At 64.5% G+C, this 97,079-nt stretch carries 66 protein-coding genes, 2 tRNA genes and 4 pseudogenes (1 of these 72 only partly in view); 24 read left to right on the top strand and 48 right to left on the bottom strand.

The genetic code is table 11. The annotated features are described in order from the left end of the window. The 9 genes and pseudogenes from ACPDIT_RS07510 to ACPDIT_RS07470 all read right to left on the bottom strand — a co-directional run. Positions 1 to 398, bottom strand: a 398-nt coding sequence (locus ACPDIT_RS07510; RefSeq protein ID WP_423442550.1) for a hypothetical protein, incomplete at its 3' end; no start/stop codon positions are given. Between the two features lie 198 nt (positions 399 to 596). Further along, positions 597 to 1,586 carry a hypothetical protein gene (locus ACPDIT_RS07505; RefSeq protein ID WP_423442549.1) on the bottom strand — a complete coding sequence of 330 codons (990 nt, stop codon included), beginning with the start codon at positions 1,584 to 1,586 and terminating at the stop codon, positions 597 to 599. A gap of 855 nt (positions 1,587 to 2,441) precedes the next feature. After that, the gene (locus tag ACPDIT_RS07500; RefSeq protein ID WP_423442548.1) at positions 2,442 to 2,921 is read right to left on the bottom strand and encodes a hypothetical protein; all 480 of its coding nucleotides are present in this window, start codon (positions 2,919 to 2,921) and stop codon (positions 2,442 to 2,444) included. Then, positions 2,912 to 4,030, bottom strand: coding sequence for an RHS repeat domain-containing protein (locus ACPDIT_RS07495; protein ID WP_423442547.1), 1,119 nt, complete (start codon positions 4,028 to 4,030; stop codon positions 2,912 to 2,914). Before ACPDIT_RS07495 ends, ACPDIT_RS07500 begins: the two co-directional genes overlap by 10 nt. 434 nt (positions 4,031 to 4,464) lie before the next feature. Then, positions 4,465 to 5,034 (bottom strand): annotated as a pseudogene (locus ACPDIT_RS07490) (IS701 family transposase); the annotation flags it as partial. 903 nt (positions 5,035 to 5,937) lie between these two features. Continuing rightward, a complete protein-coding gene (locus ACPDIT_RS07485) occupies positions 5,938 to 6,132 on the bottom strand; it encodes a hypothetical protein (RefSeq protein WP_423442546.1) in 195 nt (64 codons plus the stop codon). A gap of 226 nt (positions 6,133 to 6,358) precedes the next feature. Then, entirely contained in the window at positions 6,359 to 7,399 is a 1,041-nt protein-coding gene (locus tag ACPDIT_RS07480; RefSeq protein ID WP_423442545.1) for an RHS repeat-associated core domain-containing protein, read from the bottom strand. 202 nt (positions 7,400 to 7,601) lie between these two features. After that, positions 7,602 to 8,126 (bottom strand): hypothetical protein, encoded by a 525-nt coding sequence (locus ACPDIT_RS07475; protein ID WP_423442544.1) that lies wholly within the window; start codon positions 8,124 to 8,126, stop codon positions 7,602 to 7,604. 5 nt (positions 8,127 to 8,131) lie between these two features. Continuing rightward, on the bottom strand, positions 8,132 to 9,469 hold the full coding sequence (locus ACPDIT_RS07470) for an RHS repeat-associated core domain-containing protein (protein WP_423442543.1): 1,338 nt from the start codon (positions 9,467 to 9,469) through the stop codon (positions 8,132 to 8,134). Between the two features lie 616 nt (positions 9,470 to 10,085). On the opposite strand from ACPDIT_RS07470, the gene ACPDIT_RS07465 reads away from it, so the two are divergent. The 5 genes from ACPDIT_RS07465 (at position 10,086) to ACPDIT_RS07445 (ending at position 16,977) form a co-directional block, all read left to right on the top strand. Continuing rightward, entirely contained in the window at positions 10,086 to 10,499 is a 414-nt protein-coding gene (locus ACPDIT_RS07465; protein ID WP_423442542.1) for an Hsp20/alpha crystallin family protein, read from the top strand. Positions 10,500 to 10,534: 35 nt separating this feature from the next. After that, positions 10,535 to 12,949 carry an endopeptidase La gene (gene lon, locus ACPDIT_RS07460; protein WP_423442541.1) on the top strand — a complete coding sequence of 805 codons (2,415 nt, stop codon included), beginning with the start codon at positions 10,535 to 10,537 and terminating at the stop codon, positions 12,947 to 12,949. Continuing rightward, a complete protein-coding gene (locus tag ACPDIT_RS07455; protein WP_423442540.1) occupies positions 12,946 to 13,746 on the top strand; it encodes an outer membrane lipoprotein-sorting protein in 801 nt (266 codons plus the stop codon). The genes lon and ACPDIT_RS07455 overlap by 4 nt, the downstream gene beginning before the upstream one ends. 442 nt (positions 13,747 to 14,188) lie before the next feature. Then, on the top strand, positions 14,189 to 14,914 hold the full coding sequence (gene pyrH / locus ACPDIT_RS07450; protein WP_423442539.1) for a UMP kinase: 726 nt from the start codon (positions 14,189 to 14,191) through the stop codon (positions 14,912 to 14,914). A gap of 476 nt (positions 14,915 to 15,390) precedes the next feature. Then, complete coding sequence (locus tag ACPDIT_RS07445) at positions 15,391 to 16,977, top strand: UbiD family decarboxylase (RefSeq protein WP_423442538.1); 1,587 nt, start codon at positions 15,391 to 15,393, stop codon at positions 16,975 to 16,977. A gap of 369 nt (positions 16,978 to 17,346) precedes the next feature. Here ACPDIT_RS07445 and ACPDIT_RS07440 read toward each other — a convergent pair whose 3' ends face one another. The 6 genes from ACPDIT_RS07440 to ACPDIT_RS07415 all read right to left on the bottom strand — a co-directional run bounded on the left by ACPDIT_RS07440 (position 17,347) and on the right by ACPDIT_RS07415 (position 28,502). Beyond that, positions 17,347 to 18,846, bottom strand: a complete 1,500-nt coding sequence (locus ACPDIT_RS07440) for an acetylxylan esterase (protein ID WP_423442537.1) — start codon at positions 18,844 to 18,846, stop codon at positions 17,347 to 17,349. 1,702 nt (positions 18,847 to 20,548) lie between these two features. Beyond that, on the bottom strand, positions 20,549 to 24,097 hold the full coding sequence (locus ACPDIT_RS07435; RefSeq protein ID WP_423442536.1) for a PA14 domain-containing protein: 3,549 nt from the start codon (positions 24,095 to 24,097) through the stop codon (positions 20,549 to 20,551). Positions 24,098 to 24,517: 420 nt separating this feature from the next. Then, positions 24,518 to 25,255: a class I SAM-dependent methyltransferase gene (locus ACPDIT_RS07430; RefSeq protein WP_423442535.1), complete on the bottom strand. Its 738-nt coding sequence runs from the start codon at positions 25,253 to 25,255 to the stop codon at positions 24,518 to 24,520. Between the two features lie 194 nt (positions 25,256 to 25,449). Further along, on the bottom strand, positions 25,450 to 26,826 hold the full coding sequence (locus ACPDIT_RS07425) for a hypothetical protein (protein WP_423442534.1): 1,377 nt from the start codon (positions 26,824 to 26,826) through the stop codon (positions 25,450 to 25,452). A gap of 170 nt (positions 26,827 to 26,996) precedes the next feature. Then, a complete protein-coding gene (locus ACPDIT_RS07420; protein ID WP_423442533.1) occupies positions 26,997 to 27,734 on the bottom strand; it encodes a PepSY domain-containing protein in 738 nt (245 codons plus the stop codon). Positions 27,735 to 27,779: 45 nt separating this feature from the next. Next, positions 27,780 to 28,502, bottom strand: coding sequence for a DUF1559 domain-containing protein (locus tag ACPDIT_RS07415; protein WP_423442532.1), 723 nt, complete (start codon positions 28,500 to 28,502; stop codon positions 27,780 to 27,782). 1,551 nt (positions 28,503 to 30,053) lie between these two features. On the opposite strand from ACPDIT_RS07415, the gene ACPDIT_RS07410 reads away from it, so the two are divergent. The 4 genes from ACPDIT_RS07410 to ACPDIT_RS07395 are packed head-to-tail and all read left to right on the top strand — an operon-like array spanning position 30,054 to position 36,337. Continuing rightward, on the top strand, positions 30,054 to 31,295 hold the full coding sequence (locus tag ACPDIT_RS07410; protein ID WP_423442531.1) for a hypothetical protein: 1,242 nt from the start codon (positions 30,054 to 30,056) through the stop codon (positions 31,293 to 31,295). After that, positions 31,292 to 32,866 carry a DUF1553 domain-containing protein gene (locus tag ACPDIT_RS07405; RefSeq protein ID WP_423442530.1) on the top strand — a complete coding sequence of 525 codons (1,575 nt, stop codon included), beginning with the start codon at positions 31,292 to 31,294 and terminating at the stop codon, positions 32,864 to 32,866. The genes ACPDIT_RS07410 and ACPDIT_RS07405 overlap by 4 nt, the downstream gene beginning before the upstream one ends. Positions 32,867 to 32,885: 19 nt before the next feature. Beyond that, positions 32,886 to 34,265, top strand: a complete 1,380-nt coding sequence (locus ACPDIT_RS07400) for a DUF1501 domain-containing protein (RefSeq protein ID WP_423442529.1) — start codon at positions 32,886 to 32,888, stop codon at positions 34,263 to 34,265. An 8-nt stretch (positions 34,266 to 34,273) separates the two neighbouring features. Next, positions 34,274 to 36,337 (top strand): hypothetical protein, encoded by a 2,064-nt coding sequence (locus ACPDIT_RS07395; protein WP_423442528.1) that lies wholly within the window; start codon positions 34,274 to 34,276, stop codon positions 36,335 to 36,337. Positions 36,338 to 36,569: 232 nt separating this feature from the next. Here ACPDIT_RS07395 and ACPDIT_RS07390 read toward each other — a convergent pair whose 3' ends face one another. Next, positions 36,570 to 38,951 carry a hypothetical protein gene (locus ACPDIT_RS07390; RefSeq protein WP_423442527.1) on the bottom strand — a complete coding sequence of 794 codons (2,382 nt, stop codon included), beginning with the start codon at positions 38,949 to 38,951 and terminating at the stop codon, positions 36,570 to 36,572. A 1,038-nt stretch (positions 38,952 to 39,989) separates the two neighbouring features. On the opposite strand from ACPDIT_RS07390, the gene hisG reads away from it, so the two are divergent. The 4 genes from hisG to ACPDIT_RS07370 all read left to right on the top strand — a co-directional run bounded on the left by hisG (position 39,990) and on the right by ACPDIT_RS07370 (position 43,194). Next, positions 39,990 to 40,886, top strand: a complete 897-nt coding sequence (hisG, locus tag ACPDIT_RS07385) for an ATP phosphoribosyltransferase (RefSeq protein WP_423442526.1) — start codon at positions 39,990 to 39,992, stop codon at positions 40,884 to 40,886. Positions 40,887 to 40,900: 14 nt separating this feature from the next. After that, positions 40,901 to 41,002: an AURKAIP1/COX24 domain-containing protein gene (locus ACPDIT_RS07380; protein ID WP_423432110.1), complete on the top strand. Its 102-nt coding sequence runs from the start codon at positions 40,901 to 40,903 to the stop codon at positions 41,000 to 41,002. A 116-nt stretch (positions 41,003 to 41,118) separates the two neighbouring features. Next, on the top strand, positions 41,119 to 42,807 hold the full coding sequence (locus ACPDIT_RS07375; RefSeq protein WP_423442525.1) for a tetratricopeptide repeat protein: 1,689 nt from the start codon (positions 41,119 to 41,121) through the stop codon (positions 42,805 to 42,807). 3 nt (positions 42,808 to 42,810) lie between these two features. After that, entirely contained in the window at positions 42,811 to 43,194 is a 384-nt protein-coding gene (locus tag ACPDIT_RS07370; protein WP_423442524.1) for a DUF2203 domain-containing protein, read from the top strand. A gap of 620 nt (positions 43,195 to 43,814) precedes the next feature. Here the strand turns inward: ACPDIT_RS07370 and ACPDIT_RS07365 are convergent. Beyond that, complete coding sequence (locus ACPDIT_RS07365) at positions 43,815 to 47,876, bottom strand: autotransporter-associated beta strand repeat-containing protein (protein ID WP_423442523.1); 4,062 nt, start codon at positions 47,874 to 47,876, stop codon at positions 43,815 to 43,817. A 382-nt stretch (positions 47,877 to 48,258) separates the two neighbouring features. On the opposite strand from ACPDIT_RS07365, the gene ACPDIT_RS07360 reads away from it, so the two are divergent. The 8 genes from ACPDIT_RS07360 (at position 48,259) to ACPDIT_RS07325 (ending at position 57,641) form a co-directional block, all read left to right on the top strand. Beyond that, positions 48,259 to 48,822 (top strand): sigma-70 family RNA polymerase sigma factor, encoded by a 564-nt coding sequence (locus ACPDIT_RS07360; RefSeq protein ID WP_423442522.1) that lies wholly within the window; start codon positions 48,259 to 48,261, stop codon positions 48,820 to 48,822. Further along, entirely contained in the window at positions 48,815 to 50,491 is a 1,677-nt protein-coding gene (locus tag ACPDIT_RS07355; protein WP_423442521.1) for a LamG-like jellyroll fold domain-containing protein, read from the top strand. Before ACPDIT_RS07360 ends, ACPDIT_RS07355 begins: the two co-directional genes overlap by 8 nt. A gap of 529 nt (positions 50,492 to 51,020) precedes the next feature. Continuing rightward, a complete protein-coding gene (gene dnaK, locus ACPDIT_RS07350; RefSeq protein ID WP_423442520.1) occupies positions 51,021 to 52,961 on the top strand; it encodes a molecular chaperone DnaK in 1,941 nt (646 codons plus the stop codon). A gap of 150 nt (positions 52,962 to 53,111) precedes the next feature. Next, a complete protein-coding gene (locus tag ACPDIT_RS07345) occupies positions 53,112 to 53,405 on the top strand; it encodes a co-chaperone GroES (protein WP_165109198.1) in 294 nt (97 codons plus the stop codon). Between the two features lie 51 nt (positions 53,406 to 53,456). Then, on the top strand, positions 53,457 to 55,091 hold the full coding sequence (gene groL, locus ACPDIT_RS07340) for a chaperonin GroEL (protein ID WP_423442519.1): 1,635 nt from the start codon (positions 53,457 to 53,459) through the stop codon (positions 55,089 to 55,091). Positions 55,092 to 55,509: 418 nt separating this feature from the next. Beyond that, positions 55,510 to 56,481, top strand: coding sequence for a hypothetical protein (locus ACPDIT_RS07335; RefSeq protein ID WP_423442518.1), 972 nt, complete (start codon positions 55,510 to 55,512; stop codon positions 56,479 to 56,481). 6 nt (positions 56,482 to 56,487) lie between these two features. Next, positions 56,488 to 57,132 (top strand): RNA polymerase sigma factor, encoded by a 645-nt coding sequence (locus tag ACPDIT_RS07330; protein WP_423442517.1) that lies wholly within the window; start codon positions 56,488 to 56,490, stop codon positions 57,130 to 57,132. Beyond that, complete coding sequence (locus ACPDIT_RS07325; protein WP_423442516.1) at positions 57,129 to 57,641, top strand: hypothetical protein; 513 nt, start codon at positions 57,129 to 57,131, stop codon at positions 57,639 to 57,641. Before ACPDIT_RS07330 ends, ACPDIT_RS07325 begins: the two co-directional genes overlap by 4 nt. A 282-nt stretch (positions 57,642 to 57,923) precedes the next feature. Here the strand turns inward: ACPDIT_RS07325 and ACPDIT_RS07320 are convergent, their stop codons facing one another. From ACPDIT_RS07320 to ACPDIT_RS07285, 8 genes are all read right to left on the bottom strand, one after another. Continuing rightward, complete coding sequence (locus tag ACPDIT_RS07320; RefSeq protein ID WP_423442515.1) at positions 57,924 to 59,156, bottom strand: four-carbon acid sugar kinase family protein; 1,233 nt, start codon at positions 59,154 to 59,156, stop codon at positions 57,924 to 57,926. Next, on the bottom strand, positions 59,153 to 60,190 hold the full coding sequence (gene pdxA, locus ACPDIT_RS07315) for a 4-hydroxythreonine-4-phosphate dehydrogenase PdxA (RefSeq protein ID WP_423442514.1): 1,038 nt from the start codon (positions 60,188 to 60,190) through the stop codon (positions 59,153 to 59,155). The genes ACPDIT_RS07320 and pdxA overlap by 4 nt, the downstream gene beginning before the upstream one ends. Beyond that, positions 60,191 to 61,093 (bottom strand): dihydrodipicolinate synthase family protein, encoded by a 903-nt coding sequence (locus tag ACPDIT_RS07310; RefSeq protein ID WP_423442513.1) that lies wholly within the window; start codon positions 61,091 to 61,093, stop codon positions 60,191 to 60,193. 6 nt (positions 61,094 to 61,099) lie between these two features. Continuing rightward, positions 61,100 to 62,245 carry an iron-containing alcohol dehydrogenase family protein gene (locus ACPDIT_RS07305; protein WP_423442512.1) on the bottom strand — a complete coding sequence of 382 codons (1,146 nt, stop codon included), beginning with the start codon at positions 62,243 to 62,245 and terminating at the stop codon, positions 61,100 to 61,102. Then, complete coding sequence (locus ACPDIT_RS07300; protein ID WP_423442511.1) at positions 62,233 to 63,810, bottom strand: sodium:solute symporter; 1,578 nt, start codon at positions 63,808 to 63,810, stop codon at positions 62,233 to 62,235. Before ACPDIT_RS07300 ends, ACPDIT_RS07305 begins: the two co-directional genes overlap by 13 nt. Beyond that, the gene (locus ACPDIT_RS07295) at positions 63,807 to 65,627 is read right to left on the bottom strand and encodes an exo-alpha-sialidase (protein WP_423442510.1); all 1,821 of its coding nucleotides are present in this window, start codon (positions 65,625 to 65,627) and stop codon (positions 63,807 to 63,809) included. Before ACPDIT_RS07295 ends, ACPDIT_RS07300 begins: the two co-directional genes overlap by 4 nt. Before the next feature lie 382 nt (positions 65,628 to 66,009). Beyond that, complete coding sequence (locus tag ACPDIT_RS07290) at positions 66,010 to 66,276, bottom strand: hypothetical protein (RefSeq protein ID WP_423442509.1); 267 nt, start codon at positions 66,274 to 66,276, stop codon at positions 66,010 to 66,012. Positions 66,277 to 66,283: 7 nt separating this feature from the next. Continuing rightward, positions 66,284 to 68,398 (bottom strand): sodium:solute symporter family transporter, encoded by a 2,115-nt coding sequence (locus tag ACPDIT_RS07285; RefSeq protein WP_423442508.1) that lies wholly within the window; start codon positions 68,396 to 68,398, stop codon positions 66,284 to 66,286. A 1,346-nt stretch (positions 68,399 to 69,744) separates the two neighbouring features. Here ACPDIT_RS07285 and ACPDIT_RS07280 point away from each other — a divergent pair. Continuing rightward, a tRNA-Ser gene (locus ACPDIT_RS07280) sits at positions 69,745 to 69,835 on the top strand. A 51-nt stretch (positions 69,836 to 69,886) separates the two neighbouring features. Here ACPDIT_RS07280 and ACPDIT_RS07275 read toward each other — a convergent pair. The 16 genes and pseudogenes from ACPDIT_RS07275 to ACPDIT_RS07200 form a co-directional block, all read right to left on the bottom strand. Further along, a pseudogene (locus ACPDIT_RS07275) lies at positions 69,887 to 71,218 on the bottom strand (type I restriction enzyme endonuclease domain-containing protein); the annotation flags it as partial. Positions 71,219 to 71,386: 168 nt separating this feature from the next. After that, positions 71,387 to 71,836 carry a very short patch repair endonuclease gene (locus tag ACPDIT_RS07270; protein WP_423442507.1) on the bottom strand — a complete coding sequence of 150 codons (450 nt, stop codon included), beginning with the start codon at positions 71,834 to 71,836 and terminating at the stop codon, positions 71,387 to 71,389. Next, positions 71,770 to 72,669, bottom strand: a complete 900-nt coding sequence (locus ACPDIT_RS07265; RefSeq protein ID WP_423442580.1) for a DNA cytosine methyltransferase — start codon at positions 72,667 to 72,669, stop codon at positions 71,770 to 71,772. Before ACPDIT_RS07265 ends, ACPDIT_RS07270 begins: the two co-directional genes overlap by 67 nt. A gap of 283 nt (positions 72,670 to 72,952) precedes the next feature. After that, positions 72,953 to 74,341: a DNA/RNA helicase domain-containing protein gene (locus ACPDIT_RS07260; RefSeq protein WP_423442579.1), complete on the bottom strand. Its 1,389-nt coding sequence runs from the start codon at positions 74,339 to 74,341 to the stop codon at positions 72,953 to 72,955. Positions 74,342 to 74,800: 459 nt separating this feature from the next. After that, positions 74,801 to 76,420 carry a hypothetical protein gene (locus ACPDIT_RS07255; protein WP_423442506.1) on the bottom strand — a complete coding sequence of 540 codons (1,620 nt, stop codon included), beginning with the start codon at positions 76,418 to 76,420 and terminating at the stop codon, positions 74,801 to 74,803. A gap of 231 nt (positions 76,421 to 76,651) precedes the next feature. Then, positions 76,652 to 77,513, bottom strand: a pseudogene (locus ACPDIT_RS07250) (type I restriction endonuclease); the annotation flags it as partial. Then, positions 77,510 to 78,367 (bottom strand): GIY-YIG nuclease family protein, encoded by an 858-nt coding sequence (locus tag ACPDIT_RS07245; RefSeq protein WP_423442505.1) that lies wholly within the window; start codon positions 78,365 to 78,367, stop codon positions 77,510 to 77,512. The pseudogene ACPDIT_RS07250 and the gene ACPDIT_RS07245, both read right to left, overlap by 4 nt. Positions 78,368 to 79,062: 695 nt before the next feature. Beyond that, on the bottom strand, positions 79,063 to 79,959 hold the full coding sequence (locus ACPDIT_RS07240) for a DUF3800 domain-containing protein (protein WP_423442504.1): 897 nt from the start codon (positions 79,957 to 79,959) through the stop codon (positions 79,063 to 79,065). Then, positions 79,956 to 80,561, bottom strand: a complete 606-nt coding sequence (locus ACPDIT_RS07235) for a hypothetical protein (protein WP_423442503.1) — start codon at positions 80,559 to 80,561, stop codon at positions 79,956 to 79,958. The genes ACPDIT_RS07240 and ACPDIT_RS07235 overlap by 4 nt, the downstream gene beginning before the upstream one ends. After that, on the bottom strand, positions 80,516 to 81,253 hold the full coding sequence (locus ACPDIT_RS07230; RefSeq protein ID WP_423442502.1) for a restriction endonuclease subunit S: 738 nt from the start codon (positions 81,251 to 81,253) through the stop codon (positions 80,516 to 80,518). Before ACPDIT_RS07230 ends, ACPDIT_RS07235 begins: the two co-directional genes overlap by 46 nt. Before the next feature lie 32 nt (positions 81,254 to 81,285). After that, the gene (locus ACPDIT_RS07225; RefSeq protein ID WP_423442501.1) at positions 81,286 to 81,672 is read right to left on the bottom strand and encodes a DUF86 domain-containing protein; all 387 of its coding nucleotides are present in this window, start codon (positions 81,670 to 81,672) and stop codon (positions 81,286 to 81,288) included. Continuing rightward, a complete protein-coding gene (locus ACPDIT_RS07220) occupies positions 81,669 to 81,959 on the bottom strand; it encodes a nucleotidyltransferase family protein (RefSeq protein WP_423442500.1) in 291 nt (96 codons plus the stop codon). The genes ACPDIT_RS07225 and ACPDIT_RS07220 overlap by 4 nt, the downstream gene beginning before the upstream one ends. Then, positions 81,949 to 82,771, bottom strand: a pseudogene (locus ACPDIT_RS07215) (N-6 DNA methylase); the annotation flags it as partial. The gene ACPDIT_RS07220 and the pseudogene ACPDIT_RS07215, both read right to left, overlap by 11 nt. Positions 82,772 to 82,821: 50 nt before the next feature. Next, complete coding sequence (locus ACPDIT_RS07210; protein ID WP_423442499.1) at positions 82,822 to 83,604, bottom strand: class II glutamine amidotransferase; 783 nt, start codon at positions 83,602 to 83,604, stop codon at positions 82,822 to 82,824. Between the two features lie 17 nt (positions 83,605 to 83,621). Further along, complete coding sequence (locus ACPDIT_RS07205; RefSeq protein WP_423442578.1) at positions 83,622 to 83,783, bottom strand: type I restriction-modification system subunit M N-terminal domain-containing protein; 162 nt, start codon at positions 83,781 to 83,783, stop codon at positions 83,622 to 83,624. A 688-nt stretch (positions 83,784 to 84,471) separates the two neighbouring features. Beyond that, positions 84,472 to 84,559 (bottom strand) — tRNA-Tyr (locus tag ACPDIT_RS07200). A 75-nt stretch (positions 84,560 to 84,634) separates the two neighbouring features. On the opposite strand from ACPDIT_RS07200, the gene ffh reads away from it, so the two are divergent. Together ffh and recA are read left to right on the top strand one after the other, a co-directional pair. Continuing rightward, complete coding sequence (gene ffh, locus ACPDIT_RS07195; protein WP_423442498.1) at positions 84,635 to 85,978, top strand: signal recognition particle protein; 1,344 nt, start codon at positions 84,635 to 84,637, stop codon at positions 85,976 to 85,978. 154 nt (positions 85,979 to 86,132) lie between these two features. Then, positions 86,133 to 87,215 carry a recombinase RecA gene (gene recA, locus ACPDIT_RS07190; RefSeq protein WP_423442497.1) on the top strand — a complete coding sequence of 361 codons (1,083 nt, stop codon included), beginning with the start codon at positions 86,133 to 86,135 and terminating at the stop codon, positions 87,213 to 87,215. Between the two features lie 83 nt (positions 87,216 to 87,298). Here recA and ACPDIT_RS07185 read toward each other — a convergent pair whose 3' ends face one another. From ACPDIT_RS07185 to ACPDIT_RS07155, 7 genes are all read right to left on the bottom strand, one after another. Next, positions 87,299 to 89,431 carry a thioredoxin domain-containing protein gene (locus tag ACPDIT_RS07185; RefSeq protein WP_423442496.1) on the bottom strand — a complete coding sequence of 711 codons (2,133 nt, stop codon included), beginning with the start codon at positions 89,429 to 89,431 and terminating at the stop codon, positions 87,299 to 87,301. Positions 89,432 to 90,258: 827 nt separating this feature from the next. Further along, positions 90,259 to 92,775 (bottom strand): LamG-like jellyroll fold domain-containing protein, encoded by a 2,517-nt coding sequence (locus ACPDIT_RS07180; RefSeq protein WP_423442495.1) that lies wholly within the window; start codon positions 92,773 to 92,775, stop codon positions 90,259 to 90,261. A 339-nt stretch (positions 92,776 to 93,114) separates the two neighbouring features. Continuing rightward, a complete protein-coding gene (flgL, locus tag ACPDIT_RS07175) occupies positions 93,115 to 94,050 on the bottom strand; it encodes a flagellar hook-associated protein FlgL (RefSeq protein ID WP_423442494.1) in 936 nt (311 codons plus the stop codon). Between the two features lie 23 nt (positions 94,051 to 94,073). Further along, complete coding sequence (flgK, locus tag ACPDIT_RS07170; protein ID WP_423442493.1) at positions 94,074 to 95,504, bottom strand: flagellar hook-associated protein FlgK; 1,431 nt, start codon at positions 95,502 to 95,504, stop codon at positions 94,074 to 94,076. A 4-nt stretch (positions 95,505 to 95,508) separates the two neighbouring features. Then, positions 95,509 to 96,009 carry a flagellar protein FlgN gene (locus ACPDIT_RS07165; protein ID WP_423442492.1) on the bottom strand — a complete coding sequence of 167 codons (501 nt, stop codon included), beginning with the start codon at positions 96,007 to 96,009 and terminating at the stop codon, positions 95,509 to 95,511. After that, positions 96,006 to 96,458, bottom strand: a complete 453-nt coding sequence (locus ACPDIT_RS07160; RefSeq protein ID WP_423442491.1) for a rod-binding protein — start codon at positions 96,456 to 96,458, stop codon at positions 96,006 to 96,008. Before ACPDIT_RS07160 ends, ACPDIT_RS07165 begins: the two co-directional genes overlap by 4 nt. A gap of 3 nt (positions 96,459 to 96,461) precedes the next feature. Continuing rightward, positions 96,462 to 97,079: the 3' portion of a flagellar basal body P-ring protein FlgI gene (locus ACPDIT_RS07155; RefSeq protein WP_423442577.1), read on the bottom strand. It continues 447 nt past the right edge of the window; only the last 618 of its 1,065 coding nucleotides appear in the window; the start codon falls outside the window, past its right edge — the gene reads right to left on this strand; it ends in the stop codon at positions 96,462 to 96,464.

The raw sequence follows: 97,079 nt of genomic DNA, 5'->3' as shown, positions 1-97,079 counted from the left end.
GGATCGCTCACGAATTTCAGGTCCTCCGTCACCACCCAAACCCCGTTGCTCAGCACGTAGCTCGTCTGCCGGATGCGCCGGCCCAGCGCATCGTACGCCCAGTCCACCCGCCCCCAACCGGCCCGATCGCTGGCCCCGTAGCTCATCACCCGCACCGGCCGGTTCTCCGCGTCCCAACTGTACACCCACCGCCCGTCCCGTACAAGGTTGCCGTCCGCGTCGTAGATCAGGGTTTCGGGACTCTGCGCTACAAAGCCCCCCCGCACCTCCGACTGCACCCGGTCCGGATTGCCCCGCACCACCCCCAAGTTCGTCACCACCACCCACCCGCCGCCCATGCCCAGTTCCCTCCACCGCCACGCGGCCAGAATTTGCCATTCGTGCAGAACGCCACCCATGCACGCAAATCCGCCGATTCAACCGGCCGCTGTGCACGCAGAAATTCCCTTTCAGGCGTAGACAGCACTGGATTTTTTGGCCCACAGATCACGCAGAGCACGCAGAAAGGACTCATCGGGGTATGCATCGGAAGCCGCGAGGTCCTGAAATCCCCACAGAGAAAGCACCCTGCGGCCTCCGCCGCCACCCAGCCAGGCCTATAAAGGCGCACAGCACCACACCGATCCCGCACGGGCCCTCCCGTGGGGCGCATATGAGTTTTTTGCAGGGTGGAAGGCAGAGTGGGGGAAGAGCAATGACCACCGACGATTGCGCCAGAAGGTCTCCAGACAGAGCAGCGCTTCATCGCCCCGCGGACTCCAGAACTGGCCCGGGCGTTTGAAGCGGCATTGATCCTGGCCACAGGTCGCTTCCACCAGGTCGCTCCCGATGGGTTCGCCCGCCCGCCGGACCGCCCGATCATCCATCCGCCCCTGCTGTTCCCGGAAGTAGGCCACTTCCCTGGCCACCGCGGTCGCACGGGCGCCGCCGGGCAGGGCGGCCAGGGCTTCTTCCAGTTGTCGAATTACTTTCACGGAGGATTCGTGCTTGCGTTGTCGCACCAATGGCTGGAACCAGGCCGTCAGTTTCGCCTTGTCCTTGCCGACGAGCGCCCGGCCCACCGCCGCCAGATGCTGCACGGCATGGGAGAAGTCCAGCCGCTGGCGCGCCTGCGGCCAGCGGTCGTCGGACAGCCGCCACAGCCACACCGCCCCGTCCCCAAGGACCAGCGCCCCGGCCGCCTGGCCCAACCCGCGCCGCAGCGCTTGGGCACGTTGGCCCTGGCGCTTGGCTTCACGGTCGAGGGTGGCGCGCGGCAGGCAGAGGCCCGTCAAGTGCTCCAGCACGGCGCTGGCCTCCAGCCCGAGGGCGGTGTCGGCGGGGGTGCGCCCCTTCTTGCAGCGCTTGCAGTAGCCCCGGGTGCGCTGGACGGGGATGAACCCGAAGCGGCACTTGAAGGTGCGGGCGTGACCGGAGGACAGACGCCTGAGGGGCTGGCCGCACACCGGACAGGTCGGCGGGGTGGCGTCGGCATTGGTTTGCGTACCCCGTGCGACCGCCTGCCGGAGCAGTTCTCGGACGTCGTGGGCGGCCTGCACTTCCAGATGGCCCAGGTTTTGGTCGCTGGCTTGGACCAACTGTTGCATGGAACGCTCCAACGCGCACGCCGCCCGCGCGGCCAGCACCGCCAGCAGTTCGCATGGGACGGGAAGGGACGCCGAACTGGAAACAGACTCAAGGCAGTTTGTTTTCATGCCGCAAGCTTACACCACTCTGCAAGAAACTGAGATGCGCCCCCTCCCGTGGACAGCTTTGGCGCAGATAAGGCGGCAGGCCAGCTAAGGAGGCGGTCTGACGCCGCTTGAGCCGGCCCAGCTCAACCACTTCAACCAGCACAGCCACCGCGGCCAAGGTGCTGGTGCCGCTGCAGGGGCTGCAGTCCAATCGATGCCCACCGAGGAAGGCGGCTAGACCCAATGAGTCGGTACAGGCCCCTCCCAGGAGGACTACGTGTCATGTGCTAAGTTTCAGCCCCGGGTCTTTGGCCAACATTCGCGTGTAACCCTACCCTCAGGTGCCTCAGGCGCACTGACGCAAGACCAACCAACCGCGCCAATGGTCCGGTCACCGGATTAGAGAAAGCCGCGGAAAGCCCTCCTCGGGTAGACTGAGACGCCGGGGTGGCCACCGACCAGCTATCGCGGCCCCGCGCGCACTCAACCAGGGGAGCACTTTGCGCCAGAGGCGCATGATCTTCTCCGAATGCCCGACTTCGGCTGTCCGAGTCCGCGGCGAACTGCCATGATACCCCGCTCCAGAGACTCTGAACCCACAAGAGCGCGATCAACAGAGCGCACATAGCGCCCTCGTGCGGCAATTTGATCTCTTGAGCCGAGAGTCAAGAAGAACACCAATGAAACGCATCGTCTCGCAACGAACCCAATCACCGAAACATCCAACGCTCATTGAACGTCAAGCGGTAACGGACTCTGCCTATGTAATCACAGAGAAGCACGATAAACAATCCTTCCGTCCTTTATAACCATCAAGCCACTATCGACAACGATGCGGGTTTCACCGTCGCCTTCCTCCATGCGGCGCAATTCGTAATAGTACACTGTCCCCCCCTCCTTTTCCAATAGCTTTCTGATTGTTTCATATTCACTCGATACCAGTTGTTCAAGCGCTGCGAGCTTCTCCCTGACGCGCCGCAGGTATTCCTCGAGTTCCTCCGGCCGATCCTTTCGCCGCTCTACACCAGAAACAAGCGCCCGCATATATCCGAGCGCCCGGTGCTCATGAGTGCGTAATACATGCAGGGACGCCGGCTCCAACACCTCATAGTGCTTGGCCTCTTCAGGGTTCTTACGGCGAAACAATGCCGCCTCATCCCTCGGAGTGCGGCAACCGGCAGCAATGAAAGCCGCAAGGCAGATTCCAACAGTAGCGATTCGGACTCTGTTTATGTCATTCAGCCACATACTACACAGCAGATCATGTACTGTCTAGTACCACAACTCCCATTAATCCTCTCCTGATGCACAACATAACCTTTACCATTGATGATAACGCTCAGAAGGAGCTCGAACTCCCAATCGACCCTTCTGGACTTGTCATTACACGTGAATCTCCCGGCTCCAAGCTGCGCTACTATGCCATAATGCGATCCACCCATGCAGTCAATAAAACAACCAACAAATTTATACCAAAGGTCGCGGCCAATTCCCAAATCCCCAGTGAACACATCCTGGACGCCAGGGAGCCCACCCTTATCGAGACACTCGTCACCGAGTTTGCCGCAGTAGAACTGAGCGTGAATCCACTTGCCAATCTTTTCTACGCCATGCTTTGCTGCACACTCGGCTGCGCAATATGCGGCCCGCTTTAGGGGGTTAGGTAGCTTTGGGGGGCGTGGTTTCCTCGGCTTCTGGCCATCGCGACCTTCATAGTCCGCGAGGGAGTCTAGAGTAGCGTTATACGCATTGAGGCTTTCGTCGTTCTCCATCGGGTCACCGCTGAGCCAGCAGCCCGTACGTGCACTATACGCCCGATACTCAAAAAGTACCAGCCCCCTGGCCGGGTCGCTGCGTTTGCCACTGAAGCGGAAGGGGTTAGAAGCGCCGGCAAGACCGGTGGTGCGGAGGGGTTCGCCGAAGGGACCGTACTCGTAGCGGGCGGTCGCCGTGCCGGTGGAAGCAGAGACCAACTGCCAGACATTGCCGTTGCTGTCGTAGGTCACAAACTGCGTCCCCGAGGCCGGACCGCTCGCCATCCGCACCCAGAGCAGACCGCCCACGCCACCGGCACCGTCCAGCGTCTCGCTTAGGTCCAGGGCCCACACATAGCTGCGCACCACGGCATGGTTCGTGGCATTCAGTTCTGCAATGTGCCGGCCGAACCAGACCGGATCGCTCACAAATCTGAGATCCTCGGTCACCACCCAGACCCCGTTGCTCAGCACGTAGCTCGTCTGTCGGATGCGCCGGCCCAGCGCATCGTACGCCCAATCCACCCGACGCCAACCGGCCCGATCCGCCGCCCCGTAGTTCATCACGCGCACCAACCGGTTCTCCGCGTCCCAACTGTACACCCACCGCCCATCCCGTACAAGGTTCCCATCCCCGTCATACACCAGGGGCTCCGGACTCTGCGCCCCGAAGTCCGAGCGCACCTCCGACTGCACCTGGGTCCGGACTGCCCCGCACCACCCCCAGCCTTATCATCCCACCTCCACCCCGCCGGCGCAATACACCCTCCACCACCATGCGGCTTGAGTCTGCCATCCACGCACCAGAGCCGCTGCCCGCATTGAAGTCTCGTGACGCCACAGCCCACAGACCACCTCGAGATTCCGACGCTAGTCCACAGAGCATTCCTCTTAGCCCACAGATCACGCAGAATACACAGAAATGCCTAGATCTCCAACCGACGCAAAAGCCCGCAGGCCACTAACACTACTGGGTCATGAACGTCTCACCCCGCACAAAGGGCAGCACCGAAGCTGCCGGATCAGCCAGCCGACAGATCGATCGCGATCTCGGGCTGGGTCTGGAACTGCACCTCCCCGGGCACTCCGGCCTTCCGGCGCCGGGCGCGGTCCTCGGTCCACTCCTTGGGCAGATACAAACGCGAGGCCACCGGCAGGCTCGCCTCCCAGGTGGCCACCGACAGCGACACCGCCCCCTGGCAGTTGTCCTGTTTGCCCAACTGGGCGCAGGACTGCCGCGCCACCCCGACCGAATGCCGGCCCTTCTTCGGAATGCCGGTGTCGTCGACGATCCAGGCCACGATGGGTTGCTTGTGGCTCATGGCCGGCAACACCTACCGGGTGACGGCGTCCAGCAGGGCCTGGTCGCTCCAGGCCGCTTGGGCCACCCGATCGTGCAGGGACTGCCGGGTGGGCTGCACGCGGTCGGGATGGAGCCGGGCCGCCATGGGCTCGATCGACTGCCGCTGGCCGGGCAGCAGCAGGCCGCGGCAGTAGTCCTTCAGCGGCGCTTCCCGGTCCCGATGCCCCGCGGCCCTGGCCAAGCCCTCCCAATAGGCCGCGAAGCGCTTTTCCTGCGGGCTTGGACCCGGATGGGCGGTTCGCATGAAACCATTCTAGCACAATTTGTTGCGTTTGTGACCAAGGAGTACTAGTGGAAAGGACAGATACGAACGCATCATCGATGCTGCGCCGTCACCGTTCCCCAAGAGAACGCGCAGCCTCTGAGCTCCACTTCTTCGGTCGACAACAAGCCAGTCCCCGCGACTCAGGAAACCTGCTCTACGGGGAGACACGGCCGCCGCGCTTGCCCCTCGCCCATGGCTCGACATTTCCCCTCCGCTGACTGCCCTTTTCTTCTTCTTGCTGTTTACCTCTGCGGGCTGCTGCACGCCGCCCCTTTGCCTCCTTCGCGTGCTACCCAGGCTTTGCCAGCGCCGCAGGGCAGTAACCTCAAGCGCGGCGCCAACGCTCTGAATGATCGTCCACAGACATTTCTTGACCGCTATTACGGTGCTGGCCTGCAGAACCAACAGAAACACACCCTGGGCTTGCGGGGCTCGACGATCACCTGCAAGAGCAGTTCTCATGTGACGCTCAACTTCGCATACATCTTCCTCGACACACGGCTAGGCCATCCGTGCCTCACCGATAGATCCTGATCTCCCGGGTCCTGTCATTCACGACAACTAAATACTCCATATACACGGACCATGGCTGCCACCTGAAGAGTAACAGCCATTCGTCTGCACCGGCCGCTGTATTCGGCTCACTGGCAAACAGGACGAAAACACACTTCGCTCCCCGAAGTTGCGGCTGGCTGCTGTTTATATACTCGCATGCCATTCCCAGAACTTCCTCCGCTATCAGCCTCGGTGTCGCGTCTCTTGGGATAAGCACAATACAGTCTTTCTCAACTTCAACTGGGGGTCCTGCTTTCTGTCCTTCGGAAACACGACAGGCGCACAGCACTCCAGCGGCAGCAGTCAACACTAGTACTACGCCCCAGCTCATCGCTTCGACCGGTTCGATGGGTACAACGTGCAGTAATATTCGTACACCTGGATCATGTGCTCGGCCTTCTGGATCCGGCGTCTGATTTTCTGCGCGCAGTCCTCGTCCGTACCGCATTCCGGCAAGGCCGCCTCATAGCAGACCTTCGACACGGTGTGGGCCACAACTTCCTCTGCGCACAATTCACCCATGTACCTGTCTTTCACGCGAGTCACGCCACAATCACACTCGGGGCAGCGGCTCTTCGCCAAGTGTATGCGTTCGTGTTCCCAGATACACCGTCTTAAGATATCCTTCACCCGAGGATTTGGCTCCACATCTGCGGCCCATGTGCAAATGTGTTTAACCCCACCGCAACACACAATACCGCCGTCGGGCACGCGGCCATCCCGCAGTCGCCGGAATCTTTCACATACTTTAGTGCACCTTAGTAAGCAAGCGCCGCGGCACCAGCCCAAGCCTGTCAACTTCGTCAGCGGGAGCGTTGCTGGCGAACCCATAAGGATTCACGTCACCCCTTTCCTCGATCGGATCGCGGCTGATCCACCTCCCTCTGGTGGCCGAGTAAACGCGGTATTCGTAGAGCACCAGTCCCGTTGCGGTGTCTGTGCGTTTGGTGCTGAAGCGGAAGGGATTCGACACGGCGGCAGGGCCGGTGGTGCGGAGGAGTTCGCCGAACGGGCCGTATTCGTAGCGGGCAGTCTCGGTGCCGGTGGTAGCAGAAACCAACTGCCAGACGTTGCCGTTGCCATCGTAGGTCACAAAATGCGTCCCCACGCCCGGGCCGCTGGCGATTCGAACCCAGAGCAGGCCGCCGACTCCACCCGCGCCGTCCAGAGTCTCGCTCAGGTCCAGGCCCCAGACGTAGCTCCGGACGAGCGCGAGGTTCGTTGCGTTCAGCTCTGCAATGTGCCGGCCGAACCACGCCGGATCGCTCACGAATTTCAGGTCCTCCGTCACCACCCAAACCCCGTTGCTCAGCACGTGGCTCGTCTGTCGGATGCGTCGGCCCAGTGCATCGTACGCCCAGTCCACCCGACGCCAACCGGCCCGGTCTGTGGCCCCATAGCTCATCACTCGCACCAGTCGGTTCTCCGCGTCCCAACTGTACATCCACCGCCCGTCCCGAACAAGGTTGCCGTCCGCGTCATAGATCAGGGTTTCGGGAGTCTGTGCCACAAAGTCCGACCGCACCTCCGACTGCACCCGGTCCGGATTACCCCGCACCACCCCCAGGTTCGTCACCACCACCCACACCCCGCCGGTCCGATTTTTCACCTGCGCCTCCCCGTACCAGTACCTCCCCTGCTGCACCACCGGCGCCCATTCATTGGTGCCCCACCACAGCGTCACCGTCGCATTCGTCCCTGCCTCCCCCGACACCGCCACATACGGCGGCACCCACCGGCGTGGACCGGCTCGCAAAACCCACCATGCCTGCCAACCCCTTGAAACCACAGTGGCTGCCCCTGCACCAATTCTCTCCGCACGCTTCGGGGAGAAGCCCGCCGCTCCCGGCCATGCAGCAATTAGCCCCGCTTGCTCCTCCATTTTACTTCCGCTCTTGCCATCCACCACAGCGTTGCCGGTGGCCGACCTTTTCCCGCGCTGGTTAAGGCCAGCCACATTACTTACACCGCTTGTGCCCCACAGCCCCCGTTCAATCGTAGTCTCCGAACAAACTGTCCGGCTTCTCGATCTTCAATGACTCCAAGGCTCCAGCTTCCTCGAAGGCTTCAACCTTCGGGAGCTTCGTCCATCCCTTCCGAGTGACCTCTTCGCGATCGAATAGCAGTTTCGTGAACACTATCCGCGTGTCCAATTTCACCGGCGGAATTCTCGGATGAACGTTTGTTTCCAGAGGGATCAAGATGGACGTCACAACCCAATTGGGTTGTTCCCTCCGCGTGTACTGCCCCCGGTACAGGGGATGGCAAAACACAGCGACGCCCTGATTTGGCCAATAGAAAAAGGTGTTTACACCGTCCTCCTGCATTACAACCGAAGGGCTTCCAAGAACGTTCGTCCAGTTGGCCAACGTGGAGCCCAGCACACAATGCGTGGACCCCAAACGGTTTGTCAGCGCAGCTTCCAGCGCATTGAAACAGGAACCTTTGAAACAGGCAGAAATGCAGGCTCCAATGGTCGCAACGGCAGCAAATAACAAAGCAATCACTCGTTGCATGTGCCTCAATACTTCGGGTCCAGGCCCTTTGGCCGATACTTTGCACACCAGTCCTTGCAGGACTTGTCCTTGGGGCAATTCAAACCGTGTTGGTTGGCTTCCATGTCCGACATCGAATCCAGAAACTCTTTCAGGAGGTTGTCGCTTTTGTTTCGGCAGATGTCACAGAGTTCCCGAGCCAGCCCGATTATGGCAGCAGTCTGTTTCGCGCCCTTTTTGGCCGAGCAGCAGTGGGCCAGACAATGGAAGTACTTGTCGGCTCCGATGGTGTTCGCCTTCCTCATGTCGCGGTAGTTCTTGCAGAAACAGGCGGCTGCTTGGAGAGGATCGTACCAATCGTCTGGAGGACTCGGGGGCAAGGGTGGTGGTTGCGGCCATGCTTGAGGTGGCAAATACAGTCCGAACGGATCAAACGTAATCACTGGATTGTTGTGAACGCACGCATAGAGGTGGTTCTCCTCGTCGAGACCCACAACGGCACGAGTGCTGTTGATTAGCTCGGACCCACGTTCATTGATGGGGTCCATGCATGTCCAGCGGCCCATGCTGGGTGAGTAGACCCGATATTCGTATAAGACCAGCCCCGTGCCCGGATCCGTCCTTTTCGTGCTAAAGCGGAAAGGGTTGAGGGGAGCCGCGGGGCCGGTGGCGCGCAAGGGCTCGCCGAAGGGACCATATTCATAGCGCGCTGTCTCCGTGCCGGTGCCGGCGGAAACCAACTGCCATACGTTCCCGTTGCCGTCGTAGGAGACAAAATGCGCACCCGAGGCCGGACCACCGGCCAGCCGCACCCACAGCAATCCGCCCACGCCACCGGCACCGTCCAGCGTCTCGCTCAGGTCCAGGCCCCACACGTAGCTGCGCACCACGGCATGGTTCGTGGCATTCAGTTCTGCAATGTGCCGGCCGAACCACACCGGATCGCTCACGAATTTCAGGTCCTCCGTCACCACCCAAACCCCGTTGCTCAGCACGTAGCTCGTCTGCCGGATCCGCCGGCCCAGCGCATCGTACGCCCAGTCCACCCGACGCCAACTGGCCCGGTCTGTGGCCCCGTAGCTCATCACCCGCACCAACCGGTTCTCCGCGTCCCAACTGTACATCCACCGCCCGTCCCGCACAAGGTTGCCATCCCCGTCATAGATCAGGGTTTCGGGAGTCTGTGCCACAAAGTCCGACCGCACCTCCCACTGCACCCGGTCCGGATTACCCCGCACCACCCCCAGGTTCGTCACCACCACCCACACCCCGTCGGTCCGGCTGTTCACCACCGCCTCCCCGTACCAGTACCTCCCCTGCCGCACCACCGGCGCCCCCTCGCTCGTGGCCCGATTTCGCCACACCCGCTCCAATTGTCCGCGGCTTGTCCCGGAAAAATGACAGAATGCCGAGTCTTGGCCGGGCCCATGAACGAACGGCGCCCGTGCCCAAACCGACCCCCGAAGTCCCGGATGCAGTGTCCGGAAATGACACAACCCTCTGGCGCGAACCCGCTCGAGCAGCTCCACCCGGGGGCAGCGAGATCCGGGGGGTGAGATCCAAGGTTCAAAACCGGCGCACCATGCATCCGGCGCAGACGCGGTCCCGAACGCGTTTCGCGGAGCGCCCAAGAATCGTTGGGAATGAACTCAGGCTCGAAATTCTGGTTGGAGTTCTCGGTTGCGGGTTGGCAGGCAAGCGTTATGTTGGCATCGTGGACTGGCAGCAGGCAGCCTCACTTGGCATCGTGGCCGCCACCGCGGTTTGGATGGGTTGGCGCCTGTGGCGACGGCGTCGCGGGTCCGGGGCGCGGGCGATCGGCTGCGGTTGCCGTGGGGGTGCCTCCGCCGGCCGGGCGGGCACGATTCATTACCACGCCCGCAAAGGAGAGCGGCCCCGCGTAACCATCCGGTTTGGCTGACGTTTCCATTCGCAACACCTCAACGGCGCGCGACGGAAGACAAGGGAGACATGGGCAAAATGAGTTCATCCGTGCATTTACTGGGGCGATCCGCACTGACAAGCCGCGATCCGGCAGAACAAGCGCACTGGCAACCCAACACGGACCTGTACACCACCGAAGACGGGCTCGTCATCAAGGTTGAGCTGGCCGGGATGTCCAGCGAGAATTTGGAGATCACCGTGGAGGGCAACCGCCTTTGCATCCGCGGGCACCGGCCGGACAGCTGTCGGGCGGCCCGATGTAATTTTCTCATCATGGAGATCACGTATGGGCCGTTCGAGCGGGTGTTGGAGCTGCCGGAATGTTACGATCTGGATCGTGCCAAGGCGATTTACGTGAACGGGTTCCTGCGCATCGATGTACCGCTGGCCCGCCCGCCCGGCCCGGGCAAAAAACGCCTGAGGGTCGGCCCCCGGCCGTCTGCGGATTGAGCCGGCCCACCGCCGGAGCCTTCTGATCCCCACCGATGCCCCATTCGCCGGAATCGCCGGACACTGAATTCGTCAGCATCCTGGACGTTGCCAGCAGTACAGGAGCCCCTCCTCGCATTTCCTCCCGCGTTTTGCCGGAAACCCTGCCCATCCTGGGGCTGTCGGACATCGTGATTTTCCCCGGGATGGTCACCCCGCTGATGGTGGAGTCAGAGGCGAGCATTCGCCTTATTGATGACGTGGTGGCCGGAGACCGGTTGTTGGGCGTGGCCCTCCAGCGAAAGCCGGACGTGGAGAATCCGCGGCTGGAGGATCTTCATCCGGTGGGCTGCGCGGCGCGGCTGTTGAAAATGTTGAAGTTCCCGGACGGCACGGCCCGCGTGCTGGTCGAAGGCCTGTGGCGGATCGGTCTCCGGGAGGCCGTTCGCGAAAAGCCGTACCTCGTGGTGCGTTACGAGTTGCGCCGCGATCAAAAGGACGACTCGGTGGAAACCCTGGCGCGTTTCCGCAATGCCCAGGCGGAGTTCCAACACATCAGCGAGATGTCCCCGGCCCTGACGGAGCAGGTCAAGGCTCTGGCATTGAACACGGAGGATCCGGGGCATTTTACCGACCTAGTGGCGGCGCATTTGAACCTGGGGCTCGAGGAGCGGCAAAAGCTTCTCGAGGCCTCCTCGGTGCGTGAACGGCTGGACCTGCTGCTGCCGCTTCTGCACCGCGAACGGGAGGTCCTCTCTCTGAGTTCCAAGATTCAGGCCGAGGTCGCTTCCTCGATCTCCAAGTCCCAACGCGATTACTTCCTGCGGGAGCAGCTGCGGGTCATCCGACGCGAACTGGGCGAGGAGGAAGGAGGATCGCCCGACCTCCGCGCCCTGCGCGCCCGGCTGGACCAGGTCGCTCTGCCCGACGAGGCGCGACAGGTTGCCCAACAGGAGCTGACCCGACTGGAGCAAATGACGCCGGCGTCCCCCGAGTACGCCGTGGCGCGGAGTTACCTGGACTGGATCCTGGCGCTGCCCTGGCAACGCGTCACGGAAGACAATCTCGATCTGGATCGGGCCGCCCGGGTTCTGGACGAAGATCATTACGGGCTGGAGAAGGTGAAGGAACGGTTGCTCGAATTTATCGCCGTCATCCAGCGCCGCCGCGAATTAAAAGGGCCCATCCTGTGTCTGGTGGGGCCTCCCGGCACCGGGAAAACCTCCCTGGGCCAAAGTGTGGCGCGGGCCCTGGGCCGCAAGTTCGCGCGTCTCTCGCTGGGCGGCGTACGCGACGAGGCCGAGATCCGCGGTCATCGTCGCACCTACGTGGGTGCCCTGCCGGGCCGCATCCTCCAGGCCCTGCGCCGGGTGGAAAGCCGAAACCCCGTGATTGTCTTGGATGAGCTGGACAAACTGGGCACCGACGTGCGCGGCGATCCCGCTTCGGCCCTGCTGGAGGTATTGGACCCCGCGCAGAACCATGCCTTTGTGGATCACTATTTGGACCTGCCGTTCGACCTGTCGCGGGTGCTGTTTTTGACGACGGCAAACTGGCTGGAGCCCGTGCCACCCGCTCTGCGCGACCGACTCGAGGTCATCGAGTTGCCCAGCTACACCGAGTCCGAAAAGCTCCACATTGCGCGGCGTCATTTGTGGCCGCGCCAACTGCGCGAGCATGCCCTTCGCCCGCGCGAAGTCATTGTGCCCACGCCCACCCTGCGGCGTCTGATCCGTGAATACACTCGCGAAGCCGGTGTGCGCCAACTGGAGCGCGACCTGGCAGCCCTGGCCCGCAAGGCCACGCGGCGGCTGGGTCAGGGCCGCGCCGGCGCGGCCGGATCCCGGGTGCGAATCGAGCCGGACGATCTGCCGGCCTACCTCGGGGCACCCCGGTTCCCGGACGAACCGGCCGAAGGGATCCGGGACTGCGGCATTGCCCTGGCCCTGGCCTGGACCCCTTACGGAGGAGAGGTGTTGTTCATCGAGGCCACCCGCATGCCCGGGAAAGGGGAGCTGCTGCTGACCGGATCGCTGGGCGAGGTCATGAAGGAGAGCGTGCGGACCGCGCTGAGTTACTTGCGCAGTCAGGCCGAGCCGCTCGGCCTGGCCCCGGTGGCCCACGACCGGGAAGACCTTCACGTTCACGTGCCCGCAGGGGCCACCCCCAAGGACGGACCAAGTGCCGGATTGGCCGTGCTGGTTGCTCTCGCTTCGCTCTGGCAACAACGCCCCGTGCGATCCGACCTGGGGCTGACCGGAGAGATCACTTTGCGCGGACGAGTGCTGCGCGTCGGGGGTATCAAGGAAAAACTCCTGGCGGCCGTCCGACACGGATTGCGGCACGTCATCCTGCCCGAAGCCAACCGCAACGACTGGGACGAAATGCCTGCCGAGGTTCGGCGACAACTTCGAGCTCACTTTGTGCGACACGTCTCGGAGGTGCTCCCGCGAGTGTTTCGCAACCCATGAACCCGACAACACGCCGGTCCCGAGCCCTCCCCTGGCTGGCCGCAGCGGCCTTGATCCTCGGAACCCGCCCGGCCCCGGCCGGCCCCGATTCGTCCGCGGAGACCGCCGGTCGGGCCCTGGTCCAGCGCGTGTTGGCGATGGTGCCCACCGAAGCCCGAACCAACCAGGGCACGTTTGTGACGCGCCCGCCCCGGGGCGCCGGTCTCCCGATCGAATTGCCCGTGCTCATTGCGCTTTACCCCACTGCACAGGGATGGAGCTCCCTCTACGAAGCCGGTCCCTCCCGAGAGGGACGCCGGCTGCGTCTCTGGATCGAGCGTTTCCCCGACAGTCCTCCCCGATACTTTTTGGCCGAGGCCGGCCCGGGAGAATCCCTGCCGGCTGCCGGCCAAGCTGTTCCGGTCGAAGCCTTGATGGAACCATTTGCGGGCACGGACTTTTGGCTGGCAGACCTGGGCATGCATTTCTTGTACTGGCCGCAGCAGCGGCTGATCCGCTCCGAAATGCGCCGCGGCCAGTTTTGTGACGTCTTGGAAAGCGAGGACCCCACCGGGCCGGCCACGGGTTACCAGCGCGTCCGCGCCTGGTTCGATCGCGACACGGGCGGCCTGGTGTATGCAGAAGCTCAGGACCGCCAGGGGAGGGTGGTGAAGGAGTTCCTGCCCCGGGTATTTCGCAAGATCGAAGGACGCTGGGAGGTCATCGAGCTGGAGATGATTCACCGCCGAACCGGCTCGCGCACGCGGCTGATTCTGCAGCCGAGCGGCCAAGCTCCGGAGAAATCCACCTTTCCTTGACGGTCCAACGCCGGGCACGAGCGTTTTGGTCCCCCCGTGCCTGCTCCCGACCGGCACGCTGCCCATCACTGCGGTGGGGTCGGCCAGTGAAGAAGCTGCGGATCCATGGAGGCTCGAGACTCCCGCCGCGGGGCAAGACAAAACGAACGAGCGGAGTTCCCGTTCTCGTTGAGTGTCACAGGTTTCTCAGGTTGTGACACGGCAAGCGGCCGGGGGCGGCGTCGTTCGCAGCTGCTTCGCCGGCACAGAGATGCGCTGTTTTCCTGCACTGCCCCCTGGCCATCCTCGGCGCTTCCCAGCCCGGCCCACGCGAAAATGAGCCTCGCGAGGGCCCCGCGCCGCGCAGACCGTTCGGGGCTTCCGTTTGACGCACGACGGGGACCCTGCTAAAACGGCGGGCACCCATGGGGTTGGCTCGATGCAACCGGGGGCAGGCAAGCGCATGAAACGTCGCCAAAAACCACGCTATCGACGCATTCTGCTGAAGTTGAGTGGCGAGGCCCTGGGCGGGGCCGAGGGCCAGGGCATTGACCCGGCGGCGGTCCACGAAATGGCCGAACAGATCCGGGAAGTCCGGGACCTGGGCGTGCAGGTCGTGGTCGTATTGGGCGGCGGTAACATTTTTCGGGGCGTCGCCGGCAGCCAGAAGGGTATCGAACGGGCCACCGCCGATTACATGGGCATGTTGGCCACGGTCATCAATGCCCTGGCGTTGCAAGATGCCCTGGAGCAACTCGGCGTGCCCACCCGGGTGCAAAGCGCCATCACCATGCACCAGATCGCCGAGCCGTTTATTCGCCGCCGGGCGGTGCGGCACCTGGAGAAGGGGCGCGTGGTCATCTTCGGGGGCGGCACCGGCAATCCCTACTTTTCCACCGACACCGCCGCGGCCCTGCGCGCCAACGAAATCGGGGCCGAGGTGATCCTCAAGGCCACCAAGGTGGACGGCATCTACGATCGCGATCCCCTCGTGTATCCCGACGCCCGCCGGTTCGATCAGATCACCTACCTCGAGGCCCTGCAACGGCAGCTCAAGGTGATGGACTCGACCGCCTTCACCCTCTGCATGGACAACAAGATGCCGATCATCGTGTTCGACCTGTTCAAACCTCACAACCTCCGCAGGGTGGTGCTGGGAGAGAAGGTCGGCACGCTGGTCACGGCCTGAAAACAGGGGGCGCCGCCGGCGGAGTGCGTGCCGGCGACCGGGCTCGCGTCCGATTGCGCGGGGAATGCGCCGCTCGCGCCCCAGGGTGTCGCACCCGGGCATGAGACCGCCACCGGCCTTCGAGGCTCCGGCCCGGTGTAAAACGGCGATCCACCGCGAATCTTCAGGGATCCGCAAGGCCCTCGAACGGGTGGTCCGGTGGAAAACGGGAAGGGCGCCGCTCAACCTCGGGATCGTCTCCGCGTTCCTGCTGTGCGCTGCTCGACCGGGTCCCGCGACACCATGGAGGTGCTGCGGCAAAAGTTTTTGCAAACGAGGGAATCGGTGGCGCGATTCGACATTCAAACCCGGCGCCGACTCCCTGGGCCATCTCGGACCGAGCACAATAGCCGCAGGCGGGAAACCCGACGCAACCTTCGCACCCGACTCCGCCACGGGCGCTTGTGTGGTCGACCCTTGCCCCCTAGGTTGGCGCCATGGCGTATGATTCATTCCGAGAGTTTCTTGCCCGCCTGGAAGCCGAAGGAGAGTTGATTCGAATTCGCCAGCCGGTGGCGACGGAGCTGGAAATCACGGCGCTGGCCGATCGCCAAATGAAAGCCCCCGAAGGAGGCAGGGCGCTGCTCATCGAACAGCCCACCGTCCAAGGGCAGGTTTCTTCCTTTCCCGTGGCCATCAACACGCTGGGCTCATGGAAACGCATGGCCCTGGCCCTGGGCGCGGAAAGTGTGGACGCGGTGGCCGCCGAATTGGGTGCCCTTCTGAAGGCCAAGCCCCCCTTGTCCTTCCGCGAGGCGATTCGCCTGCTCGGGCAGGCGCTGGACCTGCGTCACGCCAAGCCCCGTCGAGTCAAAGACGGCCCCTGCCAGGAAGTGGTCCACAAGTTCGAACCGCCGCCGCCGCGAAGCGAACCCTGGCCCAAAGCCCCGGACATTCTTGCGGATCCCGAAGCAGCCCGAACCGCACCCGTCCCGACTTTGCTGGACCTGCCGATTCTCAAATGCTGGCCCTTGGACGCCGGCCGGTTCATCACGCTGCCCTGCGTGGTTACGCGGGATCCGGACACCGGGGAACGCAATGTCGGGATGTATCGCATGCAGGTTTACGACGACCGCACCACCGGCATGCACTGGCAGTTGCAAAAAGTCGCGGCCCGGCACGGACGGCGCTACTACGAACAGGGTCGGCGCATGCCCGTGGCGGTTTTTTTGGGCGGCGACCCGGTCTACACCTTCGCCGCCACTGCGCCCCTGCCGGACGGCCTGGACGAGTTCCTCCTGGCAGGGTATTTGCGCAAAAAATCGGTGGAACTGGTCCCGTGCCTAACCTGCGATCTCGAAGTGCCGGCCAACGCAGATCTGGTCCTGGAAGGCTACGTGGACCCACGGGAGCCGCTTCGCGAGGAGGGTCCATTTGGCGATCACACGGGATTCTACTCGCTGCCCGAGCCGTACCCCGTGTTTCACATTACCGCCATCACGCACCGCAAGGACGCTGTCTATCCCGCCACCATCGTGGGCATCCCGCCCATGGAGGACTTTTACATGGGCAGCGCCTCCGTGAAACTGTTCCTGCCCGTGCTCAAAATGAATTTCCCGGAGATCGTGGACATTGCCCTACCCGCCGAGGGCGTGTTCCACAACCTCGTGTTTGTCAGCATCAAAAAAACCTACCCGATGCAGGCGTACAAAATCATGCACGGGCTCTGGGGCATGGGCCAAATGATGTTCACCAAGTACATCGTGGTTGTGGACGACGACGTGAACGTACACGACACCCGGGAGGTGCTGTTCCGCCTCTGCGCCAATACCGACCCGCACCGGGATTGCATCTTTACCCGGGGCCCGGCCGATGTCCTCGATCACGCCACCAGCGAGCTGGGCATTGGCACCAAGCTGGGGATCGACGCCACCCGCAAACTGCCCGGGGAAGGGTTCAAGCGGCCCTGGCCGCCCCTGATCCGGATGGATGAATCGGTCCAACGCAAGATGGATGCGCTGCTCCGGGATCTCACCCGGTCCAACGCTTCCTCTTCGGCCCAGGGGCGATCCGTCGATGAATGATGACACGCGGCGGGCTCGGAAGGCTGCAGCGCTCCGAGTACTGCCCGAGGCATTGCCGACTGGAACACGGATGCACCCGCCGGACCGCCGACCGACAAGTCGACGAACATCCGACGTGCAGGCGGGCCTGCCGGAACATCTGCGGCGCGCCCCTGCACCGGGCCGCCCCGCCGCACGTCCAGCCCGTGGATGACCCGCGGGCCCGGACCTGTGTCCGTAGCTGTCTTCAGGATCGCCCTCGGCCGCCTGATTCTGCCGTCCGCAGTTCGGACAGCCGCAGTGGCCCGGGGGCACCACGTTGGCATCGCGGCGCGCGCCTAGCCGGCACGGAGCACGATGGGGAACGCCATCCCGAAAGGAAAGACGGGATCACCGAACCGCAGGTCCGCCCCGTTGGGAAAGCCATCGATTGGCCCAGGCGATGAAGTGCTTCATGTTCGAGCGGGTTTCATGCCCGCCATCGTGTTGGCGCCAGGCCAGGTGCCCGTCCAGCAAACCGTGATTCACCGGTGGCATTTGCGCGGTGCGGTAGTCGTCGGTGACACCCAGGTCCGGGACCCCCAAAAGCCGAAACACCGGGCCGGCCGCCACCGCGGCCATGAAACTGCCCTGCTGATCCAGCCACAAGGCGTCGCCTTTTTCCGGAATGCCGTAACTGAGAAACACCAGACGCGGGGCACACAGCGCAATGAGTTGATGGGCATCCACGGGCAGATCCCCTGCGTTGCGGAATCCGAAGTCCGCCTCGGCTGCCGCGTACTTCAAAAAGTTGCCCGCGAACCAGTGATACTCCGCCGACGAGGCAAGGTTTTCGATGGTTTCCCCGAAATTGCGCCGCAGCAGCTTGGCGCCCCCGGCCCCGGAAGAACCGATCAGTCCCATGGCAAACCGCGGCTCGAACGCCAGCGCCACCAGCGCGGCCTTGCCGTAGCGCGAGACCCCTTCGATGCCCACCTTGCGCCAGTCCACGGTCGGATCCGTCTCCAGGTAGTCCAGCGCCCGAGCGGCGCCCCAGGCCCATGCGCGCAAGGCCCCCCAGTCGTCCGGTTTGCGCGGGCGACCGCGATTGACCAAACCGATGATGCCACGGGTCAAGCCTGCGCCGTGATCAGGTTGAATGCTGGTGGGATTGAGAACCGCGTAGCCCCACCCGGCGGCAATCAATTGTTCAGTGGAGGGCGGATCCGTGGCCCGGGGCCCGGCGGGCGCGAGCCGGCTGGAGGCTGGCCCAGTTTCCTCGGGTCGCCGTGGAAACCCGTCCCATCCGAACGCCCCGAACATGATGAGTACGGGAACAGGCTCGGCGGCGTGCAGCGGCGTCACCACGGTGAGCTGGATATTGACTTCGATGTCGGGACAGGCGCTGTTGTCCACGGTCCCCACCAGCCGCCGGGCCAGCACCGGAACGTTCCCCACGAGGCGATCCGTGGCCTGGGTGGTGATCTGCCACCGAACCGGAGGCACATCCTTCGGCACCCGACCGTAAATTTCGCGCTCGAATGCCTCGACGATTTCCGGTCGGCGCAGTTGCCACCACATTTCGGCCGAGGTCACCCTGCGCCCGTCGTTCAACCGCAGGGGATCAGGGAGCTCCGGGAACGGATTGGCCCTGGCGGGATCGTAGTTGGCGGAGTTGGGCAGGCCGACACGGGCACTCGGTCCGGGACGCAACCGTCGGATTCCGAGCTGCTCCAGCATGTGCCTGTGATCCTGCTCGGTGGTCCAAGTTGTGGGCGCAGGACCGGCAGTCGGGGCTTCCGGGCCCGCGGAGGTTGCTGCGCCGAGGCTCCAATCCACGCCACAAACCCATGTCACGACGATTCCCAGAGCAATCCCGCCGGACCCGCAGACGCGCACTGGCAAAGGCATGGGTGCATTCTGGTCGCAACCGGAAAGAAGCGAAAGTCCCGAGCTTGGCATGTCGCAGGCTGCCGGGGCTCGACCCACCGCGCGCAGCGAGGGGCCAACCTCAGACCCCACTTACGCGGAGCTGAAGAGACTCGGCGGCTGAGGCTTTGCCGACACAATCTCCTGTCGCTCACTTCGCGGAGCATGAGGCACAGTTCTCGCTTCGCAAGTCCCGTCCTTGCACCCGTTGAGGGGTGCCTGGGCCGGAACCCGAGGACAATAGAACGGCCTCGACCGCGGCTCTTGGTAAAGCCCGTCAGGCCAACCTGGGTTCCTGACATGGATTCCCCGTCCGTCAGGGATCTCACCCGCCGGAGGCACTGGTCCGGACGTGATCGGGGGCACAGGGTTGGCCACACACCAGCTTCAGACGCGGCTCGTGGAGGAGTTGTCAAGCCTGGCAGGAGGGGCTCTCGGAGGCCACGGATCCCCGAGTGGACCGTCCGCTCGTTCGGTTCGACCCGCTTTTCACACCACCGACGGAGACCAGCCTGCGGAGGTCGCGAACAGGACGCCTCGGAGACAAAACGATCCAACCACGAGAAGAGGGTCGTGCCACCCATATGGCAGGGGTGGCAAAACCGGGCCTTCAGAGGCAAACGGCCCGGCGCACGCGGAAAACGACGGATCCCTCTGAGGAGGTTGCATCCGTCCGGCCGGACTTTTGCCCCGTAGTCGCCTTTTTCTCCTCCATGATCCGCGGGCTGTCCGGCGCGGCTTGCTCGCGCTGGTGGAATGCGGTCTTCGGACGCGCCGTCCCCACCACGTATCCCCCTTTGCCGTCCCCTGAATCGCCCCGACCCTTTTCCGACATCGCAGCCCCTTTCGGCTCGCAGTCGGCAAGAAAGGAGGTTGTCCATCTTGTGATCCGAAACCACCCGAAGCGTCCCGCAGGCTGTAAGGCCGGGTTCTGCCCGCGCGCTTGCGCGGAGCGCCCGGGGCTTCGGACATGAGGAACCGGGACCTTCGAGCTCTGCAGAGAAAAAGAGTGGTTCTGGCACCCGCTGAACCCCTACCGGCCGCTACCCTCGAGCGCCGGGCCCCATGCAACCCCATGCACCATCGCCGCAGCTGAACCCCTCTCTCAAACCCCGCAGATGGCTGCCGGCGATCTTCCCGGACACTCGCAACTCCCCAGCGGCGGCACCCTTGCACTCGGATGCCAGAACCACGTTGCGCCAGCAGTTTGCGACGGCTTGCTCGAGACTGCTTCGCGGTGATTGGCCATCTTGCAACATTTTTTGCCGGTGTACACGGAGGCCTGGTTCCGGGCCGGCCCGGTCCCATCCCTGCGAGGGCCTTGATCCATCACCGCTGCACGGCACGGAAATCCCGCATGTAGCCTTCCCTGGAGATGGCAAAACTTGACTCGCTCGAGTCGACCAGCCGCGCCTCCGACGTATTTGCCGCAAACAGGACCCGACCCCTTCGAGCCCCCCGAACCGTGCCACTGCGCAGCGCGACCAGAGATTTCAGAGCGTGCTTGCAAAACGCGACATCGAATGCGGCTCACGCACCGGAGGCTGGAGAAATCCCCGCCACTGCCTCATTCGGCGGTCAGCAATGCCCGCGGAAAACGACCGGGGCCGGGTCCGCTTCTCGCCGACCCGACCCCGCGTAACCTGTTACCGGCTGGCTTGGGAGACCGGCTTACCCGCCGCGCCTACCGCACCACCCGGAAGTACTTGTTCGTGTCCGTGATCGGAATCACCGCCGGATTGGCCGTCGTTTCCGTCGTCCAAACCGCTTCCGGCCCGAGCACCCGACTGCTCTCCAGCCGCCCACCGGCCGGACTCCACGAGATCACCACGTTGTTGCCCTGCCGCCCCACCGTCAGCACCGGCGGCTCCACCGGCGCAGGCTCGGCCATGTACCCGATCACATTCCCGGTCAGGCGCGGCGCATCCCCATCCAGCGGATCATTCTCATTCATCAGCTTGAAGGTGACGGCCAGGTTGTCCCCACCGCCGCCTTCTCGCTGGATCGCCTCGATGTAATAACGCCGACCGGCTTCCAAGCGGATGCCTTGGGCATACGGATAATTGGCCCCACCGTCCGGCGTGAACTGGTCCGAACGACGCTGAGTGGCATTATCGCCAGACACCCACATTCGAGCGTCGTTCCAACTGGGCTGATGCGCTACCCACACCTTGGCCGCCGGCTGATCGCTGTTGGTGCTGATGAACAGCCGGCTCTCGTCATCCGAACTGATGAAGAACACATAGTCGCCGGTCTGCGGCGGGATGAAGAACCCGCTCACCCGACGCGTGTAGTTGTCGGCCATGTTGGTGGGCGACTCGAAGATCGTCCAGTTCGTGATCACCGGCGCCAAGCCCACGTTGCCGTAGAGCACCGCGTCAAACCCGGCACCCGGGAAGTGCTCCACCTTCAGTTGGCCCGGCACGAAGACGGTGTCGGTCAACACCGACACCGCGGCCACCTGGCTGGTCACCGATCCGTACTGCGACAGCGTCACCACGCAGTCGAACGTCGCCCCGTTGTCGTTGGTCGAGGTGACGAAGGAGTACACGGTGCTGGTGGCGTTGGCGATCGGCTGGCCGTTGCGCCGCCACTGATAGGTGGGCGGATAAATCGCATCCGTGGCCACGCCGATGGTGAACACCGCCGGATGCCAAGCGCGCACCGTGGTGTTCTGCGGCTGCTGCGTGATGCTCAGCGAGGTGGGCGCCGGCAGTTTCAGCCCGATCACGTTGCCCCGCAGATTCGACGGGGTCCCATCCGTAGGCGCCGGCTCGCCGTACAGCGTGTAGTACACTGCTACGTTGTCGCCGCCCGTGCCCTCATGCTGCACGACTTCCAAGTAGTATCGCTGCCCCGCGGTCAGCGGGATGCCGCCCTGGCCGGGCATGCTCCCATCCGGTGCCACGAACGTGTCGGAGTTGCGTTGCGAGACATTGTTGCCGGATTGCCAGGCACGCGTGCCGTTCCACGAAGGCTGCTGCGCAATCAGCCGCTTGTTGGCCTCGTTCTCATCCGTGCTGAGGAACAAGTCGCTGTCGTCGTCGGAGGACAGGTAGAACACATACCGACCGGTCGTCGGCGGCACGAACCACGTGCTCAAGCGCTGCACGTAGTTGTCGCCCAGCGAGTCCAGGTCGATCGTGGTCAGGAAATCCCGCAGGTCGGGCGGCCCGGCCTGGTTGTTCTCCACCATCACGCGCGTCACGCTGCTGTTGCCGGGCCCCCACATCTCGCGCCGAACAATCCCCGGGATGAAGACCGACTGCTGCACCGTCAAGGTGGCCTCGTCACTGGTGACGGTCAATCCCGTGCCGGGGATGCTGACCACGCAACGATACCGAGCGCCGTTGTCGGCCATGGAGGCCACGAGGTTGAGCGTCGGACCTGTACGGCCGGGCAGGTCCACTCCGTTGCGCTGCCACTGGTACGCGGGCGTGAGCTCCGCATCGGTCGAGACCTCCACGCTGAACGTCACATCCAGGCCCTCCCACTGCGTCACCGACTGCGGCTGCCGCGTGATCGTCAGCGTCCTCGGCGTCCACGTCAGCATCCGAATGACGCCGTTCGTCAGGTTCGAAGGTTCGCCGTCCACCGGGTCACTCGAACCTTTGAGGATGAAGTAAACGCCCAGATTGTCTCCGCCACCGCCTTCCCGATGAACGGCTTCGATCCAGTACTTCTGCCCGGCCACCAACGGGATGCCCGCGTTGTACGGCTGGTTCATGCCGCCGTCAGGACTCCACATATCGGAGCGCTTCTGCGACCAGGCGATGGCACTGCCACCACCCCCGTGGGTGATCCAGTTGTTCCGGCCCGACCAACCTTCCTGCTGGGCGATCAGGCGTTTGCTGGCCGGGCTGGCGTTGGTGCCCAGATACAGGTCGGCATCATCGTCCGCAGCGATGAAAAACACATAGTTCCCCGTGACCGGCGGCACGAACAGTCCACTGATCCGGCTGGCGTAGTTGTCGGCAAAGTTCTGGGGACCGTCGAACGCAGTCAGAGCGCGGATCTGTGCCGGCCGGCCGTGGTTGCCGGAGCGCAAATCAGTGAGGGTGCGACCCGGATAGTACTCCCATTTGAGGTAGCCGGTGCTCTCCGAGCCGGTGACCACGGTGACGGTGCCAGTGGCGCTCAGCAACGCTGTCTCACCGACAGCGGCACGGCAGTAGATGCGCAGGCCGCTCTGGACGACACTCGGAATGAACGAATACTGGCTGCCCGTCGCGTTGGTGACCGGCTGGTCGTTGATGTACCACTGATAATTGCCGGGACCCAGGAGTGCATTGGCCAGGGTCCGGTTGGTCACTACAAAACTGAAGGTCAGCAGACTGCCCTCACTGCCGGTGACATCGCCCACCGTGCTGCTCACCACCGCCAGATCCGGTGGGGGCGGAGGTGCCTTGGCCGCCATGTAGCTGACGGCGTTCAGGAACAACTGGGGGCCGATGCCGATCAGATCGTACATGCCGGCGATCTCGGAAGACTGGCCGGCCGCCTCCCGGCTGCCGGTGAGGAACACCATGCGCGGTCCTCCCAGCGTGGCATTCCCCGCTCCGGCCATCACCGCTCCCTTGTCCCACTCCCCGATGATCATGCCATTATACGCCGGGTCGCCTTCGCTCCCGACCACGGCCAGGACCCGACCCCCACCGGCCACGGGATCGGTGTTGACCGAGATGCCGCGCTGCACCACCCCGTTCCACTCCATGATCGTGGCATACGGCTGCACCGTCACGTTGTTCGCATCCAGTTGAATGCCCGAGAAGATGGGATGGGACGGATCGTTGACCCGCAGGCGCAGGTCATAAGTGGCCGTGTCGGGAATGGTGGTGCCGGTGGTGAAGCCGAGGCGGTTGTTCCGCAACACGTAGCCGCCCAGGATCATAACGGGCGCACGCAGTCCGTGCCATGCGGCATTCTCTGTCGCCGTCTCAAAGAACCCGCTGTTCACAGACCGACTGATGATCACCAGATCGTACTGGTTCAGGAAGCCCACCGTTTCCGGCGTGGCGTTGTCGAACACCACGACCCGGGTCACGGTGTGTCCGTTGGCACGCAGGAGCTGCGTGTAAGGTGCATCGGGCGCGTTCGTAAAGCCCAGGCCGGACGCACCGCTCGACGGAGAGTTATCGGCTGGATGGAAGCTGACCCACGCGATGTTCGCCGCCCACAGGGTGGTTCCGATTCCCAGGGTCGCACACAGAACCAAGTTGCGGAGGATTCTCATGGCTGGGGTCCTTCTGGCGTTCCTGCCGCCTGCACAGAATCGACAGGCAGAGCAGATGGGTTGTCGGGTTTGATGGTTCAGAGACTCCCGCGGGACTCCGACCGCACCGCCGCCGGCGAGGGAGTACACCCGCGGCGTAATGATGCCTCACACGAACTCGGGTCTGGATCCCGGCGTGGAGCATACCGCCGCCTTGTCTAACACGCCAGAAAGGGGTGTCAAGGAAAACTCGGAGCCGGATGGACGCGCATGCCCGCTGAATCCGCGCGAGGTCCGGCATCCGTCTTCCCCGGGAGGCGCCGCGGTCCTCCGGCAGATCGGGCAAATGGACCCGCTCCAGGTTGAGCCGGAACCTCTTGCGGGCCCGAAGCACACGCCCGAAAGGTCCCACAGGTCCCCTCGGGGCGCACGCCAGTTCTTCTACTTCCAGGCGTGCACCACGATGCGGTCCGTGCGGGCCAGGGGAAAGAATGCAAAACCGCGTCTCCAACGCAGCCAGGCCGCCCGCGCCCATCGCCACCACCAGGGCCGCACGCCCGAGACGATCTCGACGCGTCGGAAGCCCACCGTTTGGCACATGGCCACCACGGCCGGCGGATTCGGCCCGCACCAGTTGGTCGGGTCCCGGCCCATTTCGTCGCCGGGATAAAACGCGATGGCCGGTCGCCGGTAGTGGAGCAGATCCACCATGGTTTCGAGGATCATCAACTCACGGGTAACGCTGGCCACACGCTCCAGGGCCAAGAGCGGATGCTTCATGTGATACAGCACGCCCAGAAACAGCACGATGTCGAACATCCCCACCGTTTCCGGAGACAATTCGAGCACGTCGATGATCTTGTCTTCGACCCTGCTGCCGAGCACCTGGCGGGCGAGGTCGAAACCGCGTTTGCTCCCCCATTCATGGGACCCGTTCCAGCAATAGGAATCCGTGGCCAACACGCGGGCGGCACCTCGTCGCTCGGCTTCGAAAGAGAAAAAGCCGTCCCAGGCGCCCACATCCAGCACGGTCTTGCCCGCCAGGGAGGCCGGCAATTTCAAGCGCGCCAGCTTACGGGGACTGTTGTCCTGGCCGGGGGTCACAATGCCATGGCCGAGGTCGATGGTGTGATGCCAGCGCAGTTCGGCCACGCGCGCCCGCAGTTCGTCGGGACTCATCGAGTCGGGATGGTAGGCGCAGCCCTGGTTGGGTCAAGGGCGGCCCGCGCTGCCGAGCCCGGAGAGCGCGGGTTCCGCGGCCTTTCTGCGGGCAGGCCGCGCCAGGCATTCTTGCAGCGGACCCGTATCCGCCCGGGGCAGATCTCGTGAACGCCGCATCCAGGCCGCGCGCCGCGGCAGGCGAGCGGCCCCGCTCAAGGCCCGCGGTAGCGCAGGCGGAAGTATCGGGCCGCCTCGCTCATCGGGAAAAGGACCCGGCCGGACTCCGGCTCCGTGACGTTCACGGGGCTCCAGGGACCGTCCGGATCCGGGGCGCTCTCGAGGATCCATGGTTGTTGCACGGACCAGCGCAGCTCCAGCAGTTGGGCCGAACGTTGCCAGATCAACGAAACCGGCAGGACGTCACCCGGAACGGACAACGCATGGGCGGCGATCCCCCCAAACCAGTTCGCTCCGCCCAGTTCGGTGGTGAGATACAGGCGACCTTCCCACGGCGTCAGCGCCTCCGCCCTGGCCCCGCTGTCGGCGTCCAGGGAGGCCACGATTTCCACCGTACCATTCCGGATCCGCCCCAGGGTACCCCCGCCGGCCGAGCCGCCCTCGGCGCAGACAAAGTAAAGCGCGTCGCCCACGACGACGAGATCCCTGGGCTTTGCGCCCGTGCCGGGGCCGTCGCAAACAAGGATCAACCGCGCCTCTCCGCTGTTCGGGTCGAACCACCCAACGCCGCCGTAACCCTTGCCGTTGTTGAGCCCCGGGTCGCCCCCTTCTTCCGCCGCGTAATAGAGCCTGCCTTGAAACGGCACCAGTGCACGGATCTTGGCCCCATGCACTGCCGCGACCAGGGCCAGTTGGCGAACCACGGTGCCAGCATCGAGGTCCACGGTGCCCACCGCGCCCGCCCCCTTGCCAGAGACCTGGGTCAGATCGCCGCCTTCGCGCGCAGCGTACCACACCTGCCCCTGCCAGACGACCGGCGGTGTTTCGAATTTCACGCCCGTGTTCACATCGAAGCTGGCCGCCACGGTCAGGGTGCCGTTCGTTTCGAATCGCACCAGGGCGCCCAAGCCTGCGGTCCCGCCCCTGTCCGTGAAAAAGTACCAACCCCGATCGTCGAGGCGCACGGGAGCCGTCTTGGGCTTGAGGTCCTGGGGAAACTCCGTCAGCACGGTCAGGGAGTTGGCGGCGGGATTATAACTTCCCAAAAAGCCCACGTTGGCCGCCCCTCCCTTCTCACACACAAACCAGAGCGCATCGCCCACGCGCATCAAACCGCCTTTCACTTTGGTCTCCCGGGAGAACTCATACAATGCGCTCCAAGTGCCGTGGGCGGGATCGAACCGGCCAATGTAACCGTAGTTGGCGGCCCCTCCTTTGTCAGCGACGGCATAAAGAGCACCATCCAGCGGCGTCATTCGCCCCTTGATCTTGGTCTCTTCTGTGAAACTCACCAGGAGCGAGATTTGCGCGGTCGATGTGATGACCCCGGCGGATAGAAGACCCGCGGCAAGCAGCGACTTCACCCGGGGACCGGACACAAGCGACGTAACTATGGCGATGGCTGACTTCATGCTCTTTCTGTTTTGACGGTTGGTTTGTTTCTCGAGGCTGTAACGGGTGCAAGGAAACCGGGTTCCGTGGGCCGGCAAACCAAAGGTTCGCCTGCGCGTCCGGCATCCAGACTCACCCCTCCTGCGCCTGCTCCCCGAGAACGGAACGTTGAAAGGAAGCGAATCGCTCTTCAGGGCACCTGGGCGGGCACCTTGACCTCGGTTTCCTTGGCTCGATGGGATGTTCGGTGCAGCTGGGCGTCCCTTCTCGCCCGCGCGTGGCCCCGACGGATGAGCAGGGGCTTGCACCACACATACAAGCCGGAGATGGTGAGGAACAACAGACCGCCCCCGGCCAGCGTCATGATGGCCTTGCCCCAGGCACCCGCGATTTTGCCCGTGTGCAGGTCCAGCAGGATTTTTCCCCAGTCCACGGAGCGGGCCCGCTGCCCGGTGGCATCGGGGGGCCCGAGTCGTTCATACCGGCCGCGCACCATCGCTTCCCCCGTTGAGGCGTCCACGATCAACTCTTCACCGCCGGGACGCTTCAGTTTCCAGACCCAACGGCCGTGCTCCATGCGCAGTTCCATGCGCTCCAATGGAACCCGGCCCCACATCTCCTGCGCCCTCTCGAGCACAACCTCGGGGAGAGTCGGCAGGTCGCTCCACCGGGTAGCGGTCGTCAGTACGAAAGAGGAATCGTTGCCATCCCGAGGTGGTTGGACCGCTATCGCCGGGGTGTCGGTTGCCGCCTCTTTGTCCTTGCGGGGCGCCAATCCCAACGCGTTCAGCACCGGCTCCTTGTAGTTGAGAATCATGCCGGTGATGCTGAACACGAGGAGGAAAAGGGCCGCGGCCACGCCGCCCCAGCGATGCCACTGACGCATGCGGATCAGTCCCGCGTGTTTGGGTTGTGGAAGGGAGCTCATATACAGCTTCCGAAAGCGAAGGGACACCAGCGCGCCGGGGAAACCCTAGTCGTCGCCCTTGGACTCCTTGTCCTGCTCTTTGCTGCTCAGCGTGATGACTCGCCCGTCCCCCATTACCTTGTTGAAGTAACGACTGTGCCACTTGACGGGGCCCAATTCCCCCTTGGCCACCTTTTCCATGACCTTGAGCGGGTCATCAGAGTCCCAAGGTTTGAACAAATCCCGGGCCACGTCGGTGGTCATCGCCAGCGTGAATCGGTTTTTGTGTTGATCCTCCGGCTTGCGCCCCGGTTCGGACCCCTCCACTTGATAACTTGTGCCGCGGCGCTCGAAAACCGGAACCCGGCTGGTAACATCGCCCCGGTCCGAGGGACAGAGGAACAGGCGGGCAGCGCCGAATCGTCCATCCGCAATCAGCGCGTCCGCGCCGCCCAGGTAGGGAGCCAACACCCGATGGATGCCATTCGTGAGCGTCTGAAGCTGTTTGCCCTTCGCGAGGTCGTCCGGCTTCAAAGCCGTTTTCTTGACCTCGAACTTGGGCGGTAACCAGTCGTGGTGATCGTCCGCGTACATGGCAATGGCCAGGTGAATCTGCCGAAGGTTGGAGATGCAGTTGGCGCGGCGGGCTTTTTCGTGTGCCGCCGCGAGGGCGGGCAGGAGAAGCCCTGCCAAAAGCGCCACGACCGCAATGACCACCAACAACTCCACCAGGGTGAATCCCGTGTACCAACGATTCAAACCCGACAAGGCACGATCCTTTGTTTTCATGGCGGCTTTAGAATGGCAGATGGGAGAAAAGAGCCGCTAACGGTGCGTTGCGAAAAATTGTCGGTGACTTGCGGCGAGCCGGCCCCGGGCTCCCCCTGCGAGGGGCGAGTGCCGCCCGGAGATCGGCGCCCTGGCGAGGAGAAGATCACTTGGGCCGTGCCGGCCGAACCGCTCCTGAAATGCCGGCTCCCTCACAAACGCGCCCGAGATTCGCAGTACAGGTGGCATCCCGCGCGATTGGCCCAACGACAAACCGCCGGGAGGCGTTCTGTCCGGGGCCGTCGCTTCGGTCCATCACCTGCGCCTGGTGGTTGTTCTTCTCCGAACCAAGCGGCGGCCCGGGAACAAGGAAGAGGTTGAGACGGTCTTGACGTCGGCGAGTTCGACGCGGAGGGCCTGCGTGCGTCCGAGGGCACAGGTAAACGCGCGGTTCCAGAGCGCGACGGCAACCCGGGGCAGGGTCCGCACAGCCCGGTGAGCGCCCGCGGGGTGCATCGATGGCGCGCCGGCGCGGATCTGCCGATGGCTCGAGACGGGAAGCCCCGCATCCCAGGGGCGTAAGCTCGACGGATAACACATGTCGGCATTTCGAAACACGCCTCACCCTGTGCGTCCGGCCCGACGGTAAAGGGGCACGGCCTTACAAGAAGGGTCTCACGCTAACTGGGCGAGGAGCCCCGCCGTCCGGACAGAACCACCTCCGTGTCGATCATGTCCGCCGGTTGAGACGAAAGGGCGTCTTTCAGGTTTTGGACGCTCCCGAGAGCTCGGCGGAGTTTTCGGGCGTCCTCATCTCCGGGAAAGCCGGGGAACCACGGCATTTCCTTGGGATCCTCGAATCCGGGGCTCAAAGACGAATGCTCCCTCCGCTGTGAGCGGATCGCACGGACCCATCCGCGCGTCGAGGGCCCAAGCTGGGGACTCCCCCAGGGGTGGCCGGGCGTGGCCACACCGAATTCCCTCCCTTCTCGGCGGGGTGAAGTGCGGGAACCCGCTTGCCCGAGGCGCTGCCCCGAGTGGTGAATTACCGGCCCGATGGGGCAGCCACAAGGCGCGCCGGAGGCGCAAGCGTTCACCCGGCACCGAGGCGGCCCGGCTGCCCGAGGCGCCACTCTGCAACGGCGCGTCTACGACCTGTTGAGGCAAACGCAAAGCGCGCGGGAGCACCCAGCTTTCCCGGTCCCGATGGGATTGGCGCAAGGGATCTCCATGGGGCTGCGTTGGAATACCTCGCTTGCACCGTTGGCGGAGACAGGGTCTCGGGCGCCGCGGGTGCGCGGTCCGGCGCATTTCGGGTTTTGAACACCCCTGAAAGCCCGGCGGAATTTCAGGGTCTCCTCGCCACCGGAAAGCCGAGGGACAAGGCCGTTTTCCCGGGATCCTTGAGTCCGGGGGGCCCAGAAATTGAAATGCCCCGGCAACGAAGACGTTGAAACCATTGCTCTGGTGCGGGCGTCCGAATATGGTGAGGACGGGCCGTCGAAGGGGCGCGCCGGGCTTTGCATGAAACCGGGGCAGTGGAGCCAGACCAGATTGGGTACGCCTGCGACTGTGGAGGCGCGGCGTGATTCGAACCTTGCCTGGTCCGCCTTCGCGATCGGTTCGACTCTTTACACGGCGTTTTCGATCACTCCGGCCGTGCGCGGCGAATCCAGCGCTGAGGTTTTCGACACCGTTCATCGACTGGCCGGCGAGTTGGCGCGCTGGCATCCCCCGTTGCAGCTGGTGACGCAAACCGTGTTTGTGAGGGAAGCGGCGGATCGGGAGTTTTGCGAGGCGGTGTTCGGGGCGTTCCCCCGTCATCCGCAGGCCTTGACTCACGTGGTGCTCCAACCGCCCGCCGACGGGGCGCGGGTCGCGGTGGAAGCGTGGGCGGTGGGCGGACCGCAGGTCCGGGTGCAGCGGGAGAGTCCCTGGCGCGTGGAGGTGCGACAGGAAGGGTTGCGGTGGATCCATGTGGCAGGCCTGTACGCCCGCCTGCCCGGGGCTCCTCTCATGGCCCAGGCGCAGGAGTTGTTCGACCGCTGCGGATGGCAGCTGCGCGAGGCGGGGGCAAACTGGCGGAGTGTGGTGCGCATGTGGTGGCAGGTCCCGGACATTTTGGGCCCGAATGGTTCGGGGCGGCGTTATGCGGAATTGAATCGTGCCCGAGAGGAAGCCTTCCGCCAGATCCTTCGGCCCCCCGTGGTGGACGGCGCCGCCGACGGGCCGGCCGCTCCGCCGCCGCTTTCGGAGTTCCTGTACCCGGCCAGTACGGGCATTGGAGCCGAACCGGGTGGAACCCTGGCGCTGGCCAGCGTCGCATTGACGGGCTTGTCCGGCAAGGGAGCCCTGCTGGGGCTGGAGAATCCCTTGCAAATGCCCGCCTATTGCTACCCACCTCATCTGGCGGCGCCACCGCCGATGTTCTCACGGGCGGTGGCCTTGCGCCTGCCGGAGGGCTTGTGGATCTGGATCTCTGGAACCGCCAGCATTGTCGGTGCCGAGGTGGAACATCCGGATGACCCCACCGCCCAAACCGAACAGACTCTGGATAACATCGCGGCGCTGCTGAGCGGGGAGAACTTCGCCCGACACGGCTGGCCCGGGGTGGAGGCGGGCCTGGAAGACCTGGTTTCCGCCCGGGTGTATGTGAAGCGGCCGCAAGATGTGCCGGCCTGTCGCGCCGTTTGCGAACGGCGTCTGGCCAAATGCCCGAAGCTGTACCTGATCGCCGACATTTGCCGCCCCGCACTCCGAGTGGAAATCGAGGGTGTGGCTTTTGTCGGCCCTCACCGTGCGAGGGCAGGATGAAACCGCGGCTCTTGCGGATTGGGACAGCGGCGGTGTGGTTTTTCGTGCTGGCGGCCCGCGCCGCAGACCCCTATACCGCCTCCGAACCGGCCCAACCGCGGGGCGAGCTCGATCGCCTCGTGTTTGGTCGGCTGCAGGAACTCGGACTGCGACCGGCACCCCCTTGTTCCGATGCGGTGTTTCTGCGCCGTGTGTATCTCGATGTCATCGGCACCCTTCCCACGGCCGAGGAAGTCCGCGCGTTTCTGGAGGACCGGCAGCCCGACAAACATGCGGCGCTGATCGAACGACTCCTGGCCCGCGAAGAGTTTACCGACTATTGGGCCTTGAAATGGGGCGACCTGCTGCGGGTGAAGGCGGAGTTTCCCATCAATCTCTGGCCCAACGCCGCGCAGGCTTACCATCGATGGATCCGAACCTCGCTCCGGGAAAACAAGCCCTACGATCGATTCGTCCGCGAACTGCTCACGGCCAGCGGCAGCAACTTCCGGGATCCGCCGGTGAACTTCTACCGCGCGGTGCCGGGTCGAACCCCGGACAGCATCGCGCGTGCGGTGGCACTGACCTTCATGGGAGTCCGCACGGACCGATGGCCCTCGAATCGGGTCGCGGGCCTGGCCGCCTGCTTTGCGTACGTGGATTTCAAGCCCACCGGCGAGTGGAAGGAGGAAATCGTCTTCCACAATCCGGCTTCCCCTCGGGCCGACCGCTGGGTCGGCCCGGACCGCCGCGCGGTGCTGCCCGACGGCACCGCACTGTGGCTGACCCCGGAGCAGGATCCGCGCGTGGCATTCGCCGACTGGCTGGTTCGTGCCGACAACCCCTGGTTCACCGCGGCCATCGTCAACCGAATCTGGGCCTGGCTGCTGGGCCGGGGCCTGGTGCACGAGCCCGACGATTTCCGACCCGACAATCCGCCGGTGCACCCGGCCGTGTTGCAGTACCTGCAACACCAGTTGGTGCGGGCCGGATACGATCTCAAACACGTGTTCCGCCTGATCCTGAACTCGGCCACTTACCGGCAATCCTGTGTTCCCGTCGCACCCCTGACCCGCGCCGCGGCGCACTTTGCCTGTTACCCGGTCCGCCGACTGGAGGCCGAAGTGTTGCTGGATGCCCTGAATCAGGTCACCGGAGCTGCTGACTCCTACACGAGCCCCATCCCCGAGCCCTTTACCGTGATGCCCGCCGGCACCCGGGCCATCACGCTGCCCGACGGCAGCATCACCAGCCCGTTTCTGGAACTCTTCGGCCGGTCGGCCCGCGATACCGGGTTGGAATCCGAGCGCAACCTTCGCTCCACAGCCGCCCAACGACTCCACCTGCTGAACGCGTCGCAGGTGCTGCGCAAGATCGAGCAGAGCCCGCTGGTGGAAGGGGTCTCGCGTCCCCACCTCCACCCGCCCCAAGTGGCGGAAACGCTGTATCTGACGGTGCTTTCGCGCTTTCCCACCGGGACAGAACAGCAGATGGTCGCCCGGTACCTGCAGACGGCCGGCTCGAGGCGCGAAGCGGTGGTCGATCTTGTGTGGGCCCTGATCAACACAGCCGAATTTGTACACCGTCACTGAGAAAGAGGAGGAGGCATTCATGAACCTCAAGGACCTGCTTCGGGAACACTCGTTGCGACAAGAAGCGTCACGATTGCTCGATGCGCTCGGCCTGCCCCTCTCCCGCCGGGAAATGCTGCGCCGCTGCCTGTTCGGGGCCGGCGGTCTTTTGCTGCTCAACGGCTGGGGACTCCGGGCCGCCGCGCCTGCCGCGGTGGCCAGGGCGCGCTCGGTGATTCAGATCTGGCTCTGGGGCGGTCCCTGCCACATCGACCTGTTCGATCCCAAACCGGAAGCCGGGCGCGACTACTGTGGTCCGCTGGACGCTGCGCTCGAAACCAACGTCTCCGGCATCCGCATCGGCCAGTTGCTGCCGAACCTGGCGCGCCATGCCGACAAATACGCTCTCATTCGGAGCCTCACGCACGAAAGCAACGCCCACGAAACCGCGTCGTACATCGTGCAAACCGGCCGCAACCCGGGCAGTCGCGATGTGTACCCGGCCGCGGGAGCCGTCGTGGCCTACTTCAAAGGTGGCGCGCAGACGGGCCTTCTCCCGCCTTACATTGTCCTGACCGAGCCCCAGGGCCGGTTTTCCGAGGCCGGTTTCCTGGGGAGCAAATACAAGCCGTTCGCCACGGGCGGCGATCCCGCCCGGCCGCGCTTCGAAGTGGAGGGCATCGTGGCCCCCGGAGTTTCTGACGAACGCCAGCGGCGCCGACGGGAGTTGCTTCACCAACTGAATACGCTGGGTCGATCCCTGCCCGGCGACGCCACGCTGGAAACCTTTTACGCGTCCGAAGAGCAGGCCTACGAACTGATCCTGGGAGAGGCGGGCAAACTGTTCGATCTGAGCCGCGAGCCGGATGAAGTCCGCGACCGCTACGGACGCAATACCTTTGGTCAAAGTTGTTTGATGGCACGCCGGTTGGTCGAGCAGGGCGTTCCTTACATCACCATCAACTACAAAGGGTGGGATACCCACAAACAACATTTCCAGGTCATGAATCGGAAGTTGCCGGAGCTGGACCGGGGACTTTCCGCGCTCCTGCAGGATTTGGCCGATCGCGGGTTGTTGTCGCAAACCATTGTGTGGGTTTCCGGCGAGTTCGGCCGCACGCCCAGGATCCAGTGGGACCCGCCCTGGAATGGCGGGCGCAATCATTTTGGCCGCGCCTTCGCAGCGCTGGTGGCCGGGGGCGGCTTCAAGGGAGGTCAGGTGGTCGGCGCCACCAATCGGACCGGCGAGGAAGTCGTAGAGCGGCCCGTGCACCCGGCAGAGCTGCTGGCCAGCATCTACGCCCTGCTCGGAATCGATCCGCAAGCACGACTGCCGCATCCGGAAGGGCGGGCGACGCACGTGTTGCCGGGCCCGGAGGAGGGCACCGGCCCCCTGCGGTTGCTCCGCGAGATCATGTAAGCCGGCATGTGATGGCCAACCCTGCCCGGAGGATCCAAATGCGGGTGGGTCGGTTCCAGACCGGGAAACGCATCGTTCGAAGGCCGCCCCGTTTGTTGCCCGCCCTGGCCGCCACGGCATTGCTTGTGGGCTGGGGCCTCGGCACCGCCGGTGCGCAGCCCGCGCCGCGGCTGGGCTACGTGTACCCCGCCGGAGGACAGGCGGGCACGACCCTGGAGGTCACGATCGGCGGCCGTGGACTGCAGGAGATGAACCGCGCCATTTTCAGCAGTCCGCACGTAACCGCCGAGGTGCTCGAGTATCGACACCCGATGTCCATCCGCCAGTTCAACGCACTGCGGGAGGAATTGCAACAGCTCCAGGCCAAACGCCAGGCATGGCTGCGCGCCGGACGGCCCCGCGGCGGTGCCCCGCAAGCCACCAACACATGGACCGAAACCGATGCCCGACGTTTCAGGCAGATTCTCGACGAGATCCGACGGAATGCCCCCAACCGAAATGCGACGCCCGCTCTAGCGGAAACGGTCACGTTGCGCGTCTCCATCGAGCGTTCGGCACCCACGGGCGAAGTGGAGCTGCGCCTGGCAGGCCCCCGGGCCATCTCCAATCCCCTCACGTTTTGCATCGGTCCGTGGCCGGAACGAAGTCGGCCCCCGGCCCGGCCGCCGAATCCGGAACTGGAACGGTTCCTGGCGCGCTGGCGGGATCTGAACACGGAGGCGACCGCGGCCCCGGACACCATCCACGTCGCGCCCCCCGTGGTGTTGAACGGACAAATCCTGCCCGGCACACGGCACCGTTATCAGTTTCCCGCGCGTCGGGGACAACGAATGATCGCCGCCCTCCAGGCGCGAGCTCTGATCCCGTACCTGGCTGACACTGTTCCCGGTTGGTTCCAAGCCGTGCTCACCCTGTACGACTCCCGGGGCAGAGAGATTGCCGCCAACGATGACTTCCGATTTCATCCCGACCCCCTTTTGAGCTGCGAGATCCCCGAGGACGGGGAGTACGTGCTGGAGGTGCGCGATGCTCTGTTCCGCGGCCGGGAAGATTTTGTCTATCGGCTCACCCTCGGGGAATTACCCCGGGTAACCGACGTGTTCCCCCTGGGCGGACGTCAGGGGGAAACCACGGAGGTCGAACTCACGGGTTGGAATCTGCCCAGCACTCGTTGGAACGTGGACAACACCACCGCGGCCCCGGGCGTGCGCCAGATCCACTTTTCCGATGGCTCGAATCATTGGGGTTCGACCTGGTTCGCCGTGGACAGCCTGCCCGAGATCCCGGAGCCCGAACCCAACGACACTCCAGCGGAGGCGCCCCTTCTTTCTCCTCCGGTCATCGTCAACGGTCGAATCCTTGCCCCGGGCGAGGCCGACCTTTTCCGATTTCGCGGCCGCGCCGGGGAGGTACGCGTGGCCGAGGTCATGGCGCGCCGATTGCATTCGCCCCTGGATGGACGGCTCGAATGGCTCGACAACCAGGGGCGCGTGCTGGCCACCGCCGACGACGCCCCGGATCCGGCCTTTGGCCTGATCACCCACCAGGCTGACCCATATCTCGTCATCACCCTCCCTGCTGACGGCGAGTACTTCCTGCGGCTGACCGATGCACAGGGAAAAGGCAGCCCGGCTCACGCGTATCGACTCCGACTGAGCCCGCCCCGACCCGATTTCGAATTGCGTCTCTTGCCGTCGGCCCTCGGCGCTCGACCCGGCGGCACCGTCACCGCAGCCGTGCACGTAATTCGCCGCGAGGGTTTCGATCATGCCATCCAGTTGGTCCTGCGAGGCGGGCCGCCCGGACTGGCGTTGCACAACGCGCAGACCCCAGAGGGCGCAACACAGACCTGGATCCACCTTCAGGTTCCCGCCTCCGCCGTGCCCGGGGTGCACCGGCTCGAATTGGAAGGTCGCGCCCGGGCAAACGAACAAACCTGGGTGCGGCCTGTTGTACCCGCAGACGAGTGGATGCAAGCGTTCTTCTATCGTCACTGGGTGCCGGCGCGACAACTGTATTTGCAGGTGACGGATCGACCTGGCCGGAGACTCGCCCCGACCGGTTTGCGTTGAGCCGGGCGAAATCTGGCTGCCTTCGCGCCAAGGCAGACCTTCTGCGGCCATCGCGAGACAATCCGGGACCCAGCGCAGTCCCGTCGGCATGGTCCCCTACGGCCTCGCTCCGATCCTGGCGGGGAACGCACCTCCCGGTCCGGCTCTCTGCGAGGGTATCGTGCATTCCCGGACCCAAGCAGGGCAGACGGGTGATCGCCGGCCTTGCAAAGCAAATCTTTCAACCGCTCGTTCACGGGCGCAGCACCGCCCGAAAGAACTGCGCCGGGCCTGTACCGGGCACCCGCGCTTCCCACGTCGGTCCCTCTCCCTGCCCCTGGACCAGCTCGCTCCAGTGCACCAGATCCGCAGACGTTTCCACCGAGAATCGTAATCCTTCCACCCCACGCACCTGCAACTGCACTTCCCCGGTTGGAGTGGATTGAGGAACCTCCCACAGGATTCGCGGCTGGGCGATCCATCGGGCCAGGCCATCCGCGGCGCGATTCCCGGCGCCGGGAAACAAGCCGCCCACCCACAGGGCATGCTCGTGCCACAGGAGCGCATACACCCGGGGCGAAGGCGCCGAATCCCAGCCGCGCAAGCCCGAGCCCACGGCCGTCCAGTTCGTTCCATCGAACCGCGCCAACCCGGCAATGTCCCGGCCTCCGGCGTTGGTGAAAAGGCCTCCCACGTAAAGCACACCGTCGCGAACGGTCAACGCGAGCACGGCAGTCGCTGAGGCCAACACGCCGTCATGGGGCGGCTCTCCCACGGGATGCCATTGGTTCCCGTCCCATCGGGCCAGGTTGTGGACCGAAATGTTACCCGCCCGCGAGAACCGGCCTCCCACGTACACGTGGGTCCCGTCCACGGCAATAGCCTCTACTGCGGGTGCAATGTCGCCATCGACGCCCTCTCCCAGCGGCTGCCAAAGGCCCGCGGACCATACTGCCACCCGGTTGACAGGCTGGCCGCCGGCATTGGTAAAGGTGCCGCCCGCGTATAAACGGTCTTCTGCCCAGGTCAACGCAAGGACCGTTCCATTGACTCCGCTGCCCAGTGCACTCCACTGAGTTCCATCCCATTGGGCAACGCCGGCGGCAGCTACGGAACCCGCTCTGGTGAAGCGGCCGCCCACGAACAGGTTGGTTCCGTCCGTGGCCAGCGCATCAACGTCCCCGTCTGTGCCCCCTCCCAACGCCTCCCATTTGGAACCGGTCCATCGGGCCAGATTCATGGCAATGCTCCCCGCGGCATTCGTGAAGGATCCTCCCACGACCCAGGAGCCGCGCCAGGGCACCAACGAGGCAATGTTTACGCCGGTCGCCCCGGTGAAGTCCCCGCCCAGTTGGGTCCACGTGTTGGTCTGCAATTGCCACACGGCGCGCCCGGCCCGCCCTGTGAAGTCCGAGTAAACCCCGCCGGCCACCACGACATCCTCTTGGGCGGCGAGGCATCGAATTTGAAGGAAGCCGTCCAGCGGGATGAGGCTCGGCCCCACCACCAGAGGTTCCCACTGCGTTCCCGTCCACTGGGCAACGTGTCCGGCCGGTCGGCCTCCGACGGAGCGGAAGACCCCCACGACAAACAACCGCCCATTCTCGTCGAAGCAAAGATTCACCGGCCCTTCAGAACGTGCCCAGATCGCCTGACCGAGCGGCCACCACTGCGTCCCGTCCCACCGCGCCACACCGTCTGCGTTCAGCGACCCGATGCGTGTGAATCCACCGGCCGCGAACAAGCCCTGCGGAGTGGAAATCAGCGCACTTGGAGGTTGATCAAAATCGCCGCCCACCGGCTTCCATTGGGTGCCATCCCAACATGCCAGATTCGTCGCTGCCACCCCTGCAATGCCCGTGAAGCTGCCACTCACAAACAACTGCCCTCGATGGACTGCCATGGCCCAAAAGGATCGATTTGTCACCACCGGCCATGGTTTCCAGCCCTCGCCGTCCCAGCGGGCCTGATACGAAATGCTTTGGCCGCCGATCCGGCTGAACCCTCCGGATACGAACAATTGTCCTTCGTACACTGCCAGGAGGCCCACCACGCCGTTTGTGTCAATACGACTGTCGAAAGTCTCCCACCGCTCACCGTCCCAACGGGCCACACCATACCAGTTCGTATCTCCGATGATTTGGAGGCGCCCGGCGACCCAGAGTCCATCCTCCCGACTTTGCAGCGAGCGGACCTCGGCGGCCTGGAGGCCGGGCATGGGGTGCCACCGCTCACCGTCCCAGAAGGCCAGGCCCGGCAGGGGCGTTTCGCCAGAGCGATCAAACGCACCTCCGACATAGAGCCGGTCCCCGTGGACGGTCAGCGCCGACACTGCGGGCAGCGCGATTTCTCTGCGATTCAATCCCTCGCCCACGGGCCACCAGTTTGTGCCGTCCCATCGCGCCACACCTGGCGTCCACCAATGGCCGGCCGTGGAAAAAACTCCACCGACATACAGATTACCTCGAAACCAGGCCACTGCCCCGGCACCCTCATCCAGGCCCGGCCGGCCGAAGCGATAGTCCCAAAGCGCATCTTCGGCCGAAGGAGCAAAGCAAACCCCAGCCCAGAGACCCAGCAGGATCGATCCAGCCCGCGTCGTGATGGAAAGGAGGTCGTGCCGGCCTGGTTTCATGTTTTTCGGGGCAGCCTATGTTCTGAGCCGAACGAGCTCAAGACAGGGTCCAGAGGTGTCAGAGGAGATTCTCGCACTGAGCCGATCGCGGCGGCGGATGCCGTCGTAATCGCATCCAGCTTTCCTTGCTTTGCCCGATAGCCGTCCGCGCATCCCTTCGTGCGGGGCCGTTTCCAATCCAAGCGCGAGGTTCGAAGATCATAACTTCGGGTCCCAGCGTGGCGCTTCCCACGCGCAGACCAACCGGCGCCTCCCCGATCTCATGCTCGTGACAAGCTCAGTTCGCCGACCGGATCGAAACTTGGCCCTCGCGTGGTTTCATTCCGGTGATGCGCTGTGGAGGGCCTGGTCGTTCGAGACATGGCCAGAGGAAAACCCCCTCCGACTCGGACCACAACCCTCCAGGCCGGGGGCACACCCCGCCAGAGCCCCATGCCGCGCGGTGAAATCTCCTGTGGCGGGTTCTCGTCGCACCGTTTTCCGCAATGACTCCACACTGGGCAATCCGCGCCCCCGGCCACCCCGCGCACGGAACCTGCCCCCGCCCGGGGCCTGTGAAACGCGGACGGCACGCCATCCCGCGCTCCGGCATGGTCAGTTCCCCTCTGCTGCGCCAGTGGCCGGCGGCCATCGGTCCGTTGCCACCCGGGACGCACGAGTCCGGAGACCGTGGAATCGAGGCCCATCGGCCCATGGGCGTTGAGAGGTGCCGCAGCAGGTCCACGATCAAAAGCCCGGAACGTCTGTCACAGCAAGGGTCCCGGCCCGCAGCTGCCCGTGCGTCGACCCGGGGAGGCTGGCGGGTTGCCGATTCACGGCCCAGCCCCAGAGTGGATCGGCCGGGCTCGACCCGGGCAGCGAAACCCAGATTCGATCAGACTCACGGTGCGCGAGCCGCGGGTTACAATGCAGGCGGCGAAACGGTCCGCGGCCCGCAAAAAAGAGTGGCTTTGCTTCGGTCAAGCTGGCAAATAGGGGGGCCGCGCCGAGCCCGGCGGCCCCGACGTCGCCCGGCCCCGGCGGTGCGGTCGGATCAACATGGCGGAGAAAAAGCAGGAATCGAAGCGAGTATTGCGGTTCGGGTTGCCCAAAGGCAGCCTGCAGGATGCCACCATCGAGAAACTGGCCAAGGCCGGATACAACATCCAGCTCAGCAGCCGGTCCTACATCCCGTACGTGGACGACGAAGAGCTGGAAGTGCGCCTCATCCGCGCCCAGGAGATCAGCCGCTACGTCGAGCACGGGTACCTGGATTGCGGCATCACCGGCTACGACTGGATCGTCGAGAACGGTTCCAAGGTCCATGAAGTGGGGGAGTTCCTCTTCAGCAAGGCCACGCGCAAGCCGGCCCGCTGGGTTCTGTGCGTCCCGGAGGACTCGCCGATTCGTTCGGTGAAAGACCTCCAGGGCAAGCGGATCGCCACCGAAGTGGTCAACATCACCAAGCGGTACCTCCGCAAGCACGGCGTCAAGGCCCATGTCGAGTTCTCCTGGGGGGCCACCGAGGTCAAGGCGCACGAACTGGTGGATGCCATCGTGGAAGTGACCGAGACCGGGTCCTCCCTGCGCGCCAACAAACTGCGCATTGTGGACGAAATCCTGGTCTCCACGCCCCGGCTCATTGCCAACCACACCGCCTGGCGCGACCCGTGGAAGCGCAAAAAAATCGAAACCCTGGCCATGCTGCTCAAGGGTGCTCTGGACGCCGAGGTGATGGTGGGCCTCAAGATGAACGTGCCGGAATCCAGGCTGCCGGAGCTGCTCAAGGTGCTGCCCGCGCTCCGCAACCCCACGGTCTCGCAGCTCAGCCAACCCGGATGGGTCGCCGTTGAAACCATCATCGACGAGCACATCGTCCGCGAACTCATTCCCCAATTGAAGGCCGCGGGCGCCGAGGGCATTATTGAATACCCGCTGAACAAAGTCGTATACTGAGGGCCAGTCATCCTATGGGTTCACTGAAAAAGCGCCGCAAGGCCAAGATCAACAAGCACAAGCGACGCAAGAAACTGCGCATGCACCGCCACAAAAAGCGGACCTGGCAGACTTGACGCGTTGCCCGGCCTGCCTCTCGTTCCGGCTTCGGACGCGCGACCGCCTGCATTTTGCCCTCCGGGGCTGGCGGCGGTATGCTCGGTTCATGAGGTCTGCCTGCCAACTTGGGTGGGTGAGCGCCCTCCTGCTGGCGGGGGTCGTGGTCTGGGACACCGGCTGTGCCGCACCCGGTCGGTGGCACCGGGCCGTCCTCTGGAGCCGGGACCGGGGAAACGCGGAGCTGCGCGGACAGGTTGAAGCCGACGCGCATTTCGCCGAAGGGGTTCTGTGTGAGACGCGCGGGGATCTGCCGGGCGCGGTCCAGGCCTTCCAACGCGCGTTGGCAGCGGCTCCCGCAGACGAGGAACTCGCCCGCGAGGTGGCCCGCCGGTTTCTCCGCTATGCTCAACCGGCGCTGACGCTGGAAGTCCTCCAACCTTTTGCCGCCACCTCCCAGTCGTCCGAACTGCACCTGCTGCGCGCCGAGGCGAACCTCCAACTCAACCAGCACGCCCGGGCTTTCGAGGCTCTCAAGACCGCTCGAGAACGGGGCGCGGCACCGGCGGCCATGCTTCCGGTGCTGGGCGCCCTGTTGCAACAGGCCTCCGCCCAGCAGGGCGATGCCGACCTGCTCGAGTTCGTCAAAGCCCTGATGAACGCGCCGGAAGCGGACGCCGAATCGCTGCTGGTCCTGGGGGACTGGTACGCGCGCCTGTCCACGCTCTCCGCCGCGGAGCGATCCCGGGCTGGCGACCAACTCCGCAGCCTCGCCACCCGCATTGCCGCCCTGAACCCACAAACGCCCGAACACCAGTTCGGCCTGGCCGAGTTATTCCTGCGCGCCGGCCAGCCCGAGACCGCCGTCACCTGGTACGAGCGTGCCCTCCGGGAAATGCCACCCCGGGCACCGCTGCGCCGACTGGCGCTGGCCCGGCTGGCCGATCTCCACCTGCAATCCTCGCGCCCGCAACAGGCCGCCGAACCGCTCCGCGCCCTCCTGGAGCTCGACCCCACCAACGTTCAGGCCCACTACGTGCTCGGCAACCTCGCTATGGATGACAATCGGCCGGCCGATGCCGTGGATGCCTATCGACGCGCCCTGGCGATCAATCCCAAGTTCGAGCCGGCCTATTACAACCTGGCCCAGGCGCTCCTGGCCGTCGGTCGACCCGACGAGGCCCTGGCCATCCTCGAGCAGGCCCGACAAACCATCGGCCAGACCTTCCTGCTGGAATACCTCTCCGGCCTGGCCTGCAATCAGCGCCGCGACTATGCCACCGCCCGACAACACTTCACGGCCGCCGAAGTCATCGCCAAGGCCACCGACACCAACCGCCTGACCGCGCCGCTCTACTTCCAGCTCGGCGTCACCGCCGAACGAACCGGGGATTTCGATGCGGCGGTCCGACACTTTGAAACCTGCCTGCGTCTGGATCCCAACTTCCATCCCGCCCAGAATTACCTCGGTTACATGTGGGCCGAACGCGGCCAAAACCTCGAGCGCGCACGTGAACTCATCGAAAAAGCCGTCCAAGCCGAGCCCCGCAACAGCGCCTACCTGGACAGCATGGCCTGGGTCCTGTTCCAACTGGGCCGACCCGATCAGGCCCTCCCCTGGATGGAACGGGCGCTGGAGCACATGGAGGAACCGGACGCCACCCTGTACGAACATTTGGGCGACATCCTCGCCGCGCTCGGACGACTCGACGAAGCCCGTCGGGCCTGGCAACGCGCCCTCGAGATCGAGCCCCACAACCAGACGGTTCGCCAGAAACTCCACACGCCCCCCGCCCCGCAAGCCCGCCCTTCGCAGGCCCCGTAAGTCATGAGCTTTCGGTTCGATCGTCACTACACCGTCGCCCAGGCCCAGGCCCTGCTGCCCAGGGTCCAGCAAACCCTGGCCCGACTGCGAGAACTCCGCAAGGCCATCAACCGGTTTAACAGCCAGGTCACCCGGCAGTTCCCGCTGGGCTTTGACCTGGGCGGTCCCGCACTGCACCGTCACATCCGCCGCCAGCTCGAATGGGAGGACATCCTTCGCAACCTCGACGATCAATGTATCATCGTGCGCGACCTGGACCGGGGGCTGGTGGATTTTCCCAGTTTGCGTGAGGGTCGCGAGGTCTTCCTTTGCTGGGAAGAAGGCGAGCCCCAGATCGCCTACTGGCACGACCTGGACGCCGGATACGCCGGCCGCCAGCCTTTGTAAGGCGCCTGACGGAGGCACCGGCCGGATCCACCCCGGCACAATCGCCTCCACCGCCGAGTCGGCCAATCCGCCCCGGTCGCCCCGTAGCGAAGCCGCCACACGCGGGCGTAGAATTGGCCCACCCGCCAGTGGCACACGCGGCCCTCCTGCTGGGGATCGGTGTCGGCTCGCCTGCAGTGTTGCGTCTGCGCACCCAGGGTTCCGAATTCGCTTCGGTTGGCAACGCGGATTAACACGCCTCCGGCTGCCGCGCAGTCCCGAACCGATGGCAGCCGCCTCCGCCGAGCGCGGCGCGCGGGCCTCGCCGACCTGGCGAGCCGGGTCGAACCGAAAAGTTGGAATCTCTCGGAAGGTCCGCCCCGGTCCTCGACAACCGCACCTCGAGTGGGACCGCCACCCGGTCCGGTGCCGGGGAACCTGTCCGGCACGCAGGGCATCCCCACGTGCACCTCCGCATCCCACGCTCAGGGTTCCGCTGGCCTTTGCCGGTGCGGGGGAAACCAAAACGAACGCCCGTGGGCGGGCCCCGATCCGAACCCACCCACGGGCGCGTGTGGACCTTGTCCCCTATGCCTGTACGCGGTGCGAACCCATCCGATCCAAACTCGATGCAGCTGCGATCACGGTCGGCTGATCAGCCGGAAGAACACGCTTCCGGGCAGCGTGTCCACCGGCACGGTCACCGGGCTGGTGGCGCCTCCGGGATAGTCCACCCAGTTGGTGCTCAGGCCCACCGCCAGGCTGTTGGTCTGAACCTGGAGCTTGTAATTCCCGGTCCAAGAGAACTGGATCGCGTTGCCCACACGGTTGTACTCCAGCCTGGGCGGCGCCGTGACCGCCTGCACTGTGATACTCCCGTCCACTGCCAAGTTGTTGATCCAGGTGGCGCCACCGCCGGTCACCGTGAGGTTTTGCCCGTTCTGCACCGGCTTGTTGAAGAGCACAAACCGGTCGCCCACCGACAGCGTGGGCCCGAGGTTCACCACCCGGACGGTGCCGTTGCCCGTGTTCACCGCATTGCCGCCCACCTCGATCGCGTCATGCACGGGCGACTGCCCCTTGTGGATCTCGATCTCGAGGTCGCCGCCCAGCAGGAGATCCTGTCCCAGGGCCAGTGTGCCGATCACGCCCGGGGCCGGGCCGGGGAGCAGGGTCGTACCGGCCTCGGTCTGCACGCCGCCGAGAATCGGACCCACTCCGCCGAGTGCGCCACCGTACACGTACGTGGCGCCGGCCCAGTTCTCCCCGTTCACCACCAGGGTGCCGTTGCTGACGGTGTTGATCCCGTTGTAGGTGTTGGTGGCGGTCAAGAACACAATGCCGGGCCCCATTTGGAGGATGGACCCGCTGCCGGAGATCACACCCGGCACGATCAGTTCCCCGGCGCGGTTGAATTCGAGCAGGCCGTTGTTCACGACGTTGCCGGTTCCGAGGGAGCCCGTGGTGCCGCCGTTGCCCACGCGCAGAATGCCCACGTCGATCGTGGTCCCGCCCGGATAATTGTTGTTCCCCGTCAACGTGAGCCGACCGGGGCCCGTGTGGATCACGGCGCCGCGGTTGGCCGCGGCAATGTCAGGAGACACCACGCTGACAATGTTGCCGCTGAAGATCAGGTCGTCCGGCCGATTGAAGACCAGGTACCGACGCGTGTCGTTGTATTCCCAGCTGTTGGTGAAGATGACATCGCCGACGATCGAACCGGCGCCGGGCGTCAGACCGTCGCCCAGCACGATGCCGCCGCCGCCGATGAGCGTGCCCCCCGTGTAGGTGTTCGTCCCCAGGAACTGCACCGCCCCGTCGTTGAAGTTGTTGACGTCTTTGAACACCACACCGGTGCCCACGATGTTGTTGGTGTACACGAACACGGGGATCTCCGGCCAAATGCCGTCCTGACGAACGAGGCGCAGCATGCCATGGTTGGTCACCACCGAGCTCACCAGCTGCCCGGCGTTGCCCCGGGAAGGCTGGAAGATGGCCCCCGGCTCAATGAGGGTCCAGCCGGTGTAACTGTTGGCCCCGATCGCCATGAGCCAGCCGCGCCGCACGATCAAGTGGCCCGGCCCGGTGAGAATGCCGTTCCCGGTGAGCGACCACTGGCCGGTGCTGTCGAAGATCAGTGTCCCATGATTCTCGACCGGCGAGGTGGAGGCCAGTTTGCCCGTGGCGCCGCCGTTGCCGATTTGCAGCGTGCCGTGGTTGGTGGTCCCGCCGCTGTAGGTGTTGTCCGCCTCGAGCACCAGGGTCCCCGGACCTTCATGAAGCAGCGAACCCGTACCGCTGATGACACCGGGCACCACCAGCGTGCCCGTGCGGCGCACGACCAGGCTGCCATTGTTGATCACCGGGCCGCTGCCAAGACTGCCCGCGCCACCGCCGTTGCCGATCTGGAGGGTGCCCTGGACCGTCGTGCCTCCGGAATACGTGTTGTCGCCCGCCAACACCCACTTGCCCGTGCCCACCTTGGCCACGGCCGTGGGGCCGCCGCCGTCCTGCAGCACCGAAGCCAGCGTGTTGTCGGCCTCACTGCTCCCGGCAAGCGTGAGCACGCGCTGCCCGGACCCGCTCAGGCCGATGACACCGGGATTGGCGAAGTGCAGAGCGCCCGAGCCCGAGGCGTCCAAAACGCCGCCGCTGGTGCCCAGCGTGAACAGACGATCCACCGTGGCGCCCGCCCCGGTGTACGAAAGGGTGCCTCCATTGAGAACAAGATTGGCTGCATCCGCGCCGGCGGCGCCAATATCGCTGGAGGCGCCGCCATTGGCCAGAGAGCCGACGCTCAGGATGCCTCCTGAAATGACCGTCGGACCAGTGTAGGTGTTGGCTCCGCCGGCGAGGGTGAGCGTGCCAGACCCGCTCTTGGTCAGGCCGCCGCTGCCCCCGATGTTATTGGCACCGCTGGAAGTGATGGTGTAGGGCTTGGCGGTGTTGTTGACCAGGGTCTGGAAGGGGGCCACCGGCGCATTCACCACCACCGCGGTCGGACCCGTGGCCGCATCGCTGAACAGTGCCCAGCCGCCATTGGCGAACACGGCCGGCGCGCCGCCGTACGTCCAGTTGTTGGGCGTGGTAAGATCCCACGAGTTGTTGTTGGCGCCGGTCCAAACATAGGCGAGGTCCGAAACGTTCAGGTAAAGCGTGTTGCCCTGGATCGTGAGTGTACCCACCGCACCCTGGACCAGACCCAGGGTCACATTGGGCGCCGGCCCGTTGTTCCAGGTAAGCAGCGGATAACTCTGGTTGATGGCGAAGGTCCCGCCCAACACGTTGACCACGATGGTGCCGTTGGCCACGAGCGTGTTGGCCGACAAGGGCGCGGCGGTTGTGCTGGTAATGTTGTCGAATTCCAGGGTGCAACCGTTGGCGTTGCCGAGTGTGAGCGTGTTCGGGGTGATCGGAGTGGTACCGGCCCGCACTGTCAGAGCGGCTCCGTCTGCCACGGTGATGTCCCCGTTGCCGCTTTTGCCCCCGGCAAATACCAGCCGGCCGGCTCCCACAAGGGTCGGGCCCGTGTAGCCGGCCGAGCCCGCCAGGGTGAGGGTGCCGGCGCCGAGTTTGGTCAGGGATCCACCCGGGCTGGTCAGGGAGGTGGCGAGGGTCACCTCCTGCCCGCCCGTGTCCAAGCGGTACTGCTGCCCCGGGTCGTTGCTGAATCGGCTGGAGTAGTCAAATGTGTTGGCCGCGCTCCACCGCAGGGTGCCGCCCTGGAAAAGGATCATGCCGCCCTGGCCCAACGGCCCCGAAACCCCGGTCGTCTCCGGTCCGTTGGCCACCAGGGTGCCCCCGGCGAGCTGAAGGTTCCCACTGAACGTGCTGGCGCCCGAAAGCATCAGGATGCCGCTGCTGACCTTCAGTTGGCCGGCGCCGTTGATCGGATAAGGGAAGTTGGCCGTGCCGGTGGGGGCGTCGTACTCGAGAAGACCGCCGTTGAGAGCGATGCTCGCGTTGCCGGTCATGCCGTCCAGCAAGTTTGCGCTTTTGAGCACTACCGTCCCGTCCTCGACGGTCAGGGGGCCCTGGATTGGGCTGTCGAAGGTGGCCACGTTCACGCGGGTCCAGAGCAGCCGCCCGGTGCCCTGTTTGGTAATGATAGTGGGCGAGTTGTTATCGGCCCGGAGATGATGATTCACCACCCAGTCGCCGCTGCCGGTGAAGATCAACGTATGCGCGCCTCCGCCCCCATACCGGATCCGGACGTTCGGTTGGATGGTGGCCGGGTTGGTGGAGTCATTGAGCAAGGTGTGGGTTTGACCGCTTTGGCCGCCCCAGAGCAAATCGAGAATGTTGGTTTCGGGAAGACCCAAGGTAAAAGCCCCGGCCCCGGGTTCGATGGTGATGTTGTTGACGCGAATCGCAAACTGAAGTCCCACCGCTCCGTAAAACGTCACCGCATGGGTTTGCTGCGACGTCAAATAGACATCCCGGCCCAGCTGGCCAAAAGCCCCTTGGACGCCCCCGGTGGTAAAGGTCAGGAAGAGATTGCTGGAGGTGCGACCGTCCCACACCATGATGTCGGTCGGCTGCGGAACGCCCACAGGGTCCCAGTTCGTGTCCAGGTCAAGGCGAACGCCATCCCCCGCCCCGGTCCAGTAACGCGTGGTCTGTGCCGGAACCAGGGTCGGCAAGACCGCCAGGGCCAGTCCGAGATTCAGGGACCATCCCAGAGACGAGAATTTTGCTTTCATGGTTTTGCTCCGGTGGGTTGTCAGGCTGGTAGCGGGTTTCGTGTTGTTGGTTGGGAAACCGAGGTCGCCGCGGACCACCCGGGGCCACGGGGGAGCCAGCGGCTCTGGCTGGACACCCCGGGGGCGCACGCCCCGCACTCCCCGCACTGTTCGTACAGGATTCACGTGGTCCGCATTCGGGCTTTTGCACTTCTGTATTTGCCGGACTTGTGAGAATCTCACAGCCCGGAGTGTGCGGAACACCCGGCGCTGGAAGACCCGTGTCGAAACGCGCGAACGGCGGCGAAATCGGGGGGCCCCGGCCGGCCCAAGGGCCTCGCCCACCCCGTGTGAAGTGAGAAAACCACCCCGCCTGGCAAATTCTCTCAGGGGAACGTGTCCTATGGACGGCAAGTCAACCTTGGAACAGGTTCTGGACCAGGTCGCCAGCGGCAATGTGGACGCATTCCGCTGGATCATCCGCGAGTACGAACTGCCCCTGCGCAGCTACCTGTGCAGCCAGGTTTACGACCTGGACGTGGTGGACGACCTGGCGCAGGAGGTGTTCATTGCCGCCTACCGCAGCCTCGACACGTTCCAACGCGGGCAGGATTTCGGTCGCTGGTTGCGCGGCATCGCGCGGTTGAAGCTGCAAATGTACTTCCGCGCCACGGCGCGCCGCCAGAAGGCGATGGAGCGATTCCGACAGGAAGTGGCCCGGTTGATGGAAGAAGAACTCGAACAAGAGGCGGCGCGACATCACGCGGCCGCGATCGAGGCTCTGCTCCGCTGTATCAGCCGGCTGCCCGAGAAACTGCGCCGGGTCGTCCGCGCCGGCCTGGACGGGACCAAGCCGGCCCTGCTTGCCCAGGCGCTCTCCACCTCGGTGGGGGCCATTTACAACCTGCATTACCGGGCCAATCAACTGCTCCGCGAGTGTGTGAGGAAAGAACTGGCTCATGGATGACGACCTGCGAGATGTCCTGACCGTCTGGAGTGGAAGCCCGCTGGACGAGGCCCGCTACGAGGCGCTGCTGGCCCGATTGCGCTCCGACGCCGCCTTTCGTCAGGCTTGCGCCCGTGAGCTGCACATGCTCGGGATGCTGAAGGTGGTGCAGGCGCCCTCCCCGCGCTGGCTGCGGCTGGAAGAGGAACTTCGACCCGAGACGGCCACAACGCCTCCCGAGCCGGTCGAGAGTTTGGAAGGCTCCGTGATGGCCGCGCTGCACAGATCGATCCAACCCTGGAAACGGTGGCTTGCTCCAGCCGTAGCAGCCGGCGCGGCAGGGCTGCTGATGGCCTTGGGACTGTGGACCCTGACCCGGCGAGCCCCCGCCCCGCCCGTCCCGCTCCATCTGCGCGACACCTTGGGCGTGGTCGTGCAGATCGAACGGGCCGTCTGGGACCCCGCCACCGAGCTGCGGCCGCGCCGGGACGACCTGCTGGAGCCGGGATGGCTGCGACTGCGCTCCGGACTCGTCTCGCTGGCCCTCTTCAACGGCGTGCGGCTGCACGTCGAGGGACCGGCAGCCCTTCAATTGCGATCCCTCTCCTACGTCTTTTGCGAGCAGGGCCGCCTGGCCGTACACGTGCCACCCCAATCGGAAATCAAAGATTTCACCATCGCCTCCCCGGGAGCCGCCATCCGGGACATGGGCACGGAGTTCGGGTTCAATGTTTACCCCGACCGGCCCGCGGAGCTCCTGGTGTTCCGCGGCGCCGCCGAGGCGTCCGTCCTGGCCCCCAACGGCACCACACTCCGCAGCGAGGTGCTCCCGGAACATGCCACGGCCCGGATCGTGCCCGAGCGCGGGGTCATTGAACAGACCGCCCTCCCCACGGTCGGATTCGTGCAACCCCCGCGAGTCGACACCCGGCCCCTTCGTCTGAGCCCCGATTACCCCCGGGCCGTGATGACCCAGCGCCCCTGGGCCTACTGGCGATTCGAAGAGGTCACCGCCGGCACCGTACCCAGCGAGGTGTCCGGAAGTCCCGCCCTGCGTCTCCAGGGCAACGTTCGCTTACGCGAAGTCGGCTCCGACAACACCGCGGCCTTCTTCGATCCCCGCCAGGCCGCCCCATACCTGGAAAGCGCAGAACCCTGGGAAGTGCCCTCTTCGGACTACGCCATCGAATTCCTGTTTTCCTCCGAACAATACAAGAACAGCGCCCTGGTCAGTCTGCTCACCGGCGACGACCGCCATCTGGCGATGGTGGAGTTGACCGCCCGCGAACCGGAACACCTCGTGCACAAGCCCGGCACGCTGCGGTTCGTCCACCGCAGCCCGCCCGCCACCTACGGCGGCGTCAACCTCTTCTCCACCCGGGTCTTTTTCCCCTACCGTTGGCATCACATCGTGGCTCAGCGCCGTGGACACCGGTTGGAGCTGTACATTGACGGTGCGCTGGCCACGGCAGCTGAGGTCGACCTGCCGAGGACCGGGGAGTCGTGCCGGATCTTGTTGGGACGATTGCGCTACCAGCCCGTGCCCCCCGAAGACATCCGGTGTCTGGCCGGGTACTTGGACGAGGTCGCCCTTTACCCGCACGCGTTAAGCCCCGAAACCATCAGCCTGCACGCCACCTTGGCCGGATGCGGGGAATCGGCCCGAGCATCCGCTTGGGCGCGCCGGTAGAAGGCCAGAGCCTCTCCGATGGCTCCTCAATGAGGCCAGCCACCTTCCCCGGCGGGCTGAAAAACTTCCCATTTCGATCACCTGTCCACCCAGCCGGGCGAAGAACCAGACCCCCTCGGCTCTGAGGCTCAGGCTTTTCGAAGCCCTCCGAAAATCGTCAAAGTCGGAGGCCTTTCGCCCCGGTAACGTCCATCTACAGATCCTACGCTCAACACGTTCAACCAATCCCCGTCGGACCCCATGGCCGGAACAGGCTTCCGCGACCCCTTTGGTGGCTCGTCAGTGTTCCCCCCGACCCGATGCCATTGGACGAACCGCCTTGTGACACAGCAACCCGCCCTCGGGTCCACTTTGTGTCAGGTTGACTCGACTGGCACAGTTTTTTGCGCGATAGCAACGGTCCGGTTCCTACATAAGGTCTTAATGTACAGCAACTTGGAAATCGAAGCCGTGGCTGGCATTCGGCTAGCTTAGAACCCAGTGGCTTCGAGCCCTCCGGGGCGGCCACGCAACGAAAGGATTTTGGATTATGCCGAAAGTACTCGGAATCGATCTGGGCACGACCAACTCGTGCATGGCAGTGATGGAAGGGGGCGAGCCCGTCGTTTTGGAGAACTCGGAAGGCCGACGGGTGACCCCCTCGGTAGTGGCTTTCACCAAGAGCGGGGAGCGGCTGGTGGGGGACGCTGCCAAGCGCCAGGCGATCACCAACCCGCGCAACACCATCTACTCCATCAAGCGCTTCATGGGCCGCAAATTCAGCGAGGTCCAGGAAGAAGCCAAGCGCATGCCCTACAAGGTCATCGAGGGCCCCAATGGCGACGCCTGGGTCGAGGTCGAAGTCGGCGGGCAGCGCAAGCAGTTCAGTCCCCCCGAGATCTCCGCCATGATCCTGCAGAAGCTGAAGGCCGACGCCGAGATGCGGTTGGGCGAGAAGATCACCCAGGCCGTGATCACGGTGCCGGCCTACTTCAACGACTCGCAGCGTCAGGCCACCAAGGATGCCGGACGCATCGCGGGCTTGGAGGTTCTGCGCATCATCAACGAGCCGACCGCCGCCTCCCTGGCCTACGGCTTGGACAAAAAGAAAGATGAAATCATCGCCGTGTACGACCTGGGCGGGGGTACCTTCGACATCTCCGTGCTCGAAATCGGCGACGGCGTCTTCGAGGTCAAGGCCACCAACGGCGACACGCACCTCGGAGGCGATGACTGGGACAACCGCATCATCGACTGGATCCTGGAGGAGTTCCGCAAGGAGCACGGGATCGATTTGCGCAAGCAACCCGACGCCCTCCAGCGCATCAAGGAAGAGGCCGAGAAGGCCAAGATCGCCCTCAGCTCCGCGCAGGTCTACGAAATCAACCTGCCCTTTATCACCGCGGATGCCAGCGGCCCGAAACATATCAGCATGAAACTGACCCGGGCCAAGCTGGAGCAGCTTTGCGACGACCTGTTCGAGCGGACCGTGGGGCCGGTGCAGGCCTGCCTCAAGGACGCGGGCCTGCGGCCCGAGGACGTGGACGAAGTGGTGCTGGTCGGCGGCATGACCCGCATGCCCAGGGTGGTCGAGACGGCCAAACGGCTCTTCAACAAGCAACCCCACCAGGGCGTCAACCCGGACGAAGTGGTGGCCGTGGGCGCGGCCATTCAGGGCGGCGTGCTGAAGGGCGAGGTCAAGGATGTGCTCCTGCTGGACGTGACGCCGCTGTCGCTGGGGATCGAGACGCTGGGCGGTGTGTTCACCAAGCTCATCGAGCGCAACACCACCATCCCCACCCGCAAATCCGAAATCTTCTCCACGGCCAGCGACAACCAGACCAGCGTCGAAATCCACGTCTTGCAGGGCGAGCGGCCCATGGCCCGCGACAACAAGACCATCGGCCGCTTCACCCTCACCGACATCCCGCCCGCACCCCGCGGGGTGCCGCAAATCGAGGTCACTTTTGACATCGACGCCAACGGCATCCTCCACGTCAGCGCCAAGGATCTGGGCACCGGCAAGGAACAGAAAATCACCATCACCGCCAGCAGCGGCCTCTCCAAAGAAGAGGTGGAGCGCATGCGAAGGGAGGCCGAGCTGCATGCCGAGGAGGACCGCCGGCGCCGCGAGGCCGCCGAGGCGCGCAACGAAGCCGACAACGCCGTTTATCGCTCCGAAAAGTTCCTCCGCGAAAACGGCGACAAGATCAGCGCCAGCGACCGGGAGCGCATCGAGCGGGCCGTGCAGGCGGTCAAGGAGGCCCTCAAGAACGACGACGCCGGGCCCATCCGGTCGGCCACCGAAAAGCTCATGGAAGTCTGGCAGTCCGTCAGCGAGGCGCTGTATCGGTCGGCCGCCGAACGGGCGCGCGCCGGCAAGAGCAGCGGCACCGAGTCGGGCCGCACCTCCGAATCCGAGCCCAAGAAGGGCCGCTCGGAAGAGGGGCCCATCATCGATGCCGAGGTCGTCGATGACAACAAGAGGTAGGAGATTTCCAACCCCCGGCCGCGGGGCCGGGGTTTGCACAACCGGTTCCGCCCGGTTTGGCGGGGCCGGCAAGAAGCCCGCCGTGGGGTTTGCGGCGGGGCTGCTGCTTCACCAAACCCAAGAACCGTAGAACGTGGTCAACGTCAGACTATGGCACTGAACATCAAACCGCTCGGCGACCGGGTGCTGATCGAGCCGGTCGAAGAGAAGGAAGTCAAGAAAGGCGGCATCATCATCCCCGATACCGCCAAGGAGAAACCCCAGGAGGGCATTGTCCGCGCCCTGGGCACGGGCAAGCTCGATGAAAACGGCAAACGGATTCCTTTCGAGGTCAAGGTCGGCGACCGCGTGCTCGTCAGCAAGTACGGCGGCACCGAAATCAAGGTGGACGACAAGGAGTACAAGCTGATGAGCTCCGACGACCTGTTGGCGATTCTGGAGTGATCCGCGCAACCGTTGGCAGTCTGAGACATCGCACATCCAAACCTGTAACCTATGGCAGCCAAACAATTGCTCTTCGATGAAGCCGCGCGCATGGCCATCCTGCGCGGCGTGACCAAACTCTCCAAGGCCGTCACGGCCACGCTCGGTCCCAAGGGCCGCAACGTGGTCATCGACAAGAAATTCGGTTCGCCCATCGTCACCAAGGACGGGGTGACCGTGGCCAAGGAAATCGAGCTGGAGGATCCCTACGAGAACATGGGCGCCCAGATGGTGCGCGAGGTGGCCAGCAAGACCAGTGACGCCGCCGGCGATGGCACCACCACCGCCACCGTCCTGGCCGAGGCCATCTACCGCGAGGGCCTCAAGTTCGTCACCTCCGGCGCCAACCCCATCGGCATCCAGCGCGGCATCCAGAAGGCCGTGGACGCCGCCGTGGCCCACCTCGAAAAACTGGCCAAGAAGGTCAAGGACAAGGAGGAAATCAAGCAGGTGGCCACCGTCTCGGCCAACTGGGACACCGCCATCGGCGCAATCATCGCCGATGCCATGGACAAGGTCGGCAAGGACGGCACCATCACCGTCGAGGAGGCCAAGACCATCGAGACCACTCTGGGAGTCGTCGAAGGCATGCAGTTCGACAAGGGCTACCTGTCGCCCTATTTCGTCACCAATGCCGAGACGATGGAGTGCAAGCTCGAGGAACCCTACATCCTCATCTATGAGAAGAAGATCACCAGCCTGAAGGACATCCTGCCGCTGCTGGAGAAGGTGGCCAAGGCGGGCAAGCCGCTGCTGATCATTGCCGAGGAGGTCGAGGGCGAGGCGCTGGCCACGCTGGTGGTCAACAAGCTGCGGGGCACCCTCCAGTGCTGCGCCGTCAAGGCCCCGGGCTTCGGCGATCGCCGCAAGGCCATGTGCGAGGACATCGCCATCCTCACCGGCGGCAAGTTCATCAGCGAAGACCTCGGCATCAAACTGGAAAATGTCGAGCTCAGCGACCTGGGCCGGGCCAAGACGGTGATCGTGGACAAGGAAAACACCACCATCGTCGAAGGCGATGGCAAACCCTCCGAAATCCAGGGCCGCGTCAACCAGATCCGCCGGCAAATCGAGGAGACCACCTCGGACTATGACCGGGAGAAACTGCAGGAGCGCCTGGCCAAACTGGCCGGGGGCGTGGCCGTCATCCATGTCGGGGCCGCCACCGAAACCGAAATGAAGGAGAAGAAGGCCCGCGTGGAGGACGCCCTGCATGCCACCCGCGCCGCGGTCGAAGAGGGCATCGTGGCGGGCGGTGGAGTGGCCCTGCTGCGCTGCCTGCCGGCCATCGAAGCGGTCAAGCCCGCCAACGAGGACGAGAAAATCGGCATCGACATCGTCAAGCGTGCCATCGAAAGCCCGTTGCGCGAGCTGGCCAACAACGCCGGTGTCGAGGGCTCGGTCATCGTCGAGGAGGTCAAGCGCCGCAAGGGCAATGAGGGTTACAACGTGGTCACCGGCGAATACGAGGACCTCGTCAAGGCCGGTGTGGTCGATCCCAAGAAGGTCACCCGCACCGCCCTGCAAAACGCGGCCTCCATCGCCGGCCTGCTCCTGACCACCGAGTGCCTCATCACCGAAATCCCCGAGAAGGAGAAGAAGAGCTCCGGCCGGGGACACGGTGACATGAGCGACATGGATTACTGATCTTCACCGGTCGAACCAACCGGAGTTTCTTCCGCGGCGGGGCCTGTCGCAACGGCAGGCCCCGCCTCGCTTTTCCCACCGCCTCGCCCCAACCCCCAACCACGACGGAAGGATCCCGGCGGTTCGCCCCTGACCGGCGCGGGCGTCGGGAATCGACGGGACAATCCGCGCCGAAACACTCCATCCATGCGCTCGCCCTTCTCGAGACGAAATCCTTGCCCACGCGAGACCCGGGCGGGTATCCCCCTCCCCGCGCCGCGACCACGGGCCCCGTGGCCCTCCGATGACATTTCCGGCCCGAGCGCGTGTCCGGGGCAGGTTCTTTCGATTTTGAGACCTGCCCGTGTAACCGGCTCCTCCCTTTGCACGTAATGAGGGGCGAAAAACAAAGCTGGACCATCAACATCCGAGGCAAGCCATGAAACGTAACCTCCGCTGGATCCGCCGGCTGACCGGCTGTGCGCTGGTCGGCTGCCTCCCCTGCCTGCAGACGCACGGAGCCCCCCTCCAGACCGCCGACGTGCCCCACGAACCCGCCTGGGTCCTGCACCTCGACCTGGACGCGTTCCGGCAAACCACCCTCGGCCAGCACCTCCTGGCCGAAATGGAAAAGGAGGAGCATCGCAAGAAACTGGCGGCATTCCAGGCCGTGTTCCGCTTCGATCCACGCACCGCGCTTCACGGCCTGACCCTCTACAGCGTCTCCAAGGCCCAGGAAGACGGAGTCCTGCTGGTGTACGCCGACGTGGACGCCGCCCAGTTGACCGCCCTGGCGCAGGGCGCCAAAGACCATCGAACCCTCGCCCACGGCACCCACACCATCCATCACTGGGTGGACGACAAACGGCCCCGCACGCCGGAAGGACCCGCCCGCACCTACGCCGCCATCTATCAGAGCCGCATCGTCCTTTTCGGCCAAAGGCCCAAACGCGTCATGCAGGCGCTGGACACCCTCGATCGCAAGCAGCCGAACCTGACCACCAATGCCCGGCTGGTCTCCGCCGTGCCACAGAACGCCTTCCTCGTGGGCGTGGCCCGGGGCGGAGCCCTGCCCGGTGACGATCCCCAGGCCGCGGTATTCCGCCAGTCCCACCTGGTGACCTTGAGCGTCACCGAGGCCACTCAGCAGTTGCGCGGCCGACTGGTCCTGGAAACCGCCAACGAAGAGGTCGCGACTCAGGTTGAAAATGTGGTGCGCGGTCTGATCGGCCTGCTGGCGCTCCAACAAAAGCCCGAGGTCCAAAAGCTCGTGCGGGCGCTGAGCGTGGAACGCAACCAGAACCGTATCAGCCTGGACTTGACCCTGCCGGTGCAAGAGATCATTCAGCAAATGCAGGCCGCCACCACGGCCGCTTCGCAAAAGACCGAAAACTCCGGCAACCGTCCCTGATCCGACGTGAACCCCAGGGATCCAGTCCCATCCGACGCGGACCTGGCGGTGGCCGCCCGTCGGGGTGACACTGCCGCGTTCGACGAGCTGGTCCGGCGTCATCACCAGCGCATCTGGCAGTATCTCCACGCCTGCTGTCGCGATCCGCACACCGCGGACGACCTGACCCAGGAAACCTTCGTGACCGCTTACCGCCAGTTGCATCATTACGATCCCGGGCGGCCCTGGCTGCCGTGGCTCTACACGTTGGCCCGCCATAAATGGGTAGATCACGTCCGAAGCCAACGTCCACCCGCCACGCCTCTCGAGCACGCAGGCGAAACTCCCCACGCCGCCTCGGAGGCCCTGGCCCAGCGCGAGTTGCTCGAAGACCTCTGGCACTGGGCCGGACAGCAACTGCCCCCGCTCCAGTTCCAGGTCCTGTGGCTCCGGTACGTGGAGGATCTCTCGGTGGCCGAGATCGCCCGATCCCTTCGACTCACACCCGTTTACGTGAAGGTCTTGCTCTTTCGCATCCGACGCGTGCTGGCGGAAGAGTGGTCCGTCCGACACCGATCGGCGGTGTCGGCTTCCGCGGCCACCTCCCCGCAGCCTCGGGCGGACTCTGCATCCCTTCCTCCAACCCATCTGAAAGCATCCCTGGGCCCATGAAACGGTGGTGGAAATTCTATCGGCTTTCGTGTGAGCTGGACCGACCGGCCGGGCCGGCCGCCCCCGGTCATACTCACGGATCTTCCGAGCCGAACGATCCGCAGGTCCGAACCTGGCTGGCCATCCATACCAGGCTGCAGGAATCCGCACGAACCCGGCCCTTGCCGCCGCCCGATCTGCCCGAGCGGATTCTCCGAGCGGTCCGCCGCGCTGAGATCGACCCCGCCAAGACGCGCGCCATGCCGAGCTGGCACCCCTTGCGCCTCCCCGTGGCGGTCGGCGCAGGCTTGATGCTACTGGCCCTGACCCTGGCCGTCTGGTTTCGACCGAGCCCGCCGCCTGCTCCCGGCCCGGAGCCGCTCGCCCTCGTCAGCCAAACCCAAATCCAGGCCCATCAATGGATCCAGCGCATCCTCGATCCCGACCTCCAACAACTGGAGCGGGAACTGGAACAGACCCGCCGGGAGGCACAAGCTGCATTGGCGCATGTGCTGGCCAGTATCCCGTAAACAACCGGCCCTGCCGCCCACACCCGGGGCTGCGCGGAATGAACCTGTGCACGCGTTCGCTCAAGCCTCCCGCTGCTGATCCACCGGAGGGGCACGGGTCGGCCCTCTTCGCGCGCTGAAAAGGAGGCCGGCGACCGAAGGAAAACCTCAAGCACATCCCGCAGCATCCACGGGCCAACGAAACGTTCCATGCATTTATCGGGGGAGGCAGAGACCCAGCCCGCCTGGGAGTTGCCCTTTGCCCGTCCCATGGACCGGCACGCGGGCGACGGGACTGTATCCTTAACCTCCTCCGCACATCGACCAGAGCCGTGCGACTTCTTCCGGCCAGGGATAGCTGCCCGGTTTGACCACCACGGGAAGGTTGGCTTCCGGCCCGCCCGCCAGTTCCACCACGCCCGGGGCCCATTCGCGGGTCACGCGCAAGCACTCGCAACCCAATCGTTCCAGCAGCCGGGCCGCAGTGGCACCCCCGTCCGCAAAAACCAGGTCTGGTTTCGCACGTCTCATCACTTCCCCTGCCGCCTCAGCCAGCCGCATGACCCAAAGCGAGCTCTCTGGCAGGCTCACAGCCCCACCAGGATTCCCCAGGCAAAGAACGACCGCCCCTCGCTGCTCCAATCCGGCTGTGCATTGTTCGATCGCCCGATTCGTGTCCACGCCGCCGGCTGGGCTGCCCCCACTGAAGAACTCCAGCAGCCGGACCACCGCGATCCCATTCTCCGCGAGCCGATGAATCCACGCCGCGGCCGCCGGACTGGCGGTACCAGAAACCCACAGCAAGCGCCGGGGCGCGAGCCCTGCCGAGTGCCCCGGCCGCAGCGAACCCGACGCTTGTCCGGCCCTTGTTGGGTTCCAAGCCGGCCCGCCAACCCGCGTCTCCGAATCCCATCGATCCAGCAAGGCCTCGAAAAAATCCGCGCCCCCGGCGGCCAGGATCTCCGGGCGCCACCGCGCGGCCCAATCTTTCACATCCGCTGGGGAAGTCGCTTCCGCCACCACCACCTGCGCCGCGGGCAGCGGATCCGAAACTCCGGCCACGGCCACACGTACCCCGGGCAACCTCCCGAGCAGGTCTCGTACGTCACTCGACCGACGCGGATGCCCCGGGTCCCGGGCGAATTCAGTTTCGTGCAAGGGCGTGCCTGCGACGAAGTAGTGTCCCCCCCGGATCACGCGCTGCCGCGAGGGATTGGCCGGCAGGAGCAGAACCCGGGAAGCCCCCAGCTCCCGGCGCACTGCCTCCACTTCGGCCAATACGGGACCGCGCAGCACCGAATCCACCTTTTTGTAGATTCGAATTGCCCCGGCCTGCCGCAGCGCCCGCGCGGCCGCCGCCACACAGGCAGCCGCGTCGTCTGGAGACCGACTCCGCGTGTCCGTGTCCACACAGACAGCCCCCGCGGCACACCGCCGGGCGGTTCCCCGAACAAGCACGGCCTCCAGTCCGCGGCGCACCGCAATGCCCGCCAGCTCGGCTGCGCCGGTCAGGTCATCGGCCAGAACTCCGATCATGCCACACCGGGCCGGTCGGACCGACCCTCAAACCCCGGCGCCAGACGCGCAGCAGCCCGAAGCGCGGCAAGAAAGCTCTGCCCGCGCGCCCTGCCCTGCCAGGCAATGTCAAAGGCCGTGCCGTGATCCACCGAGGTCCGCACGATGGGGAGCCCCAACGTGATGTTCACGCCCGTGTCGAACGCGAGCATTTTAAAGGGAATGTGCCCCTGATCGTGATACATGGTCACCCACGCGTCGAATCGTTCGCGTTGAAACGGCACAAACGCCGTGTCCGGTGGCAGCGGGCCTTCGACGGTCCACCCACGGGCCCTGGCCGCGGCAATGGCCGGCCGGATGAATCGCTCTTCTTCCCCTTGCCCGAATAATCCGCCTTCGCCGGCGTGCGGGTTGAGTCCGCAAACCGCCAGACGCGGTGCCCGACCCTGTAACCGGTGGCAGGCAGTGCCGGTCAACTCGATCACGTCCAGGATCCGCTCCACGGACAGTTGCCCCGGAACCTCGGCGTACCCCACGTGTGTGGTAACCAGACTCACGGTTAGAGCTTCACTGTACAGCATCATGCAGGTGCGCCGCGCACCCGTGAGCGCGGTGAAGATTTCCGTGTGGCCCGGATACGGCACACCCGCCTGCCGCAGGGCCGCCTTGTGCACCGGCAGCGTCACCACCGCATCCACTCGTCCGGCCTGCGCGCTGGCGATGGCCCGTTCGATGTAAACGTACGCCGCGCGCCCACAGGCGGCCGAAACACGACCCGGCTGCCACGACCCCCGATCCAGGGCCGCGCAATCCACCAGCAACGGGCCGTGCGGTTCGCCCCCGGCCTCCCAATCCTCCCAACTCACCCGTTCGAACGGCCAGCGCCCCAGCCCGCGCTCCATGACCTCGTCCACCACCCAGGCATCCCCGAACAACACCGGCACACACATCGCCTGCACCGCCGGGGACCCCAGCACGCGGGCCGCCAGTTCGGGCCCCACCCCGGCCGGATCCCCCAGGGTCACGGCCAACACAGGCTTCGAGCGCATGACCATTCACCCCAGAAGCTGCAGGCTCTGCATGGTCGCCCGGACGGCTTCGATCTCGGCCGCATTCATCGGCAACAACGGGGGCAACACCCACGGACCGCACAGCCCCCGAACCGCCAGCGCCGCCTTCAGGGCCGCAAGCGACTCGCCCAGGGTTCGGCCGTTCTGATAGAGCGCGGCCACCTCCAACGCGCGCTGCGCGCATGCGTCCACCCGCGCCCAGTCCCCCCGCCGCGCCGCCGCCCACATCTCGACACACACCTCCGGAATCAGGTTGGCCACGCTCGGCACAATCCCGTCCGCCCCCAGCCGCAGCCCCGCCGCCATCAGAGCTCCAACCCCGACGAACACGGAGAAATCCGGGCGCCCCCCGAACCGCGCCAACAATGCCCTCAGCCGGTCCGGATCATTCTCGGAATCCTTGATCCCCGTCAGACGCGGGTGTCCCATCCAACGCTCCAACAAATCCAGCGGAACCGACACCCCGCTGACGGTGGGAATGTTGTACAGGACCAGCGGACCCTCGACGGCGCCCAGCAAGCGCTCCGTCCAATCGGACAACGCCTCGGCCGGCAGACCGGTGGGCGGGCGCGCCACCAACACACACGCTCCCGCCTCCAGAAAGGCGGTGCCGGCGTCCCGCTCCGGCTCCGGGGCATCCCCAAGGCCGGCATAAACCGGGACGCGCCCGCGCACGCAGGCCGCCGTGCGACGCACCAGCCGCACCGCATCTTCGCGACTTACCGCCGCCCCCTCGCCCGTGGTGCCCAGCACGAACAATCCGTCCACGCCGGCCCCCACCAGGAACTCCACCATCGGTTCCACCCCGGCCTCGTCCAGTCGTCCCTCCCGCGTCACCGGGGTCACCATCGGGACGACCACGCCCTGCCATTTCCCGTTTGTCTTCATGAAACCTCAGAAAGCCGCCTCGTAAATCGCAAGAATGTCGCCCTCCTCCAAAGAACGCGGATTGTTCCGCAACAGCCGCTGCACTTGCAGGGCGGCCCGGGCCATACCGGGCAGGTCCTCCCGGCGCACCCCCAGCGCCGACAAGCCCCGCGGCAGCCCACAAGCCCGACTCAGGTCCTCCAGCCGTGCCAGCCCTTCTGCCGCGGTCGACCGCTCATCCCTCCCCGCCGGCACGCCCAGTGCCCGAGCCACCTCGGCGTATCGGTCCAGCGCCGCCTCCAGGTTGTATCGCAACACGTGCGGAAGCAGGACCGCATTCGCCACTCCGTGAGGCACGCGAAACCTGCCCCCCAGCGGATAAGCCAGGGCATGGACAGCCGCCGTGTTCACCGGCCCCAGGCAAAGTCCCCCGCACAAACTCCCCAACGCCACAAACCGACGCGCCTCGCGATCCCTGCCGTCTTGCACCGCCCGCAACAAGTGGGCACCGATCCACCGAATCCCCTGCAACGCCCACATGTCCACCCACGGATGCGCCCGGCGATTCGCATAAGCCTCGATGCAATGCGTGAGGGCATCGAACCCGGTGGCCGCAGTCACCGGCGGCGGAACGCTGTAAGTCAGCTCGGGATCCACAAACGCAGCGTCCGGGACCAGATACCGACTGATCACGCCCTGTTTGAGCCACACGGTTTCGTCCAACAGAATCGCATTGGGCGAAACTTCGCTGCCCGTGCCGGCCGTGGTCGGCACACACACCAGCATCAGGCCCCGACCCGGCAGGCGGTCGATGCCGAAAAACTCCGTCACCGGCTCGTCCCTCTTGAGCAAGGCCGCCAATAACTTGGCCACGTCCAACACGCTGCCCCCGCCCAGCCCCAACACGGCATCCACCTCATGACGGCGGGCCTCCCGCCACAACTCCTCATACTGCCGTACCGTCGGCTCTGCGGGCACGGGCGGAAGAACCACGGTCTCCAGTCCCTCCCGATGCCACCGGTCGCACAAACGCTCCAGAACCGGTCGGACCGACCGACCCGACACCGCCAGGGCACGGCGGCAGCCGCGGCCCACGAGCCATGCACCCGCCGCCTCGGCGCAACCCTCGCCCACCTGCAGCACGGGCACCTGATGGATCGTCACCGTGTGCATGGTTCCGCCTCCGGCCCCCGGCTCGCACGGAGCCGTCGCCAATCCCACACCGTCCAACCCCGGGCCGGTTCCCTCGAGAAACACCAGCTGGCCAAATACCCCACCACCAGCACAATCCCATGCCCGATCACCCCGATCATCACCCCCGCCCATGGATAGTTGAATCGTCCCAGGTCCAGCCACGGCTCGCGACCGCTGGTCAACACGGCCCAGGCGGTAAACGCCAGGTTTGCCCCTATTCCCACCCACACGCCCCGGCGGTTGGCACGCCGACTCAAAAACGCCAGCAGAAACAACCCGGCCAGCCCACCGGAAACAATCGAGGTCACCGCATAGTAAAAGGCCAGGACCCGCTCCCCGCGCCAGGCAATCAGTGCCGCAATGCCCGTGGCCAGCAGGCCGCAACCCACCACCAGCCAGCGGCCCACCCGCAGCCGTTCCGCATCCGAGGCCTCCGGCCGCAACCGCCGGTAGTAGTCCTGCACCCCCACGGCTGCCAGACAGTTCAGGTCGGAAGACAACGTCGACATACCCGCCCCCAGCAAGGCCGCGATGAACAATCCTGCCAGCCCCCCGGGCACTTGCGTCGCCAAAAAATGGGGAAACACCGCGTCCGCTTTGATTCTTCCCTGAGCATCCCTCACCGCTTCCGGCAAGCTGGCGCCCCCCAGCTCGTAATAACTCCACAACAGCGTCCCCAAAAACATGAACAACGCCCAGATCGGCACACACAACAGCGCCCCCAGAGCCACCCCGCGGAATGCCTCCCGATGCGAGCGCGCCACCAGATAGCGCTGGACCACGGTCTGATCCGCCCCGTACTTCTGCAGATACCAAAAGAAACCGTACAACGACATCACCCAGAAACTCGTGCGATCCGCCGGATCGAAGTTCCAACGGCCCAACTGAAACTTGTCCGCCGCGGCCGCATGCTCGATGGCCGCGCCCACTCCCCCCGGGATCTCGGCCAACAACAACCCCAGCACCACCAGGGCCCCCAACCACATCAACAGCCCCTGCACGACATCCGTCCAGATCACCGCCTCCAGCCCGCCCAGCCAGGTGTAGAACAACGTGACCAAGCCGATCAGCAACAACCACAGGTACAGGTTCCAACCCGTCATGCTGCTGGCCGTCAACGCCATGAGATACAACACAAACCCCATCTTCGAGAAATGCCCCGCAATGAAGGCCAGCCCGGCGTACGCCCGCGCTCCGTACCCGAACCGCTGCCCGAAGTATTCATACGCGCTGACGCCCACCACCTCCCGGTAGAACGGAATCACCACCCCGCCCACCAGTGCGAGGACAATCAGCACCATGAACCCGGGCACCAGTTCGCTCCAGTTGCCCGCATAGCCCGAGCCCGGGTAGGCGATGAAGGTGATGCTGCTGATCAGGGTGGCGAACAAGGACAGGCCCATGGCCCAGTGCGGAACCGACCGCCGCGCCACAAAATACGCCTCCGTGCTGGTCTGGCGCCGGGCCAGCCGCCACCCTACCGCGGCCATCGCCGCCAGGTACAACAGCAACACTCCAGTGTCCAGCCAGCGACCGGTGCTCATGGCGGCGAAGGAATCGGAGTCACCAACTGCCCGTGCACAAAGCGTCCCTCGTAAGTCAGACGCCCCTGCGCGTCCCAGTGCCGAACGGGACCCTCGGCCTGCAGCCCGAAAAATCGCCGCGCCAAATCCCGCGCCAGCGGCCGCGTGTTCCAGGTCGACTCGATCCGCGGTAAAGCTCCAAGGCCGTACCGCGTCCACACGCTGCGGTTTTGTTCCGGTTCATGCTTCCACCGCCACAGGATCCGGCCCTCCGCGTCCCAGCAGGTCTCCCAACCGCTCCGGCGGCCGTTGACATAGGTAACCTCATGCGCCGGCCGACCGTTCGGATGATAACTCACCTGGCGCCCGTGCAGCAGATACCGACCTCCGGGGCAGATCCGTGCACTCCACTCCACCCGCAGCCGCCCGTCCGGATATGTCTCCCGATAGGTTTCAATTCGCCCCCCTTCGGACTCGGGCACCATGTCGCCGAGCGGCGAAAACACCCAGGCTTCGTTGAATTCGTAGTGAAGGCAGGGATGCGTCATCGTGCTCAGGACATGAATCACGCCGTTGGGCGCCTGGCGCACCGTGGCATAACCCAGAGTACCCCGACGGCGATCCCGCTCATGCGGCAAAGCCACCGGCAGCGGTTTGAAATGCCAGCTCCGCCCCTCGTTCGTCGAAATGGCCACCACCGGTCCCGGGCCATGCGGCCAGCCGGGCGGCGATTCCCCGGTGCGCCGATTGGTGCCATCCGTGACCACGCACAGGTGGCCGTTGGCCAGCCGGATCATACTGAGTCGTTGATTGGTCGCCAGGCCGGGAAACGGCGAACGCCGCGGAGCGCTCCAACTACGGCCCCAGTCGCGCGATTCGCTGCAGGGCGCCCAACCGTCCAGGCTGACATTTTTCCCACTGATGGCCAGAAGAGGCCCCTCCGGCGACAACGGGACCACTGCCGCATGCCGGCCGGACACCCGACCGCCCGTGTCCCACCAGCTCCGTCCGCCGTCGGCACTGGCCCACAGGAAGCTCTCATCCCCGGCCGCGTCCATGGCCAGATAAATCACGTCCGCCGCCGATCGAAACGCATTGGCAATGGGCTGCGCGGTAAAATCTTCCGCCGGCGCCGTCAGCCGGGGCAACTCCAACACCCAGTCCGCCCCGTGATTGGTGGAAACCGCGAACTTGAAGGGCACCCAGGGGCTCATCCCCCGGCCGCCGCCAAAGAACCACAACCGGTCCCCATCCTGCCACAGCAGGGCCGACTGATCGTTGAACCCCTCGAAATCCAGAAACAACTCCGGCAAATCCCATTCCTCGGCCCCGTACCGCAACCGGGCCTGAATGAATCGCGTGTCCGGCGCGCTCTCTGCGGCACCGGACGCCATGCGCGCGCTGAAATACACCGCCAGCACGTCGCCATTCGGCAGCACCTCGAAACCCGGCGAATGGTTGTGCGCCCAGACCTCCGGATCCAATCCCGCCACCCAGCCCACCAGGTTCGTGTCGTTTTCCGGCGGAATGGGCAGGGCCCACCGCACATGGAAATAGGGAACGTCCGGACGAGGACCGATCCGCGCCACGTCGGTGCGCTGTTTGACAAACGACTGGCAAAACGGCAGCGGCCCGGTCTCCCAAGCCTGTTCCAACCGGACGCGGGCCTCCGGCGGGCCGGCCTCCCGTCCCGGCCCCAACACAAATCCCCGGGCCCGCGCCGTCACCGTGATGACGGCCGAACTCGTGCCTTCACCGTCCCCGGCTGCTGCCACGGGAGCCACCCAGGCCAAAAGCGCCGCAGCCAGCACATGGGCCCTTGGTCGCCAACAAAACATGAAGCATCTTCATGGGCTGCACCTCTGAAGGTGATGCCCGGACGTCAAATGGTAGCCTCACCGCCGAGGTCCGCTTATCGAAAAACCGCCAAAACCTTTGGCGAAACTGACAGGCACCCGGGTACGTCGCCACGAGCGACCATGGCGGTTCTCGGATGGCCGCAAGCCCCCAGCCCCTAGGTGGCGTGCCCAAACCGACAGCAGCCCGGTTACCGAGTTTGCCGCAAACCCCTGTACTCCCGGGCATCGGCCCGCGCCAGGGCCCGAACCCGCCTCAAACCCTCGCAAGCCCGATGCAAGCCCGCCCCCGCGTTGCGAGCGTGCACGGACCGGCCCCATGCCACCAGATCCGCACACGCCCGGACCCCGCGCCACCGGGCTGTCAGGAAGCCGATCCGCCGGAGCCCACCCGGCCCGTCAGCGCCTCACCCTCTCGTGGCCAGAATCGGAACGTGTAAAACAGGCCGATCGCCAGTAAAAAGCCGCCCCACCAAATCGGCGCATGCAAATGCCACAGCGCGACCCGCTGGTCCTCCGGCGGCGGCCGGAACAGTTCATACACTCCGCTCGATGCGATCAACAGACCATACACCGCCAGGACCAGGCCGATGAAAAACCAGATCGGAATCTGACGTTCGTGCGCATGCATGGCTGCCTCACCAAAAGATGATGTTCACGGCCACCAGAATCACCGCCACTACCGTGGCCCAAAAAGCAGGCTTGTGATACCACGGACACGGCCCCTCGTCCGGCAACGTGGTCAGGCCCATCACGAGATTCCTCAACTCCGACTCCGGTTTCGGTCGGGTGAACAGGCTCACCACCACCGTGACCACGATCCCGACCACGAACGACCACCAGGCACTGTACATGTTGATGGCCATGGGCTTGGCCTTTTCCGAGCGCGCAATCACGCGGGCGTGCTCCGGATTGAAGGCCGCCGGTGCAAACTTCTGCTCCACCGTCTGCGCCTGCACGGTCACCCCCGGTTGCAACACCACCGGAAGCCCTTCGATGCCAAACTTCGAGGTTTGCCCCGTGCCCGCCAACACCACCTGAGGCGCCAGCAGTTGCAGCGGCCGCTCGCCCTGTCGATCCCGCACCCGGGCCGGCAGCTCGACCGGTGCGCCTTCCACACGACCCGTCGCTACCGGCACATTCACGAGCTCTACCTGTCCCTGCTCCACGATCACCCGCTGCCACTGCCCCGCCGCATCCTGCTCCACCCGCACCACCGCCCCGGCACTCAGCGTGGCCTTGGGCTGCGGCCGGTACCCCTCGGGAAACGTGTGCACGTACGCCCACATCCCGATCGACGCCAAAATCGCCGCCAGAAAGCCCCAGAACCCCGCCGCCGGCGTGGCCCGCTTCCACAACATCCCCAGCAAAATCACCGCAAACAACGGCACGATGAAGAAAAACACCAGCACCTGCAGGTACTCCAGGATGTTGGAGAAAAAGAACAACAGATAGGCCGTGCCGATCGACAGCAGGATCCCGCCGATCGACGACCACCGGCCCATCGCCAGATAGTGGGCGTCGGGGGCCTCCCGACGAATCAAGGGCTTGTACACATCGTACGTCCACACCGTGGCAAAGGCGCTGATGTTGCCCGCCATGCCCGACATGAAACCCGCGATCATCGCGGTCACGCCCAGCCCCAACAGCCCCGGCCCCAGATACTGGCCCATCAACAGCGGCAGCACGTCATTGTACGTGCGATGCGTGATCCCCGCCCGCGGATCGCTCTCCGGCACCAGCACCATCGGCGAACCGTCCGGATTCAACAACACCGCCAGCCCCAACAGCCCCGGAATGGTCACGATGATCGGCACCATCATCTTCAAAAAGGCCCCGATGATCGTCCCGTTCTGCGCCGACCGCAAATCCTTGGCCACGATCACCCGTTGGACCTGCAGGAAATCCGTGCACCAGTAACCAAAGCTCACTGCCAGCCCCAGACCGAACACCATCCCGAACCAGTCGATGCCCATCGGATTCGAGTCGAAGCTGCCCAAATTCCGCCACAGACTGGTGAAATCCGCGCTCTGAACCGTCGGATGAATGATCGGCGCATGCTGCTGAATCTTTTCCATCATCCCCCGCCAGCCCCCGGCATGAATCAACCCCAGAATCGGGATCAACAGCGACCCGGCCCAGATCAGGAAAAACTGCAACACCTCGTTGAACACCGCCGACAGCAGCCCGCCCAGGGCCACGTAAATGGCCACGGTGATCGAGGAAACCCAGATGCTCACGTTCATGTCCCAGCCCAGCAGCAGATTGAGGATCTTGGCCATCGCGAACATGCTGGCCCCGCTGACCATGATGGTCAGAAAACTGAACGTGATCCCCGCCAGGGCCCGCGCCGGCTCGCCGTACCGCAGCTTCAGATACCCGGGCACCGAATGGGTCTTGCAGATGTAATAAAACGGCATCATCACCACGGCCAGAAACAGGATGGCCGGAATGGCGCCGATGAAATACGCGTGCGCCCCCAGCATGCCGTACTGATACGCCATGGCGCTCCAACCCATCGTCTCCAGCGAACTGAGATTGGCCGAAATGAAGCTCAACCCCGCAATCCACGCGGTCATCTTTCGCCCCGCCAGAAAGAAATCCTCCCCCGTGCTGGTGAACCGCTTCAGGTAATAGCCGATCCCCAGCACGACCGCGAAATAGATGACGATGATGACCAGATCGACGAAGCTCAGGCGCAGCAAACTCGACGGGCTGCCGCCCGCCACGGCCAACAGCGGAATGGGAATCATACGTCAGCTACCGGTTCGCCGGACGCGGATGTGGACGGCCTCGCTAGTCCCGGCTGCGTCTGCCGCGTCCGGGATTCTCCACCCCGGAACACCGGGCCGTCCGTCACAACGGCCGCCAACCTAGCCAGCCCCTCCGATCCGGTTCAACGAAAAATCTCCTCGGCCATTCGTCGGACCCGCACCGCGGAATGACTCGGGCCGCCGCCTGCCCCGGCCCGACCGCGCCCGGCCCTGCAAACCAGTCGGACCGACTTTGTCCACGCGCAAATCTCCCGTTCTCCACGGACCGTGAACCCGGAGCCGTCCCGACGCGCCGCGCAGAAATGCAGGTCAGTCCCCCCCGCGGGGTCAGAGCCCTGGCGCCCCCGTACCGCACGTTCCCAACCTGCCGTATCGCGGGCTTCCAGCCCGCCAAGGGCGCGGAAAAAAAGCCCACAGATCACGCAGAACACCCAGAAGCCGGTGCGTAAGCGCCGACTTCAGTCGGCGCATCCATACCCGTAGCCCCCGATGTCAATCGGCGGAATCATCACCCCCCACGGACCGACCCATCATCCACCGCCTGCCGGCGGTGGCTACCCCGTTTCCCGTAGCCGCCGATATCGACCGGCGGACCCATTTATGGCGTAGCCGCCGATGTCAATCGGCGGACCTCCATAAAGCAGGCACCGACCAGCATTTAAACGAAGCCGATCAACTCAGAGGATCCACCGCGTCACCGCGGTGGCTACCACGCCCAAACCCGTAGCCGCCGACGTCAGTCGGCGGACCCATCGCCCCAACCGGCAAACCCCTCGTCCACCGCCTGCCGGCGGTGACTACCCCAGTCCAGTAGCCGCCGATGTCAATCGGCGGACCGATCCCTCATCCACCACAAGCCGCCTCATCATCCACCGCGTCCCCGCGGTGGCTACCCAGCCCCCGTAGCCGCCGACGGCAGTCGGCGGACAAATCCACTCGCAGGCGCCGGACCCCCGCGAAATAGTCCCCCCTGCGGCAGTCCTCGGACAACCCACCCGCCCCCGCCGCGTTCTCGGGGCGGCTATCCACAGCCGAGGCGACCCAACCGTTCCCGCTTCGAACGCCGGCGTCGCCTCCGTGGGCCGCCCCCATCTCGGCCGCCCGCGGGCGCCCACCGCACTTTCCCGGCTCGAAGGTCCCTTCCGCTCGGCCCTGCCATTCGTCGGAACCCGCCCAACGTGGCGGCCATGGCCGCCGATGCTCCCGATCCGGCTTCGAGGCAGCCTCCTCTCGCGGGCCTCCTCCCCGCCGCACCGACCGAGCGAGCCGGGAAAAACGTTGCCGGGCGGCCCGGAGTGTGCTTTAGAATGCATGGGACAACCAGCGGAGAGGTGGCTGAGTGGTTGAAAGCGCACGCCTGGAGAGCGTGAGTACCCCAAAAGGGTATCGGGGGTTCGAATCCCCCCCTCTCCGCCAATTTTATTGGCCCGACCCCGGCCGCACCCGCAGCGCCGATGTCCTTCGCTTCTACGCCGCCGCCCAGGCTGTCGACAGCACCTCGGCTTGCTCCAGCACCGTCTGGGTCGCCTTTTCCTGCTTGTCCGGCGGGTAGCCGTGCTTGCGAAGAACGCGTTTGACCTATGCGCGCAGCTGAGCTCGCACATTCTCGCGCAGGGTCCAGTCGATTGTGACGTTGTTCGGCACCGTCTGCACCAGCTCGCGCGCGATCGCGCGGAGCGTCTCGTCACCCAGCACCTTAACTGCGCTGTCATTGGTTCCCAGCGCGTCGTAGAAGGCCAGCTCCTCTTCGCTGAGCCCGAGCTTCTCACCCCGTCGCTCCGCCTCGCGCATCTCCCGGGCTAGGGCAATCAACTCCTCGATGACCTGCGCCGCCTCGATGGCGCGGTTCTGGTAGCGGCGGAGGACCTGCTCCAGCAGTTCGGCAAACGAACGGGCCTGCACGATGTTCTTCCGTCGGCGCGCCCGGATCTCGCCGGTCAGGAGCTTCCGCAACAACTCCACGGCGAGGTTCTTGTGCTCCATCCCCCGCACTTCGGCCAAGAACTCTTCAGACAGGATCGAGATGTCCGGCTTTTTCAGGCCCGCCGCGGCGAAGAGATCCACCACCCCCGCGGGCGCCACGGCGCGGGACACGATCTGCCGGATGGCCCGGTCCAGTTCCTCGTCGGTCTTCGGTTCTCCCGGGGCGCGTCTGGCCAGGGCAGCCCGCACCGCCTGGAAGAAGGCCACGTCGTCGCGGATCCGGAGGGCCTCTTCATGCGGGATGGCCAGGGCAAAGGCGCGCGAAAGGTCCTGCACGGCCGCGAGCAGCCGGTTCTTGCCGTCCGCTTGCTGAAGAACATGTTCCTGTGCGGCGGGAATCAACGTCAACCGCTCCGCGGGCGTTCCCGTTTTCCAGCGCGACCAGTCGAAGCCGTGAAAGAGGTCGCAACAAACTTCGTATTTTTCCAGCATGACGCGCACGGCCTCGTCCTGGTCCAATGCCGCCGCGCCTTTCCCGCCGCTTTCCGTGTAGGTCTTGAGCGCCGCCTTCAGCTCGCTCGCCAGCCCCAGGTAGTCCACCACGAGCCCGCCCGGCTTGTCCCGGAAGACGCGGTTGACGCGCGCGATGGCTTGCATGAGCCCGTGGCCCTGCATCGGCTTGTCGATGTACATCGTATGAAGACTCGGGCAGTCGAACCCCGTGAGCCACATGTCGCGCACGATCACCATCTTGAAGGAGTCGCTCGGGTTGCGGAAACGCTGGGCAAGCCGTTCGCGGCGCTGTTTGTTGCGGATGTGGGGTTGCCAGTCCGGCGGCTCGGACGCCGCGCCGGTCATGACGACCTTGATCGCGCCAAGTGGTCACCTTTGTCGAGCCACTAGGGAGAAGGCGCAGGATTCCCCAACTACAGCTCCTCAGAGATCTCCCAGGTGTGGCATCTGTCACCTCTTCCAAGGTCGACAATCCCACTGCGCCGTAAGCATCCTCGACAACCCTTGAGCGCCGGATAGTGGAAACCTCAACTAGCGACTTCGTCTTCCCGGCGACTTTCCAAGACACGAGATGATTTTTTTGACGACTTTCCTCACGTCAGACTCAATCTCGCATTGCCAAACGACAATCGTCTTCCATCCCAATTGTGCAAGCTCGGACAACTTCCTGCGGTCCCGCGCTACATTCGCTTGGAATTTCGCCTGCCAGTATGATTTGTTCGATTTCGGCGTTGTGGTCCGAGGACAGCCTTTGTGTCGATGCCAGAAGCAACCGTGGACGAACACGGCCACTCTGCTACGCCTGAAAACGATGTCTGGGCTCCCCGGAAGGTCTCCACAATTTGTGGAGAACCCTACCCGGAGAGCTCGAAGTGCCGACTGTAGCATTCGTTCAGGCCCCGTGGCCTGCCGCCTCACTGCCCCCATGATACGAGACCGCTCGGTGCTGGAAGGCGGAGGACGTTTTGGCTCGCCAGGCATCCTTCACCCCCCTCTCCTACCACCCCAGCCAGCACTGAGAGGGCAGCAGCATATCCCAAGACCGGAGGCACCGCGTCGCCGATCCATTTCGCTAATGCTTGCTTCCCAGGATCGGGCCTGTCTGGCGCGCGAAAGTCAAACCAATCGGGGAAGCCTTGGAGCCGAGCCGCCTCCCTCGGAGTCAGTGGACGCTTCCGCGCTGGATGGATGAATCTCCCCCTCCCTGGGGTTACGAACCCCGGCGTGATAGTTCCGGCGCGATCGTCCCACCTCAATCGTCCATATACAGATGGGTACGTGTGGCCGTTGCGATGGCACCTAGGCCGCATGTGATTAGGTAGTTCGTAGAGGTCGTTTTCGAAGAGGTATTCAATTCGACGTTTGTTCTCTTCCGACAACCGGGGAACCGAGTCCAGCAGCGGGTCCGCATGCACATCCACAAGGTCTTCAATGGCCCATCGGACCGTAGTTGCCTCTTTGGCGAGACAGCGTGCCACTTCTTCGAGCTCCAACACGCCTCGGCGGGAAGCCACCAAGAAGAACCGCCTGCGCGTTTGCGGTAGACCTAATCCATCAGCCGCAAGCACACCTCGACTCGTCCGGTATCCCCGCCCTTCGAGCAGGGCAGTAGCAGTCTCCACGACACGCAGACGGTCGTTCAGGATCTCCGGGACGTTTTCCAAGACCATGGCCGTGGTACGGAGCGCGATCCCGATCGCGACCGCGTCAAGGTAAAGCAGGTTCCGCGGGTCCGCTCGCCGCGTGCGATTGTTAAGATTCGAATGTCCTTCGCAAGGTGGACCGGCGACGAGGAGGTCCACGCTGTCCCTCACCTCCTTCAGAGCGCTATGCACCAGCTCTGGATCGTAAGCGAAAACAGCACTTTCGCCCCATCCGACGATCTGGAAGTCGACTGTGCTCCCTATGTCAGGGCGAACCGTCCGCCCGGGGCGGCACTTTATCCAGTAGACACCGCGTCACTGCTTCCCAACATCCATGCCGAGTCGCACGCAAGCTCCATAGTCGAACTGCGTGGAAGCTTTCCGCAGCCACAGGGGTTGAGTCGCCTGGAGGGATTGCTGCGCTTCGGCGGAAGAAAAAGCCAGGTGACAGCGCTTATCCGGGAAACCGAAGGGCTCCTGCCCGAAGAAGCGCGGCATAGGTTAAGTCCATTTCACGATCCGGTCCCTGGGGCACAAAGACACACAGCCCATCTCTTCCGCGAGTTAGGAGTACACGGTAAGCATTTTTCCGGAGGCGACCTGGGTCCATCACATGCCGGCTTCTAGAGCCTCGCACAACCCACCCGGCACCGGACCACGTCAGGTCCGGCCCCCAACATACTATCGGACAATCGAGTTCGAGCCCCTGACAGCCGAACTCGGTGACCGCAATTCTTAAGCCGCACCCTGACCTCGGATGCGAGGGGCCCTCTTCGTACCACTCACCGTAGTACCAGTAGCTTGCCTGCACCGGCTGGATACCGTGCACCCCTGCGTTCCGGTATTTAGAGGAGACCAAGATACCGTAGCGCTTCGCAGGGTCAGACTCATACCGATGGCGGACGTACTCTCGGAGTGCTTCGAGATCCCTTGCCACATACAAAGTGAATTTACTTTCGTGAAGTTGGGACGCGATGTTGGCAGCATCGTCGAGTTGCCCTGCTAGCAGCAGATCCACCCATTTCGCCGCTAGAGACGCCCGATGGCTCCGTAGCGTCGACGTTAGGTTGAGAATCGATTCAACCCGAGTCTCTACGCCGGCTGCGCGGAATCGCTGTGCCAAGTGCTCGGGCGCTACGACGTGCCACCCTGAAGACCCACACACTGCTTCTACCCATTGCCCGATACCCGCCTCTTCGCCGGCGTGAATCTCTTGCCCTTCGCCGATCAGAGCCACTAAAACGAACGCCTCATGAGGACCCCGATCTGCAATGCGTACCAGCAGTTCTGGCTCCGAGCCAACGAGCTGCCCCTTGTGCTTGAGAAGCACCCGATCCCGGTCCCATGCACGCTGTGCCTCGTCGAACACGACCACGCGCTCGCGGGACGGTGCCTGTGAACGGATAAGTTTGTCTCGCAGGAATGAACGGAGGTCTTGCACAAACTCGCGCCGGGCTCTGCCACCGCCCAGGGCATACTGAAGCACCTGTACCAAGGGACCGTTCCCGGAAACGAAAACAGCAGGCAGCGCCAGGTCGCGCGAGTGCACGAGTTGAAGACCGAGAAGCGTTTTTCCGGAACCAGGAACTCCAGACACGAGCACGAGCGTTCGGCGATTGTGCCGTGCGGCTTCGCCTACGATAGATTCGACCAATGAAACTGTCTCCGGAATCCTCGCGGACTCCGCACGCCGAATTCGGGGCAGCGGCTGGCGTTCAAAAAGAAGCCTGGCGGCTTCAACCAGGGAAGGGAGGGGACAATAAGGCGCAGAGGTCCACGCAGCCACATCGGCTGGCTTACCACTCGGGAAAGGACATAACTCACGGATCAGATCACCGAGCATCGAGGGCGGTATTACCCGAACACCGTTGCGCTGGAATGGGCCGCCGCGCATACCGATAGGAATTACCACGGGTACTAGCCGCCGGCCTTGGCAGCCCGCGTGGTAGTCCTCCAAATCTCGGACATACCCGAGCACTTGGTCGAGATCGGCCTGTTCGACTTCGACGCGGTTCTTAAACTCGACCACGAGAACTGTACCGTTTTCCAGGACGATTAAATCCGGCCGTCGACCTCCGCTCCGTGGCAATTCGAACTCGAGGACGAGACCGAAACTCGCGGCATGGGGGAGGCATGTCCGAAACTGCTCGCGTAAGACAGAGATGCTACGATGCCATGCCAATAACTGGGGCCCGCCAGTCTCCCTTAGGAAACGCGTTAGAGCACCCAGGAGATCCTCATCTGGAGTCGCAACGAAAGTAGCGACATCCCCAGCCCATGCGTAGGCAGGCTCGAACATTTCTTACGCTGACGGACCGAGACCGTCGAAAACATGGACGCGTAGACGACCGGTGGTCTCGGTCGAATCCTCTTCTGCGTCAAACCGAAGCCTTGGCGCCACCGTTGAGAAGGTTTGGATGCTGGCGTCACAACACGCTCGGAAGGCAGGTGCCTCGCGAAAGCGGGTGTCTACCAAGTCCGTCAGGCCTTCTGGGGCATCGCCCCACAGCTGCGGTCGGAACAGAGCGCCGAGCTCTCTCTCCAAAAGGCGCAGGCGCCGCTTTTCTCGCGGGATCGGTGGGCTTGCCTGCGCTTGAAACCTCCGCATATGATCCTTCAACCGCTGGCGAAGCTGGCGTACCACAAGCCGTGCCGTTTCCTCGTCCGGCTTCGCGACCTCGAGACGTCTCGACTCCGGATCCCAACGGTCATGATTCGGCGGCTCGGACAGTTTCAGGATGTCGTCGATCTCAGGGGCCGCGACGAATACACCCACGGTCGGAGGTGCCGCTTTTCCCATCTCTGCGTATTCCACCACCATCTTGGGCGAGCGGATCAAGGCGATGCGACCGAGCTTCTCTTCTGGGAAGTCCTGAAGCAGGTGGTCGGGCAACACTTGGAAACCGTACGCGCCGAGAGCTAACCCCCGCAGGCGCTGGAAACTGTCGCTCTTTTGGTGAGGTCCGGCGGCCTGAGCGCGCCCAAGCGCCAGAGAGTAGCATTCGATGAACGGCAGAAGATCCGCACGCTGCTTGGGCTGAGGAAAAAACTCTGCACCTCCATGTTCCACAACTACTTCCAATTCCTGATCCAAGAGCCGCGGCCACCACCACTCTTCAATCCCACGGAGAAGACGTTGGGGATCGTGAACGTGGGAATCGACGATGAGAATCGACGTTCCGTGGGCTCCACGACGGCGGCCGCGAAACCCGAGGCGTTCCGCCAACGCGTGGGCCGCGTCGTCACGAAGCGGGTCCACGACAAGCTGAGGGCCTTGCTGCCGAACTCCGAACCAGCCACGACCTGTCCAGTGCTGACCCTTGAACTCGTGAGCCTCCAAATAGGCGCAGCCCATCAATCGTGCCGTCGCTCCTGTGTCGTCTGAGTCGAAGGCAGTATACGCGACTATCGTGCGGAGGCGAGAATTGAGTGACAGCGCGGACTTGCCGTAGCCATAGGATCCGCCGCTACCCCCTGGCGCGAAAGCTTTCGTGCTGTCCCCTACCGACAAGAGAAGTCGGTGAAAGTGAGACCGCCGGTCGTTGGGCGAGCCATTCAATCCCACGGTTCTGTAATCCTCAACGAACAATAAATGAAGCGGTCGCTCAGGCTGTGCCAAGCAGTTGTCAGGGGCAAGGCTGACTGAGCCGACACGCGGACCGATGCCGGTACGGAGGGAAAGCGCCTCGAGGAATTGCTCTTTGCGCTGACCCTCGAGCGTCACGATGCGGAACACCACGCGTACCCGCCTCTCTCCCTGCCTCGCAGCGTCACAAGAATTCTGGATCGCCTCGCGAGCAAGTTCGTCCTCCGGCTTTATTCCCGCAGCTTGGAGCACGTTAGCGAACGCATTTCCAGTTGCGCCGCCCATGGGCCCCACGGGCTCAAAGGTCCATTGAGCATGTGACCACTTCTTGGTCATATAATCCTTGTCTGTCCCGGTCGCGCAAGCGGCCACGCGCTGCGCCAGCGTGTGAACGCGGTGCATTCTGTATATCATCTGTCGGTTAAATGCAATCCACCATCACGGCCAGCTTCCAGACGTCGATAAAGAGCACTTCGCTTCGACGGTCGCAATGGGGCGCCCTCCGGCCGGCTCGTCGGCCAGCCTCGTGTCGCCCGCGCGCGTCCGCCATGGTCCCGGTTTGCCCTCCACCAGCCCGCAAGGTCTCTTCCACGGCGACCCGTACTGCGTGGAACTGGTGGTAACCGGCGACCTTCTTGTCGAGTTTCCCGCTGCCGTCGTCCTCGAAGACGGTGAAATCCCGTATGAGTAGAAGAAAACGCCACCGGTCAAACACCCCCTTCAGCAGCACCTCGAGCTGCGAGACGCCGATGTCCTCCACTTGCTCACCCAAAATCGTCCGCCAGGGTTTGAACCACTCCCGCCCGGCTGTAAGCGTGCCGAGGCGTGTCTCGAGACCGTCAGAGATGACCAAGAGTTCGTTCAACGAAAAAAGCGTCGGCAGCTCCATCTTGTATGTCTGGAGCTGCTGGAACGCAGTCCAGATCGTGGCTTCTTCATCGACAGGGTTCTTCAACTCAACGATGGCAAGGGGAAGGCCATCGACGAAGAGCACAATGTCCGGACGGCGGAGGTGCCGGCCTTCGCTCACCGTGAACTGGTTCACCGCCAGCCAGTCGTTGTTTTCCGGCTCCTCGAAGTCCAGGATTCGCGCCTGCGAGCCCGCAATGGTTCCGTCAGGCCGCCGGTACTCCACCGTCACGCCATCCACGAGCATCCGGTGGAATGCACGGGTGCGCGCTTCGAGCGTGGCGCCTTCCGGGTTGGGGATCTTGCGGAAGGCGTCCTCCAGTGCCTCGGCGGGAAGATCAGGGTTGAGGCGGGCCAGGCCATCGCGCAGCCGCTGTGCCAGCACCACCTCGCGGTAGTCCTGCCGCTCGGCAAACCGCCCCTCCGGCGCGAACTCCGGGCCATGTTTGACCGCCCAGCCGAGCGACCCCAGCCAGGCCAGGACGGCTTCTCCAACGCCGGATCCACCAAGGGATCTCACTGGCCAATCGCCTCTTCCTGGATCTGCTTAAGCGTCCGCCCGTTCGCGTCCTTCCACTGTGTACGCCCGTTCGAATTTCGACCCAGTAATACTCCGGCGGCGGTCGAGGGCGAGTTGAAGGCGTAATCCTGCGTCAGCCGATACACTTTGCCGTCCGGCACCAACACGCCCTGCGCTACCAAAGCCTTGCGCAGCCCGGAGAGAAAGCCGTGAATCGAGGGAACCTCCTCGATGACCGCCTGTGATCCGGCACGCACGATGAAGCCTTCCGAACTGTCCAAACCACGCGCACTGATTCCTTTGGCTTTCAGGAACAACTCCACTTCCTTCGCCGCGTCGGCCCTGGCCCTCTCGAACAGGTTGACCCCGACCAGCGGCAGGCACAACAGCAGATCGGCCAGAAAAGCCTCGGCATCGGCGGCATCGGCGTCCGACAGCGCGGGCAGCTGCGGCACGTTCCCGTTATCCACCTCGGCGCGCTTGGCCTCGACGGCGAGCGCCACCAGGCGCGCTTCCAAATACTGCACGTGCGCCTTGTTCAGGTTCTGGTCCTTGCTCGTGAACGCCACCGCGTGCGTCCAGAAGTCCTTCTGCTTGGCGTGCTGCTCAAGCCGCGGCAGCACCGGATCCCCCTCGCCAACATAGAGCCGCGGAAGGTGCCCGCCTTCCCCTGGTCCCCAAATCACATACACACCGGCGCGTTTCAGTTCCGGCCGCTGTCGGACCCTTGGGAATAGAGATCGCGGGAACACCAGCCCCAGCCCGGTCCAATTCGACTTCTCGACAATGCGGAGTTCTTCCGGATTGCCCGACGGAATGAAAATACGGACCGAAAACCCGTGGACCTCATTCATATGCCCGACCTTTCCGAGAACGGCCCCACAACCTTCACCCGAATTCCACCCCGAACCAGCCTGGGCCGCACCGAATCCCGCACGCCTCGCGGCAACGCGACCGCGCGCTGCTCCCGTCCTTCAGCCAACCGCCCTTCCAGGACGATCGTCGGGCTACGCCTGACCAGCCGGCCAAGTAATCCCAACCAAGCCAGGGCAGGGGCTTCACCGTCGGATTCGCTTGGATTCACCATGGTACGTCCCGCGCTCGTGCTTCCCGAGCTGCCCCATCATCGGACTTCCCCGGTCCACAGCCCAATCTGCTCGACCTTTTTATACTGCGGTCCCAGACATAATGCAAGGGCTCCTGATTCCAGAGGATGTGCTCGTAATAATCCCTGGGCCACACGCACCCGGAAAAAGTCATCGATGCTATTCCTTTCACAATGTCCCTGCATCGTTAGCTGCTCATGCTTTTTCCAAGATCGAGCATCGCATTGAACGCATCGGTCTGGACTCGCCGATAACCTACCGCCATTTCGCCCGAGCCGATTTCGTCATCTCTTCGGCGTCACTCAACCGCGTCTCGCGATCGCCTCGTTTCCGGCACACATATACGATGCTAAGTAGAGTTGCTGATGAAACATGTTGCTGACTGCGCGTGTTTGTACCCTTTTACCGAATGAATCAGCGATGGTGACGGGTCCGACCGCAGGTCACAGGCCGGCCCCTCTCACAGGTGCCTTATCTTCGGGATGCTGCGGTTCATAGATCCAGAAGTTGATCGGATTTTCCGGGTTGGGCGTCCACAGCCCGCGACCGCTCTTAAGACTGACTCCAAGCTTGCGCTTTTTGCATTCTTGATCGAACATCTTCAGCACTTCAAAATGTTGGCGCTCACTGGGTGAGAGCTTCTGTGGCTGCTGGGAATCATTGAACCAGTTCATTTGCAGCGATTGCGACTCAAGCCACAGCTCATATTTTTCGTACTTGCCGCGCGAGAACGCCGGTAAACCAGCGAACAAGTCCGCAAGTTGAAGCAGCGGGTATTCTTTAGACGACACTGGCCGAATCTCTTCAATCCCGAATTCTCGGCGTATTCCGATCTGAAAGCTGCTGCCGGACCAGAGCGAATCGTCTACCTCGACCGTCACGCTTTTTGCTTCAAGACAGTCTTCTATTGTTCCCCAATCAAGGGCAGTGTGTTCGTCCGGGTGAAGTCTCCAGACTGCATCATTTGGCCATCGCGCTCTCAACACGTTTCGGAATACATGATAGTACATCCGCTCAAGATTGGCGGTGTCATCCCTCCCAACCATTTTGTGCCGCGTATCTTCAATATCCCACACCAGAACATCAATACGCAACCGCCGCGCAGAAGCGTTCTCTATTGCAAACCTGCACATTTCTTCAGCTGCGAAGCGCTCTTTGGCTGCGTCTAGCTTTTTCCACTTGAACTCCTTCACGTCAGATTTAGCCAACAGGCCATTAGGGCCCGCTTCGAGATGGCCCACGCCTTCGACACTTGCAGTTGCAAGCGCAAGGCTCCGAAAGCGCCCTGCGTTCCAGTTCGACTCGTCGCTAAAGCCCACATGAGTGACAGTGGGTGTCATAATCCTCTCTCCTTCAAAAACCGTTCTGCATCCTTCACCCGCGGCTCCTCACGGATGAGCTTGGGCAAAAGCGCATCGCGCAGGGCCGCCAGGGTGCGGGACTCACACCGGCATTGCAGCGTGCGTTCAAGCAACGGCCCTGCCACCCCTTCAAATGCTCTGACAAGCGCCTCCGAAGGTTTGAGGGTTGCCAGCCCGAGAATAGCACCGGCTTGCGCACGCTGGTGGCTTTTCGATGTTCCCGTGACGAGGCCCTCGATTTCTCGCCGGAAGCCTTCCGACCGGGGAGTGCAGTACTGGAAAGACCGTCCGTAAGGTGACCGTGGGCGAAGCACAAGGAACTCGGTCGAGCGCACCACGCGGTCTTGTGGCCGGACGTCCACCAGCCATACCCGGTTGATTTCCGGGTTGAGCTTTGACAGCAGCACCACCCCGGGTGGCACAAGTGTTTTCTGGCTCTTGATGTCCGCGCCGCTCTCCAGCTTGGGCCACTGGCCCTCGTCAAAGGCAGGGATGCTGAAGTGGAGGAACAGCGTGTCAGGAGCTGAAAAGGGGCTCACGTTGTTGCGTGCCTGCTCGGCAACGTCGCCCAGCCGGCCCACCTCCCACCTCTCCGGGATGGGGCCGACTTCGGAGTCCACCAGGCGGTCGGGGAAGAGGTCGTAGAGGTGGGGGGCAGGCCGGGCAAGGACTGGCCGCGCTTCCACCGGCCCTCCATCTTGGCGTGCACCGGCTCGAAGTCCACGAACCACGCCTTGAAAAGCGCCCGCGCCATCGCCTCCAGCGTCTCGCTCATCCGGCGGTTCAGCTCGACTTTGTCGCCCAGCGTGCCGAGGATGTGGGTAATAGCACGTTCCTCGGGGAGGGGCGGGACGCGCACCTGAAGGTGATGTAGGGAATCCACTGGCACCCGCTGGCGACCCGAAGTATTTCTCATCTGTGTCACGGCATGGGTGCGCACTAGGTCGGAGCGAATTAGGTAGTAGGCGAAGTCGTTATCGGTGACTCCGTTCGTACCGCGAATGACGAGGAACTCTGTGGAGCCGTGGCCAAAGGGCTGATCATCCGAGTTGCGGAATCGTGCAATTGTTCCATTTTCCGGGCAGGGAGTGATGCGGGCCATCAGCGTGTCGTCATTCTGAAAGCGGGATTCACCGCCTGAAAATTCTCGGTACTCGCTGGGGCGAACATCTCGGGACGACGGGTTGACCGCCTGCATGTCGACAAAGGGATAGACCTGGCCGGGTCTAAGCTGCACCGGCGGGTCTACCTCGACTGCCTGATCAAGGGGCATCGTTCGCCACTCACCCGCCATAGCCCAGCTCCTTACTCACCTTCCACCGGCTCATCTTCGCCTTCCAGCTCTCGCTCGAGCTGATCCAAGGGCGGCAAAAGAGCGGAGATAGCCCGCTTGAGGCCGGACAGGTGGCCTTTAACGATGGCCCACACCCGCTCCAGGTCCACTCCTTCGTACTGGCGAATCAACACGTCACGCAAGCCGGCCAGCCCTCGCCACGGGATCTCCGGGTGCACGGATCGATAGGTGTCGTCCAGGCGCTTCGCCGCTTCGCCGATCCCCTCGAAATTCCGCCGGACCGCGTCCCGAACGAGCTCGTCGGCCAGGAAACGTCCCTTGCCGTCGACTGTGAACCGCTTGATCTTCTGGATGCACTCCAGCATGTGGGCCAGGTAAACTTTGGGGTCTTTTTTCACAGCGGGCGAGCCTCCTTGAGGATACGCCGGCGCAGCAGCCAGTGAAGTCCCCGTTCGGTCACGACGTCTGCCTTGCGTCCCAGAAGTTCTTCGAGCTCGAGCACGAGGCCTGCGTGGTCGAGGAGGCTGCGGCCAGGCTCGAAATCTACGAGAAGATCCACATCGCTGTCTTCCTGCTCCTCGCCCCGAACAACAGAGCCGAAAACCCGAACGTTCCGTGCTCCGTACTTGGCGCAGAGGTGCAGAATGTCTTCGCGCCTTTTGCGCAGGAGATCCTTACCAATCATAGCCCAACTCCTTCAGGTTCTTGGCAATGGCAGTGTCGAGCTTGGCGGCCTCGGCCTGCTGTTCCCGGAGGTGCGCCACCAGCCGCGCCATCTTTTGCTCGAACGGCTCGGCGTCGTCCTCTTGTGCCTCGACACCGACGTACCGTCCTGGCGTGAGCACGTGGCCGTGCTTGCGGATCTCCTCCAGCGTGTCGCTCTTGCAGAAGCCGGGCACGTCTTTGTATTCGCCGCCTTCCTTCTCCCCGCGCCAACTGTGGTAGGTGTTCGCGAGGCGGGCAATCTCTTCATCGGTCAGCTCACGGTGCGTGCGGTCCACCATGCGACCCAGCTTTCGGGCGTCAATGAAGAGCACCTGACCACGCCGGTCCCGCAGAGGGGCCTTCCGGCCGGAGGGAGGGCGCCCGCTTTTGCCCCGTGCCAAAAACCACAGGCAGGCGGGGATTTGCGTCGTGTAGAACAACTTGTCCGGCAACGCCGCTATGCAGTCCACCAAGTCCGCCTCGATGATGTTCTTGCGGATCTCACCTTCGCCGGACTTGGTTGGAGGACATCGAGCCGTTGGCGAGCACGAACCCGGCATACCCTGTCGGTGCCAGGTGATGAATAATGTGCTGGACCCAAGAGAAGTTGGCATTGCGCACTGGCGGGACGCCGAACCTCCAGCGTTTGTCCTCCCGCAGGCGCTCCCCGCCCCAATCGGAGACGTTAAAGGGCGGGTTGGCGAGGATGAAGTCGGCCTTCAGGTCCGGGAAGCGCTCGTTGTGGAAGGTATCGCCCTGTTCGATCCGCCCGTCAATGCCGCGGATCGGGAGACCGGCGATTCCGGGTTTCGGGCAGCGCTTTGCCATGCGCGACGTCAGTCCTATAGCTGCTTCAAGGTCGGTTTCAGATCGAGACCCACGACCAGTAAATTCCCCAGCGGGATGTCCTTCCAAGGTTCTCCCGTAAGCTTTTCCGAGCAAACGACCACGGCACGTTCACCTCGCAAACACTTCGACTCGAGCATCGCTCGAACTTCCCTCGGATAAAACGTCTCTGGCTGTCGAGGGCCGGGCGGACGGACAAGATAAGAGAGGCTGTAGTAGCCGTGGCTGCAAGCCGCATTACGATAGGCATACAAATGCTCCCCATCGCTGAGCAAGAAGTTGAGCGCCGTATAGGTGCCGTCTTTCAAGGCCCCCAGCGCGTTCGCGATTCCCTCCTCTGGCGAAGAAGCCTCTTCGATCTTCTGGAGGATCCAATGAAAGAAGGCCTCTGAGTCGGTCTCTCCGACTATGGCCAATCGATGCACTTCATTCAGCTGATCCAAGAGCGCCTTGCGGTCCACGGAACCGTTGTGGGCAAAAAGCCAGCGGCCGTACTGGAAGGGGTGGCAGTTTTCCGTGCAACAGCTACCCGTGGTTGCCCGCCTCACGTGGGCGATGAAAACTCGTGACGTGGCCTCTGCGCTTGTCCTTCGATAGCTTTGGCTCGAATGGGCGGGTGCGGGCTCCTTCACCACCTTGGGCCGACCGTCTTCGTACCATCCCAGACCCCAACCGTCCTGGTTGGACTGGCTCAGCGAACGCAGCGTCGTCGGTCCCTCGACGAGCGAGAATCGCAGATCGACTTCCTTGTTTGCGATCAGACCGAGCAGCCTGCACATTGTTGCTTTACCTCCGGTCAAGCTATTCGCGCTTTAACCAGTCCCCTCGGTGCGCTGGGCCTGCAGCCGGGCACGGTGTGCGCCTCGAAAGCGTCAGAAATGTACTTGAGGAAGAGGAGGCCCAAGACGACGTCTTTGTACTCGGCGACGTCCCTGAGGCTGCGCAGGGCATCGGCCATGCGCCACAACTGCGCTTCGTAGCCGAGCGCGCCGCTGGCGTTCGTGCGGTTTGGATGGCTCGTGCGTTGTCCCGGCATGATTCAGCGGCTGTGACTTGCGTCCGGGGCCTGGAGACCCGGTCCCGCGTCCTTCCAATGTGTGACCACCCGCCCGCGATGGCGCAACTCCTTTTGCAGGGGGGTTGATCGCCGGCGAAGTCGAATTCAGTCCGGCGCGGAGGGCAGACGGGACGCCATCGGGAGCCAGACCCGGCGGCGCGGCGTGAAGCCCTGGCCGGGCTGGCGCAGCTCCGCGCGGTCTGCGCTGGCTCGGAGGCCGCCCACGCTCACGGACGCGGTGGCGCCTGCAGTCCACACGGGGTATCGGCCATGATCCGCAGCTCTCGCACGGAGCCGATGGCGGTTCTCGCGCGGTACGTCCCGGGTGAGTTCAGCCTTCGATCTTGCGTGGCTGGTCCCACCGGTGGGGTCTGCTGATGCGCAACAGGGCCCTCGGTAAGTCGAAGGTCGGATCGCCCGGCAGGGCCCGGAGACACGGCTGTCAGCGTTGGTTCACCAGTGGTGCAAGTCCCCGCGCCCCGGCGAAATCCCGGCCGAGGGGTGGGGGCTGAACGGTGGCGAGCACCGGGCCGAATGGGGCCGATGCGCGGACCCGGGATTCCTGCGGGGCGATTCAGGCAAAGCAAAATGGTGGTGGGAACAGGATTCGAACCTGTGTAGGCCGAAAGGCCAGCAGATTTACAGTCTGCCCTCGTTGACCACTTGAGTATCCCACCACCCGCGACAAAAAAGTAGCCACGCCGGGCGCCGCTTGTCAACGGGCCGGCCCCTGCCCTAGCCTCCCGATCGACATGTTCGAGGCATTGACGAAGCGACTGCAGGAGGCGTTCCGCCACCTGCGGGGCATGGGGAAGCTGACCGAGGCCAACATGGCCGACGCGTTGCGCGAGGTGCGGGTGGCCCTGTTGGAGGCCGACGTCAATTACAAGGTGGCGCGCGACTTCATCGAGCGCGTCAAGGCCAAGGCCCTCGGTCAGGAGGTCATCCAGAGCATCCAGCCCGGGCAACAGGTCATCAAGATCATTCATGACGAGCTGGTGGCGTTGCTGGGAGACACGCACACGGGTCTGGACCTGAGCGGTTCGCCCACGGCCATCTTGATGGTGGGGCTGCACGGATCCGGCAAGACCACCACCAGCGGCAAGCTGGCCCGACTGCTCCAAAAACAGGGGCGCCAACCGCTGCTGGTGGCGGCCGACGTGTACCGACCCGCTGCCATGGACCAGTTGGAAACGCTGGGACGCCAGCTCCAAATCCCCACCTTCACCCAGCGCGACCAGAAGGACGTGCTGGCCATCGCCCGGGGGGCGCTGGAATTCGCCCGCGAGCACCAGCGAAATGTCCTGATCTTCGACACCGCCGGGCGCCTCCAGATCGACGAGCCGCTGGTGCAGGAACTGGTACGCCTGCGCGATCTGGTGCGGCCCCGCGAGATCCTGCTGGTGCTCGACGCGGCCACCGGTCAGGAGGCGGTGAACGTGGCCACGCACTTCGACCGGGCCCTTCAGGTCACCGGCGCCATTCTGACCAAGTTGGACGGCGACGCGCGCGGCGGCGCGGCCCTCAGCTTCCGCGCCGTCGTCGGCAAGCCCATCAAGTTTGTCGGGGTGGGCGAGAAACTCGACGATTTGGAACCGTTCCATCCCGACCGGATGGCGTCGCGCATTTTGGGCATGGGCGACATTGTCAGCCTGGTGGAGAAGGCGGCCGAGGCGGTTACGCTGGAGGATGCCCGACGCCTGGAGGAGAAACTGCGCAAGGGCCAGTTCACGCTCGAGGATTTTCTGGAACAACTCCGGCAGATGCGGCGCATGGGACCGCTGGAGAATCTCATGAAACTGTTGCCCGGCGCCGCGGAAGCCCTGCAGCAGGCCGACCTGGCGCAGCAGGAAAAGGAGCTGCGCCGCATGGAGGCGATTCTCTGTGCCATGACCCCGCAGGAGCGCCGGCAGCCGCAGATCCTCAACGCCAGCCGGCGTCACCGGATTGCCCGCGGCAGCGGCGTGCCCGTCAGCGAGGTCAACGACCTGCTCAAGAAATTCGCCCAAATGCAGGAAATGATGAAGAAGATGGGCAAGCTGCAGAAGCTCATGGGCCGCGTCGGAGGAGGCCTGCCGGGGCCGTGGCGACGTTGAAGACGGGCGATCGATGCCCGCCAGCCGCTGCTGCCTGCGCCGCGCGGTCCGCGGGCTTCCCGGGCGCCGGATTTGACGGAACCGACCGACCGCATTAGGCTCGCACGCGAAAACAGGCCCAAGATTCTTGAACGAGCTTTGACCCGAAGGTGCCATGCCAGCCAAGACCAATGAAAAACCGGCGGCCGACAAGCCCGCGGCCGAGACCAAACCCGCCGAGTCCGCCCGCCTGAGCGCGGCACGACAACGCGACCTGGACGCGGCCATCGCCACCATCACCAAGACCTACGGCGAGGGCAGCATCATGCGCCTGGGGGATGAACGCGCCAAGGTCAAGATCGAGGTCATCCCCACCGGCGCACTGGGACTGGACCTGGCCCTGGGCGTGGGCGGCATCCCGCGCGGTCGCATCGTCGAAATTTTCGGGCCCGAATCCTCGGGCAAGACCACGCTCGTGCTCCACGTCATTGCCAACGCCCAGCGCGCCGGAGGTCTGGCCGCTTTCATCGATGCCGAGCATGCCCTCGACCCGGCCTACGCCAAGAAGCTCGGGGTCAATCTGGACGATCTGTTGGTCTCGCAGCCGGACAGTGGCGAAGAGGCGCTGACCATCTGCGAAACGCTGGCGCGTTCGAATGCGCTGGATGTGATCGTGGTGGATTCGGTGGCGGCGCTCGTGCCCAAGGCCGAACTGGAGGGCGAAATGGGCATGGCCACCATGGGGATGCAGGCCCGGCTCATGAGCCAGGCCCTGCGCAAGTTGACCGCCGTGCTGGCCAAGGCCAAAACCGCCTGCATCTTCACCAACCAGATCCGTGAGAAGGTAGGTGTGCTGTTCGGCAATCCGGAGACGACTCCGGGCGGCAAGGCGCTCAAGTTCTACGCCAGCGTGCGCATCGACATTCGCCGCAAGGACACCATCAAGGATGCCGCCGGCAATGCCATTGGCAGTCGCGTCAAGGCCAAGGTCGTCAAGAACAAGCTGGCCCCGCCCTTTGCCGAGGCCGAATTCGACATCCTGTTCAATCAGGGGATCAACAAGGAGGGCAGCATCCTGGACGCCGGCCTGGAAAGCGGCGTGATCGAGAAAAAGGGCGCCTGGTTGCAGTTTGCGGGTGAACTCATTGGCCAGGGACGGGACGCGGCGCAGCGGACCCTGGCCGAAAAGCCGGATCTGGCCAATCGCATCGTGGCTGCCATTTTGGCGAAGCGGGAGGCTGCGCTGCAGCAGGGCTGAACGAGTTCCCGCAGCGTCTCTCGCGCCGGTGCCGGACTTGTCGAATTCGGCGTCGCCCGTCGTGCGCGGCGGCCCGAGAGGGGTCAGTCCGGAAGTTTCCCTGCTCGCGTCGGTTCCTCTCTCAAGAGCTCGACCAACCGTTGCGGATCGTCGGTGGGCGGCAAACAGGTTTCCCGCCGGCAGACCATGGCCCGGGGCAGCGTCGGCCGCGAGGTCGTCGGCCCGGGCAACGCCACCGGACCTTCGGTCCCCATCACCACCCGGAAAGGGTCGTATACCGAGTGTGCCGCGGCCAGAAGGGCACGGGTGCGCGGATCCTCCGGGGGCCCTTCGACGACGACCCTCGTCACGGGCCACAACGCGAAGCCGGCGGCGCGCAACATGGCGCAGTAGCCGGTGGGAGCAGCGGCCAGGCGCCCGGCAAAAGCCTGCAACGTCCGGAGGGCCGCGTCGCGATAGCGGTCCGAGCCCGTGATGGTTGCCAATCGCAGTAGCCCCTGCACGGCCAGGCTGTTGCCGGCGGGTTCGGCGCCGTCGGCCTCGTTCTTGATGCGCAGGATCAGGTCGCGACTCTCGGGCGGCGTCAGCCAAAAGCCGCCCTCGGCCGGATCGAAGAAGTCGCGCAACATTTCCCCGGCCAGCTCCACCGCGAAGGCCAGGGCATCGCCCTCCAGCGTGGCCTCGTACCACCACAGCACACCGTCGAGCAGGAACGCATAGTCTTCGAGGAACCGGACCGGCTGGACGCGGCCGGCTCGCCATTCGTGGCACAATCGCCCTGAGGGGGCTCGCTCGTCGTGCGTGGAGGGAGTCTCCTGCCAGAGGTGGCTTCGCAAAAACGCCAAATTGCGACCGGCGGCTTCCAAATAACGTGGCTCCTGCAGGACCGCCCCGGCTCGGGCCATGGCCCCGAGCATCAATCCGTTCCACGAGGTCAGGACCTTGTCGTCGCGGGCCGGGCGGACCCGCTGAGCGCGGGCGGCTCGCATTTTGTCCAGGGCCGAAGCCAACAGGACCCGCTCTGCCGCATCGGCCTCCTCGAGGGGCCGAACGATGCTCAACACGTTCAGGCCTCGCAACGGTTGGGGATGGCTGTGATCCACGAAGTTCCCTTCCGGCGTGATGCCGAAATGGCGGACGGTGACCTTGTACTCTTCCGGCGTCAGGATTTGATGGAGTTCCGCAGTCGTCCAACAGTAGAACTTTCCCTCATAGCCCTCGCTGTCGGCGTCTTCCCCGCTGTAAAAACCGCCGGCGGGATCGGTCAGGTCGCGCAACACATACTCCAGGATGTCACGAACCACGCCGGCGTGTCGTGCCTGGCCACTGCACTGGTGTGCCTCCAAGTAGAGGTGCGCCAGTTGCGCCTGGTCGTAGAGCATTTTCTCGAAGTGCGGCACCAGCCACTGGGCGTCCACCGAATAACGGGCGAACCCGCCGCCCAGATGATCATGAATGCCCCCGGCGGCCATGCGATCGCAGGTGTGCAGGACCTGCGCCACGGCCTCCGGCAACGAGAGTCGGGAGGCCATGCTGAGGAGAAACAATCCCACGGAGGGCTGGGGAAACTTGGGGGCCCCGCCGAATCCGCCGTGCACGGGATCATAGGTGTCCATGATCCGGCTGGCGGCGCGCCGCAGCAGGGGCGGGCCCGGCAGCCCGGGCGGGCCCGGGTCCAATTCCAGGACCGAGGCCAGGCGCTGACGGAGTTCGGCGGCGGCCTGTCGCAATTCGCCGCGTCGTTCCCGCCAGAGAGTGGCTACCCGCTGGAGGAGTTGCAGGAAGCCCGGTCGGCCATATCGGGGTTGGGGCGGGAAATAGGTTCCGCCGAAGAACGGCTCGCGGTCCGGGGTCAGAAACACCGTCAACGGCCAGCCGCCCTCCCCGGTGGTGGCCTGGACGAAACTCATGTACAGGCGATCCAGATCGGGCCGCTCCTCGCGGTCCACTTTGACGCTGATGAAATGGGCGTTGAGGAAGGCGGCCACTTCGGGGTTTTCGAAGGATTCCCGTTCCATGACGTGGCACCAGTGGCAGGTCGAGTAGCCGATGCTCAGGAAGACCGGTTTGTCCTCGGCGCGAGCGCGAGCGAAGGCTTCCTCACCCCACGGGTACCAGTCCACGGGATTGTGGGCGTGCTGGAGAAGATACGGCGAAATTTCGCGGGCCAACCGGTTCGCCGGCCGGCCGACATTTTGGACAACGGCATGTTCCATGGGCTTTGTGTCCGAGCAGCGCAACGGGCCGCACCCGTGACCTCCAAACCTAGACCAGGTCAACGCCTCTGCAACCGGCGGGCCTGGTCGATGCCGCCCCGCAAGAAGAACTGCCTCGACGGACGGAGCCCGCAGCCAGAACAGTCCGGAGGCACACAGCCCCTCTTACGAGCCTGCCGAAGTCCGTTTCGCGCGGGCGCTCAGCGCAAGCGGGGGCCGACCGACGGTCCCGATTCACGAGCCGTCCGGATCACGGGCTCCCGACCCGCACGCGCACCGGCGGTTCGAGACGTTCCCGGGTGTTGAAAGGACCTGCGGACTGCCGGTCCGCGGCCCGGCAGACCCTGGCCGCCTGCGCACCCACGAAACCGGCAGAGAAGGCAGGATCCGCAGGCGAAACGACCAGAGAACATCCCCCGATCCCACAACAGGCAGCAACCTCAGAGAAGAAGTCCACGCTCAGGCTGAGGTCGTTCGTAGGCAAGGCACCGTTGGAATCTCAAAGCGCACGAAGGCGGGTCAATCGGGGCCGCGGGGACGGTGCAAATGCAACTCGGGGCCAAATCCAGGGTGCGGTCAGGCGCAGGATTTCTCAGTCTGCGGCGGCGCAGGACTTCATCCGGCAAAACCGGCGAAACTCGAAGGCCGATTCAGGGCCCGAGCTTTCCAGATCGAGAGCAACCCGCGGGCGGTTCGCGGCGAAAGGAGTGCCGGAGCAGCTAGGGCCACGTCGGTGCCCGCTCGGGCCTCACAAGGCAGCCGGCACAGAATCCAAGGGCTTGCCCTGGCCGTGGGGCGAGTCCGCGCTCCCAGCAGCCCCCCATCGGCTACCGCCCCAAGCGGTAGAATCGCATGGGCCCGGGGCTCAACGAAAGGTCCACCTGCCATTGATCGCCGACGATGGCCGGCGAGGGCACGGCCACCGGTTGCCAGTCGGGACCGGTAAGATTGGTCGCGACCTGCAGGGCGAACCCGGCGTGAGCCAGCGGCCAGGTGATCCTGAGCTGATTGCCCAGGCGACGGATCTCGAGCAAGGGAGGTGTCTCCGCCAAAAGCCGGTCCGGTCCCAGCCGGTACAGGGCGGCGATTTCCTGCGGACGCAACGCCACGCGGTAAATCTGGAACTCGTCCAGCTCGGCATCCAGGTACGGATCCCAGGCGTATTGGGACCGGCCGAGATAGTTGTTCACCGTGGGACCCAACGAGGACGGGCGCAGGGTCAGGCCAGTGTTGGTGGCCACCGGCGCGCCGTTGACATACAGCATCCCCACGCTGCCGCGCAGGGTGACCACGATGTGATACCAGAGGCCGGTGGCCAGGACCGGACCGTCCATGCGTTGCTCGCCCCCGCTGCCGGAGACCGTGATGGCGAAACGCAGACGGCCGTTGCTGCCGTTCCGCGCGGTCAGGAACATGTTCGTCTGGGTGTTGTGGCCGAAGTCGAAAATGCGCGCCCAGTTGGCGGCGCTGTGCAGGCGCAGCCACACCGCCGCGCTGAAGTCGTTCAAACCGGACACCAGACCGGTGGGCAGGGCCACGTGTTGTTGGGAAGCCGGCGACAGTCGCACCCGGCCCGCGGTTCGCAGAGCTCCGTTGGGCAGGATGCCGTTGCCGGCGGGCCCGCTGGCGCTGTCGATGACCGTGTTGCCGGTGGCCTCATCGAAATTGTAGCGATGTTTGAGAGCAGGGGCGGCGGCGGTCACGAAGGACCAAACCGGGCCCGCATTCGTGTTGCCGCCGGCGATGCTGTCCACACGCCAGAAGTAGATCGTTCCACCGTCCAGGCCCCGAATCGGAAGGGCGTTCGTCGTGCTCCATCCGCGGAACTCGGGGTCGGCGGGCCCGGCGCGTGCGACGCGATTGGAGTCGGCTCCCAGGTACACGGCGGACACCAACGCATTCGAACCGGGCGTCCACCGCAACTGCAGGTCGGTGGGCACCCCCACGGCTCCGGGTGCGGGCGAGGGATCGCCCGCAGAGCCCAACGGGACGTACGCGTCCCAGATCACCGTGGTGATCGACGACGGCGGGAGTGCCGGTTCGGGCCCGATCTCGCCGAGGGGCACGAAGCGGTTCGTGCTGGCGGGATCATGCGCCTGCGCGCTGGTGGTTTGATAAGCGGAGGAGCGAAAGGCAGGGAACGAACCCAGGTTCCAACGGATGGTGGCCGCAGTGGAGGCATGTCGATTGATCAAAACCGCCACCAACCGCAGGTTGTCCGGCGTCAGGAAGGCACTGGCCAGCACTTGCGGATGCTCGCTGGTGGCTTCGACGCGTCGGCTGCCGGGCGTGATGAAACAGGAGTAGTGCTTTACCGCCCAGTAGGCGGGCGCGATCCAGTACCCGCGGGCCTGCGTCGGCGTACCGGGCGGGGCGTTGGTCCAGCGCGAGCGATCCCAGGGAAACTCGATTTGAATCAGGCCACCATCCGCTCCGGGCCAGATCAGGCTCCAGAAAGCAAACCCGCTGACGCGGCCGGCCGTCAGGCAGTGATGCAGCAGGATGGCCGCGTCCAACATGTTCGACAGGCCGTATTCGGTCATGAACCGCGGTTTGTCCGGGAAGTATCGGGTTGCTTCGACCAAACTGGGCACGTAGCCGTCCACGGTGTCGTCGATGCTGTCGCCATACAGATGATAGGCGACTCCGTAAAAGGTGCGGGGATCCAGCGTGGCGGCATACGAGGCCAGGGTGTTCCACCGAATGTGGACCACTTCCGGCGCGAGCAATCGGGGCGGGTCCGGCAGGCCGGAGAGCCTGCGGTGCACGGCCTCCAACGCACGCGCGTAACTGGCGTAGTTCGTTCCGCGGTCATACCCTTCGACCGGGCGAAAAATGCACGAGTCGTAGTCGGCCTCCCAATCCGGCTCGTTTTGGATACTGATCCAGGCGGGCGAGACCCCATTGGACCGGTAAAACTGCAGGGCGTCGTACCAGTACTGCGCGAACTCTTCGTAGAGGAACCGGCCATCGCGGTGGGCCAGGGTTCCTCCGTCGCCGGTCTGTCCGTTGCTTTTCAGAAAGGCGGGCGGGGCCCACGAACTCATGAGCACCGGCACGGGCCGCTGCAAGATGCGCTCGGCCCGTGCGACGAATTCGAACGCGGACGTATCCGGTGCGTTCGTGTAACGGAACCAGTTTCCCAACCGGAGCAGGGAAAGGTTCAGCCCGGCGAAGGCGTGTTGATAAATCTCTTCCTTGTACGGGTGGGCGGTGATCCAGCCGTTGTAGAAGCAGAGGGCACCGCCGATGCCTTCGATCGTCTGGTGAGGGCGCGCGGGATCGATGCGAATCAGGGAGGCCGCGGCAGCACCGCCGACGAGAAGGAAACAAGTGATACCCACGACCAGCACTCGATGGATCGCGGATGTCCGGCCCCACCTCACGGCCGGGAACATACCAAAGCAGGAATCATTGGCAAACCGGAGCGCAGCGGGTCTTCGGTCGCTGAAGTCGTGTCGCTCACCCTCCTTGACACGGGCGAGGCAAGAAAGTTGGCGTCGAGGGGCACCCTCGCCCCGAGGGATCCTGGAGCTCCCGACCGCACTTGTGCCTCAAGGTCACGGGAGCCGCCGGGCGACCGACCGGGAGTCAAACCATGTCGCCCGCGTCTCTGTGGGTTTGTCCTCTGGCGACTGCCCGAGTCGGGCGCCTTGGGGGGCAGCGCCCCTTTGCGGCCGCGCTTACCGGAGAAAGTTCAGCAGGGACTGTCGGAGGATGGCGGCGCCGCTCTGGAGGGCGGCCTGGTAGGCGTACTGGGCCTGATTGAGCCGCACGAGGGTTTCGGCCAGGTCGGCATCCACCTCGCGCGACACCGCCTGATCGAGCGCCATGAGCCGTTTGTCGGCGAGGCTCGCGGCCGTTTCGATGCGGGTCTGCAGGGCACCCTGGTTGCCGATGTGATAAAGCAGATTCTCCTCGTCTTGAAGGAGGGCGGGTCGGACGGTTCGAGCAATGGCGTCGGTGTCGCCTGCCAGGAGGCGGTCCTGGAGGGCGATGAGATGCGCGAAGAGATCGGCGCCGGTGCGGCTGTCGGCGACAAGGCCGCGCGGCCCGGTGCCCGTGGGATTGGCTCCGGGGATGTCGAGGGCGAGGGTGACGGCCTGTTCGATGGGGGTGGACGCGATTTCCGTGTTGCCCTGGTAGGTGACGGATGTCACGCGACCATCGGCATCCGTGGCCAGCACAAAAGGAGGTTGATCGGTACGGGTGCCGCCGAAGAGGTAGGCGCCGCGGTGTTTTTGGTTCAGGATCTGAACGGCGTGTTGGATGAGCTGGGTGACTTCGGCGGCGTAGATGCGGAGTTCATCCCGGGAGCGGGTGCCATCGGCGAGGGTGGCCAGTTCGGTGGCGCGGTCCGACACCTTCTTGAGGGCTTTGAGAGCATCGAACGTGACGTTGGCGCGTTCCTTGAGGGTGTCGAGGTTGGCCCGATATTGCTGCAGGGTGGCCGCTTCGGCGTGGAGGCCGAGGGCGCGCTGGATGGCGGCGGGATCATCCTCCGGGTTTTGGATCCGTTGGCCGGTGGCGACCTGGGTTTGGAGGCGGTACTGACGTCCGGTCAACGAGTTGAGCTGCTGGAGCAGCGATTGGGCGAAGGTGTTGCCGGTGACGCGCATGGCCGGGGAGCTCGAGGGTGGGGTTAACGTTTCAGGCCGAGGACGGTGTCGAGCATTTCGTCGAGGGTGACAATGAGTCGTGCCGAGGCTTCGTAGGCTTTTTGGAAGCGGATGAGGTCGGTCATTTCCTCGTCGATGGAAACGCCGCCGAGGGCGTCCCGTTGTCGATGGAGCAGGTCGAGGACGACGCGGTGATCGGCGATTTGGCCGTTGGCGTTGCGGAGGGCCAGGCCGAGTCGGGCGACCAACTGGCTGTAATGCTCCTGGAAGGTGCGATTGTCGAGGGCGGCGAGGGGTTGATCGGCCAGTTGCGCCAGAGCGAGTGCAACGGCGTTGTCGCCGGGCGCGCCGGGGGCGCCTGCGGCCTGAATGCGGGCCGGGTTGTCGGCCAGGGCGGGGTTGACGGCGATGGTGCGGGCGTCGGTGCCGGTGAAGAAATCGGCGCCCGTCTGGTTGGTCAGGCTGTAGCCGGTGCGATGAAGGTCGTTGACTTGGGTGATCAGCTCGCCGGCCAGGGTGTCGAGGTCGGCCCGCAGCTCGGCCAGGGTGGTGTCGCGGACCTGGATTGTGCCCGCGAGGGAACCGGAGACCGGATCCAGCGCCGTGCCGTCGCCGGTCGTTCGCAACCGGAGTCGGCCATTGCCCGGGTCGTAAGTCTCGATCTGCTCGACGACGTTGCGATCCGCGACCAGGGTGGTGCCGTTGACCGAGACGGTGACCGTGCCGTTGGAGGCCAGGCTGGTCTGGATCGCCACGTACTTGCTGAGTTCTTCGAGCTTCTGCTGGCGGGTGTCCCGCAGGTCGTTGGCGATGCCGCCGAGGGGAAGCTCGGCATTGACGATCTGGTCGTTCAGACGGGCGATGTCGGCCAGCAACTGATTGACGGTGGCGACGTCGCGGGTCAGGGCGGCGTTCAGTTGGTCGGTGAGCTGGTCGAGTCGGGTGGCGATCTGGTTGAAGCGGCTGGACAGGGTTTGCGCTTGAGCGACGAGAACCTGGCGTTCGGGCAGCGAATGCGGCGCGGCGGCCACGGCGCGAAACGCGTTGAAAAGCCCGGTCAGTTCATTGGCCAGGCCGGTGACGGTTCCGGCCTCGGCGACGGCGGCGGACCCGTTGAGCCCCTGGGCGGTCCGATCGATTTGCTCGCCGAGGCTGGCCTGGGCGGTTTGCAGGGCGCTTTGTTGGGCGGTCCAAAAACCGCCGACGCTCACCTCGTTTTGAACGTGGGCGTCCAGAAGGGCACTGCGCATCTGGCGGATGGCCACGGCTTCGACGCCGGTCCCTTGAGGCCCGATGAGGCTGGGCAGGGTGGGGGCACTTTGGAGAATGACCTTCTGGCGGGCGTAGGCGGGATTGTTGACGTTGGCCAGGTTTTGGCCGGCCACTTCGACGCCCAGTTGCTGGGTTTGCAGGGCGCGCGCGCCGAGGTTCAGCGTGCCGAAGAGTCCGAGCATGGTATCAACCCACGGCGTTGAACAGGGTGGAGGCGGACCAGGGAGGTGCAGCGGGCAGGTTTCCGTTTCCGCCGTACGTGAGGGGCGCGCTGCCCGGGAACAGTGCGGTCAGAAGCCGTTGCATGAGCTCCACGGCCCGGTGCAGAAGCAGATGATTCTGGCGGGCGCGTTGTTGGACGCGGACCAGCAGGTCGTTGTTTTCCTGGACCAGGGCCTGGACCAGGGGCTGGTAATCGGCCGGCAACTGCGGGATCAGCTCGGCGAAGGAGGCGGACTCGGGCAGACCCAGGCGGGCGGCCAGTTGTCGGCGGCAGGCGTCGCGGTGATCGCGGGCCTGTTGAAGGAGACGGGCCTGGGTCTGAATGGCACCGACGGTTTGAAGAAGATCGTCGGTGCGCCGATTCAGGACGCTGTCCTGCTGCTGGTCCAGCAGGGCGAGCATTTCGCCGTAGTGTTGCAGCTCCTGGCGCAGGGCCTCGATGAGTTCGCTCAAAGGCTCGTTCATGGACGCTCAAAGGGGACGCCGCCGCGAGCCGGGAACGGAGGTTCTGCCGGTCGGGTGCTGGCGGGACGACCGGCAGGGGAGGCGGGAGGCAACGCGGTGTCCGTTCCCGGCTGCGCGGTGGCGAAAACGGTGGGGGAGGCGGAGGCGCTGCGCGGAAGGAGCTGTTGCTGGAGGCTCCGGGCCAGGCCCAGCGTTCCACTGCGCGCGATGGCCTCGGCCAGTTGCTCACAGAAGAGGTCCCGGTAAATCCCGGCCGCCGCCGACTCCTCGGTCAGGCTGGAAACAATGACGGGCTGCTGGGTCTGTCGCAGGATCTGACGCACCAGGAGGGCTTCGAACTGGCGGCTGGCCTCGGCCACTTTTTCCTGCTCGCTCAGGTGCGGGCTTTGCACCAGTCGTTCCAGCGGAGGCGGGGCGGAGGTCAGGGCCGGGACGGGGGCGGGGCTCATGGTTCAACGGATGATCAACTCGGCCTGCAGGGCGCCGGCCTGTTTGAGGGCCTGGAAAATGGCCATGATGTCGCGCGGGGTAACCCCGAGGCTGTTGAGCGCGCTGGCCACCTGCTCGACGGTTGGCAACTCCGGCAACGCCACCAGACCCGCCTTGTTCTCGGTGACCTCGGTGGTAGTGCTGGGGGTGACGACCGTGGTGCCGGCCCCGAGGGGATTGGGTTGAGAGACGCTCAGCGTGGAACTGACGTTGATGGTGATGTTGCCGTGCGAGATGGCGCAGTGGGCGATGCGGATGCGGGAGGTGGCCACGATGGTGCCGGTGCGTTCGTTGATGATGATGCGGGCCGGCGTGTCCGGCTGCACCTCCACCGCTTCCAACTGGGCCACAAAATCGACCGGACGCGCCCGCCAGGGCTCGGGCAGGGTGACGCGCACGGAGGTGGCATCCACGGCCTCGGCCGCGTTGGTGAAAAGGTTGTTGATGGCCTGCGCGATGCGGGAGGCGGTGGTGAAGTCCGGCTCACGCAGCAGCAGCTCCAGGGAATTGTCGCGGACGATCTGAGTGGGGATTTCGCGTTCGACCAGGGCCCCGCCGATGATGGTGGCGACGGTGGGATG

It is taken from the genome of Limisphaera sp. VF-2 (assembly GCF_049537125.1).
GTDB lineage: Bacteria > Verrucomicrobiota > Verrucomicrobiia > Limisphaerales > Limisphaeraceae > Limisphaera.
Note: the sequence above shows the minus strand (reverse complement) of the source record. Positions and strands in the feature narration are given on the sequence as shown.

Excerpts from the sequence above, each read along its gene's own strand:
- hisG (WP_423442526.1), top strand. The coding sequence starts at position 39,990 with ATGGCGGAGAAAAAGCAGGAATCGAAGCGAGTATTGCGGTTCGGGTTG.
- ACPDIT_RS07415 (WP_423442532.1), bottom strand. The coding sequence starts at position 28,502 with ATGAAAACAAAGGATCGTGCCTTGTCGGGTTTGAATCGTTGGTACACG.
- ACPDIT_RS07370 (WP_423442524.1), top strand. The coding sequence starts at position 42,811 with ATGAGCTTTCGGTTCGATCGTCACTACACCGTCGCCCAGGCCCAGGCC.
- ACPDIT_RS07260 (WP_423442579.1), bottom strand. The coding sequence starts at position 74,341 with ATGCTCGGTGATCTGATCCGTGAGTTATGTCCTTTCCCGAGTGGTAAG.
- flgL (WP_423442494.1), bottom strand. The coding sequence starts at position 94,050 with ATGCGCGTCACCGGCAACACCTTCGCCCAATCGCTGCTCCAGCAGCTC.
- lon (WP_423442541.1), top strand. The coding sequence starts at position 10,535 with ATGCCCCATTCGCCGGAATCGCCGGACACTGAATTCGTCAGCATCCTG.
- ACPDIT_RS07365 (WP_423442523.1), bottom strand. The coding sequence starts at position 47,876 with ATGAAAGCAAAATTCTCGTCTCTGGGATGGTCCCTGAATCTCGGACTG.
- ACPDIT_RS07240 (WP_423442504.1), bottom strand. The coding sequence starts at position 79,959 with ATGACACCCACTGTCACTCATGTGGGCTTTAGCGACGAGTCGAACTGG.
- ACPDIT_RS07405 (WP_423442530.1), top strand. The coding sequence starts at position 31,292 with ATGAAACCGCGGCTCTTGCGGATTGGGACAGCGGCGGTGTGGTTTTTC.
- groL (WP_423442519.1), top strand. The coding sequence starts at position 53,457 with ATGGCAGCCAAACAATTGCTCTTCGATGAAGCCGCGCGCATGGCCATC.
- ACPDIT_RS07255 (WP_423442506.1), bottom strand. The coding sequence starts at position 76,420 with ATGACCAAGAAGTGGTCACATGCTCAATGGACCTTTGAGCCCGTGGGG.
- ACPDIT_RS07420 (WP_423442533.1), bottom strand. The coding sequence starts at position 27,734 with ATGAGCTCCCTTCCACAACCCAAACACGCGGGACTGATCCGCATGCGT.
- ACPDIT_RS07185 (WP_423442496.1), bottom strand. The coding sequence starts at position 89,431 with ATGGAACATGCCGTTGTCCAAAATGTCGGCCGGCCGGCGAACCGGTTG.
- ACPDIT_RS07220 (WP_423442500.1), bottom strand. The coding sequence starts at position 81,959 with ATGATTGGTAAGGATCTCCTGCGCAAAAGGCGCGAAGACATTCTGCAC.
- ACPDIT_RS07210 (WP_423442499.1), bottom strand. The coding sequence starts at position 83,604 with ATGTGCAGGCTGCTCGGTCTGATCGCAAACAAGGAAGTCGATCTGCGA.
- ACPDIT_RS07305 (WP_423442512.1), bottom strand. The coding sequence starts at position 62,245 with ATGCACACGGTGACGATCCATCAGGTGCCCGTGCTGCAGGTGGGCGAG.
- ACPDIT_RS07205 (WP_423442578.1), bottom strand. The coding sequence starts at position 83,783 with ATGGCCGATGCCCTGCGCAGCCTCAGGGACGTCGCCGAGTACAAAGAC.
- ACPDIT_RS07485 (WP_423442546.1), bottom strand. The coding sequence starts at position 6,132 with ATGGGTGAATTGTGCGCAGAGGAAGTTGTGGCCCACACCGTGTCGAAG.
- ACPDIT_RS07245 (WP_423442505.1), bottom strand. The coding sequence starts at position 78,367 with ATGAATGAGGTCCACGGGTTTTCGGTCCGTATTTTCATTCCGTCGGGC.
- ACPDIT_RS07465 (WP_423442542.1), top strand. The coding sequence starts at position 10,086 with ATGAGTTCATCCGTGCATTTACTGGGGCGATCCGCACTGACAAGCCGC.
- dnaK (WP_423442520.1), top strand. The coding sequence starts at position 51,021 with ATGCCGAAAGTACTCGGAATCGATCTGGGCACGACCAACTCGTGCATG.
- ACPDIT_RS07165 (WP_423442492.1), bottom strand. The coding sequence starts at position 96,009 with ATGAACGAGCCTTTGAGCGAACTCATCGAGGCCCTGCGCCAGGAGCTG.
- ACPDIT_RS07440 (WP_423442537.1), bottom strand. The coding sequence starts at position 18,846 with ATGCCTTTGCCAGTGCGCGTCTGCGGGTCCGGCGGGATTGCTCTGGGA.
- ffh (WP_423442498.1), top strand. The coding sequence starts at position 84,635 with ATGTTCGAGGCATTGACGAAGCGACTGCAGGAGGCGTTCCGCCACCTG.
- ACPDIT_RS07355 (WP_423442521.1), top strand. The coding sequence starts at position 48,815 with ATGGATGACGACCTGCGAGATGTCCTGACCGTCTGGAGTGGAAGCCCG.
- ACPDIT_RS07320 (WP_423442515.1), bottom strand. The coding sequence starts at position 59,156 with ATGATCGGAGTTCTGGCCGATGACCTGACCGGCGCAGCCGAGCTGGCG.
- flgK (WP_423442493.1), bottom strand. The coding sequence starts at position 95,504 with ATGCTCGGACTCTTCGGCACGCTGAACCTCGGCGCGCGCGCCCTGCAA.
- ACPDIT_RS07435 (WP_423442536.1), bottom strand. The coding sequence starts at position 24,097 with ATGAGAATCCTCCGCAACTTGGTTCTGTGTGCGACCCTGGGAATCGGA.
- ACPDIT_RS07290 (WP_423442509.1), bottom strand. The coding sequence starts at position 66,276 with ATGCATGCGCACGAACGTCAGATTCCGATCTGGTTTTTCATCGGCCTG.
- ACPDIT_RS07400 (WP_423442529.1), top strand. The coding sequence starts at position 32,886 with ATGAACCTCAAGGACCTGCTTCGGGAACACTCGTTGCGACAAGAAGCG.
- ACPDIT_RS07285 (WP_423442508.1), bottom strand. The coding sequence starts at position 68,398 with ATGATTCCCATTCCGCTGTTGGCCGTGGCGGGCGGCAGCCCGTCGAGT.
- ACPDIT_RS07360 (WP_423442522.1), top strand. The coding sequence starts at position 48,259 with ATGGACGGCAAGTCAACCTTGGAACAGGTTCTGGACCAGGTCGCCAGC.
- ACPDIT_RS07430 (WP_423442535.1), bottom strand. The coding sequence starts at position 25,255 with ATGAGTCCCGACGAACTGCGGGCGCGCGTGGCCGAACTGCGCTGGCAT.
- ACPDIT_RS07445 (WP_423442538.1), top strand. The coding sequence starts at position 15,391 with ATGGCGTATGATTCATTCCGAGAGTTTCTTGCCCGCCTGGAAGCCGAA.
- ACPDIT_RS07390 (WP_423442527.1), bottom strand. The coding sequence starts at position 38,951 with ATGAAACCAGGCCGGCACGACCTCCTTTCCATCACGACGCGGGCTGGA.
- ACPDIT_RS07325 (WP_423442516.1), top strand. The coding sequence starts at position 57,129 with ATGAAACGGTGGTGGAAATTCTATCGGCTTTCGTGTGAGCTGGACCGA.
- ACPDIT_RS07500 (WP_423442548.1), bottom strand. The coding sequence starts at position 2,921 with ATGTGGCTGAATGACATAAACAGAGTCCGAATCGCTACTGTTGGAATC.
- ACPDIT_RS07505 (WP_423442549.1), bottom strand. The coding sequence starts at position 1,586 with ATGCAACAGTTGGTCCAAGCCAGCGACCAAAACCTGGGCCATCTGGAA.
- ACPDIT_RS07475 (WP_423442544.1), bottom strand. The coding sequence starts at position 8,126 with ATGCAACGAGTGATTGCTTTGTTATTTGCTGCCGTTGCGACCATTGGA.
- ACPDIT_RS07310 (WP_423442513.1), bottom strand. The coding sequence starts at position 61,093 with ATGAAGACAAACGGGAAATGGCAGGGCGTGGTCGTCCCGATGGTGACC.
- recA (WP_423442497.1), top strand. The coding sequence starts at position 86,133 with ATGCCAGCCAAGACCAATGAAAAACCGGCGGCCGACAAGCCCGCGGCC.
- ACPDIT_RS07335 (WP_423442518.1), top strand. The coding sequence starts at position 55,510 with ATGAAACGTAACCTCCGCTGGATCCGCCGGCTGACCGGCTGTGCGCTG.
- ACPDIT_RS07300 (WP_423442511.1), bottom strand. The coding sequence starts at position 63,810 with ATGAGCACCGGTCGCTGGCTGGACACTGGAGTGTTGCTGTTGTACCTG.
- ACPDIT_RS07270 (WP_423442507.1), bottom strand. The coding sequence starts at position 71,836 with ATGCCTGGCGAGCCAAAACGTCCTCCGCCTTCCAGCACCGAGCGGTCT.
- ACPDIT_RS07425 (WP_423442534.1), bottom strand. The coding sequence starts at position 26,826 with ATGAAGTCAGCCATCGCCATAGTTACGTCGCTTGTGTCCGGTCCCCGG.
- ACPDIT_RS07230 (WP_423442502.1), bottom strand. The coding sequence starts at position 81,253 with ATGCCCCTTGATCAGGCAGTCGAGGTAGACCCGCCGGTGCAGCTTAGA.
- ACPDIT_RS07295 (WP_423442510.1), bottom strand. The coding sequence starts at position 65,627 with ATGTTTTGTTGGCGACCAAGGGCCCATGTGCTGGCTGCGGCGCTTTTG.
- pyrH (WP_423442539.1), top strand. The coding sequence starts at position 14,189 with ATGAAACGTCGCCAAAAACCACGCTATCGACGCATTCTGCTGAAGTTG.
- ACPDIT_RS07160 (WP_423442491.1), bottom strand. The coding sequence starts at position 96,458 with ATGAGCCCCGCCCCCGTCCCGGCCCTGACCTCCGCCCCGCCTCCGCTG.
- ACPDIT_RS07345 (WP_165109198.1), top strand. The coding sequence starts at position 53,112 with ATGGCACTGAACATCAAACCGCTCGGCGACCGGGTGCTGATCGAGCCG.
- pdxA (WP_423442514.1), bottom strand. The coding sequence starts at position 60,190 with ATGGTCATGCGCTCGAAGCCTGTGTTGGCCGTGACCCTGGGGGATCCG.
- ACPDIT_RS07455 (WP_423442540.1), top strand. The coding sequence starts at position 12,946 with ATGAACCCGACAACACGCCGGTCCCGAGCCCTCCCCTGGCTGGCCGCA.
- ACPDIT_RS07380 (WP_423432110.1), top strand. The coding sequence starts at position 40,901 with ATGGGTTCACTGAAAAAGCGCCGCAAGGCCAAGATCAACAAGCACAAG.